Raw genomic sequence first — 112,695 nt, 5'->3', positions numbered from 1 at the left:
TTTCGTCGCGTGCTGCCAGCAGCGAGCCTTGGCTGAGGCCCGGCAGATAGGCGCCACCGTCCAGCATCCGCGTGGCACCCCCTGCTTCGGTCGCAATCAGGACGCCCGCCGCATGGTCCCAGCTTTTGGCCGTGGCGCTCAGCAGGAAATCGACGCTGCTTTGCGCCAGCAGCCGGTATTCGTGGCAGGAACAGCGCAGCGAGCTGACGCGGGCCAGCCGACGCTCGGCCTCGAAGATCGCGGGGCGGCGGCCGGGCTCGAACAGCCAGATCGGGATCATGCCGAAAAGCTGTGCCGCCGGGCGCGGCGAACGCGGCGTCAGGCGCAGCCGGTGCCGACCGTTGTGATGCAGCCACGCGCCGGCGCCCAAACCCGCCTCGACCCAATCGTCATTCAGGGGATCGTAGTGCAGCCCGAATACGGTTTCCCCGTCGCGCACGACCGACAGGATCATGCCGAAGACCGAAAGACCATTGGCATAATTCCAGGTGCCATCGATGGGGTCGATGATGACCGTCACATCGGCATCCGCGATCCGCGACGGCAAAGCGGGATCGGCGGCGGCGGCTTCCTCGCCCACCACAAGCGCGCCCGGAAAGATGCGCGCGACCGCCTCGGTCAAATAGGCCTCGGCGGCGAGGTCGGCGGCTGTCACCAGATCGTCGGCAGCGGCCTTGCTGGCGATGTCGGCGGGTGACAACGCGCGAAACCGCGGCAGCACATGGTCGCGCGCAGCGGTGCGGACCGCTTCGATCAGCGCGCTGCGCTCGGCATCGGAGAGGGTCATGCCGGAACTCCTTCGCTGCGGATCGGGGCGGGATCGGCCAGTCGGCGGCCTGTGATCGCGTCGAACAGGTGCACCGACGCCCCTGCGAAGGAGACATGCAGACGCTCGCCGGGTTCAGGGCGGCGGTCGGGCGGGGTCACGATGCGCAGCGACTGCCCGTCTTCCAGATGCGCGGCCAGAACGTGATGGCCGCCCAGATCCTCGACGTAATCGACCACGACCGGCTCACCCACATCGTTCAGGTGGATCGTCTCGGGGCGGATGCCGAGGGTGACCGGGCCATTCGCGCCGGTGCCGGCCAGCACCGTGCCGCTGGCCAGCCGCACCCGGCCGCTCTCGGCAATGGCGTCCAGCAGGTTCATCGGCGGTGCACCGATGAACCCTGCGACGAAGGTCGAGGCGGGGCGGCGATAGATCGCTTCGGGCGTGTCGAACTGCTCGATCCGGCCCTTGTTCAGGATCAGGATGCGATCGGCCAAGGTCATCGCCTCGACCTGATCATGGGTGACGAAGATGCTGCTGGCGCCGATGCGGCGGTGCAGGGCGGCAAGCTCCATCCGGGTGCCGTGGCGCAGTTGCGCGTCGAGGTTCGACAGCGGCTCGTCGAACAGCATGACCGAAGGCTCGCGCACGATGGCGCGTGCGATGGCGACGCGCTGGCGTTGACCGCCGGACAGCTCGCCCGGCCGGCGGGTCAGATAGTCGCCAAGCGCTACTGTTCGCGCGGCCTCGGCGATGCGGCGGTCACGCTCGGCCCGCGGAACGCCCGCGATCTTCAGGGCATAGCCAATATTCTCGGCCACGGTCATGTGGGGGTAGAGCGCATAGTTCTGGAACACCATGGCCACGCCCCGGTCGCGCGGCGCGAGGCCCTGCACTTCGCGCCCGTTCATCAGGATGCGGCCCGAGGTCACCCGCTCCAACCCCGCAAGCAGGTTCAGAAGCGTGGACTTGCCGCAGCCCGAGGGGCCGAGGATCACCGTGAACTCGCCCGCGCCCAGGGTCGCATCGAGGCCGGGCAGGACAAGGTTGTCGCCATAGGATTTGGTCAGCGCGTCGAGGCGGATTTCCGCCCCTATCGTGGCCTGCATCGTCATTTCTCCGTCAGGGTCAGGCCGCGCACGATGAAGCGCTGCAGAAAGGCGATCATCAGAAGCGGCAGGATGGACACGACCACGGCCCCGGCCATGATCAGGGGATAGTCGGGCACCTGACCGTCGCCCTGCGGCGAGAGCCGCGCAAGGCCGACGACCGCCGTCTGCATCGCCGGCGTCGAGGAGGCGAGCAGCGGCCACAGATACATGGTCCAGCCGCCCAGAAACATCAGGATGAACAGCGCCGTCAGGTTGGTCCGCGCCAGCGGCAGGGCGATGTCGATCATGAAGCGGAACCAGCCCGCCCCGTCCATCTGCGCAGCCTTGACCAGATCACCCGGCAGGGTGCGGAAGAACTGCCGCATCATGAAAACGCCGGTTCCGGTCGCCAGCGCCGGCAGCACGATGCCGGGATAGCTGTCCAGCAGGTTCAGTTGCAGATCAACGGGCGCGCCGAAGAAGGCCGCGATCATCGCGTTGATGCCCGTCGCGTTCAAAAGGCCATTCACCGGCATCGCGACGTTCGAGACGACCTGATAGGTGGTCACGACCCGCAGATCCAGCGGCAGCAGCACTGTGCCCATCAGCACCGCAAAGACGATCCCCGCATAGTGGACGCGAAAGAACACCAGCCCGAAGGCGGTGACGAAGGCGAGCGCGCATTTGAAGGCCGCCACCATCAGCGCCACGATGAAGCTGTTCACCACCTGCGCCGGGATCGCGGTGGTGGTGAACAGGCGCCGGATGTTCTCGATCAGATGCGTGCCCGGCACCGGCGAGATGCCCGAGCGGACAAAGCTGTCATAGCTTTGGCTGGCGGTGATCAGGGTGAAGACCAGCGGCCCGAGGATGAACAGAAGCCCCAGCGCCAGCACGATGCTGGCGGTGCGGTCGATGCCGCGGGTGTCCTCGACGATGTCACCGCTCATAGCGCACCTTCTTTTCAAGATACAGGAACTGGAAGGCGGCGAGGCACAGCACGAACACCATCAGGATCGCCGATTGGGTGGCCGCCCCCGACAGGTCATAGCCTTTGAAGCCGTCCTGATAGATCTTGTAAACCAGCAGCCGCGTGGCGCCGCCGGGGCCGCCTTGGGTCATGGTATCGATCAGCGCGAAGGCCGAGACGACGGATTCGGTGAATTCCAGCACGAAGGTCAGGAACAGCTGCGGCGCGATCATCGGCAGTTGCACATCGCGGATCCGCCGCCATGGGCTTGCGCCGTCGATCGCCGCCGCCTGCGTCAGGCTGCGCGGCACTGCCTGCAAGCCCGCCAGAAGGATGACAAAGTTGAACGGGATGCCGTTCCAGACATGGGCGATCAGCAGCATGATGAAAGCGTCGGTTCCGTCGCTTCCCGGGTTCCACAGGCCGGGGAAAAGCCCGTTCAGCGGCGCCATGATGCCGACGAAGGGGTTGAAGATGAAGGCGAAGACCACCCCGATCGACGCACCCGCGATCCCCTTCGGCCAGATCAGCACGTTCCGCGCCGTATGCGACAGCGGCACCATCCGGTCGGCGGCCAGCGCAAGAATCAAGGGCACGATGATCGCCAGCGTCGAGCCGAAGACCATGAAGACCAGCGTCCGCCATGCCGCATCCCAGAAGATCGGATCGCTCAGCACCCGGGCATAGTTCTGGAACCCCACGAATTCGGAACCACCGCCGAAGGGACGCTCCAGCGTAAAGGACCACCAGAAGGACAGGTAGACCGGGATATAAAAGAACAATGCCACGATCAGCAGCATCGGCAGCGACAGCCAGAACGGCGTCCAGCGCCCGGCGAAGGAAGGGGGCATGACCGGCCTCTTACATGGGTGAAAGGGCCGCCCGGTGATGGGGGCGGCCCTTCGGATGCATCACGGTAGTTCGACGCCGCTATAGGTCTGCTGGAACCGGCGCAGCAGCTCGTCGCCCCGCGTCTTGGCGTTGTCCAGCGCCGCCTGCATGGTCTGCTCGCCACTGAAGGCGCGCTGGGTTTCCTCTTTGAAGATGTCGCGGAACTGGACATAGAAGCCCAGCCGGATGCCGCGGCTGTTTTCATTGCCGGGCTGGTTCAGCGATTCCATCCCGGCCTCGATCGAGCCAAAGGCGGGGTCGGTCAGCAGGTTCTGGTCCCGCATCACCGTCATGACGTCATTGGTGACCGGGACGAATGCCGCCTCGCGGATCAGGTTGATCTGCTGTTCCGGCTGGCGGACGAAATTCAGGAATTCGCCGGCCGCCGCGACGGCTTCCGGATCGTGGCCCTTCATGATCCACAGCGAGCCACCACCGACAAAGGTGTTCTTGCGCTCGGTGCCCTCGTAAACCGGGGCCATTCCGACCAGAACCTTGTCCCCAAGCGCCTTGTAGGCGGCGCTGTAATTCGCGGTCGACGCCTCCATGAAGGCGCATTCGCCGGCGTTGAAGGCATCGCTGAACGTGCCCGCGCGGGTTTCCGGGTCCAGTTTCACCAGCCCCTCGTCGTGCCAGGCGGCGAGGTTGGTCAGATGCTGCGCCGGCAGACCCTGATTGATCTGATATTCCGCGTCGAGCCCGTCATAGCCGTTGCTGCGGCTGGCAATGGGCGCGCCGTGGCGGGCCGCCACCTGCTCCAGCACCCGCCAGGGATGGCCGTCGGTCACATAGGGGCACTCGACGCCGGCGGTCTTCAGCTTGCGCAGCGCCTCGACCAGCGCCTCATAGGTCTGGGGCGGCGCGTCGATCCCGCCCTTCGCCATCACTTCCTTGTTGCCGTAGAACACTACCGTCGAGGCGTTATAGGGCTGCGAATAAAGCTGGCCCTTGGACGTCTCGTAATAGGATTTCGCGCCGGTGACGTAGTTGCTCCAGTCCACGTCCGGCAGCGCCTGCGCCACCGGCTCGACCGCGCCCGACAGCATCAGGTCCAACGTGCCCGCGTCAAAGAACTGAATCAGCACCGGATGCTGTTTCGCCCGGACCGCCGCGATCGCCTTTTGCATGGCGGTGTCATAGGAGCCCTGCCCGACGCAGGTGATCTTGTGTTCTGTCTGGCTGTCGTTGAAGGCCGCGCAGGCGTTCTGGATCGCGGTTTCGGCCGCGCCGGTATTGCCATACCAGAACTGGAACTCGGCCGCCGCCGTCGGTCCCAAGGATGCCAGCAGGAAGGTCGCGGCGACCGGCAAGCTGTTCAGCTTCATCACATTCTCCCCTTCGATCGCCCATCAGGACGAGGATTCGCTAAAGTTGCCGCTTAATTATCCATGATGAGTAACAAAATCATGACAGGCTTGCGCATTGCATCGCCATATTTCGCGTAGACGCGGAGGATTATGGGCGATACTGTTAGTTTAATTAATGTTGTGAGTTATAAACAGGATGCAGAGAAGAAATCGCGATCCTTACCTGTCAACAGGGCAGAAGCCGGATCACGCCGCGACCGTCACGGATAGCGAGCGTCGCGTCCTGCGTCAGATCTGGCACAGGCCGGGCATTTCGCGGGTCGATCTGGCGAGTCATTTCGACCTCGCCCAGCAATCGATTCACCGGTTGGTCGAGACGCTCTCGGCACGCGGGCTGATTGTGGTGGGACCGCCGGTTCCGGGAACGGGGCGCGGCAAGCCCAGCCCGACGCTGCGGCTGAACGGGGCGCATGCGTATTCAGCGGGCATCTCGGTCAATGTCAATGTGATCGATATCTGCGTGATGGATCAGGCGGGCACGATCCTGGCCGAGCGCACCGTCCCGCGTGATCGCGGCATGGAGGAGTCGCTGACCCTGATCCGATCCATCCTCGACGCGATGCAGTGCGAACTGGGCCTTGATCCCGAAAGGCTTTGCGGCATCGGGCTCGGCATTGCCGGTTATCATGTCAGCGGCACCCAGATGAATGCGGCGCTGCCCCTGCATGACTGGTCGCTGATCGAGCTTGGCCCCCTCATGTCGGCGCGCTTCGGCAAGCCCGTCTGGGTCCATAATGGCGGTAATACGGCGGCACTGGCGGAAAACATGATGGGCATCGGCAATCATGTTCGCACCTTCGCCTATCTGTCGTTCAATTACGGCTTCGGCGGCGGCCTGATCCATGATGGCGAACTGCTGACCGGCGGATTTGGAAATGCCGGCGAATTCGGCGGCATGTTCGACGAGGCAGACCGCCCGCTGCGCCCGGCGCTGCAGCTGCTGATCGAGCATCTTGCGGGTTACGGTGTTGATATTCCGTCGGTCACCTATCTGCGCGACCGATTCGACCCGAACTGGCCCGGATTGCGGGAATGGGTCGAAAAGGTCCAGCCCGCCCATATACGGATGGTCAACGCCATTATCGCAATCATCAACCCGCAGGCGGTCGCCTATGGCGGCCAGATCCCGCCCGGCCTCGCACAGATGCTGATCGACGGCGTGCGCATCTTCAGCGAGGCCCGTTACGGCGTCGCCGCCCCGCGTCCGAAATTCATCATCTCGCAGCTTGGCGGAAACGCGTCGTCCCGAGGCGCGGCGATCGTCCCCCTGAAGGAAGGTTTCTACTGATGCCCAGCCCCCCACCCACCCTGTCGGATCGGACGCCGCCGCAAAAACAGGGCGCTCCGGTCGGCGTCGGCACGAAATTCGCGCCAAATGGCCACGCCTTGACCTATCGCGGCAATACGATCCTGTGCCGGCTGCCGGCCAGGCATCCGCTTTACGAATGGGTCGCGGGCTTTCTCGACGACCTGCGCGACAGCCCGGTTGCGGGCAAGCTTGCCCTGCTGCCGGCACCAAGCCTGCACATGACCATCCTGGGCATCGCCAATGACGCGATGCGTTCGCCGGGGGAATGGCCTACCGATCTCGCGACCAATACGGCGATGGACGACTGTGACGATCACATCCGCCGCAGACTTGCGGATTTCCGGGATCGCGGTGCCATGCATTTCGATATGCGGCTCGGCGATCTGGTGATCGACAGTGCCGCCCTGAGCTTTCACCTGATCCCGTCGGCGGCCAGCGACGAGCTGCGGATGCGCGGACTGCGCGACGACCTGGCCACGCATTTTCAGGTGCGGCGTGCAAATCACGACAGGTTCGATTTTCACCTCGGCATCGCCTATCTGCTGGAATGGCTGACGCTGGCGGATCAGGAGGTATTGGGCGACGTTCTTGCGCTGGCAGCCACGCGGCTCACCCCCAACGCCATGACGGTCCGCTTTCCGGCGCCCGAACTCTGTTCGTTCGAGACGATGCTGGAATACAGGACGCTCGCGGCGCTGCATGAGGTTGCCGCATGACATCGGCACACGCCTCGCAATCGTCACCTGATCAATGTTGAGCACCGTTGCGGCGTCCAGATGTCCCAGTCACCTTGCCCCGCGGGATGATGCTGGCGGCGCAGGCAGTGTTGCTGCCGCAGCCTTACGATCTGTGCTGCCCCAAAAGCAGAAAGCGGAAAGGGGTCACGGATCAAAAACCGGCGCGAATGGGTTCCACCTTCTGAAGGGCTGGACAAATAGCTCAAGCAACTTACGGTAATCAGGGAGATAAAATCCAAAGTGGCAGCCCGTAGGAGTTTCATATCGCTTTGATCTTAAATGGATTTTTTAGCGGTATACCATGCAGGATACCATGAAACTATCAGCAGATTACCAGCGTTTTCAGAAGGAAATCTCAGCCTGCTCGCCCACGCCATCGCCGTTTTGGATACAGCAAGCCTGCGATGATCGAGTCCGTTGCTCGGCAACGAATGCTTGGTGGAACCGGCGCGCCTTCTCACGCTTTTGACGGACGGAATTCATTTCGCTAGAGAGCTTCTGTCCTCGAATTGTAGATGGGCCGACGACGGCCTTGACGCCGCCAAGATGAGAAAGGAGTCGTGTCGCACTTGAATCCAGTTCTTCGAACGTCTGCGACGCCTTAAATTCGGCCCACAATTCCTTTGAGCGTAGTTCGATCCGCTTGGGAACGATCAGGTTCGCCCCGACGATGCCAATGCCCGTAATGAAGACCGGATGATTTCCAGTCTGGCTCCGCAGCTTATGCGATCGCAGACCATTTTGGGCAATTATGCCTCGCACGTCCGAACGGAACTGACCTGTAATCTGCGGTCCAGAGATCGTCAGATCATCCACCCAGACCGTGTAGCTTAGACCGTCAACGTTGCAGCGCCCCGCTATCAGATCGAACATTGGACGGTGGACGATTGACGCAAGGACAGGCGTCAGCGGAGAGCCGAAACAGGCACGGTCGTCTGCAGTAGCAAGGTGTGCTATCAGCCCAGCGACATCAGCCTGCATTCCAAACTGTGCTACGAGCGAGTTTCGGATCATTTGCCGAGTGGTAGAAGGGTAGAATTGTTTGAGATCAAGCGTCAGATATTGCGTCGCCTCTAGGTGCGCTACCGCATTATCTCGCTGGGAGCGCCTCTTTCGAGGACTCATCAGGTAACTCGGCTGAACGATCTTAGAGAGATGAAATTTCAGTCGCTCATGAACGGCTCGAAGTCTTCCCTCGGGATAAACCAGATTGCGAGTCTTGCCGTTGGTTTCGATGGTCCGCCGAACCAAGAACTGTTCTTTAAATTCAGGCGTTGCCAGGGTGTTTAAATCGGCTTTTGTCTCTCTGACGAGCATTGCCAAGTCGCTTTGAGACGGATTCTGTGCGAGCGGCGACCGATTTAGCGGATACCTCTCACCGTTCCGCTTGTCAGCGCGCTTCTGCATCCATCTTCTCTGTGGGTTTGAGCTTTCGCAGAATGCGCAAAGCCGCGTCTGCAATTATCAACCGACCTTTCCTGACTGGACCCTTCCCGTCAATCTCCTCTGCAAAAAACATCAGTTGGGATTTCTTCACGTCAAGCGCGTTCGCATAACGGTCAAGCGTTTCGAGCGTTACGGACTTGGTGCCACGCTCAATTTCAGAAACCATGGCCTGAGACATACCCAGTGCATTTGCCATTTCTGTCTGCGAATAGCCCCAATACATGCGGGCCAGCGCAAGCGCCTCGTTGATTGTGGGAATTTTCTTCTCAGCCATCGTGCTTCCTGAGGGCTATAAAGGGGTCATCGTTCACTCCCACCACGACATCAACAGGTCCAAGACCCGAAAGATGGTGACGACGATGATCCAGAGATATCGCCGCCGAGACGGTTGTTTGCGATGCCGCCGCTGGCAATGAACTTTCTTCTCTTGCATGGTTACTGCTCCTCAGTTCCGGCCAACAAGAGCGTTGGCCCCCGTAGGAACGAGGAATGCGATCAGCGACGTTTGACCCCTTACATGCCGCGCCCGGCCCCGGGCGGGCGCGGCGCGCTGCCACGGTCCAGCCAGAGACGCAGGAACGAGTCGAAGGCGCTAAGCCTTCACAGGGCCTCCGGCCCCAGCCTTTGTCGGGTTCTGCATATGCAAGGTTCATCACAAGCGCCATAGTAACGACGATTCGGCTTCAGCGCAAGTAAGTTATCGCTAATAGCGATAATGTAGTGGATTAGGTTTATAGGCTGGCTTCTGCAGAACGAATGCGCCGGTGTTGATGCCCACCGCCACAGAGAGGTGACTGGAGAGCATCATGCGCGTGTAGCAGTATGGTATCGACGGTAATCTCGATACCATGGATCGGTATGGTATCGCCGTGGATGGATACGGCTTCATCTGGACGCATGAGAAACATGAAGATGGACGCATGAGAAACATGAAGATTGATTTCTAACGATTTTCCGAACCGGAAAATCTGTTGTGGCGTATCTCACGGGAAGGTTGGCAGCCCGTAGGGGAGTCGAACCCCTCTTTTCAGGTTGAAAACCTGACGTCCTAACCGATAGACGAACGGGCCATCCTTTGGCGCTTTTCAGCTTTCGCTGTCTGCGTGAGGCGGTGTTTAGGTCAGCCGCGAGAGGGCTGCAAGACGAAAAATCAACGTCGTTTAAAAAATTTTTCCTTACGCCTCGGCAACATCGTCCAGACGCAGGCGCACGCGGGCGCGACCACCCCAGTGGAACAATTCCAGCTTGCCGGCGACATGAAAACGCCGTCCCCGCGCGCCGATCAGGGCCGGCCCGAGCGTGCTGTCCATCGCCCCCCAGGCAACGGCCTCCAACGGCTTTTGCCCGGCGACCCTGAAGGCGGCGCGCAGGTGATTGTCGCCCATGGTGGCGGCGCTTTCCAGAATCAGGTCGGCAAAGGCGAAGCGCGGGGCAGGGGCGGCCTGCCCGAACGGACCTGCCGATTCGATCAGCGCCATCAGGTCCGGCGTGGCCGCTGTGGGCTCCATCAGACCGGAGATCCGCAGATCGCCCAGGCCGCTGCGTCCGGCCAGCTCCGGCGCGAGAATCTGTGCCAGACGCGTCATGGCGGCGGCGATTCCCGTCTCGGCCACGGTCAGCCCGGCAGCCATGCGGTGACCGCCGCCCTTTTCAATCAGCCCCTCCATCGCCAGTCGCTGCACCGCGCGGCCGAGATCGACGCCCGGCACAGACCGGGCCGAGCCCTTGCCGACGCCGTCCTCGATCCCGATGACCACCGAGGGCAGGCCGCTGCGTTCCTTCACCCGCGCCGCGACAATGCCCACGACGCCCGGATGCCAGCCCTCGCCCGCAGCCCAGGACAGCACGGCATCGCCGCGCGCCTCGACCTGCGCCAGGGCCTCCTCGCGCACGGCAGCCTCGATGGCGCGGCGGTCACGATTCAGTTGGTCCAGCTGTTCGGCCATGTTGCGCGCCTGAACGGGGTCGGTGGCCGACAGGCAGCGCGCGCCCAGATCGGCGCGTCCGATCCGGCCGCCGGCATTGACGCGCGGGCCGATCATGAAACCCAGGTGAAAGCTGGTGGGCGGGCTGTCCAGCCGCGCCACGTCGGACAGGGCGACCAGACCGGGACGCTCGCGCCGCGCCATGATGGCCAGACCCTGACGCACGAAAGCGCGGTTCACGCCGGTCAACGGCGCGACATCAGCAACAGTCGCAAGCGCCACCAGATCAAGCAGCGGCAGCAGCGGAGGCTCGCTCAACCCCTGCGCGCGCAGGACCCGGCCTGCCTGCACCAAGGTCAGAAAAACAACGCCGGCCGCACAGAGATGGCCGAGGCTGCCTTCCTCATCCATCCGGTTCGGATTTACCACGGCAAGCGCCGGCGGCAGGGTCTCGCCGCCCAGATGGTGATCCAGCACGATCACATCTGCGTCTTCGGCCGCGGCCAGTGCATCATGGGACAGGGTGCCGCAATCGACGCAGACAATCAGGTCATGGTCGCTTGCCAGCGCCGCCATGGCGGGGGCGTTCGGTCCGTAACCCTCGTCGATGCGGTCGGGGATATACAGCGTCGCGTCGCGTCCCTGGCGGCGCAGCCAATCCAGCAGAAGCGCCGCCGAAGCACCTCCATCCACATCATAATCGGCGAAAATGGCGATCCGTTCGCCGCCGGTTGCGGCGCGAACCAGCCGGTCTGCGGCAAGCGCCATGTCGCGCAGACTGAGCGGGTCGGGCAGCATTTCGCGCAGCGTCGGCGACAGGAATCCGGCGGCCTCGGGCGGGGAGATGCCGCGCTCGGCAAGGATCCGCGCCACCGGCAGCGGCAGATCGGCGGCTTGTGCCAAGGCTTCGGCCTGACGGGAAAGCTGATCTTCGGGGCCGACCCAGCGACGGCCGGTCAGAGAATTTTCAACGTTCAGGAATGCGCTCATGCCTCGCTTGATGCGCCATGTGCGGCGCAGTCGCAAGGGCGGGACGGCGGAGGGCTGTCCGCCCCGGCCCTGCGGACTCCCCCGAGGATATTTGCGCCAGAGTGAAAGGCTTTCACGCTGGTTGAAATATCCCCAGGGGTGAATGGCCGCAGGCCAGAGGGGCGCGGGGCCCCTCAGCGGATCGGGTTGCGATAGATCATCCGCCGGACCGAGCCGGTTTTCGACCGCATCAGGATGGTCTCGGTTTCCAGAAACTTCGGCTCGCGCTTCACGCCGCGCACGATCGAGCCGTTGGTCACCCCGGTCGCCGAGAAGATCACATCCGCCGTCACCATGTCGTCGCGCGAATAGATGCGGTCGAAATCGGTGATCCCGGCCTTGCGGGCGCGGGCTTTTTCATCCTCGTTGCGGAACAGAAGCCGGCCCCACATCTGGCCGCCCATGCATTTCAGCGCCGAGGCTGCCAGCACCCCCTCGGGCGCGCCGCCGGCGCCCATATACATGTCGATGCCGGTCAGTTCGGGTTCGGCGCAATGCATGACGCCGGCCACATCGCCATCGGTGATCAGCCGGATCGCGGCGCCGGTGGCGCGGACCTCGGCGATCAGGTCTTCGTGGCGGGGACGTTCGAGGATGCAGACGGTGATGTCGGAAGGCTTCACGCCCCCGGCTTTCGCCAGCGCCTCGACGCGCTCGGTCGGGGTCATGTCGAGGCTGACGACATCCTTTTCATAGCCCGGCCCGATGGCCAGCTTGTCCATGTAGACATCGGGCGCGTGCAGCAGCGTGCCGCGCGGGGCCATGGCGATCACGGTCAGGGCGTTGGGCATGTCCTTGGCGGTCAGCGTCGTCCCTTCCAGCGGGTCGAGCGCGATATCGACCTCGGGACCGTTGCCGGTGCCAACTTCCTCGCCGATGAACAGCATCGGGGCCTCGTCGCGCTCGCCCTCGCCGATCACCACGACGCCCTTGATGTCCAGCTTGTTCAGCTGGTCGCGCATGGCATTGACGGCGGCCTGATCGGCGGCCTTTTCGTCGCCGCGCCCGATCAGCGTGGCCGAGGCATGGGCGGCGGCTTCGGACACGCGGGCAAGGCCCAGCGAGAGCATGCGGTCGTTGAAATCCGTCTTGGACGACATGGGCATATCCTTTGAAATGGGTGTTGCGGCCTGCATAGGCGTGGCGGATGATGGCGGCAAGCCTGACGGCGCTAACGGTTCGCGCTTGGCAGCGCCGCGCCGATGGGCTAAGTCTGCGCCATGTTCGCAGGCCGCACCATCATCTGCATTATTCGCTGACGCATTCATGCGGGGCGAGGTGCGTGCTGCCGGATCCCCGCAAGGGGGACCCATGGTCGAAATCAGGCTGACCAATTCGCGCACCCGGAAGAAAGAGCCCTTCGCGCCGATCGACGCGGCGGACCTGCGGGTCTATGCCTGCGGGCCGACCGTCTATGACCGCGCCCATCTGGGCAATGCGCGCCCTGTCGTGGTCTTTGACGTGCTGTTCCGGTTGCTGCGGCAGGTTTATGGCGAAGATGCCGTGACTTACGTGCGGAACTTCACCGACGTGGACGACAAGATCAACGCCCGCGCCGCCGAGACCGGCCGCCCGATCCGCGACATCACCGAGGAAACCATCGGCTGGTATCACGACGACATGGATGCGCTCGGCGCGCTGCGGCCCACGCATGAGCCGCGCGCCACCGATTACATCGCCCAGATGATCGCCATGATCGAGGAGTTGATCGAAAAGGGTTTCGCATACGAGGCAGACGGGCATGTCCTGTTCGAGGTCCGCAAATTCCCCGATTACGGCCAGCTTTCGGGGCGTTCGCTGGACGACATGATCGCGGGCGCACGGGTCGAGGTCGCGCCCTATAAGCGCGATCCGATGGATTTCGTGCTGTGGAAACCCTCGGAAGGGGATCTGCCGGGCTGGAACTCGCCATGGGGCCGGGGCCGTCCGGGCTGGCATATCGAATGCTCGGCCATGTCGGCGGAACTGTTGGGCGACGTGTTCGACATCCATGCCGGCGGGATCGACCTCCAATTCCCGCATCATGAGAACGAGATCGCCCAAAGCCGTTGCGCCCATGGCACCAGGGTCATGGCGAACACCTGGCTGCATAACGAGATGGTGCAGGTCGAGGGGAAGAAGATGTCCAAGTCCCTGGGCAATTTCTTCACCGTGCGCGACCTGCTGGATCAGGGCATTCCGGGCGAGGTGATCCGCTTCGTCCTGCTGATGACCCATTACCGCAAGCCGATGGACTGGACGGCCGAGAAAGCCGCCGAGGCCGAGGCGACATTGCGCAAATGGCGCGCGCTGACGGACGGGGTCGAAGCCGACACGCCGTCGCCTGCGGTGATCGCGGCGCTGGCGGACGATCTGAACACGGCGGGGGCGATTGCCGCATTGCATGATTTGGCGCGGGCCGGCGATGCGGCGGGGCTGAAGGCCTCGGCGCAGATGATCGGGCTGTTGGGCGATGGGATGGGGGGATGGCTGGCCGAAGGGCCCGACCTGACGCCGCTTGCCGTGCGGTTTGCGGCGCTGCGCGAGGCGGCCAAGGCCAGCAAGGATTTCTCGGCCGTGGATGCGATGAAGCAGCAATTGCTGGCTGCCGGGATCGAGGTTCGCATGTCCGCCGCAGGTGTCGAGCTGATCCCGGGTCCGGGGTTCGATGCGGTGGCGGTGGAGGCAATGTCGTGACCGACCGCCTCTACCTTTACGACACCACGCTGCGCGACGGCCAGCAGACGCAGGGCGTGCAGTTCTCGGCCGCCGAGAAGGTTGAGATCGCGCGGATGCTCGACGCGTTGGGGGTTGATTATATCGAGGGCGGCTGGCCCGGTGCGAACCCCACCGACAGTGATTTCTTCGCGTCTGCGCCGAAGACGCGGGCGCGGCTGGCGGCCTTCGGGATGACCAAGCGGGCAGGGCGCTCGGCCGCGAATGACGATGTGCTGGCGGCGGTGCTGAATGCCGGGACGGGCGCGGTCTGTCTGGTCGGCAAGACCCATGATTTTCATGTCCACGCGGCGCTCGGCATCACGCTGGACGAAAACCGCGAGAATATCGCGGCTTCCCTCGCACATCTGGTCGCGCAGGACCGCGAGGCGATCTTCGATGCCGAACATTTCTTCGACGGCTGGAAGGCCAACCGCGATTATGCGCTCGCCTGCCTGATCGCGGCGCGCGATGCCGGCGCGCGCTGGATCGTGCTTTGCGACACCAATGGCGGCACGCTGCCCCATGAAATCGAAGCGATCACCACCGAGGTGATCGCCGCCGGCATCCCCGGAGCGCGACTGGGCATCCACACCCATGACGATACCGGCAATGCCGTCGCCGGCAGCCTCGCCGCGATCCGGGCCGGGGCGCGGCAGGTACAAGGGACGCTGAACGGGCTGGGAGAGCGCTGCGGCAATGCCAACCTGACCACGCTGATCGCGACGCTGGCGCTGAAGCCGGAATTCGCGCCTCTGGTCCCGCAGATCCGCCCGGATGCGTTGAAAACGCTGCTGAAAACCTCGCGCCGGCTGGATGAGATCCTGAACCGCGCGCCGGCGCCGAATGCGCCCTATGTCGGCGCCTCGGCCTTCGCCCACAAGGCGGGGCTTCATGCCAGCGCCATCGTCAAGAACCCGGCGACCTATGAACATGTCGCGCCGGACACGGTCGGCAATGCCCGCGTCATCCCGATGTCCAATCAGGCCGGGCAGTCGAACCTGCGTGCGCGTCTGCAGGAGGCCGGGCTGGAGATCGCCGAAAACGCCGATCTGGCCGCGATCCTCAGCGATGTGAAAGCGCGCGAGGATCAGGGCTATGCTTACGATGTCGCGCAGGCCAGCTTTGAACTGCTGGCGCGCCGCCATCTGGGCCAGTTGCCGCGCTTCTTCGATGTCGAACGCTACCGGGTCATCGTCGAACGCCGCCGCAACGCGCGGGGCGAGCAGATTTCGGTCTCGGAAGCGGTGGTGACGGTCCGCCTCCACGGCCAACGGGTCATGTCGGTCAGCGAATCCCATGGCGAGACGGACAGCGACGACCGCGGCCCGGTCAACGCATTGTGGCGCGCGCTCGGCAAGGATCTGGGCGCCTATCAGGCCAGCATCGACGATATGTGGCTGGTCGATTTCCGCGTCCGCATCACCCAGGGCGGCACCGAAGCCGTGACCCGCGTCACCATCGACAGCGAGGACGGGCAGGGCAACCGCTGGTCCACGGTCGGCGTGTCCGCGAACATCGTGGATGCCAGTTTCGAAGCCCTGCACGACGCCATCGTCTGGAAGCTGATCCGCGACGGGGCGACAGCGTGACCCCCGAACATTGCGCCGAACTGCTGCGCGAGGCCGATCCCGACCGCTTCGCCAGTGTCATGGCGGCAGAGCCGCGCGACCGGCCACGGCTGGCGACGCTTTACGCGGCCAATCTGGAGATCGCCCGCGCGGCGCTGGCGTCTGCCGAACCGCTGATTTCCCAGATGCGCCTGCAATGGTGGACCGATCAGATCGCCGCCATCGCCGCCGGTCGGCATCCGGCCACGCATGAGGTGCTGACACCGCTGGCGGCCGCCTGGGGGGCAGAGATTGCCCCTTTGGCCGATCTGGTCGAGGCGCGCGTGCGCGACGCGTTACGCGAGCCTTTCGAGACCCCGTCCGAGGTGATCACCCATATTGACGGTTGCACCGGCACCGTCATGCGACTGGCGGCTGCTGCCTGCGGATTTTCCGCGACCGAACTGGTGCGTGATCAGGCACGCGGTGCGGGGCTGGCAAGCTGGCTGGGCGCTTATCCGCAGTTGAGGGCGTTGAATCTGGGCCTGTTCAGCGATTCGCCGGACGGGCTCGCGGCGATCGCGCAAACGGGGATCGCCGCGCTCGATTCGGCTCGGGCGGCGGCAGGTTCCGTGCCCCGGCGGGCCGCGCCGGCGCTTTATGCGGGCGCGGGCGCGCGCCGGAAACTCGCGGCGGCAGCCCGGGGGGAGATCATCGAAATTCCCGGATTTTCCCGCAATCTATCCTATCTGGCGCTCTCCTTGCTGGGGCGTTGGCAGGGCTAGGACCGTCTTGGGGCTGCGTTAAACCTATATTCACGCCTCTCTGCCTATCTTGCGGCATGACCGGAAGGGAGTGGCAAATGATGTCAGGCACGGCTGGCCGCGCAGGGACGGTCTTTTGATGAAGCCGATTCGTGTGCTGGTCGTCGACGATTCCGCCACCATGCGCCGCCTGATCACGATGCGCCTGCGCAGCGACCTCCGTATCGAGGTTGTTGGCGAAGCCTCGGACGCCGCCGAGGCGCGGGCCGCCATCTCCAGCCTGTCGCCCGACGTGCTGACGCTGGATGTCGAAATGCCCGGCCAGTCGGGGCTGGATTTTCTGCGCGAATTGATGCGGCTGCGGCCGCTTCCGGTGGTCATGGTGTCCTCGGAAACGCAGAAGGGCAGCGCCGCCGCGATCGAGGCGCTGTGCCGGGGCGCGGTCGAATGCGTGGGCAAGCCCCGCATGGGCGAGGCGGCAAACGCCTTCGCCGATCTTCCCACGCTCGTGGTCGGGGCCTCGAGCGCGAATCTCCGCAAGCGCGGCCCGGCGCCAGCCGGACCGATCGCGATGCCCGCGCGGCCCTTCCGTTGGAACAACAAGATCGTGCTGATCGGTTCGTCGACCGGCGGGGTCGACGCGCTGGAAACCATCATTTCCGGGATGCCCGCGAATTGCCCGCCGATGCTGATCACCCAGCATATGCCAGCCAGTTTCCTCGCCAGCTTCGCGCAGCGGATGAACATGCGCTACGCACCGCATGTCGTCCTCGCCGAAAACAACGCGCCCATCGTTCAGGGCACGATCCAGTTGGCCCCCGGCGGTGATCACCATCTGGCGATGATGCCGGGGTTGCGACCGCGCGCGGCGCTGATCGCCTCGGAAAAGGTCAGCAGTCACCGGCCCTCTGTCGACGTGCTGTTCGACTCGGCGCTCGGCATGGCCGAGCGGATCGTCGCGGCGATCCTGACCGGGATGGGGGCCGACGGGGCGTTAGGGATGCTGAACCTGCGCCGCGCCGGTGCGACCTGCCTCGCCCAGGACGAGGCCAGTTCGGTCGTCTGGGGCATGCCGCGCATGGCCTGGTGCAATGGCGGGGCTGAGAAGCTGGTGCCGCTGAACGGCATGGCCGCCGAACTGCTCGCGGCCACCGAACGCGGCCTGCGCGGCAGCCGGACGCCATGATGCCGCGGCCGGCGGGCGAACGCATCCACGTCATCCAGGGCCAGTTCCGCGTCATGCGCGAGAGCGGCGACACCTGCCTGACCACCGTGCTGGGGTCCTGCGTCTCGGTCTGCCTGATCGACCCGCTGTTTCACGTCGGCGGCATGAACCACTTCCTGCTGCCCACCGGCAAGACCGGCGGCACCAATTCGGCCAGCTACGGCGTCAACGCAATGGAGCTGCTGATCAACGGCGTGATCCAGGCGGGCGGTCATCGCCGCCGTCTGCGCGCGCATATATTCGGCGGCGCGCGGATGATTGCGGGCCTCGGCAATATCGGCGAGAAGAACGCGGAATTTGCCCGCGATTTCCTCGCCCGCGAAGGCATCCGCATCGAAAGATGCTCGACAGGGGGCAACTCGGCGCGGCGGGTCACACTCTGGCCCGCGACCTGCCGCGTCGAGGAGGAGCTCATCGGCGACACCATTGTCGAGCGTCCGGGCGAATGGCCCGGAGGAAGTGCCGAACTGTTCTGATCGCCGCGTCCGCAATGTCGTGACGGGGAGGCCGGGCAACCGGCGCGAAACACCGCGTTCGCGTTGGGCGAACGCGGCGACGGTCCTGCAGCCATTGCAGGGACTTGCCCGGCCCGTCATAAACTTGTGCGTCCCGAATCGGGACGGACCAGGAAGGTGCAGCACATGCGATACGACAAGCCCGGACCCGTCGAACGGGACTGGTCCGATGCGATTTCCGGCATCGAGGAAATCATCGAGGACGCCCGCAACGGCCGGATGTTCGTTCTGGTCGACCACGAGGATCGCGAAAATGAAGGCGACCTGGTCATTCCGGCCCAGATGGCGACCCCCGACGCGATCAATTTCATGGCCACCTATGGCCGCGGTCTGATCTGCCTGGCGCTGCCGGGGCAGCGGATCGACGCGCTCGGGCTCAGCCTGATGTCGCCGAAGAACTCCAGCCGCCACGAAACCGCCTTCACCATGTCGATCGAGGCGCGCGAAGGCGTGACCACCGGCATTTCCGCCCATGACCGCGCTCGCACCATCTCGGTCGCCATCGATCCGACCAAGGGGGCGGCCGACATCGCCACACCGGGCCATGTCTTCCCCCTGCGCGCGCGCGATGGGGGCGTGCTGGTCCGTGCCGGCCATACCGAAGCCGCGGTCGACGTCTCGCGTCTGGCCGGGCTGAACCCCTCGGGCGTGATCTGCGAGATCATGAACGAAGACGGCACCATGGCGCGGCTGCCCGATCTGGTGGCCTTCGCCCAGAAGCACGGGCTGAAGATCGGCACCATCAGCGACCTGATCGCCTATCGCCGGCGCCATGACAACCTGATCGCCGAACGCGCGCAGCGCGCCGTTCACTCGGTCCATGGCGGCGACTGGATGATGCGGGTCTTCGCCGATGAGACCCATGGCGCGGAGCATATCGTGCTGTCGAAGGGCGATCTCTGCGCGCCGGGACCGGTGATGGTGCGGATGCACGCGCTCGATCCGCTGCATGACCTGCTCGGCATCGATCGCGCGGGGGACCTGCCCGCCGCCATGCGCATGATCGCCGAAGAAGGCCGCGGCGTCGTGGTGCTGATCCGCGACCTCAACAAGACCATTCCCGTCGAGGGCGAGGCCAGCCCGCATACGCTGCGGCAATATGGCCTGGGCGCGCAGATCCTGTCGACGCTCGGCCTGCACGAACTGATCCTGCTGACCAACTCGGCCCCGCTGAAGGTCGTGGGTCTGGATGCCTACGGGCTGTCCATCGCCGAAACCCGTCCCATCGCGAAGGAGTAACCCATGGCCGGAGTGTCGCATTACGAATTGCCCCTGCCGCGTTTCGACGTGGCGCCGCGGCTGCTGATCGTCGTCTCGCCCTATTACCGCGAGATCGCCGACGGGCTGATCGCGGGCGCGCGCGCCGTGGCCGAACAGGCCGGCGCGGTGGTCGATCAGATCGAGGTGCCGGGCGCGCTGGAAATTCCCACCGCCATCGGAATGGCTGCCGAGGGCGGCGACTATGATGGCTTCGTGGCGCTTGGCTGCGTGATCCGGGGCGAGACGACGCATTATGAGACCGTCTGCAACGACAGTTCCCGCGGGCTGATGCTGCTGGGTCTTGAAGGGCTGGCCATCGGCAACGGCATCCTGACCGTCGAGAACGAGGCGCAGGCCATCGTGCGCGCCGATCCGGCCGGGCAGAACAAGGGCGGCGGCGCGGCCGCAGCGGCCTTGCATCTGTTCGCATTGTCGCGCAAATACGCCGCCACCCGCCCGCAGCCCGCGCTCGACACCGAGGACCGCGATCCGATCCGGCTGGCGGGACGACTGGAAGGACCGACCGGCGCATGAGCAGCCAAGACCGACAGGATGAACGCCGCCAGCGCAGCACCGCGGCGCGCCTTTACGCCGTGCAGGCGTTGTTCCAGATGGAGGCCTCGGGCCAATCCGTCGAACGCGTGCAACGTGAATTCGAAGATTGGCGCATCGGCGTCGAGACCGAAGGCGATGCCTCGCCCGAAGCGGACGAGGCGCTGTTTGCGCGCATCCTGAATGATGCCGTGATGTGGCAGGCGCGGGTCGACCAGATGACCGACCGCGCCCTTGTCGCCCGCTGGCCCATCGACCGCATCGACCCCGTTCTGCGCGCGGTCTTCCGCGCCGCCGGTGCCGAACTGGTGGCCGGCAAGGCGCCGCCGCGTGTCGTCATCAGCCAGTATGTCGGCGTCGCCAATGCCTTCTTCACCGAGGGCGCCGAGACGAAATTCGTCAACGCGGTGCTGGACCACATGGCCCGCGAGGCCGCACCCGACGCGATGCGCTGACCGGCAGGGCCACTAGGCCCCGTCAAACCACTTTCCAAATGCGCCTCCGATGGCTAGATTTGATGGATCGGCATCGGAGACCGCGTATGCCCAAGCTCGTTCGCCTGTACATCGTCAATATCGCCATCGGCTTCCTGCTGGCGGTGATCTTCACGGGCGCGCTGATCGGCCTGAACGTGGCCAATCTGCGCCATCTGGTGACCTCGGTCAGCGGCGGTTGGGTCGCCGTGGCGATGCTGATCGCGTTCCACACCGTCCTGTTTGCCGGCGTCCAGTTCGCCATCGCCGTCATGCGCATGGCCGAGGATCCCGAAACGCCCGGCCCCGGTCGCCGGATTCGGGTATGGCGCCAGCCGGCACGGCTGCGCATGCCTGCGACAACCCGCCACGGGGCGGCGGATCGGGCGCCCTAGCTGCTTCCCACTTCGCAGCAGCATTTCGGGCGGGAATAATTCCGCGGAATGGTGTGACATTGATGCAACGACCGCATCACAATTTGACCCTGTCTGTTACAGTTTCGTAACCTGATTTCGAGCCTCTGTGATCCCGCGTGAACGGGGTTCGGCAACGCAATAGTTAACGCAAACGACTGATTTGAAACCTTTTTTCCCCCAGAATACTAACTAAAAGGATAGGTTTAGTTATGAGTTCCATCCCGAATTCTCACATTTTTGCGAGGCATTTGATCTGTCCCGGTGCATGGAAACCTCGGCCCTAGGGGGGTAGTTGACGGGACAGGAATGACGGGACCCAACCTCCGTCATGCAGAAAATGAGGATGAACCCATGAAAGCAGTTGCTCTTCTCGCTGGTGCTTCCGCGATCGCCGCGGCGCTGTCGGCCCCGGCTTTTGCGCAAACCGAAATCGCTGCCGGAGCCAACGTGTCCGGCGTTTCGGAAGTGAACGACCGCATCGACGACGTGCAGGAAGCAGTTGAAGACGATTTCGCCCGTTCGAACGACGCAGACCGTTTTGGTCCGCAAGATCGTCGTCAGGGCCTGTTCGGCGGCGTGGCGCTGACCTATGCCGGCTCGTCCGGGAATGACGAAAGCCAGGACTTCGCACTGGCCGGTCGCATGTCCTATAACCAAGGCCCGTTCGCACAGTCGGTCGGCCTCGGCATCGAGTTCGGTGAAGACGATGATGGCGACAAAGACAAAGAAGAAGTCTACGCGATCTATGACGCGCAATACTACTTCAACGATCGCTTCTATGCCTTCGCTCTGGGTCGTATCAACCAGGACGGCATGGTTCAGGAAGACCTGGACGACATGGAAGACGGCCTGCTGACCCAGGACGAGATCGACGACCTGGAAGGCAAAAAGAAACGTGACGCGTTCCTGGGCTTCGGTCCTGGTTACCGCATCATCAGCACCCCGGACACCGCATGGCGCGTCCAGGCTGGTGTGGGTATCCGCTACACCCAGCAAGTCGATTTCAACGAAAACGACAACCTGCGTTCGGAAACCGAAACCGGTTACATCGCGTCGTCGCGGTTCTACCACCGCTTCAACGACATGATCTTCCTGACCAACGACACCGACTATCTGACCTCGGATTCGGCTGGCGACGAGATCACCAACGAACTTGGCGTCAACTTCAAGATGTCGGACCAGCTGGCGACCCGCATCTCGTACTCGACCGAATATCAGGAAGAGCGCGCGATCCGCACCGACAACACCCTGGGTGTTTCGCTGGTTTACGGGTTCTAATCCATCCCCGATGTCTCTCGGGGGAAGGGGCGGCCTTCGGGTCGCCCCTTTTTCGTATCTGATGCAGGCATGAAAAAAGCCGCCCCCGAAGGGACGGCTTTGTGGCGAGAACCGCAGCGACCGTGGGGCGCAGGTTTTCCCGAAAGCCTGGAGTACCAGGTGGGCACCGGGTAACGTAACCAGGGTCACGACAGAGCCAGTTCCCATCGAGAAATTATAGGCCAGTGGAAAAAGTGGCCCACACGCGAGGAGCAGAAACCCGCCGGATCCCAAAAATAGGCGCGGGACGGTCCGCTTTCAAGGGCGTATGTGGGGGCAGGGGGCTTGCGGTTTGTTTCCTGTTTGTTCATGTTGTGCCGCATGACCTCGGACCCTTTTCTGCCCGATCAGCCAGGATTTCGCCTCGCCCGCGGGGTGGCGCGGATGCTGCGCAGTTTCGACCACGCGGTCCTGTGCGAATTCGTCCCGGCGCGCGGGCTGCGCGTCGACGTGATCTCGATCTCGCCCGCGGGTGAGATCTGGATCGTCGAATGCAAAAGCTGCCGGACCGATTTCATCAGCGACCGGAAGTGGCAATCCTATCTGGAATGGAGCGATCGTTTCTTCTGGGCGGTCGACGGTGATTTCCCCGACGAACTGCTGCCGCCGGACACCGGCCTGATCCGCGCCGACGCTTATGGCGCCGAGATCCTGCGCGAATCACCGCTGACGAAAGTGGCCGGGGCGCGACGTAGCCGGCTGATGCGGGACATCGCGCGCGTCGCCTCGATTCGCCTGCAGGCGCTGACCGACCCGCTGGGGGCCGGCCCGCTGTGACCGTTCAGCGGCGGGGCTTGCCCTTGCCTTTTTTGCCGGCCGACGCGCCAAGGCTGCGCGCGGCCTCGACGGCCGCCAGCAGTTCCTCGGCGATTTCGGTGGCCTCCTCGGGGTCGAAGTCCAGCGGCAGGTCGATGCCATCCCCCTCGACATAGATGCGCACCATCCCCTGATCCGTCGGACCGATCTGAAGATTGGCCGAAATGTCGCTTTCGCTGTTGATACCCATGATCTTTCCTTTTCTTTTGTCCTAGCGCGCCCGCAAATTTGCGACAAGTCCGGCCTTGCATCCCTGTGCGGGTGGCGCTACATCACCGCCACGTGCCGCCTTAGCTCAGTTGGTTAGAGCGCTGGATTGTGGATCCAGAGGTCCCCCGTTCGAGCCGGGGAGGCGGTACCATCCCCCAATCGCCGCTGCACATCGATTTTTTACGTTTATCAGTGCAGCTGGCGGAACGCGACCGCCTGCGCAGGCGTTCTTCTGCTGAGATCGACAAATGCAGAAGGAGAGCCGTGATGGCCAATAAAGAATATACCGCTGACGATCTGAAATCTGATCTGCAGGATGCCGCAGAGGATGCGCGCGGTGCGGCACGCCGTGCCGTTGATCGCGCCAGCGAGAAAGAGCAGGAATTGGCCGGGAAGGTGCAGGACCTCGCCGATAACGCCCGGCAGAAAGCGGTCGCCGCCGCCGATTCGGCACGCGATCTGGGCCGTGAATACGCGGGCATCGCACGCGAGGAAGCCGGGCGGCTGTATCGCGAGGGCGAACGCCAGCTGAAACAGGCCGGCCACGCAGCCGAGGGCTATTATGACGACGTCTCGGACATGGTGCGCCGCAATCCGGCGCAGGCGCTTGGCATTGCTGCGGGCGTGGGCTTTCTGGTCGGGCTGATCCTGGCGCGCCGCTGATCCGATGTTCGACTATGTCAACAGGTTGCAACTGGCGCTTGGCGACAAGGCACGGCGGACCTCGCTGAAACTCGGCGCGGCGGTGGCCGCGCTGATCGGCTTGGGCTTTCTTATCGCCGCTGTCTGGAGCCTGCTGGCCTGGAACCTCGAACTCGGACCGACAGTGGCCTCGCTGATCGTCGGGGGTGTGTTCGTCCTGGTGGGGCTTGTGATCTGGTCGCAATCCGGCTCGGAGCGCCACCGGATGCCCACTGGCGACGAGTTGAAGACCGAGGTCGAAATGCGCCTGCAAGGCGCGGCGGACGCGGCCATCAACAAGGTGAAGTCGACCGCCACCGAGGCGGTGGACAACGCGCAGGCCCATGTCGCCGCGTTCTTTGGCGGCGCCCCGGACAAGGCCCGCGATCTTGTCAAGACGGCCGGGTCGGGTGTTGGGGCGATGGCCAGCAATGCGGTGAAGGGCGCTGCCAGCAAGGCCGGCCTCGGCAATGACGAACTGAACGAGGTGAAGGCCAAGGTCGAACGCGCTGCCCCCGGCATCGGTTTGGTAGGCGCCTTTGCCGTCGGCATGGCCATTGCCAATGCACTGGCATCGCGGCGCAGCGAGGATGACCTCTATTTCGACGAGGATGACGATCTCTACCTCGACGAGGACGAGGATGACTGGCGCACCCGCCGCTGATCCCCATCACTGAAAAATCCGCCGTAACCGGCGGATTTTTTTACTGGCTCAGACAGGGGCGCAGGACGATCGGTTTGCCGGGCGTTGCGCCCAATTCGCGGCAGTCGGCGCCATCACAGATCCGCCACGCCGATGGCGTGGCACCCGATGCCGCCAGAACCAGTTCCGGCTGCGGCGGCAGATTGGGGCGCCAGACCCACCATCCATCCACCAGTGCGGCATTCGGCCCCGGCTCCATCCCCGCGCCTGAGCCTTTGACCGCGGCCCGCAGCACCCGCATTCCGTCCTGATTGACGATCCATTCCTCACGCCAGGCGGTCTTCTCGATCGAATGGGTCCATTCCAGCGTGAAGCGATCGCCCGAAAGGGTCAGGGCAACCGCGCCGATCAGCAGGCAACTCATGCCTGACGCCTTCCTCTCCACAGAATGAAGGCGAAAAGCGCGGACAGCGCAAAGCCGATTTCGTCGGTCATGGGCAGCGCCGCGATCAGGGTGAAGGCGGCGACCATCGCCAATACGCGTTCCCACCACTGCAGGCGGCGGCCCAACCACCCGACCACGGCCGCCCCCCAGAGCCCGATGCACAGCACGCATTTCACGACGATGTAGACGACCGCCAGCGGGAAGCCCATGGCCTCGGTCAGCGGGCCGCCGGGCTGCAGCATCAGGGCAGGGGTATAGACCGCCATATAGGGAATGACGAAACCGGCCGCCGCGACCTTGATTGCTTCGAGGCTGATCTTGAAGCCCGACTCGCGCGCGATGGGGGCAGCCGCAAAGCATGCAAGCGCCACCGGCGGCGTCAGATCGGCGAGGATGCCGAAATAGAAGACGAACATGTGGCTGACGATCAGCGGCACGCCCAGCTCCAGCAGGGCCGGCGCGGCAATCGAGGAGGTGATGATGTAGTTCGGGATGGTCGGGATGCCCATGCCCAGCACGATACAGGTGATCATCGTCAGGATCAGTGACAGCAGCAACGAGTTCTCGCCGACGCTGACGATGAAAATTCCGAAGGTGTTGGCGGCGCCGGTCAGGGTCATGGTGCCGATGATGACGCCCACCAGCGCGCAGGCGATGCCGACGGGCAGGGCGGTCTTGGCGCCCTCGGCCAGGCTGTCGATGACCTGCGCGATGGTCTGGCGGCCGCCATTGGTGAACGCGCTGAGGACCAGCAGCGCCGCCACAACCAGCCAGAGCATTGTCTCCATCCGGTTTTGCAGCATATAGCCGACCAGCAGACCCAGGCCGATCCAGAACACCACGCGGATCACCGGCGATGGCAGCCCCAGCATCAGCGAGGCCCCGAGGATCAGCATGATCGTCAGCGCCAGTCCCACCGCACCCGCGTAAAGCGGCGTGAAGCCGGAAAACAGCAGGAAGACCAGCACGGCCAGCGGCAGGATCAGGTACCAACCTTCCCGCAACGCCTTGCGGGCGGAGGGCAGGTCCTTTCTGTCCATCCCGCGCAGATTGCGCCGGCCGGCCTCAAGATGGACCATCCAGAAGGCGGAGGCGAAATAGAGGATCGCCGGGATGATCGCGGCACGGACGATCTCGACATAGGCCACGCCCAGGGTTTCGGCCATGATGAAGGCCACGGCCCCCATCACCGGCGGCATGATCTGCCCACCCATCGAGGCCGTCGCCTCCACCCCGCCGGCGAAGGCCGGCCGATAGCCGAAGCGTTTCATCAGCGGGATGGTGAATTGTCCGGTCGTGACCACATTGGCCACGCCCGACCCCGAAATCGTGCCCATCAGACCAGAGGACACGACAGCCACCTTGGCCGCCCCGCCCATCCTGTGCCCGACCAGCCCCAGCGAGACATCGGTGAACAGCTTGATCATCCCGGCCTTTTCCAGGAAGGATCCGAACAGGATGAACAGGAAGATATAGGTGGCGCTGACATAAAGCGGCGTGCCGTAGATGCCCTCGGTTCCGAAGGCCATCTGTTCGACAACCTGTTCCAGCGAATAGCCACGCGTCTGCATGGCGCCGGGAAAATACTCGCCAAACAGCGCATAGAGCAGAAAAAGGCCGGCCACCACGGGCAGGGCAGGGCCCATCACCACCCAGGCGGCGGCGAAGACCGCCACAATGGTCAGGATGCCGATGATGGTATCGACCCCGTTGATGTCGCCCGCGCGCATCATCAGCGGCACATATTCGACCCATTGATAGGCCGCGATCACCACCCCCAGAAGGCCCATACCCCAGGCGACGAGCTGCACGGGCTTCGAATAATGGCGCAGCAGCGCCAGCAGCGGAAAGCCCAGCAGCAGCAGAAAACCAAGGTGAATGGCGCGTTGAACCTGACTGTTCAGGCCGATCAGATGCGCCGAGATGGCGATCTGATACAGTGAAAAGGCCACCGCGATCCAGAACAGCAGGCGCCCCTGCAGACTGGGCGGAAAGCTTTCGGCGAGGGGATCGTGCAGGCCAAGATCGGCCTGATCGGCCGGGGGAAGGGCGTCTGTCATGTCGGGGCTTTCGGCAAATTGGAAAGGGCCGGGACGCGAACGCCTCGGCCCGGCAGATCATTCGGCCTTCACGCCGACTTCGTCATAATATTTCTGCGCCCCCGGATGGACGGGCACCGGCATCCCCAGCAGCGCCTTCTGAACGTCTATGTCATTGGCGGCGGCATGGGCGGCCTTCATCTCGTCGAGGTTTTCGAACATCGACTTGGTCATCGCATAGGCCACGTCATCGCTGACCGCATCCGAACTGATAAGATAGTTGATCACCGCAACGGTGGGTACGGTTTCGGCCTGACCCTCGTAAGTGCCGGCCGGGATTTCGCCCGCGATATAGGGCGCGCCCAGCTTCTCGGTGACCTCGGCCGGAACCGACACGACGGTGATCGGGATCGAGGTCGACAGGTCCTTCAACGAGGCGACGCCGAGGCCCGCCGATTGCAGCGTGGCATCGATCTGGCGGTTCTTCATCAGCTCGACCGATTCCGCGAAGGGCAGATACTCGACCTTGCCGAGATCGTCATAGCTCATCCCGGCCGCTTCCAGGATCGCGCGGGCGTTCAGCTCGGTCCCTGATTTCGGCGCGCCGACCGAGACGGACTTGCCCTTCAGGTCCGCCAGGGTCTTGATGCCGGAATCGGCGCTGGCAACGATCTGGATATAGTTCGGATAGATCGCGGCAATCCCGCGCAGCTTGTCCAGCGGGGCAGGGAAGCCGGCATCGGCATTGCCCTCGGCCGCCATTTTCACCGAATCGCCCAGCGAAAAGCCGATCTCGCCCTTGCCCTGCTGCAGCAGGTTCAGGTTCTCGACGCTGGCCTTGGTGGACTGGACCTGCACCTTCGCATCCGGCAGCGCCTGCGTATAGATTTTCGACAGCGCCACGCCCATCGGGTAGTAGACGCCCGAGGTGCCACCGGTCAGCACGTTGATGAATTCGGCGGCATTGGCACCCAGCGGCGCCGCCAAGGCCGACAGGCCAAGTGCGGCTGCGGCCAGACGATTGCGAATGGTCATATTCTTCCTCCCACGGATATTGTTTTTGACTGGGGCAGGTTAGGGAGGAAATGCCGCCGCGTCAAAAGGAAAGCCCCGCCTGGGGGCGGGGCTTTCGTGAAGATCAGCTGCGGCTTTTCTGGTGCCCAATCAGGCGTTTGCGGCACGGATCTTTTCAGCCGCATCCTTGTTGTAGGTGATATCCTTCTGGTCGAACAGCTGGTCCAGTTCGCCCGAGAGGGTCATTTCGGTAACGATATCGCAGCCACCGATGAACTCGCCCTTGACGTAAAGCTGGGGAATGGTCGGCCAGTCGGAATATTCCTTGATGCCCTGGCGCACAGCCTCATCGGCCAGCACGTTCACATCGCGGTAAGCGACACCCATGTAGTTCAGCACCCCGGCAACGCGGCTGGAAAACCCGCATTGCGGCATTTCCTTGGTGCCTTTCATGAACAGGACGACATCGTTCTCGTCCAGCGTCTGTTGAATCTGCGCGCGCGCATCGGTCATCGGAGGGGTCCTCAATCGGGGGCTTTGGTGGTCAGGGCAAGGGCGTGCAACTGCCCGTTCGGGCCGTCCATCCTGCCGTCGAGCGCCGCATAGACGGCGCGTTGCTGCTGGACACGGTTCAGGCCACGAAAGGATTCGTCGATGACTTCGGCAGCGAAATGATTACCGTCGCCGGCAAGGTCGGTGATCTCGATCTGTGCGTCGGGGAACGCAGCGCGGATCAGGGCTTCAATGTCGTGGGCTTCCATGGCCATGCGGCTATCCTTTGGCTTTCTGAAAAGATGTAGGGGATGGGCGGACCGCTCGCAAGGGCGCGCAGTCGTTTGAGGCCGCATCAGCCGACGCGCCGTGACGTGCTCGATCCGCCCAAATTGCCTGCGCCACCATCGCGATCAGCATCTCATCGTCAGGCTGACTGTTCGGAGTGATGACCGGTGGAAAAGGGCGAAGGACATCGACCGACGTTACGGCGCGGCGGAGGGGAAGCCTTACCAATTCGACGGGTTCACAGGCCCATGGGGCAGCATGCGTAATATCAATAATCGGTATTATGTAACTACAATCTTAAAATCCGCGAGGCGGTCTGAGTGCTATCGCTGGTCGAGACCTTGCGGTCGCAGCGCCGCCATCCTTTATTACGCCAGACCGTGAATGCGAGGATAAGATGGCCGTTTCAACACCGGTATGCGATTTCGATGCGCCGATCGTGGATTTCGTGCTGCCGGATCCTGATGGGCAATTCTACCGGCTGGATGACCTGCGGGGTCCGAACGGCACGCTGGTCATGTTCATCTGCAATCACTGCCCATATGTTCAGGCCGTAATCGACCGGATCACCCGTGACGCGGCCGAGCTGCGGCGTGATCATGGCGTCGGCGTCGTTGCCATCTCGGCCAATGATGTCGCCACTTATCCGCAGGACGCGCCGGAATTCATGAAGGCCGAGGCCACGAAACATGGCTTCGATTTCCCGTATCTTTATGACGCATCGCAGGATGTGGCGCGGGCATATGGCGCGGAATGCACGCCGGATTTCTTCGGCTACAATGCCGCGGGCAAGCTGCAATACCGTGGCCGACTGGATGCTTCGGGGCGCCAGGCCGGCCCCGGCAATGCCCGGCGCGAACTGTTCGAGGCGATGGTGCAGATCGCACAGACAGGTCTTGGCCCGCGCGATCAGGTCGCCTCGATGGGCTGCTCGATCAAGTGGAAGGACTAGATGCGCCTCGCGCCCCGAATGGCTATTCGGCGCCGAGCGCACGTTTCACATTCGCTGTCCATCCCAGAAAATACTGACCGTCAAGGTCGATGGCCGGGCGTTTCATCAGCGCAGGCTTCGCGGCCAGCATCTCGACCGGCGGCAAGGCGCGCTCCTCCTCGGACATGCCGCGCCAGGTCAGGCTGGCACGATTGACCAGCTTCTCGCCGAAATGGTCCAGCATATCCTGCCACTCCGCCGGGCTGAGAGGGTCTGCCTTCACATCGCGGAAATCAATCCGCCAGCCGGCACCTTCCAGCGCCGCACGGGCCTTCTGCACCGTCGAGCAATAGTCGAGGCCGTATATCTTCAGCGCTTTCGTCATGGCGATCAGATGAACGGAACCAGCGGGACCCCGCAAGCGGACAGGGCCAGAACAGCGGCAAGGGCGAGTAGGACTTTCATTGGATTCTCCATGTTTGGGGGCGTTATCGCCGCCCTGCCCCGACCCGTCCAGTCACGAATGATGGATCGCCGCTTTCAGCCGCCGCAAACCCAGCCAGACCAGCCCGACAACGACAGGTGTCGCCAGCGCCATCAGCACGGTCTTGTCGATACCGGCCGATTTCGCCAGCGGCGCCGACATATAGCCCAGCAGCCCGACGGCATAATAGCTGATGGCCACCACCGACAGTCCCTCGACCGTGTGCTGCAGGCGCAGTTGCAGCTCGGCCCGGTGGTCCATGCTTTCCAGCAATTGCTGATTCTGGGCGCTGCGCTCGACCTCGATGCGGGTGCGCAGCAACTCTCCCGCGCGGCCGGTGCGTTCCAGCATCTGGTTCAGCCGCGCCTCGGTCGATTTCACGGTCCGCATCGCCGGATCATAACGCCGCGTCAGAAATTCACCGAGTAACTGCCTGTCCTTGAAGCGTTCTTCGCGCAGCGCGCGTACGCGATCCATGGCGATCGCCTCATATGCGCGGGTGGCGCCAAAGCGGAAAACGCTTTGCGTGGCCAGCGATTCCAGTTGCGCGGCCACCGAGAGCAGTCGATGCAGCGTGGTTTCGGCGGGACCGTTTTCCATGTCTCCGGTCATGGCGGCCAGTTCGGGTTCCAGCGCGTTCAGCCGCTCGGACAGCATTCGCGCGCGTTCCAGGCCCAGCATGGACATGGCGCGATAGGTCTCGATCTCGCACAGGCGCTGGATGATGCGCCCGGTGCGCCCCGACCCCAGATCCGGGCGGACGAAGACGGCGAAGCGCATCCAACCATCCGGGTCGATACGGAAGTCCGAGGCGACAAGCGCCGATTTGTCTAGCACCCAGAAGGTCGCGAGGCTGTCGACACTGAACCAGTCGGCCAGTTCGCGCTCGATCCCCGACTGGTCTTCGGGCATCTGCTCGACCCGCACCATGACGGCGGTGACACGGCGCCCCGGCGCCCTGGCCTGCCAGTCGGCGGCGAAGATGGCCGCGGCGCTCGGGTCGAAGGGCCGCGCCGGCAGCCCTTCAGCGATGGCGGTATAGCTGACGAACTCGGTATGGCTTTCCCATGTCACGTCATAGCGGCCGAGACGGGCGGCATAATGGCTCGTCTCCTCGTCGGGTTTGGGCGCACCGTGGCGATGTGCCAACTGCGCGAGATGGGCGACGTCAAGGCTGCGGTCGCGGGCGGCGGCCTCGCGCGGTTCCTTGAAGGCCAGATAGACGGCATGGCACGGCGCCCGCACCCGTGGCGATGGCCGGGCGTGCAGTTCGTTCACCAATGTGGTGCGCAATGGGTGGTCAAGATTGCGATCCATTCCGGCAGGTTAGCCGGGCCGCTGCGATCCACAAAGCGGGACGTAAGGATGGGCTGCTCAAGCCCTCGTGAAGCGTGGCCGCATTGCACCGCCCTGCCCCAGCGGTCACAATGCGGCGCAAAACGGCGGGCGCATGAAAGGATAACGGATGCGGCGGGACTTCCTGAAACTGATGCTGGGCGGCGCCAGCCTGCTGGCGATTGCCAGCTGCTCGACCACCGATCCCAAGTTCAAGACCTATTCCGGGCCGCCCGTCACCCGCATCGACGTGTTCAAGTCGCGCCGCGTGATGACATTCTATTCCGGCACCCGCCCGATCAAGTCCTATAATTTTGGTCTCGGTTATGCCCCGGTCGGCAACAAGGAATACGAAGGCGACGGCAAGACTCCCGAGGGGCTCTACTATATCGACCGGCGCAATCCTAATTCGCGCTATCACCTCTCGGTCGGGATCTCCTATCCGAACGAGGCCGACAAGGCCCGCGCCCTGGCCCAGGGCCTGCAGGTGGGCAGCGACATTTTCATCCATGGCCAGGGTCCCGAGGGCCGCGTCGCCACCAAGCGCGACTGGACCGTGGGCTGCATCGCCGTGACCGATGCCGAGATCGAGGATATCTATGCCATGGTCCCCGATGGCACGCCGATCATGATCTATCCGTAACCTGTTGACACAATGGCAAAAGGGCGGCGCGTCGGCGCCGCCCTTTGTTCTTTGCGCGATCCCTTATTCGATCAGGGGCAGCAGCGCGTTCACGGAATCCTTGGCATCGCCATAGAACATCCGGGTATTTTCCTTGTAGAACAAGGGGTTCTCGATGCCGGAATAGCCGGTCCCCTGCCCCCGTTTGCTGACGAAGACGTTCTTGGCCTTCCAGACCTCCAGCACCGGCATGCCGGCGATGGGGCTGTTGGGGTCCTCCTGTGCAGCCGGGTTCACGATGTCGTTCGAGCCGATCACGATCACCACGTCGGTGTTGGGGAAATCCTCGTTGATCTCGTCCATCTCCATGACGATGTCGTAAGGCACCTTTGCCTCGGCCAGCAGCACGTTCATATGCCCCGGCAGGCGCCCGGCGACCGGATGGATCGCGAAGCGGACCTCCTTGCCGGCGGCGCGCAGCTTGCGGGTCAGTTCCGACACCGGCCCCTGCGCCTGCGCCACCGCCATGCCGTAGCCCGGCACAATGATGACGCTGTCGGCCTCGTTCAGGGCCGCCGCTACGCCTTCGGCGTCGATGGCGATCTGCTCGCCCTCGATTTCCGCCGCCGGACCGGTGGTGCCCCCAAAGCCGCCCAGGATCACGCTGACGAAGTTGCGGTTCATCGCCTTGCACATGATGTAGGACAGGATCGCACCCGAGGACCCCACCAGCGCGCCGACCACGATCAGCAGGTCATTGCCCAGCGTGAAGCCGATCATCGCCGCCGCCCAGCCGGAATAGCTGTTCAGCATCGAGACCACGACCGGCATGTCGGCGCCGCCGATCCCCATGATCAGGTGCCAGCCGATGAAGAAGGCGAGCGCAGTAATCAGCAGCAGCCAGAAGGTGCCCGGACCGACGCCGGCGCAGTAAAGGATCGTGAACAGCACCACCAGCGCCAGAGCACCGGCGTTCAGCAGATGGCCGCCCGGCAGCTTCCGCGGCTTGCCGTCGATCTTGCCGGCCAGCTTGCCATAGGCCACGACCGAGCCGGTGAAGGTCACCGCACCAATGAAGATGCCGAGCGCGACCTCGATCTTCAGCATGGCGATTTCGGGCGGGGTCTTGTGGGCCAGCACGGCGGCAAAGCCCTCGAAGGTCTGGGCGGCGTTGTTGCGCAGCAGACGGGTGACGCGGCCCAGTTCGAACTGGGCGTTGAAGCCGACGAAGACCGCCGCCAGCCCGACCAGCGAGTGCATGGCGGCGACCAGCTGCGGCATCTCGGTCATCTGGACACGCTTGGCCACCACCCAGCCGATGGCGCCGCCGATGGCGATCATCACCAGCGACAGCAGCCAGTTGCCCGAGCCCGGCCCCAGCAGCGTCGCCACCACGGCGAGCGTCATGCCGGCAATGCCGTACCAGACCGCACGCTTGGCGCTTTCCTGCCCCGAAAGACCGCCCAGCGACAGGATGAATAGCACCGCCGCCACCACGTAAGCGGCGGTGGTGAAGCCGAATTCTGGCAGCGCCGCCATCAGGTGGGCGGGCACGGCGGGATCGGAAATAACGACCACTTGCTCCATGGCGCCCTCCTTACGATTTCTGGAACATGGCGAGCATCCGGCGCGTGACCAGGAAGCCGCCGAAGATGTTGATGCCGGCCATCAGCACCGCCAGCATGGCCAGCAGGACCACCAGCCACGAGCCCGAGCCGATCTGCATCAGCGCCCCCACGATAATGATCGAGGAGATGGCGTTGGTGATCGCCATCAAGGGCGTGTGCAGCGAATGACTGACATTCCAGATCACCTGGAAGCCCACGAAGACGGCCAGCACGAAGACGATGAAATGCGACAGGAACGAGGCCGGCGCGAACAGCCCGACCAGCAGCATGACGACCGCGCCCGCGGCCAGCAGCGTGACCTGTGACCGGGTCTGGGCCTTGAAGGCGGCGACCTCGGCGGCGCGGCGCTCCTCGGGCGTCAGTTCTTTCTTCTTTTCCTTCGGCTTCTGCGCCGCGATGGCGGCGATCTTGGGCGGCGGCGGCGGATAGGTGATGTCGCCGTCATGGGTGACGGTGGCGCCCCGGATCACGTCGTCTTCCATGTTCTGCACGATCTTGCCGTCCTTGGCGGGCGTCAGATCGGTCAGGAAATGGCGGATGTTATTGCCGTAAAGCTCGGAAGACTGGGTGGCCATCCGCGAAGGGAAGTCGGTGTAGCCGATGATGGTGACGCCGTTTTCGGTGACGATCTTTTCGTCCGGCTGGGTCAGTTCGGCATTGCCGCCTTTTTCAGCGGCCAGGTCGACGATGACGCTGCCGGGCTTCATCGCCTCGATCATGTCCTTCGTCCAAAGGATCGGAGCATCGCGGCCGGGGATCAGCGCGGTGGTGATGACGATGTCCATCTGCGGGGCCAGCTCGCGGAACTTCGCCAGCTGCTTCTCGCGGAATTCGGGGCTGGAAGGGGCCGCATAGCCGCCCGTGGCCGCGCCGTCCTGCGCCGGTTCGTCGAATTCGAGGAAGACGAACTCCGCGCCCATCGATTCGATCTGCTCGGCGACTTCGGGGCGGACGTCGAAGGCATAGACCTGCGCGCCCAGGCTGACCGCGGTGCCGATCGCGGCCAGACCGGCCACGCCCGCACCCACCACCAGCACCTTGGCCGGGGGCACCTTGCCCGCGGCCGTCACCTGGCCGGTGAAGAAGCGGCCGAAATTGTTCGCCGCCTCGATCACCGCCCGGTAGCCGGCGATATTGGCCATCGAGGACAGTGCGTCCATCTTCTGCGCGCGGCTGATGCGCGGCACCATGTCCATCGCGATGGCGGTGACGCCCTGCACGCGCGCGGCTTCCAGCAATGCGGCATTCTGGGCCGGGTAGAAATAGGAAATCAGCGTCTGGCCTTCATGCATCCGCTTGATTTCGGCATCTTCGGGGGGGCGAACCTTCACCACCACGTCGACGGCCTCGGTCAGGGCCTTGGGCGTGGGATGAATGATCACCCCCGCCGCCTCGTAATCCGCATCCGAGAACCCGGCCCGCGCACCCGCGCCGGTTTCGATATGCACTTCATGTCCAAGCTTTTTCAGATGCGCCGTCGTGGAGGGCGTGATCGCCACCCGCGCTTCGCCATCCTGGCTTTCCTTCAATGCGCCAATCTTCATCGCCATCTCCCTCCGATGTCGGTCGGGAAAGGTGTATCATTGCGAAAGAATGGTTCACAAGCAATTGGCGCCCGGTAAGCTTGTGAAAATGTCCTGGCGGGTCATTGAAACTTTTGAAACAGGTGCAAAAAGGCCGCTGCACGTTGGTGCAGCGGCCCCGATGGCGCGATTTGCGCCGCTTTGCGTCCGTCCGGGATCAGTTGGCGGGCGGGGTCGTGGTGGTCGCAGGCGGCACGGCCGGAGTTTCGGTCGTGGTGCCTTCAATGGCGTCCGCGGCGTCGCTGGCCGCGCCTTCGACAGCCCTTGCGGCATCCGAGGCAGCCTCGCCGGCGGCCGTCGCTGCGTCCGAAGCCGCGCCTTCAACGGCGGTGGCGGCATCCGAAGCGGCTTCGCCCGCGGTGGTCGCGGCGGCGTCGCCCGCAGCAACGGCGGCCTCACCCGCAGCCTCGACGGCGTCACCTGCGGCGGCAGCGGCATCGCTGGCGGCTTCGGTCGCACTGTCGGCGGCGGCGGCGGCGTTGTCGGCGGCGGCTTCTGCATCGGTCGCCGCGGCGGCGGGCGCAGTTTCAGCCGGCGCGGTCACGGCGGGCTCCTCTACCACGACGGTATCGTCGTTGCCCATGAAGCGGGTCAGCACGAAGTAAGCGAGCGCCAGAGCCAGCAGGATGCCGATGATCAGCGGCAGCGGCGACGAGCGCTTTTCGACCGGCTCGACATAGGTTTCGCGCACGGTTGTCTTGTTCGGATCGTTCGGATCGTAGTTGGCCATGTAGGTCTCCTTCAGAATATCTGCCGGTTCGTTATTCGCCGCAGGAAAACCCCAGCGGCTTGCGAGGCGGCTATCTTGCGCTTAACTCGGAGAGACAGGACAAGTTCCCATTTGCAAAGCATTTTCCGAAAGGCCCGCATATGCCCGCTGCCCAATCCCAACAGACCCCGCATCTGCTGGCGGATTATCGCCCCTATCCTTTCGAGATCAGGCAGGTGCGGCTGGATTTCGCCCTGGATCCGAAGGCCACCGTGGTTCAGGCCGCTCTGGACATGGAACGCGTGCTTGCCGGCGATCTGGTGCTGGATATCGGCGCCGGCGTGATATTGCACCGGCTGGCGGTTGACGGGGTCGACCTGACGCCGGCGGACTGGACTCGCGCGGCCGAGACGCTGACCATCCACGCCGCTCTGCCTGCCCGCTTCACCCTGCAGAGCGAGGTCACCATCGACCCCTCGGCCAATACCGCCTTCGAAGGTCTGTATCTGTCGAACGGCATGTTCTGCACCCAATGCGAGGCCGAGGGCTTTCGCCATATCACCCCCTACCCCGATCGCCCCGATGTGATGGCCCCTTTCGAGGTGACCATCCATTCCGATCTGCCGGTGCTGCTGTCGAACGGCAATCCTCTGCGCGAGGAACCGGGACTGGCCGTCTGGCAGGATCCCTGGAAGAAACCCGCCTATCTGTTCGCGCTGGTGGCGGGCGATCTGCGCGCCGTTTCGGGCGAATTCACCACCATGTCGGGGCAGTCCGTCGACCTGAATGTCTGGGTCCGCCCCGGTGACGAGCCGCGCGCCGGTTACGCGCTCGACAGCCTGATCCGGTCGATGAAATGGGACGAGGAAGCCTACGGACGCGAATACGATCTCGATGTGTTCAATATCGTCGCCGTCGACGATTTCAACATGGGCGCGATGGAGAACAAGGGGTTGAACATCTTCAACTCCAAGCTGGTCCTTGCGTCGCCCGAAACTGCGACCGATGGCGACTATGAACGGATCGAAGGTGTGATCGGCCACGAATATTTCCACAACTGGACCGGCAATCGCATCACCTGCCGCGACTGGTTCCAGCTGTGTCTGAAGGAGGGCCTGACGGTCTTCCGCGACCAGCAGTTCACCGCCGACATGCGCAGCGCGCCGGTGAAGCGCATCAATGACGTGCTGACCCTGCGCGCGCGCCAGTTCCGCGAGGATCAGGGTCCGCTGGCCCATCCCGTGCGGCCGGAATCCTATATCGAGATCAACAATTTCTATACCGCCACCGTCTATGAAAAAGGGGCCGAGGTGATCGGTATGCTGAAGACGCTGATCGGCGACGACAGCTATCGCCGGGCGCTGGATCTGTATTTCGACCGCCATGATGGCGATGCCGCCACCATCGAGGACTGGCTGAAAGTGTTCGAGGACGCGACCGGTCGCGACCTGACCCAGTTCAAACGCTGGTATACCGATGCCGGCACCCCGATCCTGACCATGACCGAGGATTGGGATGCCGACGCCGGGCGCCTGACGCTGCGCTTCACCCAGTCGACGCCGCCCACGCCGGGCCAGCAGGACAAGCCTGCCCGCGTGATCCCGATCGCCGTGGGGCTATTGTCACCCAATGGGGACGAGGTGGTGCCGACCACCGTTCTGGAAATGACCGAAGCCGCGCAGGACTTCACCTTCGACGGTCTGGCGACGCGGCCGATGGTCTCGGCCCTGCGGGGTTTTTCCGCGCCGGTGGTCCTGAAGCGTGACCTCTCGGCCTCGGACCGGGCCTTCCTGCTGGCCCATGACACCGACCCCTTCGCCCGTTGGGAAGCGGCGCGCGAACTGGCGCGCGACACGCTTCTGGCCATGATCCGGGGGGCGGCGCCGGATGCGGAATATCTGGCGGCGATTGGGCGGCTTCTCGCCGACCCGGCGCTGGATCCCGCCTATCGCGCGCTGTGCCTGAAACTCCCCGCCGAGGAGGAGATCGCCACCGCCGTGAGCGATGCCGGTGGCGTGCCCGACCCCGATGCGATCCATGCCGCCCGCGAGGCCCTCGCCTCAGAGATCGCCCGCAGCCATCAATCCGCGCTGGAGGCGGTCTATCAGGACAGCGTCCTCACCGGCAGCTTCAGCCCGGATGCCGATTCGGCCGGAAAGCGGTCGCTGCGGCTGGCCGCGTTGGGGCTGCTGAACCATATCGACGGCGGCGAGCATGCCGCCGCGCTCTATGCCTCGGCCAATAACATGACCGAACGCGCCGCCGCCCTTGCCGCCCTGATCGCGGCCGGCCGGGGCGACACCGAGGTGAAGGCATTCTATAACGAATTCAAGAATGTCCGATTGGTCATCGACATGTGGTTCATGCTGCAGCCGCTGAACACCGAACCCGCACAGGCGGTGGCGGTGGCGCGCGGCCTTGCGGCTCATCCCGACTTCGACTGGAAAAACCCGAACCGTTTCCGCGCTCTGATCGGCGGCCTCACGGCGAATCACGCCGCTTTCCACGCGGCGGATGGATCGGGCTATGATTTTCTCGCCGACTGGCTGCTGAAGATGGACCCGCTGAACCCTCAGATCGCCGCCCGCATGTCGAGCGCCTTTGACAGCTGGCGCAAATACGACCCGGCCCGGCAGGAGAAAGCCCGCGCCGCGCTGGATCGGATTCTGGCTACACCGAAGCTGTCGAAAAACCTGTCGGAAATGGTGACGCGCATCCGCAACGCCGCCTGAAATCTTGCCCCTGCCCCCCTCTTGCAGGTCCGGGCGGGGGCAAGATAGTCTGACGCCATGACCCGCGCGCACATCACTCCTCGCGACGAGATGCAGCACCGTCTCGACCCGCTTGTCGAAGAACGGGCGCCATGGCTTTTTTCAGGCCGGCTGCACCATACGCTGGCCCGGCGGCTGCTCATGCGGATGCTCGGTTATCCCCGTACGCTGGAACTGGGCGCCGAATTCCGCGATGCCCCCACGGCGGAAATCTTCGCCCGGATGGAGCGGATGATCATCCGCGATCTCGAGGTTTCCGGGCTGGAACATATCCCCAAGGACGGCCCGGCGCTGATCGTGGCCAATCATCCGACGGGAATCGCCGACGGGATCGTGTTGTATTCGCTGATCAGACGGGTGCGACCCGACCTGTTTATCTATACAAATCAGGATATTCTGCGCGTCCTGCCGCAGCTTGAGGATCTGATCGTGCCGGTCGAATGGCGGCTGGAAAAGCGCACCCACGCCAAGACCCGCGCGACGATGGAACAGACCCGCGACTGGCTGGCCAGGGACCGAATCGGGCTGATCTTCCCCTCTGGCCGGCTCGCCAAACGGCGCGGCCTGACGCTGCATGAACGGCCCTGGATGGCCTCGGCGGCGATGATCGCGCGCAAGATGGACGTGCCGGTGATTCCGTTGCGGATCCGGGCGCGCAATTCGATCCTGTTCTATCTGTTCGACGCCATCCATCCGACCCTGCGCGACGTGACCCTTTTCCACGAGGTGTTGAACAAGGCCGATCAGCAATATCAGATCACCATCGGCGCCCCCGTCGCGGCGAAATCGCTGCCGGTCAAAAGCGACGAGGCGATAGATATGCTGCGCCGCATCGTCCTCGCCCTGCCCGAGCCCGCCGATACGCGGCCCGTTTCAACCTCGCGGCTGGTCAAGCGCCGGATCATCAAGCACGTCTGATCCCGGTACCTCCGACCCGCGTGAAAAAAAGGGGGCCTTGCGGCCCCCTTCTGTGTTTTGTCTTGCGATCCGCTTACTGCGCAGGGGCGGCCGGGGCGTCAGTCGCCGGTGCCGGTGCTGCCGGGGCGGCGGCTTCGGCTGCTTCGGCCTTGGCACGCATCTCTTTCACCGAGGTTTCCAGCGCGGCATAGGCGGCGGTGAAGCCTTTCAACGACAGGTTCAGGTTCACCACGGCTTCCTTCGGCGCCCCGTAGGGCAGCACGCTGATGGTGGCGGTGTTGCCGCGCTTCAGACCGGCCAGCTCATCCGCGGTCAGCCCCACGCGCGAGACGCAGCCGACAGGGGCGCAGAAATTGAACGGATAGGCTTTGACCGCGCCCGAATCGACCTTCAGCTTGATCCCTTGCTGCAGATCGGTTTCCAGCGGCGACACCACCGTCGCGCCCGCCGCCGCCTGGCCGCCATTGGCCAGCGGGATCAGGGTCATTTCCGCGACGGAGTTGCCCTCGCCGTCCTTCATCAACTGATACAGCTCGCAGGGATCGGCGTCGTTCTCGGTCTTGATGCAGCGCATCTGCCAGGAATCGAAGGTCTCGGCCACATAATAGGCGCCAACCTGCGGTTCGCCCGTAGCCGCGCCTGCGGGCGCCGGGGCCGGCGTCTCAGTGGTGGCTGCAGCAGGGGCCTCGGCCGGGGCGGCAGGTGCGGGCGCAGTCGGCGCGGGCGCTGCGTCTGCGGCGGGTGCGGCATCGGTGGCCGGCGCAGGTGCGGTATCTGTGCCAGGCGCGGGCGCAGCATCGGTCGCAGGTGCAGCATCCGTGGGCGCCGGTGCCGGGGTCTCGGTCGCGGTTTGCGCCATCAGCGGCGCCGCGCTCAGCGCGAGAATCGCCGCCAGCGCGGTCGAGGTGATTTTCGGTGACATGCATGTCTCCTTCCGTGAATGCGGTCGCAGCAGGGTTAGCACCTGCGCAACGGAATGTCAGGGCCGAACGAAAAAACCTGCTGTCACAGTTCCGTCACGGGATTGTGGCAAGAACCTCGGTGTAACGGTCTGATAAGGATCAAAAAAGGGCCACGCGAGCGTGACCCTTCTCTCCCTGCCGGACTGGCCGGTCATCATGATTGATGGGACGGTAATGTGCGGTGCCCCCGACAGTCAACTATCCTTTCGGATAGTTCATTAATGTTGGGGAAACGAAAAAAGCCGCGCCCGAGGGCGCGGCAGTCCAACAGGGAGGAAGTGTTCAGGAAGGGACCGAAGGCCCCGTGAACAACCCCAGTCTGGCACAAATTAATTAACTTAGTATTCTCTTTCCGTGCGCATGTTTCGCGCTTCGGCAAAAAAGCACCACTGAGGCCCCGGATGAACGTGATCGACCTGGACAATGGCAGTATTTTCGTTGGCGGCGCAGGGCCGAATTACGGCGAACCCGAAACGCTGCTGATGAAATATGCCAATCGGCATGGCCTGATCGCGGGCGCGACGGGGACCGGCAAGACCGTAACGCTGCAGACGCTGGCCGAATCACTCTCGCAGGCCGGGGTACCGGTGTTTCTGGCCGATGTTAAGGGCGACCTGGCCGGCATGGCCAAGGCGGGCTCGGCCGAAGGCAAACTGCATGACAGCTTTGCCAAACGCGCCGAGCAGATTGGAATTGATCTGCAATATCAGTCTTATCCGGTGACTTTCTGGGACGTTTTCGGTGAAAAGGGCCATCCGGTCCGCACCACGCCGGCCGAGATGGGACCGCTGCTGCTCGCCCGGCTGCTGAACCTGACCGACGTGCAGGAAGGGGTGCTGAACATCGCCTTCCGCGTTGCCGACGAACAGGGGCTGGCGCTGCTGGATCTGAAGGATCTGCAGGCGATGCTGCTCTGGATCGGGCAGAATGCGGCCGATCTGTCGCTGAGCTATGGCAATATCAGCGCCGCCTCGGTCGGGGCGATCCAGCGCGCGTTGCTGGTGCTGGAAGGCGAAGGCGGCAACAAGCTGTTTGGCGAACCGGCGTTGCAACTGTCGGACATCATCCGGCAGGACGCCTCGGGGAAAGGTGTGATCAATATCCTGGCGGCGGACAAGCTGATGAACGCGCCGCGGCTCTATTCAACCTTTCTGTTGTGGCTGCTGTCGGAACTGTTCGAGCAGTTGCCCGAGATCGGCGACCCGGCCAAGCCGGTCTGCGCCTTCTTCTTCGACGAGGCGCATCTGCTGTTCGATGACGCGCCCAAGGCGCTGGTGGACAAGGTCGAACAGGTGGCGCGGCTGATCCGGTCCAAGGGTGTCAGCGTCTGGTTCATCAGCCAGAATCCCACCGATGTGCCCGAAGAAATCCTGGGCCAGCTGGGCAATCGCGTGCAGCATGCCTTGCGCGCCTTTACCGCCAAGGACCAGAAGGCGTTGCGGCTGGCAGCCGAAAACTATCGCCCCAATCCCGATTTCGATACCGCCGAGGCGATCCAGCAGGTCGGGACCGGCGAAGCGGTGACCTCGTTCCTGGACCCAAAGGGGGTGCCGGGCGTGGTGATGCGCACGCTGATCCGCCCCCCATTCTCGCAATTGGGGCCGATCACCGAAGCCGAGCGTGCGGCGATCATTGCCGCCTCGCCCATGGACGTGAAATATAACAAGACTCTGGACCGCGAATCTGCTTCGGAACTGATGGGCAAGCGGGCTGCCGAGGCCGCTGCGGAAGCGCAGGCTGTCGCCGCCCCAGCGGCAGATGATGCGGATCTGTGGGAGGTCGGCGGCAAGCCGGATGAGAAATTCACCCGCGCCCGCCGCTATGACCCGAAGCTGACCATTCCCGTCAATAACGACGGCAGATCTGGCAGCAAATCCCGTAGCGATTCCACCAAACGCCGTTCCGGCAGCGACACGGTGCTGGAGACCTTCGGCAAAAGTGTCGCGCGTGAACTTGGCCGCTCCGCCCCGCGCATCATGCGCGGCGTGCTGGGCGGGTTGTTCCGCGGGCGTTGAAGGCAATCACGTTGCTGGTAGCCTGCGGAATCGCCTCGGCCTGAAGGCGAAGTTCGGCCAGAAGCGCAATGATCAGCCGCACATGGCGATGCAGATCATAATCGGCGCGTCCCTCGCGCCGGGCGGTGTCGGCTGCCTGCTCCGCGCCGCGCAGAATCCGCAGCGCTGCCGGGTTTGACGGCAGCGTTTCACGCCCCAACAGGCGCGGCAGATCCCGCTCGCGCCGCCATCCGGCCTGTCCCGCCCTGGCGGCACGAATCAGCACGGCCGGGCGCAGCAGCGGCGCATGTTGCGAAGCAGTATCGAAGATGGCGGGGTCGTTCATGAAGCTCATCGCGAATCCTCCTGTGCGGTGATGTCGCGGCAAAGTTCACACAACTTTAACGTGCGTTGCCGAAATCGCATGTGCAACGTCCGACCTAGAAGGAAATCTTTAGGGATTGTTAGGAAATATGCAGTTCTGCTTAACCATAACCTGTCCCAAAAGGCAGGTGAGACACCAAGCGGGCGACTCGCTGCCGACCTGCCCGCCACCAGACAAGGGACGAATATGACCATTTTGACGCCAGATTTCGGTATGGCCGGCGCGGTCCTTCCCAAGGCGCTTGGGGGCGCCGCGGTCGGGCCCGTTCTGGCATCTGCCGGGACAGCCAGCGAAGACAGCCTGGCCGAGGATGCTCGGCTGTATCTGCGCCATGTCGAAGGTGGCGAATCGATCCGCGCCATCGCCCGCGAGTCGGGCTGTCATGCCTCGACCATCCTGCGTCGGATCCGCCGTTTCGAATGCCGTCGCGATGACCCGCTGGTTGACGGCGCCTTGCAGGACATGGGGGTCAAGGCCCTGCCCCCCCGGAGCGACCGCGCCAATCAGGACCAGACGCGCCGGGTGTTGCGCCGGCTGGCCGAGCCGGGTGCGGAAATGGTGGTGGCCGCAGGGATGGAAAAGGCCATCGTTACCCGCGGGGAGGTGCGCACCGCCATTCTGGACCGCAAACTGGCCGAGGAATTCGCCCTGAACGCCTGGGTCGAGCAGTTGTCCCACGGTGGCCGAATGATCCGCTATCGCCTGTCGGCGGCAGGTCGCGCGACGCTGCGGCGGCTGGGGGCGACCGACGGCGGCCTGCCCCGCGCCAGCGATTTCGCCGATGCCAAGCCCGTGTGCATCGAAACACCGATGCCCGGCATGGCCGAAGACCCAACCGCTTTCGTCCACGCCGATCAGCACCGCGTCTGGGGGACCCGCGAACTGCCCGACCTGGAGGACGGCAAGCCGCGCCGGATGCGGGTCAATCTGGCCGAAAGCCCGCTGCAATTGCTGGCCCGGCGCCGCGACGGCAAGGGCAAGCCGTTTCTGGATGCCGATCTCGTCGCGGCGGGCGAGCGTTTGCGCGAGGATTTCGAAACCGCCCAGATGGGTCCGCGCGTCACGCAGAACTGGGACCGGTTCATGACCTCGGGTATCGACGAATCGATGCAGGCGGGGCGTCACCCCGGCGGTTCCGACCGTGCCCGCGCGCGCGTGGCCGAGGCGCTGCGCGAGCTTGGACCCGGCATGGGCGATCTGGTTCTGCGGGTTTGCTGCTTTCTGGACGGGTTGGAAATGACCGAGCGCCGGCTGGGCTGGTCGGCTCGATCCGGCAAGGTGGTGTTGAAACTGGCGCTGGAGCGGCTGGCGCGCCATTATGCCGACCGCTATGGCCCAGGTGGCCCGTTGATCGGCTGACCCGCACCACCGTCTGCAAACAGCGCCTGCCTGCAAAAAGGTCGCCCATGGGCGACCTTTTCCTTTTTGCAGCCACGTTGGCGCTGCCCCGGACGCTCTTTGCCGTGGAGATCGAGGATGCGGGCCGCGCCGTCGGCCGTGCCTTAAGCGCATGCATGGCTGCGTTGCCGGACAAGGCGTTGATCGCGGGCGCGTAAAGGATTAACTCGGGGAAGACCCGACAAGAGGCCGCCATGTCCGAACAGCCCCCCGCCCTTCGCGCCGCCCGCGCGCGCCATCCCGAAAAGGCGCATCGCCCCGATCAGGCGCAGCCGAAAAAGCCCGACTGGATCCGCGTCAAGGCGCCGACCTCGCAGGGCTACAAGGACACCCGCGACATCCTGCGCGAGAACAAGCTGTCGACCGTCTGCGAAGAAGCCGGCTGCCCCAATGTCGGCGAATGCTGGAGCCAGGGTCACGCCACCATGATGATCATGGGCGAGATCTGTACCCGCGGCTGCTCGTTCTGCAACGTGATTACCGGTCGGCCCGACGCGCTCGACCCGTTCGAGCCGGGTCGCGTGGCCCATGCGGTCCAGAAGCTGGGCCTGAAACACGTCGTCATCACTTCGGTCGACCGCGACGATCTGGAGGATGGCGGGGCCGAACATTTCGCGCAGGTGATCCGCGCGATCCGGCACCGCTCTCCCAGTTCCACCATTGAGGTTCTGACGCCGGATTTCCTGAAATGCGGCCCCCGCGCGCTGGAAATCGTCGTCGAGGCGCGCCCTGACGTGTTCAATCATAATCTTGAAACCGTGCCGGGCCTCTATCCGACCGTGCGGCCCGGCGCGCGTTACTTCCATTCGCTGCGGCTCTTGCAGCGCGTGAAAGAGCTGGACCCCGCGATGTTCACCAAATCCGGCATCATGGTCGGCCTCGGCGAGGATCGGCAGGGCGTGCTGCAGGTCATGGATGACATGCGCGCCGCCGATATCGACTTCATGACCATCGGCCAGTATCTGCAGCCGACACCGAAGCATCACCGGGTCGATCGCTTCGTGACACCTGACGAGTTCAAGGGCTACGAGAAGTCGGCCTATGGCAAGGGTTTTCTGATGGTTTCGGCCACGCCGCTGACGCGGTCGTCCTATCACGCCGGCGACGATTTCGCGCAGTTGCGCGCGGCGCGGTTGACCAGGCTCGGCCGCGCATAATTCGGTTGCGGGGCGCGCGCGGGACGGGTATTTCCCAATCCATCCAATCAGGCGCCTGCGCCGAATGGGTGAACGCGATGCAGCCGATTTTGGTCGCGGGGGTGTGGCGGAATGGTAGACGCGACGGATTCAAAATCCGTTTTCGCAAGAAGTGTCGGTTCGAGTCCGACCACCCCTACCAATAGTATCAAGTGGTTAGATGACGAAACGCGCCCTGCCCCGTCTAAGCCTGCTTGTCTCTCTGCTGATGCTGGGGGCCTGTACTGATTCCACGGGCGATTATCCGGCGCTGATGCCGACCGATCGCTTGCTGGCCGAACCCGCAATTCCCGGACATGCCGGCATCGCCATGAACAGCCCCGATCAGGTGGTTTCGGATCTGCAGGCTGCGGGTGCAGCGCTGGCGGTTTCCAAGGCCGAGGTGACGGCCGCGCAGATCACCGACGATGCCGCCCTGACGGCGCGGGCCGACGCCTTGCGCGCCAAGGCCGCAGCTCTGTCGGCCGGGCGCCCTGTCTGCGCAGATCCGGCCGCGACGGATTGCTGATCCCGCCAAACCGCTTCGATCCGCATCAGGGTTACCAGTCGCATTCGGCCAGTTCGCGCGGCTGAAGCAGGAAGACCGTGGCCGTGTCACCGAGCGGCGTCCGATCAGCGATGCTGCGGGTCACCGGCTCGGCGCAGCCTCCTTCTTCGAGTTTTTGGCCGGGCAAGGGCTGCGCGGTCTCGGCGCGCAGATAGCTGGTGCGCAACTGCAGCCGGCCATCGCCATCGATGCTGGGAAAGACGACGCCACCATCGCATTCGACCATGCATATCTGCCGGCCGCCCTCGTCCTCGCAATAGGTCGCGGCCGAAAATTCGCGCGGATCGTCACGGAAATGCACGCGAAGATCGTAGAATTCGGGACCGCCAGACTGCTCGACATGGCGTTTGGCGCGGATCTCGCGGATCTGCTGGCCGGGATTGGCGGCGAGATGTTCCGGCGCGTAGCTGCGGCCGAAACAGCCCAAGACCTCTGCTCCCGCGGGCGAGGCGAGCACCAGGCCGGCCAAAATCAGCCTGAACATGGTCACGGAATACTCCTGCAGGGCAAACGCGAGCGACACGCGGCGGGAAAGGAAACGGGGGCCGCGCGGCCCCCGTTCCGGTCTCAGTTGGCGGGTGCGGTCAGGCCCGGCGGCGGGCCGCCCAGCGGGTCCATCCCGCCCGATTGCGCCGGCGCAGCAGGCGCTGGCGTCTCGGTCGCAGGCGTCTCGGGCGCGGGTGCCTCAGGCGTCGGAGGCTCGGTCGCGGGAGCGTCCGCCGGCGCGCCGAAATTCGGCGGGCCGCCAAGGCCGCCCAGATCGTTGGCCGCCGGTGCGGGTGCGCCGCCCGGTGCCGCATCGGTCGCGGCGGGGGCGCCAAACGGCGAACCGCCCAAGCCCCCCAGCGAACCGAAGCCGCCAAGGCCGCCCTCGCCGCCGCCCATCGGGATCTCGATCTTGACATCCTCGACGTTCACCGGCGCGCCCTTGTAGTGCATGACCAGACCCGGGAAGGCGATGACGACGCCGATCATCAGGATCTGGATCAGCACGAAGGGCACCGCACCCCAGTAGATCTGGCTGGATTTGACCCCTGCGATCTGTTTGCCCGTCAGGCGGTCCAGATAGGGCACGCGCGGGGCGACGGATCGCAGATAGAACAGCGCGAATCCGAAGGGCGGATGCATGAACGAGGTCTGCATGTTCACCCCCAGGATCACCCCGAACCAGATCAGATCGATGCCCAGCTTTTCCGCGGCCGGGGCCAGAAGCGGCACGATGATGAATGCCAGCTCGAAGAAATCGAGGAAGAAGGCCAGGAAGAAGACCAGCACCGACACCGCGATCAGGAAGCCATATTCGCCCCCCGGCAGCGAGGTCAGCAGGTGCTCCACCCACAGATGCCCGTTCACCCCGTAGAAGGTCAGCGAGAAGACCCGCGCCCCGATCAGGATGAACATCACGAAGGCCGACAGCCGCGTGGTCGATGCCAGCGCCTGCTTGATCACGTCAAAGCTCAGCCGGCCCTTCATCGCCGACAGCACCAGCGCGCCGACCGCGCCCATGGCGCCGCCCTCGGTGGGGGTGGCCCAGCCCAGGAAAATTGTGCCCAGCACGAAGAACACCAGCGCCAGCGGGGGCACCAGCACGATGATGACCTGCTGCGCCAGACGGCTGGTCAGGTTGAAGCCGTGTTCCTTCTTCCAGGTGAAGTCGATGACGCCCGACAGGATGCGCATCAGCACGCTGTAGATGGCGAAGGCCAGCACTGCCGAGGCGAAGACCGCCGCGATCAGTGTGCCGGTCCGCATATTGGTCGAGACGCCGTTCAAGGCATCCAGGCCGTTGACCCAGTGCAGGAAGGCCCATCCGGCCAAGGCCCCGACCAGACCGGCGGCAACCTTGATCAGGAAGCGCCACCCCTCCTTGTCGGTCATCGCCAGCAGATACATGGCCGCCACCGCCGCCGCCATGCCGAGGATGTCGGCATTGGTGCCCTGCGTCGCCGACAGATAGTGATGCGCGGCGTAGAAGATGGCGACGCCCACCGCCAGCAGCACCAGCAGCGACACGACGCCCGAGCCCAGCGTCCGAGCCTCTTTCGGCAGCGCAGGCACATAGGAGGGGCGGAAGATCGAGACGACAAAGATATACAGCAGATAGATGCCGGTCAGCACCAGACCGGGGATCAGCGCGCCCTTGTACATGTCGCCGACCGACCGGCCCAGCTGGTCGGCCATGACGATCAGCACCAGCGACGGCGGAATGATCTGCGCCAGCGTCCCCGAGGCCGCGATCACCCCCGATGCCAGTCTGCGGTCATAGCCGTAGCGCAGCATGATCGGCAGCGAGATCAGCCCCATCGCGATCACCGATGCCGCCACCACGCCGGTCGTGGCCGCCAGCAGCGCGCCCACGATCACCACCGCATAGGCCAGACCGCCGCGTACCGGGCCGAACAGCTGACCGATGGTGTCCAGCAGATCCTCGGCCATGCCGGATTTCTCCAGCAGGATGCCCATGAAGGTGAAGAATGGAATGGCAAGCAGGGTCTCGTTTGCCAGCACCCCCCATAACCGGTCAGGCATGGTCCCGAGCAGATTCCAGTCCAGATAGATGCTGCCGTTCGACAAGGGCGCCAGTTCGACCCCGATGATGAAGAACAGCAGACCGTTGGCCGCCAGCGCGAAGGCCACCGGATAGCCGAACAGCAGGAACAGGATCAGCGAGGCGAACATGATCGGCGCCATGTTCTGCGCGATAAGCTCCATCATGTGCGGGTCCCCCGGCCGTCATCCCTGGGTTCATCCTTGGGCGCGCCGAAACCCGATTCGGCGATCAGCGCCGGGTCGATTTCAAGCGGCGCGTGATGGCCGGCCATCGCATGCGGATCGGGGATCAACCCGCGCATCACCGCGATTTTCTTGATGATTTCGGAAATGCCTTGAAAGAACAGCAGCACGAAACCGATCAGCAGCATCGACTTGGCCGGCCACAGGATCAGCCCGCCCGCACTGGACGAGATCTCGCCGCGCTCGAAGGAACGGACGGTCCAGGGATAAAGGAAATAGATCATCAGAATGACGAAGGGCATCAGGAACAGGATGCTGCCGATCAGGTCGATCCAGTGCTGCACCTTCCGCGGCCACATGCCATAGACCAGGTCGATGCGGATATGTTCGTTTTCCAGCAGCGTATAAGCGGCGGCGCCCAGAAAGGCCGCGCCATACAGATACCACTGCAGTTCCAGCCACATATTCGATGAGGTGTTGAAAACCTTCCGCACGATGGCGTTGCCGGCGCTGACCAGCACGGCCAGCAGGATCAGCCAGGACACCGCCCTGCCGATCGTGGTGTTGACGCGGTCGATGCCGCGCGACAGGGCCAATAGCCCGCTCATATAGATCCCTCCCCTTGCGGCGCACCTTGTCGTTGCCAGCCCGGCGCGCACGAATGTTCCGTTTTGTAACCTGCCCCTGCGTTCGTTCAACCCCAAAGGCTGGAAAATCGGCGGAATGCTGCAAATGCATTGCTGCAGCGCCGCGAAGTTGACGCGACGTTCCGTGACCGAAACGTAACAACACTTGCCAGACGGATCGTTTTGCCTAACGTTGCGCCATTCCGGCGCCGAAAGAGCGTCCAACGAAAATGGGAGATATGCCATGACCAAATTCCTGATCACGACGGCGCTTGCGCTGTCCTTCGCGCTGCCCGCCGTCGCCGCCAGCGTGCCCGAGGGAACGAAACTGGCCGACAAGCAGGAATACAACTTCTGGCTGCTGGACGCGATCAAGTCGACCGACCCGGCCAAGAACACCGATGTCGAAGGATCGGACATTCTGCGCCAGCTGTTCGAGGGTCTGTATAACGAGGATGACAAGGGCGCCATGGTCCCCGGCGTCGCGACCGATTACACGCTGTCGGACGACAAGCTGACCTATACGTTCAAGCTGCGCCCGGAAGCCAAATGGTCGAATGGCGATCCCGTCACCGCCAATGATTTCGTCTATGCCTGGCGCCGGGTGGCCGACCCAGCGACCGCGTCGGAATATGCCTGGTTCATCGAACTGATGAACATCGAAAACGCCACCGCCGTGGTGAAGGGCGAGAAGAAGCCGGAAGAACTGGGCGTGAAAGCCCTCGACGATCACACGCTGGAAGTGAAGCTGTCGACGCCGACGCCCTATCTGATCAAGACGCTGGCCCATGCCTCGACCTTCCCGGTCAATCAGAAGGTCGTGGAAGCCGAAGGCGACGCCTGGACGCAGCCGGGCAAGCTGGTCGGCAATGGCGCCTATGTCCTGACCGGCCACAATCTGGGCGTGGATATCACCCTGGAAAAGAACGATAATTACTGGGATGCGGCCAATACCATCATCACCAAGGCCAAGGGCATCACCGTCAATGACATCAATATCGGCCTGACCCGCTATCAGTCGGGCGAGCTGGACCGCGTCGACATTCCCGCCGGTCAATATCCGCGCCTGAAGGAGTCGAACCCCGAGGAGGCGATCACCACCCCCTTAGCCTGCTCCTATGCCTATATCTTCAACGTTTCGGACAAGGGCCCCGAAGCGCTGAAGGATGTGCGCGTGCGCAAGGCGCTGTCGCTGGCGGTGAACCGCGACGTGATCGTCGACAAGGTACTGCAGGGCGGCCAGAAGCCGGCCTGGACCTGGACCCACTGGGCGATCGAGGGCTTCGAGGCCCCTGAAAACGCCGATGAGGCAAAGACCCAGGAACAGCGGCTCGAGGAAGCGAAGGCGCTGCTGGCCGAGGCCGGCTATGGCCCCGATAACCCGCTCAACCTGACCATTCAGTACAACACCTCGGAAGATCACAAGAAGCTGGCAGTGGCCGTTCAGCAGTTCTGGAAACAGCTGGGCGTCAATGTCACCCTGAACAATGTCGAATGGAAGGTCCACACCGACCGCCTGCAGAACCAGGACTTCGAAGTGGCGCGCTATGCCTGGTGCGGCGACTTCAACGAAGCCTCGACCTTCCTCGACTGGTTCCGCACCGACGGCTACAACTCGGGCAAGTGGTCGAACGCGGAATATGACAAGCTGATGGCCGACGCCAAGACCGCCGAGGACACCAAGCCGATCTACAAGCGCGCCGAGGAAATCCTTGCCGCCGAGGCGCCCGCGGCCTTCGTCTACCACTATGCCAATGCCGACATGATCCGTAAGGACGTGAAGGGCTTGCCGCTGGATAACGTGATGAACGACTGGTATCTTAAGGACATGTACCGCGTCGCCGAGTGACGCTCTCGTCATTGATCACCTCCGACGGGGGGCGCGGGGATCGCGCCTCCCGTTTGACCTATTCACCCTTTCGGGAAACGGGCTGCCATTTTCGGGCAGACCACCCCTGAGGAAAAGACAGGCATGTTTGGCTTCATTCTCCGACGCTTCGCCGTTGCGATTCCGACGCTGCTTCTGCTGATCGTCGCATCCTTCCTGCTGATGCACATGGCCCCTGGCGGACCCTTCACCCAGGAACGCGCCCTGCCCCCGCAGGTGCTGGCGAATATCAATGCGAAATACGGGCTGGACCAGCCGGTGCTGGTACAGTTGTGGAACTACCTTTCAGGCGTCGTCTTCCGCTTCGATTTCGGGCCCAGCTTCGAATATCCCGACCGCACGGTAAATCAGGTGATCGCCGCAGGATTTCCGGTGACGCTGACCTACGGGATGATTTCCTTCGTGGTTGCGGTTCTGGTCGGCTGTGCGCTGGGAACCGCTGCGGCCATCCGCCACAACACCTGGCTGGACTATCTGGCGGTGGGAATTTCCATCGGTGCGCAGGTGCTGCCGAACTTCGTGATGGCGCCGATTCTGGTGCTGGTCTTCACGCTGATCCTCGGCTGGCTGCCCGGCGGCGGGTGGAGCTGGAGCGATCCCGCCTTCTGGATCATGCCGGTGATCGCGCTGTCCACCTCCTATATGGCGTCCATCGCCCGGATCACCCGCGCCTCGATGCTGGAGGTGCTGAGTTCGAACCACATCCGCACCGCGCGCGCCAAGGGCCTTCCCGAAAGCAAGGTCATCCTGCGGCATGCGCTGAAGCCCGCGCTGCTGCCGGTGATTTCCTATCTGGGGCCTGCCTTCGTGTCGATGATCACCGGCTCGGTGGTGATCGACATGTATTTCTCGACCGGCGGCATCGGAAAGGCCTTCGTTGATTCGGCGCTGAACCGCGACTACGCGGTGATGATGGGGGTCACGATCCTGATCGGCGCGCTGACCATCCTGTTCAGCCTGGTCGTCGATATTCTGTATGCGTGGATCGACCCGAAGATCAGGTATTAATGCCATGACAATGATAGAACACGACAAAATCAAGGGAATGTCCGACCGCATGGCGCAGGCCGAGGTCAAGGGCCGCAGTCCCTGGGCCGATGCCCGCAAGCGTTTCTTCCGCAACCGCGCCGCCCTGGTGGCGCTGGTGGTGCTGATTCTGATCGGGCTGTTCGCGGCCTTCGGCAATTCCATCGCCGCCTGGTCGAACGAGGACATCGATTATGAGGTCATGGGCTCCGCCGCGACGCTGGGCGCGCCCTCCATCGCCAACGGGCATTATTTCGGCACCGACGATCTGGGCCGCGACCTGTTCGCGCGCACTGTGCAGGGCACGCAGATCTCGTTGATGGTGGGGATCGTCGGCGCTTTCGTCGCGGTGGTTGTGGGCACGCTTTACGGGGCAACCTCGGGCTATATCGGCGGGCGCACCGATCAGGTGATGATGCGGCTGGTCGATATCCTGATGTCGATCCCGTACATGTTCGTGCTGATCCTGCTTCTGGTGATGTTCGGGCGCTCGATCTCGATGCTGTTTCTGGGCATCGGGCTGATTTCATGGCTGGAGATGTCGCGCATCGTCCGGGGCCAGACCCTGACGCTGAAGAACCGCGAATTCATCGAGGCCGCCCGCGCCACCGGCGTGCCCAGCTGGAGGATCATCCTGCGCCACATCGTGCCCAACCTTCTGGGCGTGGTCGCGGTCTATGCGACGCTGCTGGTGCCGCTGATGATCCTGACCGAAAGCTTCATCAGCTTCCTGGGCCTCGGCGTGCAGGAACCCCTGACCTCATGGGGCGCACTGATTTCCGAAGGGGCCGGAACCATGCGTTACGGCACCATCTGGCAACTCGCTTTCCCGCTGGGGTTCTTCGTTGTGACCCTGTTCTCGTTCTTCTTCGTGGGGGACGGGTTGCGGGACGCGCTCGACCCGAAGGACCGCTGACATGGCGCTTCTGGACATCAAGAACCTCAACGTCACCTTCGACACCAATGATGGCCAGGTCCATGCCGTCAACGGCATCGACATGTCGCTGGAACGGGGCGAGACGCTGGGCATCGTGGGCGAATCCGGCTCGGGCAAGTCGCAGCTGGCGTTTTCGATCATGGGGCTTCTGGCAAGAAACGGCCGCGCCACCGGCAGCGTCAAGTTCGACGGGCAGGAAATCCTGAACGCGCCGCTGAAAACCCTGAACGACGTTCGCGCCGAGCATATCGCGATGATCTTTCAGGACCCGATGACCTCGCTGAACCCCTATATGCGGGTCTCCGATCAGATGGCAGAGGTGCTGACCCTGCATCACGGGCTGTCGAAATCGGCCGCGGTGGCGGAATCCGTGCGGATGCTGGACGCGGTGCGCATCCCCGACGCCAGGGGGCGCGCGCGGCTTTATCCGCACGAATTCTCGGGCGGGATGCGCCAGCGGGTGATGATCGCCATGGCGCTGCTGTGCAAGCCCGACGTGCTGATCGCGGACGAACCCACGACCGCGCTGGATGTGACCGTGCAGGCGCAGATCATGAAGCTGCTGGACGATCTGCAGACCGAATTCGGCATGGCGATGATCCTCATCACCCATGATCTGGGCGTCGTGGCCGGCTCCTGCGAGCGGGTGATGGTGATGTATGGCGGCCGGGTGATGGAAAAATCCCCTACCGATCCGGTCTTCGCGGACCCGACCCATCCCTATACCCAGGGACTGCTGGCAGCGATTCCGCGCGTCGACCAGAAGGGCGACAAGCTGTCGGCCATTCCCGGCAGCCCTCCCAACATGTCGCGCCCCCCGGCCGGCTGCCCCTTCGCGCCGCGCTGCGATTACGTGATGGAGGTCTGTCAGACCACCATGCCGCCCTTGGAAACCTTCGCGCCCGGCCGCGAACGTGCCTGCTTCGCCGGCATCGACACGGTGCGCGCAGGCCCCAAGCATCACGAGGACCTGCCGATGGAGGCTGCCGCCGACGATACAGGCGGCATGGATATCGGCGATCCCGAGATGAACATGCTGGACGCACTGACCGACCGACCCACCACCGAGGAGATGGCCGATGACAACCGCTAAGCCGCTTCTGGAGGTGCAGGACCTGCGCGTCACCTTCGACATCCGGCGCGAGGGCGACCTGCCCTGGACGAAGCCCCGCCTGCTGCATGCGGTGGGCGGCGTCAATTTCACCCTGAACCCCGGCGAGACGCTGGGGGTGGTCGGCGAATCCGGGTCCGGCAAGTCGACGCTGGCGCGGGCGCTGATCGGTCTGGCCCCCGCCAGCGGCACCGCGCGCTGGCAGGACGGCACCAATCTGATCGGCCTGTCGCCGCGCAAGATGCTGAAATATCGCAGCGACATCCAGATGGTCTTCCAGGACCCGCTGGCCTCGCTGAACCCGCGCATGACCGTCGGCCAGATCATCGCCGAGCCGCTGGTCACCCACCATCCCGGCCTGTCGCGCGAAACGGTGAAGACCCGCGTGAAGGAGATGATGGAACGTGTGGGGCTGCTGCCCAACCAGATCAACCGCTATCCGCACGAATTCTCGGGCGGCCAATGCCAGCGGATCGGCATCGCGCGGGCGCTGATCGTGGAACCGAAGCTGGTGATCTGCGACGAACCCGTCTCGGCGCTGGATGTGTCGATTCAGGCGCAGGTCATCAACCTGCTGGCTGATCTGCAGCGCGATCTGGGTCTGGCGCTGATCTTCATCGCCCATGACCTGTCGGTGGTGAAGCATATCAGCGACCGCGTGCTGGTCATGTATCTGGGCAAGGTGATGGAGGTGGCCGAGGCGGAGTCGCTCTATACCACCCCGCAGCACCCCTATACGCAGGCCCTGCTGTCTGCCGTCCCGGTCCCCGACCCCGAGATGGAGCGGTCGAAGACCATCATCCCGCTGGCCGGAGAGCTGCCCTCGCCGATGGCGCCCCCCTCGGGCTGCGTCTTTCGCACCCGCTGCCCGCGCGCCCAGCCGGTCTGCGCCGAAACCGTGCCGGCACTGATGGGCGAGCCGGGGCATCTGACGGCCTGCCATTTCCCTGGCCCCTTCACCGCCGATGAAATCGCCCGCGCTCAGGTGGTCGAGGCCGCCTGATGGCCCCGCCGCCGAAGGAGCCGCCAAAGACCTTCGCCGCCCGCTGGGCGGCGATGAAGAACCTGCCCCCCTTCCTGCGCATGGTCTGGAAGGCGGCGCCGGGGCTGACGGCGGCGACCATCCTGCTGCGACTGTTGCGGGCGCTGGTGCCGATCACCTCGCTCTGGATCGGCAAGCTGATCATCGACGAGGTGATTCGGCTGGTCGCGCTCGACGGGCCTGAGACGCTGACCGAATGGTGGTCCAGCGGGCTGACCGGGCATCTGGCCTGGCTGGTGGCGCTGGAATTCGGGCTGGCCATCGTCTCGGATCTGCTGGGGCGACTGGTCGGGCTGATCGATGCCCTGCTGGCCGAGCGGCTGACCATTTCGATGACCATGGATCTGATGGCCCACGCCGCCGAGCTCGATCTGGAGGATTTCGAGGACGCCGCGTTTCAGGACAAGCTGGATCGCGCCCGCCGTCAGGCCGCCGGACGCATGACGCTGATGGGGCAGATCTTCGGGCAGATGCAGGATATCGTGACCGTGCTGACCTTTGCCGGCGGTCTGATCGCCTATAACCCCTGGCTGGTTGTGCTGCTGCTGGTCACCCTGATCCCGGCCTTTCTGGGCGAGGCGCATTTCAACAGCCGAAACTACGCGCTGGATTTCGGCCGCACATCGGAACGGCGCGAACTGGACTATATCCGCAGAATTTCGGCCGAATCGGAAACGGCAAAGGAAATCAAGATCTTCGGTCTCCATGCTTTCCTTGCCGACCGCTACCGCGCGCTGTCCGAGCGCTTCTACCGCGAACGTCGCCGCATTGCGCAGGCGCGTGCAGGCTGGGGCGCAGCTTTCACCGCCATCGGCACGCTCGGCTATTATGCGGCCTATCTGTGGATCGTGGGCAAGACGCTGTCGGGCACCATCACCATCGGCGACCTGACCTTCCTCGCCGGGTCCTTCCAGCGCCTGCGCGCCTTGCTGGAAGGGCTGCTGCTCTCCTTCTCGACCACCGCTGCGCAGGCGCTTTACCTCGACGATCTGTTCGATTTCTTCAAGGTCACGCCGGAAATCATCTCGGCCCCCGATGCCATCCCGGTCCCCGACCCCATCCGTCAGGGCTTCGTGTTCGAGAATGTCGGCTTCCGCTATCCCGGCGCGACCCATTGGGCGGTGCGCGACCTCTCCTTCACCCTGCATGCGGGCGAAACGTTGGCGCTGGTGGGCGAAAACGGCGCTGGCAAGACCACGCTGGTCAAGCTGCTGGCGCGGCTTTACGACCCCGATGAGGGCCGCATCCTGCTGGACGGGCGCGACCTTCGCGACTATGACCTCGCCAGCCTGCGGGCGGCCGTGGGGGTGATCTTTCAGGATTTCGTCCGCTACAATCTGACCGCCGCCGACAATATCGCCGTCGGCCGGATCGAGGCCCGCGACGACCGCCCGCGCATCGAGGCTGCCGCCGAGCGTGCTTTGGCCGACCGGGTGATCGAAAAGCTCCCCTCGGGCTATGACCAGATGATCGGCAAGCGTTTTGCCAACGGGGTCGAGCTGTCCGGTGGCGAGTGGCAGAAACTCGCCATCGCGCGGGCCTATATGCGCGACGCCCAAGTGCTGATTCTGGACGAGCCAACCGCGGCGCTGGATGCCCGTTCCGAATTCGAGGTCTTCGAACGCTTCAAGGAGTTATCGGCGGGGAAGACTGCCGTGCTGATCTCGCACCGGTTCAGCTCGGTGCGGATGGCCGACCGTATCCTGGTGCTGGACCGCGGCCGCATCGAGGCCGAGGGCACACATGAGGAATTGATGGAACAGCCGGGCCGCTATCGCGAGCTGTTCGAGTTGCAGGCGGCGGGGTATCGGTGACGCCCCGTCCTGCAGAAATGACATTGAAATCAACAACGCCGGCACCAGCGATGGCATCAGTGCCTGTCCTGCGCTAGAATTGAAGCCGGCTGATCCTCGCAAGGCAGATCAGCCCGACCGAAGCTGCCGAACCCGTCCTGGTCCGATCACCGGGGCAGCCAACACTGTCAGGAGATGATGCCGATGAGTGGCGACCATGATCACGGGGACATTCAGAACACCCCGATCCCGCGCCTGTGGATGGCCTTCGGACTGACAGCGACTTATATGGTCGCCGAAATCATCGGCAGTTTCGTCACCGGCAGTCTGGCGCTGCTTTCCGATGCCATGCACATGGCGACCGATGCGCTGGCATTGGGGATCGCACTGGTCGCGATCTACCTTGGACGGCGCGCGGCGGATCTGCTGCGAACCTATGGCTATGCCCGCTTCGAGATCCTCGCGGCGACCTTCAACGCCCTGCTGTTGCTGGGGGTGGCGTTCTACATCCTCTACGAAGCCTATGAGCGCCTGTATGCGCCGACCGAGGTTCAGTCGGTCGGCATGCTGGTGGTCGCGGCGATCGGCCTTGCGGTCAATCTGACCTCGATGCGGCTGCTGACCGGGCACAAGGACAGCAGCCTGAACGTGAAGGGCGCTTATCTTGAGGTCTGGGCCGACATGCTCGGTTCGGCCGGCGTCATTCTTGGCGCGATCATCATCTATTTCACCGGCTGGACGTGGGTGGACTCGGTGTTGGCCGTCGGCATCGGCTTCATGGTGTTCCCGCGCACTTGGGTGTTGCTGAAGGAATGCGTGAATATCCTGCTGGAAGGCGTGCCCGAGGGGATGAGCCTTGCCGAGGTTGAAAAGACCATCGCCACGACCCCAGGCGTCGCCTCGGTCCATGACCTGCACCTGTGGTCGCTGACGAAAAGCCAGAATTCGCTGACGGCGCATGCTGTGATCGAGGACGGCGCCGACGCTGAAGCGGTCCGGCAGCAGATCGAGAAGCGCTTGCAGGACGATTATGACCTGCATCATACGACCCTGCAGATGGAAACGGTCGATTGCGAGCCGAAGGAGCGCATCCACTGAGCGTTCCCCGTCTTGGCGACCCGAGCGCATGCGCTTCCAAGCGCACCGTCCCCCCGCAGCCCGGTTGCAGCTTCAACGCATGACGGGCGCAGGGGGCGTGATGGATGACAGAACTGCGCTAGCTGGCAAGACAGCGGGTCAGGTGCCCAAGGCACTCTCCGATCGCGGCATGTGAGGCAACGCGCTTCACCGAATGATGCCCGTTACATGCGGCCATGTTGCAGGCCCACTCACTCCTCCGCGTTCGCCTCCGCCCGGCTCTTGCCCGACACGTCCAGTGCCAGCGTGGCGGCCATGAAAGCGTCCAGATCGCCGTCCAGAACCCCCTGCGTGTCCGAGGTTTCGTGCCCGGTGCGCAGGTCCTTCACCATCTGGTAGGGATGCAGCACATAGGAGCGGATCTGGTTGCCCCAACCGGCATCGCCCTTGGCGTCATGCTGGGCGTTGATCTCGGCGTTGCGCTTGTCCAGTTCCAGCTGATACAGGCGCGCCTTCAGCGCGTTCATCGCCGCCTCGCGGTTCTGGTGCTGCGATTTCATCGAGCTGGTCACCACGATATTCGTCGGCAGGTGGGTGATCCGCACCGCCGAGTCGGTGGTGTTCACGTGCTGACCGCCCGCACCGGACGAACGATAGGTATCAATGCGGATCTCGTTATCCGGCACCACGATCTCGATATTGTCGTCGACCACCGGATAGACCCAGATCGACGAAAACGAGGTATGCCGCCGCGCGGCGCTGTCATAGGGCGAGATGCGGACCAGCCGGTGCACACCCGATTCCGATTTCAGCCAGCCGTAAGCATTATGCCCCGAGATCTTGTAGGCGGCCGAGCGGATCCCGGCCTCGTCACCCGAGGTTTCCGAGATAAGTTCGACCTCATAGCCCTTCTTCTCGGCCCAACGCACATACATGCGCGCCAGCATCGAGGCCCAGTCGCAGCTTTCCGTGCCGCCGGCCCCGGCGTTGATTTCCAGGAAGGTATCGTTGCCGTCGGCCTCGCCGTTCAGCAGCGCCTCGAGTTCCTTCTGCGCGGCCTCGGCGGCGAGGGCCTTCAGATTGGCCTCGGCCTCGGCGACCAGATCGGTGTCGCCCTCCTCCTCGGCCAGTTCGATCATTTCGGCATTGGCGCTCAGGTCGCTGTCGATACGGCGATAACCCTCGACCGCGTCCGAGAGCGCCTGACGGTCGCGCATCAGCTTTTGCGCACGGGCCGGGTCCGACCACAGGTCGCCATCCTCGATCATCGCGTTCAGTTCTTCCAGGCGGTGGGGCGCGGTGTCCCAATCCATGCGCTGCGCCAGCAGCCGCAGGGATTTGCGGATCGCTTCGATGGTGGCGGCGGTATCGGCGCGCATGGGGAAGTCCTTCTTGACGGGTCGGTGCTGAGATAACGTGAGACGGGCGCCCGAACAAGGGCAGCGCCCCCCGAAGGCGGCGCTGTCAGGGCGCGGCGGAAGCGGTCAGTAAAGACCGCCCGAGGACATGGTCCCGAAATCGGCCTTTTGCGGGATCACCCGCTTCTGCCCCGACGAGGTGGTGACGGATTTCGCGCCTGCCCCCGCGCCCGAGGTTTTGGGCAGTTCCTTCAGCGTGTCCGGGATGCCCTCGACCTTCGGCATGACCTTGGCCACGAAGCCGCCGTCGATCATCCGGCCGGCGTCGTTCTCGGTGCCGTTGCGGAAGAATTCCGAGATCACATTGGCGCCCGATGCCCCCGCCGATAGCCGCTGGCCGGTGAAGCGGTCGATCTTCTCGAAATGGCCGCCCTCGGGGACGCGGAACTTGGTGCCGCCGAATTCCTTGACCGCCTCGCGCATGAAGGCATTGAACACCGGAACGCACAGGGTGCCGCCGAAGGCGTTGTCGCCAAGCGAACGCGGCTGGTCATAGCCGAGATAGCAGCCTGCGACGATATTGCTGGAATAGCCGATGAACCAGACATCCTTGGCGTCGTTGGTGGTGCCGGTCTTGCCGGCGATCGGCACCGGCAGGTTGACCCCCTTGCCCGAGCCGCGCATGACCGCGCCTTCCAGCATCGAGGTCAGCTGATAGGCGGTCACCGCATCCATCACCCGCTCGCGATTGGTGTCGATCTCGGGGGCGGTGCCGGCGGGCAGCGCGTTCTGGGTGCAGCCGACGCAATCGCGCTGATCATGGCGATAGACGGTGCGGCCGCGGCGGTCCTGGACGCGGTCGACCAGGGTGGGTTCGACCCGCTCGCCTCCATTGGCGAACATGGCATAGGCGGCGACCATCCTGAACAGCGTGGTCTCCTGCGCGCCCAGCGAGTTCGCCAGGAACGGCTTCATCTGGCCGTCGTCATAGACGCCGAAACGCTCGGCATATTTGGCCACCATGTCCATGCCGATATCCTGCGCGACGCGGATGGTCATCAGGTTGCGCGACTGCTCGATCCCGGTGCGCAACGGCGTCGGGCCGTAGGTGCGGTTCGAACTGTTCTTCGGCCGCCACAGGCCGGCGGGGGTGTTGATGGCGATTTCCTCGTCGACGACAATGGTGGCGGGCGTATAGCCGTTATCCAGCGCCGCCGCATAGACGAAGGGCTTGAAGCTGGACCCCGGCTGACGCATCGCCTGCGTCGCCCGGTTGAAAACCGAGGACTGGTAAGAGAAACCGCCCTGCATGGCAATGACGCGGCCGGTGTTCACGTCCATGGCCATGAAGCCGCCCTGGATCTGCGGCACCTGCCGCAGCGTCCAGCGGACGAATTTGCCGGTGCCGTCCTCAGTCATGGCGCGGACCATCACAACGTCGCCGGGCTGGACCAGATCGCCCGCCCCCTGCGCGCGCGCGCCCAGCTTGCCATCGGCCAGACGGGGGCGCGCCCATTGCGCATCCTTGGCCGGGATCCAGTGGCCATCGGCGTCCTCCTCGATCCCTTCGATGCCGATGCGGGCATCGCCGCCCTCGATCCCCAGAACCACCGCCGGCATCCAGCCCTCGACATCGCGGGGCGCCTCCTTGACGGCGAACAGGGCGCCGCGCCAGCCGGCTTCGGTGGTCAGGTCTTCAGGCGGCAGTTTGGCGATGACGCCATGCCAGATGCCGCGCCCGCGGTCATAGCTTTCCAGCGCGTTCTGCAGCGCCCGCGCGGCCACGCCCTGCAGGGCCGGATCGACGGTGGCGCGAATGGTCAGACCGCCGCCGAAGAATTCGTCCTGGCCGAAATCCTGCGACAGCTGGCGGCGGATCTCGTCGGTGAAATAGTCGCGCGGCGGCAGCTTTTCGGCGAAGGCCGGGAAGTCGCCGTTCTGAACCGAGCGCAGCGGCAATTCGGACTCGGCGCGATAGGTCGCCTCGTCGATATAGCCGTTCTGCCACATCTCGCGCAGCACATAGTTGCGCCGCTCGGTCACGCGCTGCTTGGCCTTGACGGGATGGTAGCGCCCCGGCGCCTGCGGCATCGAGGCCAGCGTCGCCGCCTCATGCGGTTTCAGCTGCGACAGGGTCTTGTTGAAATAGGTCTGCGCGGCGGCGGCCACGCCATAGCTGTTCTGGCCCAGAAAGATCTCGTTCAGATACAGTTCCAGAATCTGGTCCTTGGTCAGCGACTGCTCCAGCCGGGTGGCCAGGATCAGTTCCTTGACCTTGCGTTCGATGCTGCGATCCGACGACAGCAGGAAGTTCTTCATCACCTGCTGGGTGATGGTCGAGGCGCCGCGCACGTTCTCGCCGCCCGAGGCGATCGCGTCATAGGCAGCCTTGCCAATGCCTTTGATGTCAAAGCCCTGATGGTGGTAGAAGTTCTTGTCTTCGGCCGACACGAAGGCCTGCTTGACCAGATCGGGAATTTCCTCGCCCGGCACGAAGATCCGGCGCTCCTGCGCAAATTCGTCGATCAGACGGCCTTCGCCGGAATAGATGCGGCTGATGGTCTTGGGCGCATATTGGGACAGTTGTTCATGGCTGGGCAGGTCGCGGCCATAGGCCCAGAAGACCCCGCCAAGGATCAGCATGGCGAAAAGCAGCCCGGTCACCAGAAGCGAGAAGATCCCGCCGAAAAACGAAAGAATGAATCGGACCACGCAGCTGCCTCACTCGATTTTATCCGGCTTCTTAGACTTCAGGGGCGGCGCAGTCAAAACAAGCTTGGGTCATCGCGCCGGTGAAAGGGCGGAATCGCGCCCGGTTTCGCTAATGCCGTCGCAGGGCGGCGCGGGCGCTGTCGTCTTTTGACCAGTCGGTGACCGCCCCGGCAATCGCCTGCGCCATGCGGGCGCGCCATGCAGGATCGGTCAGGTTGGCTCTGTCGGAGGCATCGGTCAGAAAGCCCAGCTCAACGAGGGTCGAAGGAATATCCGGTGATTTCAGCACACTGAAGGCCGCACCTTTCACCGGGTTGCGGTGCAGCGCCAGCCCTGCCTGCGCCAGATGCGCGGACATGTGCTTGGCGAATGCCTCGGACCGGGGCTGGGTATCGGCGCGGGCCATATCCATCAGGGTGCCCGCGATCTGATCGTCCGTGCCCTGCAGGTCCAGCCCGGCGACCAGATCGGCCCGGTCATGCCGCGCCGCCAGCTGGCGCGAGGCGCGGTCATCGGCCTGACTGTTCCAGATGAAGACCGAGGCCCCCGCCGCCTGCCCGTCGGGCAGCGCATCGGCATGGAGCGAGATGAACAGATCCGCCCCCGAGGCCCGCGCCTCGGTCATCCGCGCCTCCAGTCCGACGAACTCGTCCTTGCGCCGCGTCAACACCACCTCGAACCCGGCACGGATCAGCTTCTCGGTCAGTTCGCGGGCGAAGGCCAGCATCAGATCGGCCTCGCGCAGGCCCTCGGCCAATGCGCCGGAATCGATGCCGCCATGGCCCGGATCGATGGCCACGCGCAGGGGCTGCGGACGCGAGGGATCGACGACCGGCGTCGTCGGCTGCGGCAGATCCCACAGCGCCGACATGGCATTCGGCGCGCCGGCGAAATCCTCGGCCGCGACGGGCGACAGCCGCAGGCGCAGGGTCGCGCCCTGCCCCGCGGTCTGCTGGACGGCCTCGATCACCGCATAGGGCGCGCGCAGCTGAAAGACCAGCCGCCCCCAGCCGGGGCGGAACGGCCCTGCGCGGACCGCCTCCATCGCGGCGGCGCCGGGAATGCGGGCGGCATCCGCGCCGGCGAGGTCCAGCCCCTCCATGTCGATGACCAGCCGCTTCGGTGCATCCAGCAGAAACACCCGGTAAGGCGCCGGTGCATCTAGGCGAAGCGTAATCGTCAGATCCTTCCTGTCGGCGGCGATCGCCGAAGCTGCCACATCCAGCCGCACCGGCCCCTCGGCATGCGCCGCCAAAGGGATCAGCAGCCAGATCAGCGGCAGCCAGCGCATCAGCGCGCGCCCATGAAGCGGGTCAGCCGGGCAATGCCTTCGACGATGTCCGACGTGCTGCGGGCATAGGAAAAACGCAGCGTCCGTGCGCCGCGCACCGGATCGAAATCCAGCCCCGGCGTGACGGCCACGCCTGCGCCGTCCAGGATCTCGGCGGCCATGGCGCGGCTGTCCTCGGTCAGGTCCGAGACATCGGCATAGATATAGAAGGCCCCGTCCGGCGGCGCGATACGGTCAAAGCCGATCTTCGGCAGCGCCTCCAGCAGCAGGCGGCGGTTCTCAGCATAGGTGGCCATATTGGCCTCGCATTCGTCGATCGCCTCCAGCGCGGCGAGGGCCGCAACCTGGCTGGCATGGGGCGGGCAGATGAACATGTTCCCGGCGATGCGCTCGATTGTGCGGATGTGATCGGCCGGCACCACCATCCAGCCGATGCGCCAGCCGGTCATGGAAAAATACTTGGAGAACGAGTTGATGACATAGACCTCGTCGCTGACCTCCAGCGCCGAATGGCAGCGCTCGCCATAGCTGAGCCCGTGATAGATCTCGTCCGAAATCACGCTGATGCCCAGCTCCTGCGTCCGCGCCAGCAGCCCGCGATAATCATCGAGGCCGAGCATCGTCCCCGAAGGATTGCCGGGCGAGGCGAGCATCAGTCCCGCCACATCGGCAGGAATTTCGTGCGGCTGCGGCTGATAACGATGGGCCGGATCGGTCTGGATGCCCACCGGCTCCAGCGACATGGCGCGCAGGATCTGGCGATAGCTGGGATAGCCCGGCTCGCCCAGGGCCACCCGGTCGCCGGCGTCGAACAGCGCCGCGAAGGCCAACATGAAGGCGCCCGAGGATCCCGGCGTCACCACCACGCGGGCCGGGTCCAGATCGACCCCGTACCAGCGCCGATACAGATCCGCGATCCCGGCCCGCAATTCCGGCAGGCCAAGCGCCACCGTATAGCCCAGTGGCTGGTCCAGCCGCGCCTTCAGCCCGGCCCGCGCCGCGGCGGGCGCAGGCGTCGAGGGCTGGCCCACCTCCATATGGATGATGCTGCGCCCGGCCGCCTCGGCCCGGCGCGCGGCCTCCATCACATCCATCACAATGAACGGATCGACCTGTCCGCGCTTCGACTGCCGCATCTCTGCCTCGCTGTTTTTTCCATGGTCTATGCCCGCCCGGCCCGCGCGCGGTCAAGCGGATCACGCATCCTTTGCTTGTCATCGCGCGATTTTGGGGCCAGTCTCCGCGCAAATCTGACAAGGACCACGAGATGAAGAAGCTGATCGCCGCCCTGCTGCTGACCACCACACCCGCCTTCGCGCTGGATCTCGGCGCCATGACCGAGGCCGAGAAGGAGCAGTTCGGCGCCGCCGTCCGCGCTTATCTGATGGAGAACCCGCAGGTCCTGATCGAGGCCATGACCGAGCTGGAGCAGCGCCGCGTGGCCGACGAGGCGAAGAATGACAGCGCCATGATCGCCCAGCTTCAAGAACAGATCTACGAGGACGATCACAGCTGGGTCGGCGGCAATCCCGAGGGCGACGTGACCGTGGTCGAGTTCATCGACTATCGCTGCGGCGTATGCCGCCAGGCCTTCCCACTTGTCGAGGAAACCGTCGCAAAGGACGGAAATATCAAAATTATCTTCAAGGATCTTCCGATCCTCGGGCAGGAAAGCGACCTTGCTGCACGCTTTGCCGTCGCGGTCAAGCAGAACGAAGGCGATGACGCCTACAAGAAGGTCCACGACTATTTCTATACCATGCGCGGCAATGTCACCGTCGAAGGGCTGAAGACCACCGCCGAGGAGATGGGCTTTGACGCTGACAAGGTGATCACGGCGATGAACTCAGATGCGGTGACTGACGTGTTGCGCGAGAATGCGCAGCTGGCCGATGCCCTGCAGATCGCCGGCACGCCCAGCTTCATCATCGGCGACACGCTGATGCGCGGCCTGCCGCGGACCGGCCTCGCCCCGGTGATCGAACAGACCCGCGCCAAGGCGAAGTCCGGCGGCTAAGTCGATATATTTGCATGAGAAAGGCCCGGCACGAGAGCGTCGGAGCCTTTTTTTTCATCCGGCGGCCCAAACGCACTGGCATGGCAAAAGCACAGCGCCGGCCCCGCGCGAAATCGCAGATTTCGCCCGCAAGTCTTTCATTTTCTGGGTATAAATATCCCGAGGGCCGGCACGCCACGGCATGCCGCACACCCTACTCCGCCGCTTCGGCCTTCGCCGCCTCGATCTGTGCGGCGCGCTCCTCGACCAGTTCGACGATATGGTCGATCATCCGCTCGTTCGACAGCTTGTGGTCCTGCCGCCCGGCGAGATAGACCATCCCCGACCCCGCACCGCCGCCGGTGAAGCCGATATCGGTCATCAGCGCTTCGCCCGGCCCGTTGACCACGCAGCCGATGATCGACAGCGAGATCGGCGTCTTCACATGTTCCAGCCGCTGCTCCAGCGCCTCGACGGTCTTGATGACATCAAAACCCTGCCGCGCGCAGCTGGGGCAGGAGATGATCTGAACCCCGCGCGTCCGCAGGCCCAGCGACTTCAGGATTTCGAAGCCGACCTTCACCTCCTCGACCGGATCGGCCGACAGGCTGACGCGGATGGTGTCGCCGATCCCGGCCCACAGCAGGTTGCCCAGCCCGATCGCCGATTTTACCGTCCCGCCGCGCAGCCCGCCGGCCTCGGTGATGCCCAGATGAATGGGTGCGTCGGTGGCCTCTGCCAGCTGCTGATAGGCGGCGGCGGCCAGGAACACGTCGGAGGCCTTCACACTGATCTTGAACTCGTGGAAATCGTGGTCCTGCAGGATCTTGATGTGATCGAGGCCGCTTTCGACCATCGCATCAGGGCACGGCTCGCCGTATTTTTCCAGCAGGTGCTTTTCCAGACTGCCGGCATTGACGCCGATGCGGATGGAGCAGCCATTCGCCCGCGCCGCCCGCACCACCTCGGCCACGCGCCCGGCATCGCCGATATTGCCGGGGTTGATGCGCAGGCAGGCGGCGCCGGCATCGGCGGCTTCCAGCGCGCGTTTATAGTGGAAATGGATGTCGGCCACGATCGGCACCGGGCTTTCCCGCACGATCTCGCGCAGCGCCTGGGTCGACGATTCGTCCGGGGTCGAGATGCGCACGATGTCGGCGCCCGCCTCGGCGGCGCGGATCACCTGATCCAGCGTTGCGCGCACATCCGAGGAATCGGTGTTGGTCATCGTCTGTACAGTGATCGGCGCGTCACCGCCCACCGGAACAGAGCCAACCATGATCTTGCGCGATTTGCGCCGCTCAATGTCGCGCCAGGGCCGGATCGGGTTATGCGTCATCTGAAACCTCTTTTCCTGCGCCTCAGATAGACCCTTGCCGCAGTGCCGGCAAGCGCGGCCGCGTCCGCGCGCGGATCAACGCCGCTCGATCTGGTCGGGCAGGATCACGGTGAAACGGGAGCCCTTCCCCTGTTCGGATTCGATCTTCAGCCGGCCGCGATGGCGGCTGATGATATGCTTGACGATGGCCAGCCCCAGCCCGGTGCCCCCCTTCTGACGCGAGCGGTGGCTGTCCACGCGGTAAAAACGCTCGGTCAGGCGCGGCAGATGCATGGGGTCGATACCGTCGCCGCGATCGGCGACCTCGACGGCGGTGGCGGGACCGCGCAGCACCGCATCATGGGCGACCGGCGACAGGCGCAGCGTCACTTCGCCGCCCGTGCCACCGTATTTCACTGCGTTCTCCACGAGATTGTGAAAGACCTGCGTCAGTTGGTCGGGGTCCCCAAGGACATGGACCGGCGCCTCCGCGCCCTCGACCCGGATCTGCACATGCGCCGCTGCTGCCTGCGGTTGCAGGGTCGCCGCCACGGCGCGGATCAGCATGGCTAGGTCGATGCGTTCGGCCGGGCGGCGGCGCTCCTCGGATTCGACGCGGCTCAGCGACAGCAGGTCCAGGACCAGGCGGTTCATGCGGGCGGCCTCGGCCTCCATGATGCCGAGGAAACGCTCGCGCGCCGCCGGGTCGTCGCGGGCGGGGCCGCGCAGGGTCTCGATGAAGCCCATCAGCGCGGTCAGCGGCGTGCGCAATTCGTGGCTGACATTGGCCACGAAATCGCGGCGCTGCTGTTCGGCCGCCTCAAGGCCCGAACCGTCTTCGATCACGATCAGTGCGCCCTTCCGCTCTGGCAGGCCGGAAACGGTGATTTCGGCCGGAATGTCGCGACCCCGCGCCGAGATCTGGACCCGCATCCGATGGCCGCCGGACGCCACCGCCGCCAGCGCCGGATCAACCATCGGTGGCGGGACGTGCGCTGGATCCAGCACCGCGTCCACCGCCCGGACCACCACCGGATGGCGCAGGACATGGACGAAGGGGCGGTCGGTCAGTTCCTCGCCCAGCAGCACCTTCGCGGCGCGGTTGGCCGCGGTCACCCGCGCTTCGGCATCGACCGCCAGCACCGCGACCGGCAGCGCCGCGATCAGGTCCCGGACCAGCCCGGCCTCCATCCCGGTCAGTCCAGCCGCTTCAGCCCGGCGCGGAAACGCGCGGCATTGGCCTGATAGCGCGCGGCCGAGGCCAGCAGATCCTGATGCTGCGCCTCATCGATCTCGCGCACGACCCGTCCGGGGGCGCCCATGACCAGCACCCGGTCCGGGATCTCCTTGCCTTCCGACACCAGCGCCGCGGCACCGATCAGGCTGCCCGCGCCGATCTTCGCGCCGTTCAGCACCGTCGCCCCCATGCCGATCAGGCTGCCCGCGCCGATGGTGCAGCCATGCAGCATGGCGCGATGGCCCACGGTCACATCTGGTCCGATGGTCAGCGGAAAGCCCGGATCGGTATGCAAGCAGCACAGGTCCTGCACGTTCGAGCCGCGACCGATGCGGATTTCGTCATTGTCGCCGCGCAGCACTGCGCCCCACCAGATGCTGGCGCCCGGCTCGATCACCACCCGGCCGATGATCTGCGCATCGGGCGCGATCCAGGCGTCCGCGGCGATTTCGGGGGCCACTCCGTCCAGTTCCCAGATCATACCCGCTCTCCCTCCATCAGCGTCTTGACGAACCCGCCCAGGGACTTCTGGCGCTCGCGCCGCATCCTCTCGGCCGAGAGGATGGCGGTCAGATGCGCGAAGGTGGCGTCCAGATCGTCATTCACCAGAACATAATCGTATTCGGCCCAATGCGAAATCTCGTCCCGGCTTTTGTCCATGCGGGCCTTGATGATTTCGGGCGCGTCCTGGCCGCGGCTGATCAGCCGCCGCTCCAGCTCATCCAGCGAGGGGGGCAGGATGAAGATGCTGATGACATGCGGTCCCAGCGCCGAGGCGCGGATCTGCTGGCCGCCCTGCCAGTCGACATCGAACAGCGTGTCACGGCCGGCCTGCATCGCCGCCTCGACCGGTTTGCGGGGCGAGCCGTACAGATTTCCGAACACCTCGGCATGTTCCAGCATGTCGCCCGCCTCGACCATGGCGGCGAAATCCTCGCGGGGAATGAAGTGATAGTGCTGGCCGTCCACCTCGGCGGGGCGCGGCGCGCGGGTTGTGGCGGAAACCGAGAAGGACAGCGTCGGGTCCCAGTCGATCAGCCGGCGCGCCAGGGTGGATTTACCCGCCCCGGATGGCGAAGACAGAATGATAAGTAGCCCGGTCCGGTCCATGCCGCCCCCTTCTCGTTTGGCCGCATTTGCGCGGGACGGGGGGCAAGAATCAAGCCTCTGGTCTTAACCAACTGGAAAGATTTGTCCCGGCAGAGCGGAACGAATAGGGTATCTCTGGGCTTCCGCAACCTGAGATGCCGGCGCTTGACGCCGAAATGCGGTAATCGGATTGAAATGTGATGAGTGATGATTTCGACGGCGGTTTTCCCGATGGCACACGGCCCCGGTCAGACGACATGGATGCGCCGCTGCGCGGCGATGTGGTGGAATTCCATGTCGCAGGCAGCGCGGATCCGGCGCGGACACTGACCGAACTGCGCAGCTATTGGGACAGTCTGCGCAAGGGGCGTGCGGTTCCTGACCGCGCCGATGTCGAACCCAAGGGGATCCGGCGGGCGCTGGATTACGCCTTCATCCTTGAGCGCATTGCGCCAGGGGCGGCGCGTTTTCGTCTGGCTGGGCGCCACCTCATCGACGTGATGGGGATGGAGGTGCGCGGCATGCCGGTCTGCTCGCTGCTCAATCCCGGCAGCCGGGGGCGGCTGTCCGATGTGCTGGAAACCGTTTTCAAGGGCCCGCAGATCGCCGAGGTGACACTGCGCTCCGAAGCCGGGTATGGCCGGCCGCCGCTGACCGGGCGGATGCTGTTTCTGCCGTTGAAATCCGATCTTGGTGATGTCACCCGTGCCCTGGGCTGTCTGGTGACCGACGGCCAGATCGGCCGTGGCCCGCGTCGTTTCGACCTGACCCGCGACGCCGTCTTCCCGGTGATCGAGGGTGCGCAGCCGCTGTCGCCCCGGCCCGGCGGTCTTGCCGACGATCCCGCACCCTGGCGGCCCCCGGTGCTGGCGCGTGCCGTCCGCCAGCCCCTCCGCGGCGATGAAACCCCCGAAGAACGCCGCGCGCGATTCCGCATCGTGGTCGAGAGGCGCGACAACTGAACCCATATGCGCAAGAATATTGCCGATCATGCATTCTGTGCATGGCTGCATTCCGCTGCTGGCGATGCCTGTGAAACTTCGTTAAGAGAGACGCCGTAGCCGCTGTCCCGCCATGCGGGTACTGCCAATCGGAAGGAAAGATCATGCCCGCCTATCGCTCCCGCACCTCGACCCATGGCCGCAATATGGCCGGCGCGCGCGGTCTATGGCGTGCGACGGGGATGAAGGACGGCGATTTCGGCAAGCCGATCATCGCCATCGTGAACAGTTTCACCCAGTTCGTGCCCGGCCATGTCCATCTGAAGGATCTGGGCCAACTGGTCGCGCGCGAGGTCGAAAAGGCCGGCGGCGTCGCCAAGGAATTCAACACCATCGCCGTCGATGACGGCATCGCCATGGGTCATGACGGGATGCTGTATTCGCTGCCCTCGCGCGAGATCATCGCCGACAGCGTGGAATACATGGTCAACGCCCATTGCGCCGATGCCATGGTCTGCATCTCGAACTGCGACAAGATCACCCCCGGCATGCTGAATGCGGCGATGCGGCTGAACATCCCCGCGATCTTCGTCTCGGGCGGCCCGATGGAGGCCGGCAAGGTTGTCCTGCAGGACGGCAAGCTGCATGCGCTGGATCTGGTCGACGCCATGGTCGCCGCCGCCGATGACAGGGTCAGCGACGAGGATGTGGCAACCATCGAACGCTCCGCCTGCCCGACCTGCGGGTCCTGTTCGGGCATGTTCACGGCCAATTCGATGAACTGCCTGACCGAGGCGCTTGGCCTGTCCCTGCCCGGCAACGGCTCGACGCTCGCCACCCATGCCGACCGTCAGCGCCTGTTCGAGGAAGCCGGTCAGCGCATCGTCGGCCTCGCGAAACGCTATTACGAGCAGGAGGATACCAGCGTCCTGCCGCGCTCGGTCGCCAACAAGAAGGCGTTCGAAAACGCCATGTCGCTGGATATCGCCATGGGCGGATCGACGAATACGGTGCTGCATATCCTCGCCGCCGCCTATGAGGGCGGGATCGATTTCGACATGGCGGATATCGACGCGCTGAGCCGCAAGGTGCCCTGCCTGTCCAAGGTCGCGCCCGCCAAGCAGGACGTGCATATGGAGGACGTGCACCGCGCCGGCGGCATCATGGCGATCCTCGGCCAGCTGGATCGCGGCGGGCTGATCAACCGCGACAGCCCGACCGTCCACGCAGCCACGCTTGGCGATGCCATCGACCAATGGGACATCTCGCGCACCAACGACCCGGCAGTGCACAAATTCTATTCGGCGGCCCCCGGCGGCGTGCCGACGCAGGTGGCCTTCAGCCAGAGCGCGCGGTGGGAAACGCTGGATCTGGACCGTCAGGGCGGGGTGATCCGTTCCGTCAACTCGCCCTTCTCGGCCGATGGCGGGCTGGCGGTGCTGAAGGGTAATATCGCGCTGGATGGCTGCATCGTGAAGACGGCGGGCGTCGATGAATCGATCCTGAAATTCGCCGGTCCCGCCGTGGTCTATGAAAGCCAGGACGCGGCGGTCAGCGGCATCCTGACCGGCAAGGTCAAGGAAGGCGATGTGGTGGTCATCCGCTATGAAGGCCCGAAAGGCGGTCCGGGGATGCAGGAAATGCTGTATCCGACCAGCTATCTGAAGTCGAAGGGCCTCGGCAAGGCCTGCGCGCTTGTCACCGATGGCCGCTTCTCGGGCGGCACTTCGGGCCTGTCCATCGGCCATGCCTCACCCGAGGCGGCGCAGGGCGGCACCATCGGGCTGGTGCGCGACGGCGATCTGATCGAGATCGACATCCCCAACCGCACCATCCATCTGGCGGTGCCCGAGGCCGAACTGGCGGCGCGTCGCACCCATCAGAACGAGATCGGCTGGCACCCGGCCGAGAAGCGCAAGCGCAACGTCACCACGGCGCTGAAAGCCTATGCGGCCTTCGCGGCAAGTGCCGACAAGGGCGCGGTAAGGGTGCTGCCAGAGTAGGCTATGCTTCTATGGATCGGAACGCCCCGTTGATAGGTCGGCCGTTTTATTTTGGCTGGCTGCTCGCTCGGCGGGGCTCAAGACCGTTGTTCCAAGCTGGGCTTGTCAGTGTCAGTTCAGTGAGTCAGCTCTCCGCGTTGATAAACTAAACTGCGGCAATCTCCATCAATTTTTCGACAATTTCATCTACCGAGAGGCTTGATGTGCTCAGTGCCAACTTGCCCGAAAGACTTGGTGCATTCCTTATGACTTCGTCCTTGGATATCTTGTGCCATATGGGCAAAATCCGAGACTTTCCCTCAATTTCAAGGTTGAATAAACCGTCAAGTTCTCGTTTCGGCCATTCCTTGCGGAAAAACGCCGTCGACAAAACAACTATACCGAAGCGCGAATTTGCCAAACCGTGCTCAATTCGCTCTCTTAAACTGTCGCCCCACTTTAGTTTTCTTTCATCATAGAAAATCCTTAACCCCGCAGATTCAGCTTTTTCGGCAAGCTCCCTGACAAACTCGTCTTTATCCTCAGAAGCATGCGAAATAAATACGTCATACTGCTCAGCAGATGCCCCTGCCTCGCGGCTTACAGCTGCTATCCGGTGAGAAATCGCGCCAACAACCCGGGTTGCTTCTTGGCGCTGATGTTGCGCCTGTATCGCCTCCTGTCGTGTAATTTCTTTCGTGATGCTCGCGAGCCTCTTGTCATCCTCCTTCGCCAGCGCGGTTTGCATTTTCATCAGCTCAGCATTATTGCGTGCGATATCCGTTGCCAGCTTGGCGCGATTAGCAGTCGCCGACGCGGCTTGTTTGCGTGCAGAAACTGCTTCGCGCCGTTTCGAAGATGAGATTGATTGAGACTTAGCTTTCGCGGCCGCCTCTTCGGCTGCATTAGCTTTTGCGTTAAAATCGGACTCCTTCTTCGCTTCTTGCGCGTCCTTTTTTCGGAGGTCGGCAATCTTCTTTTCGAGAGAGGAAATTTTATTTCTTAGCGATGATGCAGTCACGTTACTCACCTTTAACGATCACTAGTGACGATTCACTAACCAATGATATAAATAATATAAAACCTTAGCACTCCCTCACACCACCATATCATCCCGATGGATCAGCGCCGCCCGGCCCGCAAAGCCCAGGATCTCGGCGATTTCCTCGCTGCGGTGGCCGGCGATGGCGCGGGCCTCGTCCGAGGTATAGCGGGTCAGCCCCCGCGCCAGCGTCTCGCCCGAAGGGCCCAAGACCGCGACCGGCTCTCCGCGACCGAAATCGCCCAGAACCCGCGTTACGCCAGCCGGCAGCAGCGATTTGCCGGCATCCAGCGCGCGGGCGGCGCCGGCATCGATGACCAGTTCGCCCTTCGGTTTCATCGCCGCGATCCAGCGCTTGCGGGCCAGATGCGGGTCGCCATCGGGCAGGAACCACGTCACCCGCGCGCCGTTCGCCACGGCGGAAATCGGCCGCAGGACCGAGCCCTCGGCAATCGCCATCGCGCAGCCGCCCGACACGGCGGTCCGCGCCGCCATCAGCTTGGTCTTCATGCCGCCTTTGGACAGGCCCGAGACGGGATCACCGCCCATCGCCTCGATTTCGGGAGTGATCCGTGCCACCAGCGGCAGGTGCCGCGCGGACGGATCGGTCTTCGGGTTCGAAGTATACAGCCCGTCCACGTCCGACAGCAGCAGCAGCTGATCGGCGCCGATGGTCACGGCGATCTGCGCGGCCAGCCGGTCATTGTCGCCATAGCGGATCTCATCCGTCGCCACGGTGTCGTTTTCGTTCACGATCGGCACCACGCCATAACCCAGCAGCGCCTGCATGGTGGCGCGACTGTTGAGGTAGCGTTTGCGGTCGGTGGTATCCTCCAGCGTCACCAGCACCTGCGCGGTGGCGACGCCATGCGGGGCGAGCGCTTCTTCATAGGCGCGGGCCAGCCGGATCTGGCCCACCGCCGCCGCCGCTTGCGCCTGTTCCAGCGTCAAAGCCCCGGCCGGCAGGCCCAGCACCCGCCGACCGAGCGCGATCGAGCCCGAGGACACCAGCACAACATCGGCCCCGGTGCCGCGCCACATGGCGACATCGTCGCACAGGGCGCGCAGCCATTCAGTGCGCAGGCCCTCCGGCCCGACCAGCAGGGCCGAGCCGATCTTGACCACCAACCGCCGCGCCGCGGCAATCTCGGGGCTCAGGGCTGCCACTTGATCTGTTCCTCCTCCACCGCCTTGCGGGTGGGGGCGATGTCGGTCCAGAGCGCGCGCAGCACCTCGGGCACGCCTGCGCGGGTCACGCCGGACATGATCAGCACCCTGGTGCCGAGGGTATCTTCCAGCGCGGCGCGGCGTTCTTCCAGCTGTTCCGCGTCCACGGCGTCAATCTTGTTCAACGCCGTCACACGCGGCTTTTCCATCAGCACCGGCGAATAGGCGGCAAGCTCGGTCAGCACCGTCTGCGCATCGGCCACCACATCCTCCGAGGTCGCGTCGATCAGGTGCAGAAGCGTCGCGCAGCGCTCGATATGTCCGAGGAAACGGTCGCCGATCCCACGGCCCTCGCTCGCGCCCTCGATCAGGCCCGGAATGTCGGCCATGACGAATTCGCGCCCGTCGATTCCGACCACGCCCAGATTGGGATGCAGCGTCGTGAACGGGTAATCCGCGATCTTCGGCCGCGCGTTCGAGGTCGCGGCGAGAAAGGTCGATTTGCCGGCATTGGGCAGGCCGACCAGACCGGCATCGGCGATCAGCTTCAGGCGAAGCCAGATGGTGCGTTCCACCCCCTCCTGCCCCGGATTGGCGTTGCGCGGCGCGCGGTTGGTCGAGGTCTTGAAATGCAGATTGCCGAAGCCGCCATTGCCGCCCTTGGCCAGCACCACGCGCTGCCCGACCTCGGTCAGGTCGGCAATGACGGTTTCCTCGTCCTCGTCGAGGATCTCGGTCCCGACCGGCACCTTCAGCACGATGTCGTCGCCCGAGGCGCCGGTGCGCTGCCGTCCCATCCCGTGCTGGCCGTTCTGGGCATAGAAATGCTGCTGATAGCGGAAGTCGATCAGCGTGTTCAGCCCCTCGATCGCCTCGACGATCACATCGCCGCCGCGCCCGCCATCGCCGCCATCGGGGCCGCCGAATTCGATGAACTTCTCGCGCCGGAAGCTGACAGCGCCCGCGCCGCCCGAGCCCGAGCGGATATAGACCTTGGCGAGATCGAGGAATTTCATCGCATATCTCCTTTGAATATTGCGATACGCGGTCAGCCGCGAAGCTGCAAGGGAACCGTGCTACGTGCGCCCTTTGTCAGGCGCGGCACAATCCGGGCGGAGTTTCCGATTTGGCGGATTGCGCGCTTCTTAACCCGCAAAATTCGTGGCGGGAACTTCGGCACGCATAGCCCGGTCGCCTTCAAATGGAGGACAACGACGCTGATTGGCGTGCGTGGCGGGGCGCGCGAGGACGGTGGGCGGCGCCGTCAGAACAATTGCCCGCAGACCTTCAGATGTCGCGCGCCTGACGGCGCCGCCCGGGGTTGTGTCAACAGGTCTGGATAAGAGGCGATTGGCCGCAGCGCGACCAACCGATGTCAGGTTGCGACAAGCGCGCTAAAGGGGTGCGGCCGTCAGAACGGCCGCACCATCCATGGCACGAAGATCACCAGCAGGATCACCAGCACCGCGGCGAGGATATAGGGCAGCACCAGCCGCGACAGCCGGGTGATCGACACATCGCTGAGTGCTGCGGCAATATACAGCCCGGTCCCGACCGGCGGGGTCAACAGGCCCAGCACCAGTGTCAGCGACATCATCACCCCGAACTGGATCGGGTCGATGCCGTAATTCTGGACCGCCACCGGCAGCAGGATCGGCGTGAGGATGATCAGCGCCGCGATCCCGTCGAGGAACATCCCCACCACCATCAGCGCCGCCATGATCAGCAGCATGAAGATCAACGGATCGCTGGTCAGCGAGACGATGAAGGCCGCGACCGCCTGCGGGACCTGATTGAAGGTCAGCACCCAGCCGAACACCTTGGCCGCCATGATCAGGAACAGCACAATGGCGGTATTCGTCACCGTGCGGTCGATGATCAGCGGCAGCTTCTTCAGCGGCAGCTCGCGAAACACCACCGCGCCGAAGAACAGCGCCGCGAGAAGCGCCACGGCGGCGCTTTCGGTCGGGGTGAAGATGCCGCCGCTGATGCCGCCGATGATGATGAGCGGGATGGTCATGGTCGCAAGCCCCGGCAGCGTCGCCTTCAGCTTCGAACCCTCGGGCAGCGGCGCGCCCGGATGGCCTTCTTCGCGATGGCGGCGCGCCTGCCACAGCGCGATGGCCAGCATGAAGGCGAACAGCAGCACGCCCGGCATGATCCCGGCCATGAACATATCCGAAATCGAAACCTGCGCGATCACGCCATAGATGATGAACACCATCGAGGGCGGGATGATCGGCCCCAGCAGACCGGCGCTTGCGGTGATGGCGGCGGCATAGCCGCGCTGATAGCCGTCCTTTTCCATCTCGGGGACGACAACGCGTGTCATCACCGCCATCTGCGCCGTGGCTGAGCCCATGATCGCCGCGAGGCCAAGGTTCGAAACGAGGTTCACCACCACCAGATTATGCGGCAGCCGCGCCAGCCAGACCCGCGCGGTGACGATCAGCCGCCGGGTCAGGCCGCTTTCATTCATGATCTCGCCCAGGAGGACGAAAAGCGGGATCGCCAGCAGGTCGAAATTCTCGACCGAGCCGAACAGGATCTGCGGGACCGAGTTCAGGATCTGCAGGTTGCCGGTGCCCAGCACGAACACGAAGGTGGCGGCCAGCAGCACGAAGGCGATGGGCATCGCCGCCAGCATCAGCGTCAGGAAGGATATGCCGGTCATGCCTCGGCCTCCTTGTCGGTCGAGAGTTCGATATTCGTCCGGCCGGCGAGACCCTCGGCCAGGTCGGCCAGCACATGGATCAGGGCGCTGACGGAAAAGATCGGGACGATCCAGTAATAGGGCGATTTCGGCAGACCGAGCGTGATGATCTGTTCAAATGCCACCGCGGGCGAGAGCACCCATTTCACCGAGGTCCAGAGCAGCGTGGCGAGGATCGCCGCGACCAGCCCCAGAACCACCAGATCGACGATATGGCGGGTCGCGGGCGACAGCCGCTCGACCAGCAGCGTCACCCCGATCTGGCGGCGGTCGTGGATCGAGATCGAGATAGCGACGAAGGCCAGCCAGACCAGCATGATCGCGGCCACTTCCTCGGCATAGACGATGGGGCGGGCCAGCACATAGCGCATGGTGACATTGGCCACGATCAGCCCGACGAAACCCACGACCAGCAATCTGCTGGCCCAACGCTCGACGCGGGCCAGCAGATCGGAAAGCGCGGAAAGCCAGGTCATTCCGCCTCGACTTCCGTAATGAAGCGCTGAATGATCTCGTCATTCGCGAAGCTGTCGCGCACGGCCTTGTTGGCATCGGCAAAGACTTCGGCGCCGTTTTCCAGCGTCAGGATCTCGACCTTGCCCTCCAGCGCGGCGAGATTGGCCTTTTCCGCCTCGACCTGCTGGGCGGTCCCCCAGGCGAGCGCCTCGTTCACGACCTCGGTATAGGTGGCGCGCTGATCCTCGGTCAGCGACTCCCAGGTCGGCTTGCTGACCACCATCACCGCCGGGAAGGGCATGTGGTTGGTGATGGTCAGGCCCTTGGCCACCTCGTCGAATTTCAGCCCGACAAGCGCATCGAGGTCGATGTCGATCCCGTCCAGCAGCCCGCTTTGCAGACCCTGATACACCTCGGTCAGGTTCACCGGGGTCGGCACCGCGCCGATCGCCTCCCACCAGGTTTTCATCGCCGGGAAGGGCACGATGCGGACCTTCTTGCGGGCGAGATCGGCGGGGGTGGCGGCTGGCGCATCCTTCATCAGGATGTGGCGCTGCCCGGCGAAGGTATAGCCCAGACCGACCAGATTGGCGGCGTCCAGCTGGCCCAGCATCTCCTGCGCGGCCGCGGTGTCGGCGGCGGCGGCAGCTTCCGTCACGTCGGCGAACAGATAGGGCGTGAACCAGCCCTGCAGCGACGGCGCGCGCAGGCTGGTAATCGCCGCCGTCATCAGCCCGCTGTCCAGAAGACCGCCCGACATCTGCTGGAACATCTCCTGCTCCACCCCAAGCTGGCCGGCGGGAAAGACCGCGACGGTCAACTCGCCACCCGTCGCCTCGGGCAGTTTTTCGGCGATGCGGTTGGCCACCTGCGTCCAGACATGGCTGGGCGGCGTGATGACGCCCATGCGCAATTCACGCGCCTGCGCCGCGCTGGCGAGTGTCGCGAGCGCGGTGGTGGCCAATGCGGCGGCGATGGCCGCGCGCCGGGTCAGTTGGGTAATCGACATTGCGTTTCCTCCCTGCATGTCGGTCGTTATTGAGCGTCGGGCTGACGCGCGGGATGCGCGTCGGCAAAGGCAGGCAGCGCATCGCAGGCCGCGCGGATTTCGCGCAGGCGCGGCCATGAGGCACTGTCGAGGCCAAAGCGGTCGGCAGAAAACAATTGCGGGATCAAGCAGATATCCGCAAGACCGGGCGTATCGCCGAAGGTGAAGGCCCCGCCATGCGACCGGCGCGCGGCAATCGCCTCGCAGGCGGTCAGCCCCTCGGCGATCCAGTGGCGCGCCCAGGCATCGGCGCCGTCCTGATCCAGACCATAGTTTTGCTTGATGAAATTCAGCACGCGCAGGTTTTGCAGCGGGTGAATCTCGCAGGCGATGATCTGGGCGAAGGCGCGGACCGCGGCCCGCTGCACCGGATCGGCGGGCAGCAAGGGCGGCGCCGGTCGGGTTTCGTCCAGCCATTCGATGATCGCCAGCGACTGGGTCAGCACCCCGCGGCCCGTATCGAGCGCCGGCAGCAGACCTTGCGGGTTCATGGCCAGAAATGCCGGGTCGCGCTGTTCACCCGCGCGCAGATTGACCGGCACGAAGTCGGGCTGGATCCCCTTCAGGTTGAAGGCAATCCGGCAACGATAGGACGAGGACGACCGGAAGAACCCGTAAAAGCGCATCATTCGGGCTTTCCGACCGTCAGTTCGACCGGGGCAAGCGCGTCGATGGTGCCAAGGATCTGGTCGCCCGGAAGCACCGCGCCGACGCCCGCGGGCGTGCCGGTATAGATCAGATCGCCGGGCTGGAGGTGATAGAATTTCGACAGGTCCGAGACGAGTTCGGCCACCGACCAGATCAGGTCCGACAGATGCGCGTCCTGACGCGTCTCGCCATTCACCGAAAGCCGGATACGCTGCGGGCCGATGGCGCCGAAATCCGCAGCCTTCGTCAGAGGCGCGATGACCGAGCTGCCCTCGACATCCTTGCCGAGATCCCAGGGGCGCTGCTTGGCGCGCGCGGCAAGCTGCAGGTCGCGCCGGGTCATGTCGAGTCCGGTGGCGAAGCCATAGACCGCATCCATCGCCTCATCCACCGAAACCCGGAAGGCGGGTTTGCCGATGGCCACGACCAGTTCCATTTCGTAATGGAAATTCTCGGTGCCCGGCGGATAGGGATAGGTTTCGCCGGTCGGCAGGATCGTCAGCGCCGATTTGGTGAAATAGAACGGCGCCTCGCGATCCACCTCGACCCCCATTTCGGCGGCATGGGCGGCATAGTTGCGCCCGACGCAGAAGATGCGGTGAACGGGATAGACGGCATCATCGCCGGCCACCGGAACGGTCGGCCATTCGGGCGAGGCGAACAGGGTCTTGGTCATACGAAAGCTCCTTGCAGATCGGGATCGGTCAGTTCGGCGGCGAGCGCGGAAGGCAGGTCGCGCCGCCGCGCGCCGGCATTGAGTTCCAGCGCCGCGCGCCACAATGTCCGGGCATGGAGGCGCGGGGTGTCATGCGCCGGAATCGCGCCGCCCGGCAGCGTCACCGGCAGACCCCATTCAGCCTCACCGAGATCGCGCCAGACCACGTTCAGATGAATTTCGGCATGCGCCGCCAGATGGTTCAGCGCGCGGGCCGGCAGCGTTTCGGCCAGATCCAGCGCCGCAAGATCGGTTTCGGCCCGGTCGCCCGTCCGCCCGGTCGCATCCTCCAGCGCCTGCGCGATCCCGCGGGCCTGAAGGGCCACGGCGGCGATCACGCGCGCGCGGGTCCAGCCGGGTCGCGCCGAAGGGCCGCGCAACGCGTCCTCTGTCAGCCCGGTCGCGATCCGGGCCAGATAGGCGGCGCCGCGCCGCGCCCGCAGAAGCGCCTCGGCCGGGGCGTTCGCCGCATCATAGCGCGCGCCGTCGCCCTGCCGCGCCCGAAGCTCGGCCGCAGCCTGCTTCAGATCCGAAGTCATTCGGTCGCCTCGATCAGCGTGCGTTCGAAATTCAGCCGCTCGATGATCGGCGCATCGGAAAAGCGGAACAGATCGAACATCGTCTCGGCCTGCAGGGACCACGACACCCAGGAGGGGATGACGAAGATATCGCCCTTTTCCAGCCGGTGGGTCTGACCGTTCAGCACCACCGCGCCGCGCCCTTCAAAAACCTGAAACACGGTCGAGCCGACCTCGCGCCGCGCGGGCGTTTCGGTGCCCGGGCGCAAGCGATGGAACTCGGCCCGGATGGTCGGCATCACGTCGCCGCCAGTGGTCGGGTTGATATAGCGCACCGCCGCATGCCCCTGCTCGACCGTGGCCGGGTGGCCCTCGTCTTCCAGCAGCAATTGCTGGGTCAGCGCCGCATCGGTGAACTCCCACCGATAGGCGCCGATGGGGCTTGCGACGGTGTTCTGAAGACCGGAAAGCGGGCGCAGGCCGGGATGGGCCCACAGCCGTTCCCCGCGCGAGAAGCGCGGCGTGGCGTAATCGGTCACCCGGTCGGCGCCGAATTCGAAGAAACCGACATCGTTCTGAAAGCTGAACGGGATGTCCAGCCCGTCAAGCCAGGCCATGGGCTGATCGGTGTCATTGTGATGACCGTGGAAATTCCAGCCCGGAGTCAGCAGGAAATCGCCACGGCTCATCCGCACCGGATCGCCGTTCACGACGGTCCAGACGCCTTCGCCCTCGACGACGAAGCGGAAAGCGTTCTGGGAATGGCGGTGTTCGGGCGCGGTCTCGCGCGGGCCGAGATACTGGATCGCGCACCACAGCGTCGGCGTGATATAGGTGTTCCCGCCAAGCCCCGGATTGGCAAGGCCGATGGCGCGCCGCTCGCCCCCGCGACCGACCGGAACCAGATCGCCCGAAGCCTGCGCCAGAGGATAGAGGTCAGCCCATTTCCAGACATGCGCCACCGCGCGGGGACGCGGATGGACGGGCATCAGATCGCCGATCTGGGTCCAGAGCGGGTTCAGATGCAACGCCTCGAATCCCCGGTAGAGCTGTTGCAATTCCGGCGAATCCTCGGGTTGCATGCTATTTTCCACGGCGAGCCTCCTCCTCTGGCGATCCCCTCTTATTGAAACGTATACTTATGATAAGCATGCTTGTAAATGGAAAGTTGTGTCGGCGCCGCCAAAGGTTAGAATTGGAGCATGACACAGATTTACAACCTTCCCGGCCACCTGATCCGGCGGCTTCATCAGATCGCGGTGGCGGTCTTCGCCGCGCAAACGAAAGCCGCGGGCTTTGACCTGACACCGGTGCAATACGGGGCGCTCTCGACTCTGCGCGACCGGCCCGGCATCGATCAGGCGACGCTGGCCGGACTGATCGCCCATGACCGTGTGACCATCGGCGGCGTCGTCTCGCGCCTCGAAAGCCGCGGCTATATCGAGCGGCGCGTGCGCGACGATGACCGCCGCGCCCGCGCCCTGACGCTGACCCCGCGCGGCGAAACGCTGCTGCAGACCATCCAGCCCGCGATCCGCGCCACGCAGGAGAAGATCATGACCGGGCTGGACGAGGCTGAGCGGGCCGAGTTCATGCGGCTTCTGCACAAGCTGACCGAGACCGGTAACCAGCTTAGCCGTGCACCGCTTGAACTCATGGATCAGCCGGTCCGGGCCGGCCACCGATAGGCAGGACATCTCAGGCGGCGGCGCCCGAGCGGCGCCCTGCCCCCCATTGCCATGCGAGATCGAGCCCGATCATCACCAGCAGCGTCAGCCCGGTCAGCGGGAACAACAGCCCGCCGATCCCGAGCAGGACGAACAGTCCGATGAACACCCGGCGATCCGAAGGCAGCGGCGGCACGCCGAGGCTGCCCGAAGGACGGCGTTTCCACCACATCACCGCCGCCGACACCGCCAGCAGCACGATGCCCGCACAGGCCGTTAGCAGCACGATCTGGTTCAGCAGCCCGAAGGTCTGGCCCATATGGGTGTTGATGCCGAATTCCAGCCAGCGCCCCAGCGGGCCATAATCGGCATAGCTCATGTCGATCAATGAATGGCCGGTATACTGATCCAGATGGACGACGCGCTGCCGGCTCAGATCGTCGGGATAGACCGAACCGGAATACACTCCCTCGGGCGTCGTTGGCAGCGCCACCGAATAGCCCCGGTTCAGTCCCAATGCGTCGAACTTCGCCACCGCCGCATCAAGTCCGATCGGCTGCCCGTCCATTGGCGGCATGGTCATGGGGATCTGCGCCTGTTCCATCGACCACGAGGTCTTGGCGACATGGTCCAGATGCTCGTTCGACATCGGCACGTCGATGCGCAGCCCGGCCGGATAGCCGAAATTGCGTCCATTGGCCCATTCGTTGACCTTTGCCCCCCAGACCGATGACCAGGGCATCCCGGTCACCGCCAGAAAGACGATGAAGCCACCGGCGAAAATCCCCGTCACGGCATGAAGATCGCGCCAGAATACCCGCCGCTCGGGCTTGCCGCGAACCGAGACCACGCCGCCCTTCTGCCCGCGCGGCCACCACAGGAAGATCCCGGTCGCGACCAGCAGAATCGAGAAGCCGCCGACGATCTCGATGATCAGGCGCGGCTTCGCGCCGAAGAAGCGCAGCGAATGCAGATAGCGCACGGTCCAGGCGAAGGTGCTGCGGTCGGGGCGCACCTCCAGCACCTCGCCACCATACTGGTTCACATAGACGGCCATGCGCGGGCCGGTTTCCGGCTGGATGGTGATTTCGGTCGAAAGATCGGGCTGGGCGGGATCGGTATATTTCACCGCCGTGCCGGGCTGCGCCGCCAGCGCCGCCGCGACGATTTCGGAGGGTGCGAGGCGCTGCTCCTCGACCGGGGTGACGCGCATGAAATCGGCATGGACGCGGCGGTCGATCTCGTCGCGGAACAGATAGATCGCCCCGGTCACGGCCAGAGTGATCATGAAAGGCAGGATCAGCAGCCCGGCATAGAAATGCCAGCGCCAGACTGCGCGGTAAAGGTTCGAGGCGCCGGCGCGGCGCGCGGCCCCCTGAGGCGCAGAGGCCCCCGTGGTGATGTCGGTCATGGTGTGATTATCCGGTCTGATGTTTTCGATAAGGAAAGCGTCAGATTGCGGCGGGTGGCCCCGTCGAAGGCGGCAGCCCGGTGGCACGGGCCATCAGCAGGGCCGTTTCGACCCGCAGGGGATCGGCGCGCCGGGACGTCTGCGCGGGCGCCATCCACAACACTGAATGCGGCAGGTCGAACGCCGCCTGCATTCCCGACCACGCGCAGGCCTTCGCTGCCGTCTCGTCGTCATCGGAAGGCATATCGGCCAGACCGCCCGTCTCCACCGGCTCCATCGTCACCGGGTCGAAGGCCATCTCGACCATGCCGGTTCCGGTGCAGATGACGAAGGTCACATAACCATCCGCCCCGCGCGACGGCATGACGCCATTGGCGATCAGCGATACGCCCAGAAAGGGCAGCATCATCGCCCAAAGCGCAAGCATGCGCATCTGTCGCCGCAGGGTCCCGGTCATGCCCCGCTCCCTAGCGCGACTCGCCCCTGGGAACAATGGGTTTGCGCGCCTTCGCTGCATGGTCGCGAAGGGTCCGCGCGCGAACTGGTTCCAGATCAGAACCATGACGGTGCAGCGGGCAAGACCGATCAGAATCCGGCCGGTCATGCATTCTGGATGCGCCATCACGGCTTCGATCAGCGCGGCATCGGGCAGCGCCGGATCGTCCAACCCGAGTTCCGCAAAGGGTGTGCCTTTCCTGCGCGGAAGATCGCGCGACGTGATTCCCATATGTGCGATCACCTGTTCCAGCAGCGGGCGCGACGGGGCGATTTAAGCTATTCGATGCCATGCGGCTCAACGCCGGCATTGCGGATCATGGCGAGCGTATTTCCCGAAGTGCCGGCATCGAGATTGTGTTAGATGATGACGTCCATATTCAGGCCTTCTGCGCCGAGGTTGGGTCGCACGCGCATTCCAGCGCGGGCCGAGTGCCGGGGCGCAGATCCTGTCGCTGCCTCCCGGCAGGCTGCGCAGGGCGCAGGAGTCGAGCGCTGTGAGATGCCAAACGAGACCTTGCGGGTCGCGAGAACCCGGTCGACCCGCGAGGCGTCGTCTGCAACGGCATCAACCCTTGGACGGACCGGATACGGGGCGTTGAGACATCCTCTCCGCGTCGTTCGGCATCGGTGGCGCAGTGATGCGGCCCCTTGCAGGCGGTCAACGACGACGCGACAATCGGACCAATGAACGCTCTCGCGGCGCGATGGCGCTGTCCGGGGTGAAATCGCGTGTCGTCGGAATCGACACCCTCTCCCGAATCCTTCACGGGATATCGCCACCGGCATATCTGCCATCGAACGCTTGCGCCGACCAATGACCTCTCCCGCCTCGGCCTGCATTTCCCCTTCAGTCGGCTTTGCGGAATTCTGCCCTTCGGCGACGTTATGTTCCGCACAGGCACATCGCAGGCTCTGGCAAACCAGCAGCGCACGCAACGCCTGCCTGCCGTGCCCGAAATTTTGTCGCGGCCCCGGTATGCCATGACTACCACCGATGCTGCCGGAAGCTGTCAGGCGCCATGGCATCTCCTTCCGGGCATCAACCTTTCGGCTATCGGTGGCTCGGCTTGGTTGCGTCCGCCCGCTTCTGTTTCCAACCCCTCTGACAATGACCCCAATGTTCACCCTGACGCGACGCCCTGAGGGCGCAGAACCTCGCCGACCGCCAGTCGCACCCGTTCTGGAAACATGGCGCGCCTGCCGGCGCCGTGCGAATTTCATCCACACGGAGATTCGTCGGGAAAAGCGGGCGCACAGAGATGCCGACCGAATTCACGCCGCACCCCGCGTCTCGAGGTTGCATCCCGAATGGCCCCTTTTTTATTCTCGCCGCTGCCCCTAAATCTTCCCCATGACCGCACCCCAGTTTGACAACAGCTATATCGCCCTGCCCGCCCGCTTCTTCGCGGCGGCGGCCCCGGCGGGCAGCCCCAACCCGCAACTGCTGGCGCTGAACCGGCCGCTGGCGGCACGGCTCGGGCTGGACGCCGACTGGCTGGCCGGCCCCGAGGGGCTGGCGATGCTGGCAGGCAATGCGCTGCCACCCGGCGCCGCCTCCATCGCGCAGGCCTATGCGGGGCATCAGTTCGGGCAGCTGACACCCCAACTCGGCGATGGTCGCGCCCTGCTGATCGGCGAGGTGGTCGCGCCCGACGGCAAGCGCTTCGATCTGCAGCTGAAGGGCAGCGGCCCTACGGCGTTCTCGCGTCAGGGCGACGGGCTGGCCTGGCTTGGCCCGGTGCTGCGCGAATATCTGGACAGCGAGTTCATGGCCGCGATGCGCGTGCCCACCACCCGCGCGCTTGCGGCCGCGGCCACCGGCGGCATCGTGCAGCGCGAGGCCCTGCTGCCGGGGGGCATCCTGACCCGCGTGGCCGCCAGCCATATCCGCGTCGGCACCTTTGAATATTTCGCCCTGCGCGGCGATGTCGAGGCGCTGCGCGCGCTGACCGATCATGTTATCCAGCGGCATTTTCCGCAGGCGCAGAACCCGTTGCAATTGCTGCAGGCCGTGGTCGCCGCGCAGGCCGCGCTGATTGCGCAATGGATGGCGCTTGGCTTCATCCACGGGGTGATGAACACCGACAACATGGCGGTTTCCGGCGAGACCATCGACTATGGCCCCGCCGCCTTCATGGACGGCTATCATCCTGACATGGTGTTTTCCTCGATCGACCGCCGGGGGCGTTATGCCTGGGCGCAACAGCCGCAGGTGGCGGTGTGGAACCTGGCGCAATTCGCCTCTTGCCTGATCCCGCTGATGGGCGAGGATGAGGAAAAAGCCGTCGAGGAGGCGACCCGCGCCGTGCACGCCTTCCCGCAGATCTATCAGGCCGCCTGGGCGCGCCGCTTTGCCGCGAAGATCGGGCTTCCGCCCTCGGACGTGGCGATCGAACTGGTCAACCGGCTGCTGGATCTGATGGCGACGTCGCAGGCCGATTTCACCCGCAGTTTCGCCGGCCTCGCCGATGGCAGCGCGCGCGACGAATTTCTGGACCGCGCGGATTTTGACGCCTGGGCGGCCGACTGGCGCGCTGCTGGCCCCGACGCGGCCCTGATGGCCGCGGCCAACCCCCTGCGGATCCCCCGCAACCACCGGATCGAGGAAGCCATACAGGCCGCCGTGGCCGGCGACATGGCGCCCTTCCAGCGTCTGGAAGCCGCCCTGACTCACCCGTTCGAGGCGCGGCCCGAATGGGCGGATCTGTCGCGGGCGCCCGCGCCGTCCGAACGCGTCCTGCGGACCTTCTGCGGCACATGAGATTACGCGTCGCCAGCTATAACCTGCACAAGGGGCGCGGCATGACCGGCCCCCACGCGCCAGAGCGCAATCTGCAGGTCATCGCCGATCTGAACCCCGACATCATCACGCTGCAGGAGGTCGATTTCCGCTTCGGCGCCCGGCCCGAGGCGCTGCCCCGCGCCCTGATCCGCGAACTGACCGGGCTGGTGCCGGTGCAGATGCGCACCACCGGCGAGAGCTCGCTGGGATGGCATGGCCAATCGGTGCTGCTGCGCCCCGATCTGGCCGAGGAGGCCGTGCTGCGCCGCCTGCCCCTGCCGGGGATCGAGCCGCGCGGCGCGTTGGCCGTGCGCGTGGCGGGGCTGACCCTGATCGGCGTGCATCTGGGGCTGGCGCGATCTTCTCGGCGCGCCCAGCTGGCGCGGCTGATGGCCAAGGCCGCACGGTTGTCCGGCGATGCGGTGATGATGATGGGCGACTTCAACGAATGGCGCGGCGATCGCGGCCTTGAATCGCTGGAGATGCTGCGGGTGATCGCGCCGGGACCGAGCTATCCCGCGCCGATGCCGCGCCTGCGGCTGGATCGGATCGCCGTGTCCCAGGCGGTCGAGGTGCGCGCCACCGGGGTCGAGGACAGTCCGCTGGCGCGGCAGGCCTCGGACCATCTGCCGATCTGGGCCGAAATCACCGTGCATCAGCGCTGAAATCGCCTGCACCCGCGCGCAACGCGGCCCGCAGCGAAATTAGCGCCTTTCACCGCCCTTTCCGTGGCGGTATACCCGGCGCAACGGATCAGGAGGGACCTATGACCGCCATCATCGACATCTATGCCCGTGAAATCCTCGACAGCCGGGGCAACCCCACCGTCGAGGTCGACGTGACCCTTGAAGACGGCACGATGGGCCGGGCTGCGGTGCCCTCGGGTGCCTCCACCGGCGCGCATGAGGCCGTCGAGAAGCGCGACGGCGACAAGCAGCGTTACATGGGCAAGGGCGTGCTGGACGCCGTCGACAGCGTGAATGGCGAGTTGGCCGAGGCGCTGATCGGCGAGGATGCCACCGATCAGCGCGGCATCGATCTGCTGATGATCGAGCTGGACGGGACGCCGAACAAGGGCCGTCTGGGCGCGAACGCCATTCTGGGCGTATCGCTGGCGGTGGCGAAGGCGGCGGCCGAAGCATCGGCGCTGCCGCTCTATCGCTATGTCGGGGGCGCCTCCGCGCATGTCCTGCCGGTGCCGATGATGAACATCATCAATGGCGGCGAACATGCCGACAACCCGATCGACATTCAGGAATTCATGATCATGCCGGTCAGTGCGGACAATATCCGCGAGGCCGTCCGCATGGGCTCGGAAGTCTTCCACACGCTGAAGAAGGAACTGTCCTCGGCGGGCCTCGCCACCGGCGTGGGCGACGAGGGCGGCTTTGCGCCGAACCTGTCGAGCACCCGCGATGCGCTGGATTTCATCCTGCGCGCGGTCGAAAAAGCCGGCTACAAGCCCGGCGACGACATCATGCTGGCGCTGGATTGCGCCTCGACCGAGTATTTCAAGAATGGCAAGTATGAGATGGCCGGCGAAGGCAAATCCCTGACCTCGGCCGAGAATGTCGACTATCTGGCCGCGCTCTGCGCCGACTACCCGATCCTGTCGATCGAAGATGGCTGCGCCGAGGACGACTGGGAGGGTTGGAAACTGCTGACCGACCGTCTGGGCAAGCAGGTGCAACTGGTCGGCGACGACCTGTTCGTGACCAACCCGCGCCGGCTTGAGGAAGGTATCAAGAAGGGCTGCGGCAACTCTCTGCTGGTGAAGGTCAACCAGATCGGCACGCTGTCGGAAACGCTGGACGCTGTGGCGATGGCGACACGCGCGGGCTATACCAGCGTGATGTCGCATCGCTCGGGCGAGACCGAGGACGCCACCATTGCCGATCTGGCCGTGGCAACCAATTGCGGGCAGATCAAGACGGGGTCGCTGGCGCGCTCGGACCGGCTGGCGAAATACAACCAGCTGATCCGCATCGAGGAAATGCTGGGCGACGCGGCGGTTTACGCCGGCCGGTCGATTTTGCGGTAAGGTTCGTTCACTCGCAGACATAAAACGGGGCGCCACTGGCGCCCCGTTTTATGTCGGGCCGGTCGGGTTGTCGGCTGCCAGCCGTCAGCGGTCAAGTTCGGCCGCCGCCAGTTCCGCGACGCTCAGGTCAATCCGGGCCAGTGGATCGTTATCCTCAAGAAACCACGCTGCCGACAGGCCGGTCCATGCCAGAATCCACTGAAGCAGCCGCCGACGTTCCAGCCGCGCATGCTCTGCGACCACTTCCAGACGGCGCAGAAAACGGGCCGGATCGGCCGCGACCGGATGTTCCGGATCGCTCAGGTCCGGATTGGTGAAAATATTGGCGAAATCGAAACCGCGCTCACCAACAAGTCCGTGAGGGTCGATGGCAAGCCAGCCATGCCGACCGAAATCCAGCACATTATCATGATGCAGGTCGCCATGAAGCACACCACAATCAAGGGGATCGGTTAGCAGCTGCCCTGCCGTTTCGGCAGAGCGGCCCAGTATCCCCCCATAGCGCGCTGCCGCCGGTTCCAACTCGCGGAACCACCGGGTTAAAGGCACCAGCGGCGGAGCTTGCTGCGCGCGCGCCCTGTGCAGTTTCGCTGCGGTGGCGCAAAGGATGCGGCAGGCGTTATCATCGTCCCCGCTGCGTGACATATTCCCCAGGGAACGCGTGCCCTCGGCACGCTCCATCAAGAGGGCGCCGTTTTCCATCGCCTTCACCCGTGCCGCGCCCTCACCGTTCCACCACGCCATGAGTGCCGCACCGCGTTGCTGGTCTGCGGTAGAGGACAGCTTCAGCATGGCGGCGCGACCCTCCTGCCGGACCGGCAACAGGCAAGCCGTCGGCGTCGCAAGCGGTTCGCCGTCAGGGATCAGGTTCCAGCGCAAGAGATAGGGGGAAAATTCGTTGAGGCCGTCTGGCGACGCCATGGCCTTCGTCGGGGCTACCCCGCCTCCGCCAGCCGGGCGACGTAACGCGCCAGCGTATCAATCTCCAGGTTCACCTTGTCGCCGACCTTGACCGTGCCCCAGGTGGTCACCTCCTGCGTATGCGGGATCAGGTTGATGCCGAAGCGGTTGCCGTCGACCTCGTTCACCGTCAGCGAGGTGCCGTTCAGCGCCACCGAACCTTTCGGCGCGATGAACCGCGCCAGTTCCGGCGGGGCCTCGAAGGTCAGGCGCAGGCTGTCGCCCTCGTCATGCATCTCGACGAGTTCGGCCACGCCGTCGACATGGCCCGAGACGATATGCCCGCCCAGCTCATCCCCGACCTTCAGCGCGCGTTCCAGATTGATGCGCACGCCCGGCTCCCAGCCGTGATGGCCGATATTGGTCTTGGAAATCGTCTCGGCCGAGATGTCCACGTCGAACCAGTTCGGCCCTTTGCCGACCACGGTCAGACAGACACCGTTGCACGCAATGGAGGCCCCCAGATCGACCCCCGCCATATCGTAAGCGTTCCGGACCCGCGCGCGCAGATCGCCACGCTGCTCGACCTCGGTGACGGTGCCAATATCGGTAATGATCCCGGTGAACATCAGACTCTCCTGCGATTTGATCCGTGGGTAGCGAAGCGGGCGCGGACCGGCAAGTCCGAAGGGCGACGTCACATTGCCTTAACGCAGAACCGCCATGGCCCTTTCCAAAAGCGCGCGAAGCTGCAAAATAGGCACGTTTGAACAGTATCGGTTTTACCCCGCAGATGCCGCGCCCTACGTCCTCTCCCCCCCTGTCGCAGGATCCGATGACGCAGGCGCGTGATATCCCGGTAGATGGGCGCGTCTTCCTGTTGCTGCAAGGCCCGCACGGGCCGTTCTTCGACCGGCTGGGCAAGCTGCTGCGCGCGACCGGGGCGCAGGTCTGGCGGGTGGCCTTCAATGCAGGGGACGCCTATTTCTGGTCCGATCCCGCACGGCTGATCCTGCATCAGGGAACGCCCGAGGATTGGCCCGCCCATCTGGACCGGCTGATCGCTGAAAAGGGCGTCACCGACATCGTCCTTTACGGCGATGTCCGCCCCGTCCATGCCGCCGCCCGCGCCGCCGCCCAAGCCCGCGGCCTGACCCTGCACGTTTTCGAGGAAGGCTATCTGCGTCCCTTCTGGGTGACCTATGAACGCGGCGGCTCGAACGGGCATTCGCGGCTCATGCAGATCTCCCTGCCCGAGATGCGCGCCGCCCTGCGCGGGCCGCAGGCCGATCTGCCGCGGCCGCCGGCCAATTGGGGCGACATGCGCCAGCACAAGTTCTACGGCGCGCTCTATCATTTCCTCATCCTGACCGCGAATGGACGCTTCCCGAAATTCCGCACCCATCGCGCCATCTCGGTTCTGCAGGAGTTTCGGCTGAACCTGCGCCGGCTACTGCTCAGCCCGGTCTTCGCGGTCGATCACTTCATCCGCACCCGGCAAATCCGGCGCAGCGGGCACCCCTTCACGCTGGTGCTGATGCAGCTGGAACATGATGCCAGTTTCCGCGCCCATTCCGATTACGACGCCATGGCCGAATTCACCACCGAGGTGATCGAGGCTTTCGCCGTACATGCGCCACGCCATCACCATCTGGTCTTCAAGGGCCACCCGCTGGATGACGGCCGCACCAATCAGCGCCGCGACATCATGGTCAAGGCCCGCGAACTGGGCATCGCCGACCGCGTCCATCATGTCCCCGGCGGAAAGCTGGCGCTGCTGCTGGGACAGGCGCGATCGGTGGTCACCGTGAATTCCACCTCGGCTCAGCAGGCCCTCTGGCGGGGGTTGCCGGTCAAGGCGATGGGTCGGGCTGTGTTCGATAAGCCACAGCTGGTTTCGGGGCAGAACCTGCCGGAATTTTTCGTCCACCCGCAGCGCCCGGACCATGACAACTATCGGTTGTATCGGGATTATTTGCTGGAAACCAGCCAGATACCGGGCGGTTTTTACGCAAGCGGGGCCCGCGCCCCGGCCCTGCGGCTGGTGGTGGACATGATGATGGCCCCCCATGACCCCTATGACGCGCTTGCCTTCGGGCGGGCGGAAACGCGCCAGCAGCGTGGATCGGATTCACGCTAAATGGCAACGACGTATAGATAAACAACACTCCTCGCGCTAACGTGTCGCCGAGGGACCGCCGGAATCGGCGAGAAGCAGGAGATAAGAACTTGACCGCCACAGAAGTGTTCAACACACCGGCGCGAACGATGCGTTTGCCCCTGATCGCTGCCCTGATCGCCGTCACCGCCCTCGGCGCGTGCGGCCTGCCGCGTTCCGGCCCGAGCAAAAAGGAAATCCTGTCCGGCGCGGTCGAGAACGGCGGCGATTCCCACGTGATTTTCGTCAACAACCACGTCAACCGCACCGCCAACTTCACCCCGTCCTATGGCTTCTCGCGAGAGTTCCTGAATGCCGGCACCGTCGGCGCGGACGAGATCCGGCCCGGCGACACGCTGGGGCTGATGATCTGGGAAAACGTCGATGACGGCCTGCTGGTGGGTCTCGGCCAAAGCTCGACCGAGCTGCAGCAGCTTCAGGTCGACAGCCAGGGCTATATCTTCGTGCCCTATGCGGGCCGCATCCGGGCGGCGGGCAATTCGCCCGACCAGCTGCGCCAGGCGATCACCCAGCGGCTGGAAAGCCAGACGCCGGACCCGCAGGTCTCGGTCACGCGGGTGGCCGGTGACGGCGCCACCGTCTCGGTCATGGGCAAGGTCTTCGGCCAGGGCGTCTATCCGATCGAGCGCCCGACCCGGACGCTGTCGGCGATGCTGGCCAAGTCGGGCGGCGTCAATGTCGAACCCGAGGTGGCGGTCATCACCGTCAAGCGCGGCCGCGAGACCGGCAAGGTCTGGCTGTCGGACCTGTATTTCAACCCCTCCTATGATATCGCGCTGCGCCCCGGCGACGTGATCCTGGTGGAGGAAGATCAGCGCAGCTTCACCGCGCTCGGCGCGCTTGGCGGCCAGACGAAGGTGCCGTTGGGCAATGAACAGATCAACGCGATCGAGGCCATCGCCATGGTCGGGGGCCTGTCCACCGTGACGGCCGACCCAACCGGCGTCTTCGTGCTGCGCGATGAACCTGCGCAGGTCGCTTCGGCGGTGCTGGGCCAGCCGGTTTCGGGCACGCAACGCATGGCCTATGTGCTGGACCTGACCCGGCCGAACGGTCTGTTCCTGGCCCGCGATTTCCTGATCCGCGATGGCGATACCGTCTATGTGACCGAGGCGCCTTACGTGCAGTGGCAGAAGCTGCTGGGGGCGATCACGGGGGGTGCCAACTCGATCCGGACGCTGGAAAACATCGGGAACTGATGCACGAGATTCGCGATGCAGCCGCCGGGGTTACGCCCCGGCGGCTGTTTGTATATAACGGCGGTCTGCTGGGCGGCCGGGTGCGGCGGATCCTCGATCTGGCCGGCTGGGGGCCCCGGCTTGGGCTGGCCGGCACGGGCGATCTGATCGGCATCTGGGGCGCGGCGGGCACTGCGTGGCGGGGGCGCGCCATCGCCCGGCGCCGGGGCGCCGGTCTGGTTCACGTCGAGGATGCCTTTCTGCGTTCCATCCTGCCCGGACGGGCGCGCGGTGCACTGGCGCGGCGCGGCCCCATCGGGTTGATCGTGGATCCGTGTGGGCTGCATTTCGATCCGGTGACGCCCTCGCTGATCGAAACGCTGATCGCCAGCGGCGCAACCGCACCATTTCACGCCCAGGCCCGCACCGGGATCGCGCGGCTGATCGCGGCGGACCTGTCGAAATACAACGCCCACCTGCCGGATTGGCCGCCGCCCGAACCGGGCTATGTGCTGGTCATCGACCAGACGGCGGGGGATGCAGCACTGATGGGCGCTGATCGGGATCGTTTCCTGCAGATGCTGGCTGCGGCCCGCGCCGAGCATCCCCGCCAGCGGATCGTCATCCGCAGCCATCCCGAAACCGCCCAGGGGCTGCGTCCGGGCCATTTCACCGCTGCCGATCTGCTGCCGGGCGAGACCATCTGCGACGGTCCCGTCTCGCCCTGGTCGCTGCTGCGCGGCGCCAGTGCGGTCTATGCGGTCAGTTCGCAACTGGGATACGAGGCGATGCTGGCCGGGCATCGCCCGCGCCTGTTCGGGCTGCCCTTTTATGCCGGCTGGGGCCTCAGCGATGACGAAGCCGCGCAGCCCCGCCGCAGCCCCGCCCCTGTCGAGGCCCTTTTCGCCGCCAGCCACCTGATTGCGCCGATCTGGTACGATCCCTGCCGCGACGCCCTGACCGATTTCGACGGCGCGCTGGATCAGCTCGAGGCCGAAGCCAAGGCCTTCCGGCAGGATCATGCGGGCCACCTGGCTTATGGCATCCGGCTGTGGAAGCGCCCGTATATCGCCCGCGCCTTCGGATCGGTCCGCCCGGTCCGCTTTACCCGCCGGCCTTCTGCGGCGGTCACGCTGGTCTGGGCCAATCGCGCCGATGAGGTCGGCCCCGACGCGCTGCGGGTCGAGGACGGGTTCCTGCGCTCGCGCGGCCTGGGGGCGGCGCTGATCCCGCCGCTGTCACTGGTCGCGGATCAGGGCGGCATCTATTACGACCCGGGCCGCCCCTCGGCGCTGGAGGCGCTGATCGCCGCGCCCCTGCCGCCCGGCGGGGCCGCCCGCGCCGCGCGCCTGCGCCAAGCTCTGATCGCGGCGGGTCTCAGCAAATACAATCTGGGCGGCGACAATCACCTGCCTGACGGGGACGGACGGCCGCGCATTCTGGTGCCGGGACAGGTCGAGGATGACACCTCGATCCGCCTCGGCGCGGGCCTTGAACGCAGCAATCTCGCGCTGCTGAAACGCGTGCGCGCGGAAAACCCCGACGCTGTCCTGATCTACAAGCCGCATCCAGATGTCGAGGCGGGGTTGCGGCCGGGCGCGGTCGCGGAACAGGATCTGGCGCGGCTGGCCGATCATATCGCCCGCGCGGCCGATCCGGTCGCGCTGCTGGGTCAGGTCGACACGGTCTGGACCATGACCTCGACCCTCGGATTCGAGGCGCTTTTGCGCGGCATTCCCGTCACCACGCTGGGTGCGCCCTTCTATGCCGGATGGGGGCTGACCCGCGACCTCGGGCCGGTGCCGGCGCGGCGCCGGGCGCGCCCGGATCTCGACGCGCTGACACATGCGGTGCTGATCGGCTATCCGCGCTATGTCGATCCCATCAGCGGACTGCCCTGCCCGCCGGAGCTGGCGCTGGAGCGGTTGGCGGCCTCCGCTGTCCGGCAAGGCCGCGCCCTGCGCCTGCTGGCCAAGGCGCAGGGCGCGCTGGCAGGTCATGCGTGGATCTGGCGCCGTTAGGGCGCCGGGCGCGCCCAGTGCTGGCACAGATCGGGACCAAGCCGGAAGGCGCGCTGCAAGGTGAAGCGGGGCGCATCCGCGAGACTTGTCAAGCCCAGCGGACCGATGGCAGGCCGCGCATCGGCACCCAGCACGATTCCGGCGCTGTAGAGGACGAGCTCATCGACCAGACCATCGGCCAGCAATTGCGCCGCAAGCACCCCGCCGCCTTCGCAGAGGATCCGCGTCAGCCCACGATCGGCCAGCCCCGAGAGTGCCGCATGCATCCCGCCCGATATCTGCCACAAAGGGCCGTGATCGGCATCCTCGGGGGGAAGCCCCATCACCGGCCGGTCCGAGACGACGATCCGCACCGGCTGGCGCACCGGGCCGAGGCCGCGCACGTTCAGCGCAGGCCGGTCGGCGCGGGCGGTACCCCCGCCGACCATGATCGCGTCATGCTGCAGCCGCAGCAGGTGGACATGGCGCCGCGCGACAGCGCCGGTGATCCACTGGCTTTCGCCGGCGGCGGTGGCAATGCGTCCGTCCAGACTGGCGGCGAGTTTCAGGGTCACCATCGGCAGGCCCTCAGTCACCCGCTTCAGAAAACCGCGCTGCAGGGCCGCGGCCTCGGCGGCGCGGACACCTTCGACGACCTCGACCCCGGCGGCGCGCAGCTTGGCATGGCCCTGTCCGGCGGTGCGCGGATCGGGATCGGTCAAGGCGGTCACCACCCGGCTCACCCCCGCCGCAATCAGCGCGTCAGAACAGGGGCCGGCGCGGCCCTGATGCGCACAGGGCTCAAGCGTGACATAGGCGGTGGCGCCCTGCGCCGCGGCGCCGGCGGCATCCAGCGCCATGCGTTCCGCATGGGGCCGGCCTCCCGGCTGGGTCCAGCCCCGCCCGACGACGCCGCCACCACCCTCATCCGGGCGGACCAGCACACAGCCGACCGCCGGATTGGGCCACACGTTTCCCAGCCCGCGCCGCGCAAGCCGCAGCGCGTGGTCCATGTGGCCGGCGTCGGAAATCAAGCGTCCTCGCTCGGCGGACGCAGTTCCGAGACGAACTTGTCGAAATCGCCGGCATCCTGGAAGTTCTTGTAAACGCTGGCAAATCGCACATAGGCGACATTGTCGATCCGGGCCAGCGTCTCCATCACGATCTCGCCGATGATCTTCGAGGAGATGTCGGTCTCGCCCATGCTTTCCAGCCGCCGCACGATGCCCGAGATCAGCTGATCGATGCGCTCGGCCTCGATCGGACGCTTCTGCATGGCGATGCGGATCGAGCGGGACATCTTGTCACGGTCGAAATCCTCGCGCCGGCCGTTCGACTTGACCACCACGAGATCGCGTAGCTGGACGCGCTCATAGGTGGTGAAGCGCCCCCCGCAGGCCGGGCAGAAGCGGCGGCGGCGGATCGCGACGTTGTCCTCGGCCGGTCGCGAGTCCTTGACCTGCGTATCGACATTTCCGCAAAACGGGCAGCGCATCCCTCGTGTCCCTTATCTCGTCCTCACGACCGAGTTATCCACAAGCTGCGCAGGAATCGCAACAAGGATTGTAGGACCTCAGGTGCGAAACACCAGATGCGGGTCAGGTTGGAGTGAACGCCAGCGCAACCTCGCGCCGATGCGGACGGGTGCGGTGCTCGACCAGATAGATGCCCTGCCAACGGCCCAGCAACATTTGCCCGGCCCGCACCGGGATCTGCAGACTGGTCGGCAGCACCGCGGCCTTGATATGCGCGGGCATGTCGTCGGGGCCTTCCAGACGATGGGTGATCCAGCCCATCTGCGGCGCATCGGCCGATGGGGCCAACCGGTCGAGCCACGCCAGCAGGTCGGTCCTCACATCGGGATCGGCGTTTTCCTGGATCAGCAGACTGGCCGAAGTATGGCGGATCAGCAGCGTCAGAAGGCCGTCGCCCTGCCCCGACAGCATCTGCGCCACGTCTGAGGTTATTTCATAAAAACCAACACCATGCGTATCGAATTTAAGAATTTCGTTCATGGCTCGCCCTCCTCGGGCACGGGCAGCGCATCGGCCTTGTCATGGTCGATGGCCAGCTTTTTCGTCGCGCGCGCACCCAGCTCGCGCAGCATTTCGACCTGGCGGATGACATTGCCATTTCCGCGCGACAGCCGATCGACAGCCGTGCGATGGGCGTTGCTGGCCTTGTTCAGCGCCGCGCCGATTTCGTCCAGCGAGTCCACGAAGCCCGCGACCTTGTCATAAAGCTGACCGGCGCGCCGGGCGATTTCCAGCGCGTTGGATTCGCGCCGCTCGACCGTCCAGATATGTTCCACCGTGCGCAGCGTCAGCATCAGGGTGGTCGGCGTGGTCAGCCCGACACGGCGGTCCATGGCAAAACTGGCCAGCCCCGGATCCACGCGCAGCGCTTCGGAAAATGCACCCTCGATGGGGATGAACATCAGCACATAATCCACCGCCCCGTCATCAAGCTGGTCATAGCCCCTGGCCGACAGCGCGGTGACATGGGCGCGCACGGCCTCGACATGGCGCTTCAAGGACGCCGCCCGGTCGGCTTCGGTTTCGGCATTCACCGCCGCCTCATAAGCGTTCAGCGACACCTTGCTGTCGACCACCAGCAGCTTTTTCTGCGGCATCCGCACGATCACGTCGGGGCGCCAGACGCGACCATCCTCATCGGTCCAGCTGGATTGAACAGCGTAATGAATTCCACGCTCTAGACCGGATTCCTCAAGTATTCTCTCAAGAATCATCTCGCCCCAGGCACCCTGCTTCTGCTTGTCGCCTTTCAGCGCGCGCGTCAGGGCGCTGGCTTCATGGCCGATATTGGCGATCTGTTCGCGCAGGCGCGCGCCCTCCTCGTCGAGGATACGGTTGCGGTCGCGCAACTCGCGCTGGAAATGCAGCACCTGCTCGCGGAACGGGTTCAGCAGCGCGTTCAACTGCTCGCCATGGGTCTTCTGCATGTCGGCCCCCTGCACCCGCAGGGTCTCATTGGCCATCAGGCGGAAATGGCCGGTCATTTCCTCGCGCAATTCGCGCAACTGAACGAGGTCATGAGCGGCCCGTTCGCGGTCCTTTTCGGCCGCGAGCCGCGTCTGGGCGAGGTCGGTTTCCAGGCGCGACACCGCCTGCCGTGCGGCATAGAGCGCATCGTTCAGGCCGTCGCGTTCCTCGGCCAGTTCCGCCAGACGCCCGATCCGATCCTCCAGCCGGGTTTCCACCTGGCTCAGTTTCAGCGCGTTTTCGCGCCCCGCTTGCGCCTCCTGCGCCAGACGGGTTTCCAGACCGGCCAACTGGGATTGCTGCCGCGCCGATTCCTCGACCCGCGTGGCAAGATCGCGGGTCAGCTGGGCCGCCGCCTCCCGCGACTGCGCCAGATCGCGCCGGCCACGCCAGTAAAGCAGCAGCAGCAGCGCCAGTGCCGCCCCCAGCACCGCCAGCACCCGCCCCATGACCACGGCATCGCCCAGCCAGAGATCAAACTGCGCCTGAAAACCCTCGCCCATTCGGCCCCCGCTGCTGTTCCTGTTTTGTGCCTAGCCGATTCCGGCCAGCCCCGCAACCGAAGGTCAGCGCCGGCTCGGCGTGTCAGGCGGCGCGCAGCAGCAGGAAGCGGTGCAGACAGGATCCGAAGGCGCGGAGGTCGTGCGAATTGGTGCCGCGCTCGGCAAGGAAATCGAACAGCGGCGCCTGGCTGCCGTCGGAAAAGCCCATAGCCCAGACTGGGAACTGACGTTCCTCGATCGCGCCGCGGCTGAAGACGGTGATGTCGCGGTGCCGCGCATCTTCCATGATGCTGTCGACGACCTGATTCAGCGCGTTTTCGGGCCCTTCCAGCCATTGAACGAAAATGCCGTCCTCGGCATGCAGGAAGCCGGTCAGGCCAAGCCGGGCATTCCGTTCGCGCGCGACGGCGAGGATATCATCGCAATCGCGATAGAAGAAAAGGTTGTCTCGGCCGGAACTGCGATAAAGGAGATGCGCAAGCACCATGGTCCTACCCCGATGAATGAGACAAAGCTAAGACGCGCGGTGCGATTGGCGCAAGAAGTTCTTGCGCCAATTAAGAAAAATCAGGTCACTGATCGAGGAAACTGCGCAGCTTGCGCGAGCGCGAGGGGTGCTTCAGCTTGCGCAGCGCCTTCGCCTCGATCTGGCGGATGCGTTCGCGGGTGACGCTGAACTGCTGGCCCACTTCTTCCAGCGTGTGGTCGGTGTTCATGCCGATGCCGAAGCGCATCCGCAGAACCCGTTCCTCGCGCGGGGTGAGGCTGGCCAGAACGCGGGTGGTGGTTTCCTTCAGGTTTTCCTGAATGGCCGAATCCAGCGGCAGGACCGCGTTCTTGTCCTCGATGAAATCGCCAAGCTGGCTGTCCTCCTCGTCCCCGATCGGGGTTTCGAGGCTGATCGGTTCCTTGGCGATCTTCATCACCTTGCGGACCTTTTCCAGTGGCATCTGCAGCTTTTCGGCCAGTTCTTCCGGCGTCGGCTCGCGGCCGATCTCGTGCAGCATCTGACGGCCGGTGCGGACCAGCTTGTTGATCGTCTCGATCATGTGGACCGGGATGCGGATGGTGCGCGCCTGATCGGCGATGCTGCGGGTGATCGCCTGCCGGATCCACCAGGTCGCGTAAGTCGAGAACTTGTAGCCGCGGCGGTACTCGAACTTGTCCACCGCCTTCATCAGGCCGATATTACCTTCCTGAATAAGATCAAGGAATTGCAGGCCGCGGTTCGTGTATTTCTTGGCGATCGAAATGACCAGACGCAGATTCGCCTCGACCATTTCCTTCTTGGCCTGACGGGCCTCTTTCTCACCGCGCTGCACCTGGTTCACGATGCGGCGGAATTCCTCGATGTCGACGCCGACATATTGGCCGACCTCGGCCATGTCGTTGCGCAGCTGTTCGACCTTGTCGAGGCTGCGCTCGAACAGCGCCTGCCAGCCGCGGCCCTTGTTGGCCGACATCCGGTCGATCCAGGCCGGGTCCAGTTCGGCGCCGCGATAGGCGTCGATGAATTCGCGCCGGTTGATGCGGGCGGCATCGGCCAGCTTCACCATGCCGGAATCGATCGTCACGATGCGGCGGTTGATGCCGTAAAGCTGATCGACAAGCGCCTCGATGCGGTTGTTGTGCAGATGAAGCGAATTCACCAGCACCACGATCTCGCCCCGCAGCTTCTGATAGGCGATCTCGTCGGCGGCCGAGAAGGTGCCGTCCTCATTCAACGTCGCCGACATGCGCTGATCCTGCATATGGGCAAGATCCTCATAGTCGCGCGCGATGGATTCCAGCGTCTCCAGCACCTGCGGTTTCAGGCTGGCCTCCATCGCGGCCAGCGACAGGTTGGCGCCTTCGTCTTCCTCGTCATCCTCGACCGGCAGCGGGTTGCCGTCGGCATCGGTTTCCTGCTCGCGCTCGGTGCGGGACGCCGCGGGGGCGGCACTGTCGCTCAGGTCTTCGACGCTTTCTTCGTCCATGGACTGGCCGAAGGTGGTTTCCAGATCGATCACGTCGCGCAGCAGGATGTCTTCGTCCAGAAGTTCCTGCCGCCACATGGTGATGGCCTTGAAGGTCAGCGGGCTTTCGCACAGGCCCGCGATCATGGTGTTGCGCCCGGCCTCGATCCGCTTGGCGATGGCGATCTCGCCCTCGCGCGAGAGCAGTTCGACGCTGCCCATCTCGCGCAGATACATGCGGACGGGGTCGTCGGTACGGTCGAGCTTTTCGGTTTCGCTGCTGGCGAGGGCGACCTCGCGCGAGGTCGAGGAAGTGACCGCCACTTCGCCGCCCTCGCCGTCCTCGCCTTCTTCCTCGTTCTCGACGACCTGGATGCCCATTTCGGACAGCATGGACATCACGTCCTCGATCTGGTCGGAACTGACCTGCTCGGGGGGCAGAACGGCGTTCAGCTGGTCATAGGTGATGAAGCCACGCTCGCGCGCTTCGGCGATCATCTTCTTCACGGCCGTCTGGCTGATGTCGAGCGAGTGGTCGTTATCCTGGCTGTCGTCGCGGGAGGTGTCGTCGTCCTTGGCGGCCATGGTCGTCCTGTCAGCGGAGTGATTCGGTTGGCCCGAATCAGATGGGGATCGGCACCGTTGTAGACAAGATGCGCGCGGGGTTCAAAGGCCGGGCGATTCGCAAATTGGCGAAACGGCCCCGAATCACCCGCGCTTGTCGCGCTTGGTGTCGAAATAAGAAGCAAGACGCGCGGAAAGCGCGCTGCGGTCTTCGTTCATGTCCGCACTGTCTTCGATCTGCGGACTTTCGGCCCGGTGTCGGGCGCGTGCGGATTCGCTCATCCGCCAGGTCAGGCCTTCATCGACCAGACCCTGGATCTCTGCCTCGGCGCGGGCCAGTTCGGCCAGTGCAGCGCGGCGGGCTTCGATCTTGTCGAGGATATTGGCCAGCACCACTGCGGCCTTCTCGGCATCGTCAGGCTGGCGGATCAGCGGCGAGGCCTTGACGTAGGCATCCTCCATGATCCGCGCAAGGGCCGCCCGCCCCGGCTCGCTGTCCGCGCCGGCCAGCAGATCGTGGCACAGCGCCGCCCGCCCCGCGTCGGTCGGGGCCAGCAGTTCCATGCGCGATTCGACCCGGTGCGCGATGCCCGGATAGGCCGCGCACAGCGCCAGCACCATCGCCTCCAGCGTGGCGTCGCCCGCATCCTGCTGCCCGAGCGGCGTCGCCCGCGTCTGCGCGCGCGCCGGTTCCGGCTGGCCGCGTCGGCCCAGCGGATTGCGGGTGTCGCGGGGGCCGGGGGTCAGGCGCCCGGCGCCGCGCCGGCCGCCGAACAGCGCATAGCGGCGCTCCTTCAAAGCGGCGGTATAGTGGTTGCGCGTCGTCTCGTCGGGGATCACAGCGATGGCCTTGCGCAGGCTGGTGTCCAGCGCCGCGCGGCGTTCGGGACTGTCGAAATCGCGGCCCTCGGTCTCGCGCTGCCACAAAAGATCGACCAGCGGGCGGGCCGCGTCCAGCACCGCCTGCATGGCCCCTGCCCCCTGCGCGCGGATCAGATCGTCGGGGTCCTGCCCGGCCGGCAGCACCGCAAAACGCAGCGCCTGCCCCGGTCCGGTCATCGGCAGCGCCAGATCAATCAGTCGCAGCGCCGCGCGTTGACCGGCGGCATCGCCGTCCAGCATGATCACCGGCTCGGGCGAGATCCGCCACATCAGGCGCAACTGATCCTCGGTGATCGCGGTGCCCAAGGGGGCAACCGCGCCTTCGAACCCCGCCAGCACCAGCGCGATCACATCCATATAGCCCTCGGCCACGATCAGCGGTGCGCCCTTGGCCACCGCCGCCCGCGCGGGCGCGAGGTTGTAAAGGTTGCGCCCCTTGTCGAACAGCGGGGTTTCGGGGCTGTTGAGATATTTGGCCCGCGCATTCGGGTCCATGGCGCGGCCCCCGAAGGCGATGGCGCGGCCGCGCGCATCGCGGATCGGGAAAATGATGCGGCCCCGAAAGCGATCAAAGGGCGCGCCGCCATCATCGGGCCTGGCGGCCAGACCCGCATCGACGATCACCTCGGGCGGCATCCCCTTTTCGCGCAGGGCGTGAAACAGACCCTGACGCGCGTCCGGCGCGAAGCCCAGCTCGAACCGGTCGATCGCCGCCTGATCGAGGCCGCGCCGGGTCAGATAGTCGCGCGCCGCCGTCCCCTGCCCGGTCGACAGCTGCATCCGGTAATGCCGGGTCGCCGCCTCCATCGCCTCGACCAGAACGTCGCGGCGATCGGCGCGCTGACGCTCGCCCGGCTCGCGTTCGGGCATCGGCAGGCCGGCCTCGGCGGCCAGCACCTTCACCGCTTCGATGAAATCCAGCCCCTCGGCCTCGCGCAGGAAGGTCAGCGCGTCGCCCTTGGCGTGGCAACCGAAGCAGTAATAGAAGCCTTTCTGGTCATCGACATGAAAGGACGCGGTTTTTTCGCCGTGAAACGGACAGGGTGCCCACCAGTCGCCCTTGGCCTGATTGGATCGGCGCAGATCCCATGTCACCTTCCGCCCGACAATCCGGCTGACCGGAACGCGGGCGCGCAGTTCATCCAGAAAGGTGGGCGAGATCGACATGGGCTTTATATCGGCGTCCGGTGGGGCGGGGGCAAGTGCGTTCGATCAGCGCTCGGCCGCGCCGACCGCGCCGCGGACGAGACCCCGATAGTAGTGGTGCAGCTGGTCGCGGTCCAGACGCCCGCCGTCGCGATACCAGTTCGTCACCGAGGTCAGCATGCCGATCAGCGCCATCCGTGTCAGCCGGGTGTCCTCGATCCGCATCTGGCCCGAAACCACCCCTGCATCGAGGATTGCCTGCAGCCCGCGCTCGTAGCGCCGCCGCAAGCCGGTGATGAGCGCCAGATTGTCGGGACTGAGATTGCGCAGTTCCATATAGGACAGGAACACACCGTCGGGATGATCGAGACTCATGTCGATATGGAAGTCCACGAAACGGTCCAGCCGGGTCAGCGGCGGGGCCTGGGAATCGTCCCGCCACGCCGCCAGGATCATCTCCATATGGGTGCTCAGCAGATCGGCCAGCAGCGCCTGCTTGTCCTCGGTATAGGCATAGATGGTGCCCACCTGCACGCCGACTTCGGCCGCGATCTGGCGCATGGAGACGGCGGCATAGCCGTGGCGGGCGAACAGGCGCAGGGCCACGGCGCGGATCAGCGGGCCAGTCACCTCGGCACGGGAACCCAGCGTGCGCGCCATGATGCGCCTATGTCAACGGCGGCGAGCCGCGCTCGCCCGCGCTGCCGAACAGGTCGAAGAAATCCGCCGGCGCACGTGCGCGCAATTCATCGGCCAGATCGCGACCCATGGCCGGGCCATCCGCCGCCAGCCCCTCGCGAAGGCTCGCGAAGACGGCCGAACCGTCGGGCAGGATCAACTCCCCGCGCAGGGTCAGCCGGTCGCCGCGCAATTCGGCCAGCCCGGCAATCGGGGTCTGGCAGGACCCGTCCAGCTGGGCCAGAAAGGCCCGCTCGGCATCGATGCGCAAGGTGGTGTCGGCGTCATTGATCGCCGCCAGCAGCGGGCCGGTCCTCGCATCGTCGCGCCGGCGCTCGATCCCGATGGCGCCCTGGGCGACCGCGGGCAGCATTTCATCGGTCGGGATCTCGCTGCGCACCACGTCCAGCCGGCCCAGCCGGGTCAGCCCGGCCATGGCGAGAAAGGTCGCCTGCGCCACGCCGTCCGCCAGCTTCTGCATCCGGGTCTGCACATTGCCGCGAAACTCGACCAGCACCAGATCGGGGCGCCGATGCGCAAGCTGGGCCCGGCGCCGCAGGCTGGAACTGCCGACCACGGCGCCCTGCGGCAGATCGGCGATGGAGGCGAAATCGGGGCTGACAAAGGCGTCGCGCACGTCCTGGCGCGGCAGATAGCAGTCGATGACCAGCCCATCGGGCTGCAGGACCGGCATGTCCTTCATCGAATGGACGGCGATGTCGATGGCGCCGTCCAGCAGCGCATCCTCGATTTCGCGGGTGAACAGGCCCTTGCCGCCGATCTCCTTCAGGGGGCGGTCCAGAATGCGGTCGCCGGTGGTCTTGATGACCACGATCTCGAACGCCGCTTCGGGCAAACCGTGGGCCAGCATCAGCCGGTCGCGCGTCTCATAAGCCTGCGCCAGCGCCAGAGGCGATCCGCGCGTGCCGATTTTCAGGGTGCTCTCAGGGGTCGGCCATTGTGTCATGTGGAAGGCATAGCGACGCGGCGAAGACTTGACAATGGGCGCGCCCCTGCGGTGAAAGGCCGCGAAGGAGACCGCGATGACCAAGACGATCCTGCGCGCCCTGGCGGGCGAGACCCTGCCCACTCCGCCGATCTGGATGATGCGCCAGGCGGGCCGCTATCTGCCCGAATATCGCGCCACGCGGGCGCAGGCGGGCGATTTCCTGTCGCTGTGCTACACCCCGGATCTCGCCGCCGAGGTCACGCTGCAGCCGATCCGCCGCTATGGTTTCGACGCGGCGATCCTGTTCGCCGACATTCTGCTGGTCCCGCAGGCGCTCGGCGCCGATCTGTGGTTCGTCACCGGCGAGGGCCCGCGCCTGTCGACCATCACCGACGCGTCCGGCGTCGCCGCCCTGAAACCGGTGGATGCGATCCATGACAGGCTGTCGCCGGTCTATGAAACGCTGCGGATTCTGTCGCGCGAATTGCCCCGCGACACCACGCTGATCGGCTTTGCCGGCGCGCCCTGGACGGTGGCCACCTACATGGTCGCCGGTCGCGGCACCAAGGATCAGGGGCCGGCCCACGCGATGAAGGATGCCGACCGCATGGCCTTCGCCGCGCTGATCGACCGGATTACCGATGCGACCATCGAATACCTCTCGGCCCAGATCGAGGCGGGGGCCGAGGTGGTAAAACTGTTCGACAGCTGGGCGGGCAGCCTGAAAGGCCGGGATTTCGATGATTTCGCGCTCGCCCCTGCCGCCCGCATCATCGCAGCGCTGAAAGCGCGCCATCCTGGCATTCCCGTCATCGCCTTCCCGCGCGAGGCCGGCCCCCGCTATGAAGGCTTTGCCCGCGCCACCGGCGCCGATGCCGTGGCCCTTGACAATTCGGTCGATGCGGCCTGGGCGGCGGCGCATGTGCAGAAGGATGGCTGCGTTCAGGGCAATCTGGACCCGCGCCATATGGTCACCGGCGGCCCCGAACTGGTCGCCGAGACCCGCCGCATCGTCGAGGCTTTCCGGGGCGGCCCGCATATCTTCAACCTCGGTCATGGCATCACCCCGGATGCCGATCCCGATCATGTGGCCCTGATGATCGAAACGGTCCGCAAGGGCTGAGCCCGATGTGGATCCTCGCCACCCTGATCGCGGCGGCGGCCCAGACCGGGCGCAACGCCGCGCAGGCCGGACTGACCGGCCAGATCGGCACGATCGGGGCAACCGCCGTGCGCTTCATCTTCGGGCTGCCCTTCGCGGCGCTGTTTCTGGCCGTGCTGGCATCGCGCACGGGCCTGCCCACCATCGGCCCCGACACGCTGATCTGGGCGGCGCTTGGCGCGGGCGCCCAGATCGCCGCCACCGCCTTCATGCTGGTGACGATGCGCGGACAGGGCTTTGGCGTGGCCACCGCCCTGATGAAGACCGAGCCGGTCACGCTCGCCATCTTCGGCGCGCTGTTTCTGGCCGAACCGCTCGGGCTGGCGCGTCTCGCCGCGATCTCGCTTGCGGTGCTGGGCGTGGTCCTGATGTCGGGCGCCGACTGGTCGCGCGCCCGATCAAGGACGGTGGCCACAGGCATCGCCGCCGGCGCGCTGTTCGGCCTGTCCGCCATCGGCTTTCGCGGCGCCATCCTGGCCCTGCCGGAGGGCGAGGCGTTGCTGCGCGCCGCGGTCGTGCTGGTGATCGCGCTGGCGATGCAATCGGCGGCAATGCTGCTGTGGCTGATCCTGCGCGAACCCCACACCCTGCGCGCCATCGCCCGCAGCTGGCGGGTCTCGCTGGCGGCTGGCGCGCTTGGGGCGTTCGCCTCGCTGTTCTGGTTCATCGGCTTTGCGCTGACCTCGGCCGCGAATGTGCGCACCCTGGCGCTTGTCGAGGTCTTCTTCGCCCAGATCCTGTCCGCCCGGCTGTTCCGCGAAGGCGCGAGCGCGCGCCAGATCCTTGGAATGGTTCTGATTGTGGCGGGCGTGGCGCTGCTGATCCGCGTCGCCTGAAGAACCGCGGCGCCTGCGGCATTTTCCGCTTGTGAACCTGCCTTCCCCGCTGCTAAACGCGTCGGCGGAGATGTGGCCGAGTGGTCGAAGGCACACCCCTGCTAAGGGTGCATACCGGAAACGGTATCGAGGGTTCGAATCCCTTCGTCTCCGCCATCCTCTACCTCGCAGCAAGACTTTACCTGCCATTCCCACAAGATCCTGGCCGAGGCCCGCATCATTGCCGGAAAGCTGCATAGCGTGGCGGATCCGCTGAATCGGCTCCTGCGCGTTGTGCATCTGCTCCGTTCGGTGATCTTCCCCGACCTTCCCGGACCTGCCAACTGATCGGTCGCAAACCGCCGCTACCGCGAAAATCCTGCATCGACCATCCATGCCGCTGGCGCGCCCCAAACCTCCTTACGGAACGTCGCGCCTGTCCTGCTCACGCACCACCTCGAGCAGCGTCTCGCGCAGCCAGGCGACGGCGGGATGGGCGCCATAGGTGTTGTGCGACAGCATGTCGATCTGCGTGGGCGGGCGCGGAACGGGACTTTCGAACAGGGCAAGACCATGGGTCTTGCGGTAGGTTTCCGCCGCGCTGCGCGGCACCAGCGCGATCATGTCCGTGGCGGCCACCAGGGGTGGCGCGGCCAGAATCAACGGCACGGTGGCGCCGACCCGGCGGGTCATGCCAGCCTCGCGCAACAGCGTTTCCAACTGCGTCGGGTCACTGGTGACGAAGGCGCGCTCCAGCCCCTCCTGATCCTGCATCGCGGACGCCTCGGCCACGGCACGCCCCGACAGCAGGATATCGACATGCGGATAGCGGCCCAGCGTCTCCAGCGTCAGCGGCGCCGATGCAGCCGGATGATCCCGGCGCATGATCCAGACCATCTCGACCGGGGCCAGCGGCTCGCGCCGATAGCGGCTGGGGATGCGGCCGAAGGCGCCCACGACAAGGTGCAGCGTGCCGCGGTCCAGCTCCTCAACCAGGTTCAGGTCGTTGAACATCCGCAGCCACAGCCTGACCTGCGGTGCCTCGGACCGGATGCGGGCGATGACCTGCGGAAACAGCCCGCCGATGAAGAAATCCGATGTCGCCACCACAAAAGTCATATCCGAGGTGGCCGGATCGAAGCGCGGCGCCGACAGCGCGGTCGAGATCTGCGCCAGCGCGCCGCGCAGGGGAAGCGCCAGTTCCATCGCGCGGGGCGTTGGGTGCATGCCTTGCGGGCCGCGCACGAACAGCTCGTCCCCGGTCAACAGCCGCAGCTTGGCCAGCGCGTGGCTGATCGCCGACTGGCTGAGGCCCAGCCTGTCGCCCGCGCGGGTCACGCTCCGCTCCTCCATCAGGGCGTCGAAAACGCGGATCAGGTTCAGGTCAGCTGCATGAATGTTATTCATGTTTCAAATCATAGCTATTCATTTCAATCATGTGAACCCCTCGCCTATATCGGTGTCAACAGCAGGGCAGGCAGACAGCCCACCCCATGAACAGTCCGTTTCAAGGAGCCGATCCGATGAGCAAGCCGGTCGTCCATATCCTACCCAAACCCGAAGCTGCCGCGCCGCAGGCATCGACCCGGAAACCGCGCCGCCGTGCTTACCTGACCCTTGCGCGGGCCTCGGTGATCGTGGCCGGGATCGGCCTTGCGGTGGTGGTGCCGCTTGGCTGGGGCAGCTGGGTCGCGGGTCTGACCAACCAGACCACCAACAATGCCATGCTGCACGCCGATACCACGCCGATCAGCGCCGAGATCGAGGGTCGCATCACTCGCCTGTCGGTCGCGGATTATCAGGCGGTCAAGGCGGGCGACCTGCTGATGCAGATTGATCCGACCGAATATCAGGCCCGTGTCGATCAGGCGCGGGCCGGCGCCGATTCGGCGGCGGCCGCAATTCACAACATCGAAAGCCAGATCGTTCTGCAGCATCGCGTGATCGAACAGGCCGAGGCCGGCCTTGCCGCGCTGGAGGCCGACCGCGAGCGGATCGACAGCGAGAACCAGCGCCAGACGACGCTGAAGCAGGGCGGCTGGGCCAGCGGACAGAAACTGGAAGCCGCGGTGGCTGACATGAAGCGGATCGAGGCAACCATCGTCGAACAGCAGGCCGCGATCGCCGCCGCGCGCGAGCAGCTGAACGTGCTGGCCACCCAGGCCGAGCAGGCCGAGGCCGAACGCAGCAGCCGCGCCGCCGCGTTGAAGCTGGCCGAGATCGAGCTGGATCGGACCCGGATCACCGCCCCGATCGATGGCGTCGTCGGTGTCAGCGGCGTGCGCGAGGGGCAATATGTTCGCGCCGGTTCGCAGCTGGTTTCGGTTGTGCCGATGGCGGATCTGTATGTGACCGCGAATTTCAAGGAAACCCAGCTGGCCAAGGTGCGGCCCGGTCAGGCTGTCAGCGTGCAGGTCGATACCTTCCCCGGCAAGGTTCTGACGGGTCATGTCGAGCGGCTGGCCCCGGCGACCGGATCGGTCTTCAGCCTGCTGCCGGCCGACAATGCCACCGGCAATTTCACCAAGATTGCGCAACGCGTCAGTGTCCGCATCGCTCTGGACCGCGACCCCGAGCTGGAAGGCCTGCTGCGCCCCGGCATGTCAGTCGAGGCGACCGTCCATACCGACCGCGACGCCAGCGCAGATACGCAACTGGCCCAGATCCGCTGATCCGAAACCGCCGCCTGTCCCGATGACAGGCGGCAGAGGGATGGAGAACCATGTCATGTCCGCGACGACCGCCACAGCAGCGCCCCCCGCCATCAAGCTGCCCGACCTGCGCGCCCTGATCGGTGTTGGCGCGGTTCTGCTGGGCACGCTGACCTCGCTTCTGAATTCGCGCCTGACCGATATCGGGCTTGCCGACATTCGGGGCGCCCTTGGCGTCGGCATGGACGAGGCCAGCTGGCTGACCACCGCCTATGTCGTGGCCGAGGTGGCCGCGATCCCCTCGGCGGTCTGGCTGCGCTCGATCCTGTCGCCGGCGCGAGGGGTGCTGATCGGCTCGCTGATCTTCACCATGGCCTCGTTTCTGGCGCCGTTCAGCCCGAACCTTCAGGTACTGATCGCCATTCAGGCCATTCGGGGCCTCAGCGCCGGGATCCTGATGCCGATGGCCTATGCGGTGGTCATGCGCCACATGCCGCAGCCGCTGCGGATCTACGCGCTGTCCTTCTATGCCTTGGTGTCGTCGCTGACCCCGGCCGTCGCCGCCAGTATCGAGGGCTGGATCATGTTCCACCTGTCATGGGAATATCTGTTCTGGATCAACGTCATTCCGGGCAGCCTGACGCTGTTGGCGGGTGCCTACGGGCTGGCCAATGATCCGATCAAGTTCCTGCGCTTCCGCCGCCATGACGGCTTCGGGCTGCTGGCGCTGTCGCTGGGGTTGGCGGCGCTGGTGACGGCACTGGACCAGGGCAACCGGCTGGACTGGTTCGGCTCGGGCCTGATCGTGGGACTGCTGGCCGCTGCCGGATTCCTGCTGGCGGCCTATCTGATCCATGCTCTGCGCCACAACGACCCCGTCGTCAGCCCCCGCCTGCTGGCCCGCGACAATATCGGGCTGAGCCTGCTGGTGATGTTCGTCATGCGAATCGGGCTGATGAGCTCGGCCTACCTGATCCCACAATATCTGATCCGCGTTCAGGGCTTCCGCGCGCTGGAAAGCGGCACCATGTTCTGGGTCTCGGCCCTGCCGCAGATCATCCTGACGCCCTTCGTGGCCTGGCTGATCTATCGGCTTGATCCGCGCAACCTGGTCGCCTTCGGCCTGCTGCTGTTCGGGGCCGGGACACTGATGCTGACCGATCTGACACATCTGTGGACGGGCGCGCAATTCCTGCCGGCGCTGCTGGTCCAATCGGTCGCGGCGCCCTTCATCGCCGTGCCACTGATGGTGCTGATGACCGAAGAGATCACCGTCCGCGAAATCCCGTGGATCGCCTCGCTGGTCCATATCACCCGCACTGTGTCGTCGGCGCTGGGACTGGCGCTGGTGGCGACCTTCACCCGCAAGCAGGAACAGCTGCATTCCGCGCTGCTGGGACTGCATGTCGAAAGCGGGTCGGCGATGGTGCAGGGCCGCATCGACGCCACCGCCAGCACGCTTGAGGCGCAGGCCGTCGACCCTGTCCTCGCGACCGGCCGCGCCACGGCAATGCTGGCCGGCACCGTCCAACGCGAGGCATTTGTGCTGGCCTATGCCGACATGTTCCTGGTGCTGGGGGTGACCCTTGTCCTGACCTCGCTGGCGACGCTGTTCATGTATCGCCCGAAACTGCCCGGCAAGTTCCTGTAAGGCGCCCAGATCATCACAGAAAACCGACAGCCGGGGATCTGCCCGGCCGTCTGCATTCGGAGGCGCGCGCTGCCTGAGCGTCTGGTCCATGCCAGTGGCAGGCCGGCTTCCGGCTCCTCCCTCCGCCCCGCAGGCGTTCGGGTTTCGCGCTCGACCGGCGGCACATCCGACCTGAAATTTTACCAATTGATAAAAAACGAACTCGTGGCATTCTGTCCCCAGCCACCGTGCATCGGGAGCCAGACCATGACCAACTCGCCTCAGACGCCCGGACTTGCCGCCGCGCGCCTGCCCGCCGAAACGATCATTGCGGGCTTTGCCAATTACGACCCCGCCATGCAGCCGCATGAGGCCGCCGTCGCCGCCGACCGCTGCTATTTCTGCTTCGACGCCCCCTGCGTCGCCGCCTGCCCCACCGACATCGACATTCCGCTGTTCATCCGCCAGATCGCCACCGGCACGCCGGAAGCGGCGGCGGTGACCATCCTGTCGTCGAACATCCTGGGCGGCATGTGCGCCCGCGTCTGCCCGACCGAAACCCTGTGCGAAGGGTCCTGCGTGCGCGAAACCGCCGAGGGCAAGCCGGTCGAGATCGGCCGTCTGCAGCGCTACGCCACCGATGTGGCCATGCAATCGCCCCAGCCTTTCGCCCGCGACACCGCCACCGGCAAGCGGGTCGCGGTGGTGGGGGCAGGCCCCTCGGGGCTCGCCGCCGCGCATCGGCTGGCCATGCGCGGCCATGACGTGACCATCTTCGAGGCGCGCCCGAAACCCGGCGGTCTGAACGAATACGGCATCGCCGCCTATAAGGCGACCGGGCAATTCGCCCTGCGCGAGATCGACTGGCTGCTGGGCATCGGCGGCATCACGCTGGAATGCGACACCGCGCTTGGCCGCGATGTCTCGCTGGAAACGCTGCGCAGGGATTTCGACGCGGTGTTTCTGGGTGTCGGGCTGGGCGGGGTGAACGATGCGGGGCTGGGGGCGCCGAACGGCGTGCTGCGCGATGCGGTCGATTTCATCGCCGAGCTGCGCCAGACGGCGGATCTGTCCGCCCTTCCGGTGGGCCGTGACGTGGTGGTCATCGGCGGCGGCATGACGGCGGTGGACGCGGCCGTGCAGTCGCGCCTGCTGGGGGCGGAAAACGTCACCATCGTCTATCGGCGCGGGCAGGACCGGATGTCGGCCTCGGGCCATGAGCAGGACCACGCGACGGCCTCGGGCGT

General features: G+C 64.9%; 103 protein-coding genes and 4 tRNA genes (2 of these 107 only partly in view). 49 read left to right on the top strand and 58 right to left on the bottom strand.

Annotated features, from left to right (window positions below; translation table 11 throughout):
• The 5 genes in view from H1S04_RS01130 to H1S04_RS01110 are tightly spaced (at most 60 nt apart) and all read right to left on the bottom strand, a layout consistent with a single transcriptional unit that may run on beyond the window.
• Positions 1-787: the 5' portion of an inositol monophosphatase gene (locus H1S04_RS01130; RefSeq protein WP_181743724.1), read on the bottom strand. The gene continues 62 nt to the left of window position 1, outside the view; only the first 787 of its 849 coding nucleotides appear in the window; the start codon lies at positions 785-787; the stop codon falls past the left edge of the window.
• The gene (locus H1S04_RS01125) at positions 784-1,878 is read right to left on the bottom strand and encodes an ABC transporter ATP-binding protein (protein ID WP_181743723.1); all 1,095 of its coding nucleotides are present in this window, start codon (positions 1,876-1,878) and stop codon (positions 784-786) included. Before H1S04_RS01125 ends, H1S04_RS01130 begins: the two co-directional genes overlap by 4 nt.
• A gap of 2 nt (positions 1,879-1,880) precedes the next feature.
• The gene (locus tag H1S04_RS01120) at positions 1,881-2,810 is read right to left on the bottom strand and encodes a carbohydrate ABC transporter permease (RefSeq protein ID WP_220185063.1); all 930 of its coding nucleotides are present in this window, start codon (positions 2,808-2,810) and stop codon (positions 1,881-1,883) included.
• Positions 2,800-3,681, bottom strand: a complete 882-nt coding sequence (locus H1S04_RS01115) for a carbohydrate ABC transporter permease (RefSeq protein WP_181743722.1) — start codon at positions 3,679-3,681, stop codon at positions 2,800-2,802. The genes H1S04_RS01120 and H1S04_RS01115 overlap by 11 nt, the downstream gene beginning before the upstream one ends.
• A gap of 60 nt (positions 3,682-3,741) precedes the next feature.
• Positions 3,742-5,046: an extracellular solute-binding protein gene (locus H1S04_RS01110; protein ID WP_181743721.1), complete on the bottom strand. Its 1,305-nt coding sequence runs from the start codon at positions 5,044-5,046 to the stop codon at positions 3,742-3,744.
• A gap of 178 nt (positions 5,047-5,224) precedes the next feature.
• Between H1S04_RS01110 and H1S04_RS01105 the strand changes: the two genes are divergently transcribed.
• Together H1S04_RS01105 and H1S04_RS01100 are read left to right on the top strand one after the other, a co-directional pair.
• Positions 5,225-6,376, top strand: a complete 1,152-nt coding sequence (locus tag H1S04_RS01105; protein ID WP_181743720.1) for an ROK family transcriptional regulator — start codon at positions 5,225-5,227, stop codon at positions 6,374-6,376.
• On the top strand, positions 6,376-7,113 hold the full coding sequence (locus tag H1S04_RS01100) for a DUF1868 domain-containing protein (protein ID WP_181743719.1): 738 nt from the start codon (positions 6,376-6,378) through the stop codon (positions 7,111-7,113). Before H1S04_RS01105 ends, H1S04_RS01100 begins: the two co-directional genes overlap by 1 nt.
• A 363-nt stretch (positions 7,114-7,476) precedes the next feature.
• On the opposite strand, the gene H1S04_RS01095 is transcribed toward H1S04_RS01100, so the two are convergent.
• From H1S04_RS01095 to glpX, 5 genes are all read right to left on the bottom strand, one after another.
• A complete protein-coding gene (locus H1S04_RS01095; protein WP_181743718.1) occupies positions 7,477-8,541 on the bottom strand; it encodes a reverse transcriptase family protein in 1,065 nt (354 codons plus the stop codon).
• The gene (locus tag H1S04_RS01090) at positions 8,525-8,854 is read right to left on the bottom strand and encodes a helix-turn-helix domain-containing protein (RefSeq protein ID WP_181743717.1); all 330 of its coding nucleotides are present in this window, start codon (positions 8,852-8,854) and stop codon (positions 8,525-8,527) included. The genes H1S04_RS01095 and H1S04_RS01090 overlap by 17 nt, the downstream gene beginning before the upstream one ends.
• A gap of 721 nt (positions 8,855-9,575) precedes the next feature.
• Positions 9,576-9,650 (bottom strand) — tRNA-Glu (locus H1S04_RS01085).
• 105 nt (positions 9,651-9,755) lie between these two features.
• Complete coding sequence (gene recJ / locus H1S04_RS01080; RefSeq protein ID WP_181743716.1) at positions 9,756-11,495, bottom strand: single-stranded-DNA-specific exonuclease RecJ; 1,740 nt, start codon at positions 11,493-11,495, stop codon at positions 9,756-9,758.
• 173 nt (positions 11,496-11,668) lie between these two features.
• Positions 11,669-12,634, bottom strand: a complete 966-nt coding sequence (gene glpX, locus H1S04_RS01075; protein ID WP_181743715.1) for a class II fructose-bisphosphatase — start codon at positions 12,632-12,634, stop codon at positions 11,669-11,671.
• A gap of 211 nt (positions 12,635-12,845) precedes the next feature.
• Here glpX and cysS point away from each other — a divergent pair, with 211 nt between their 5' ends.
• The 11 genes from cysS to H1S04_RS01020 all read left to right on the top strand — a co-directional run bounded on the left by cysS (position 12,846) and on the right by H1S04_RS01020 (position 23,077).
• Complete coding sequence (cysS, locus tag H1S04_RS01070; RefSeq protein ID WP_181743714.1) at positions 12,846-14,210, top strand: cysteine--tRNA ligase; 1,365 nt, start codon at positions 12,846-12,848, stop codon at positions 14,208-14,210.
• Positions 14,207-15,820, top strand: coding sequence for a citramalate synthase (cimA, locus tag H1S04_RS01065; RefSeq protein ID WP_181743713.1), 1,614 nt, complete (start codon positions 14,207-14,209; stop codon positions 15,818-15,820). The genes cysS and cimA overlap by 4 nt, the downstream gene beginning before the upstream one ends.
• Positions 15,817-16,563 carry a squalene/phytoene synthase family protein gene (locus tag H1S04_RS01060; protein WP_181743712.1) on the top strand — a complete coding sequence of 249 codons (747 nt, stop codon included), beginning with the start codon at positions 15,817-15,819 and terminating at the stop codon, positions 16,561-16,563. Before cimA ends, H1S04_RS01060 begins: the two co-directional genes overlap by 4 nt.
• 118 nt (positions 16,564-16,681) lie before the next feature.
• A complete protein-coding gene (gene cheB / locus H1S04_RS01055) occupies positions 16,682-17,728 on the top strand; it encodes a chemotaxis-specific protein-glutamate methyltransferase CheB (protein ID WP_220185062.1) in 1,047 nt (348 codons plus the stop codon).
• Positions 17,728-18,243 carry a chemotaxis protein CheD gene (locus tag H1S04_RS01050; RefSeq protein WP_181745357.1) on the top strand — a complete coding sequence of 172 codons (516 nt, stop codon included), beginning with the start codon at positions 17,728-17,730 and terminating at the stop codon, positions 18,241-18,243. The genes cheB and H1S04_RS01050 overlap by 1 nt, the downstream gene beginning before the upstream one ends.
• A gap of 165 nt (positions 18,244-18,408) precedes the next feature.
• Positions 18,409-19,521 carry a 3,4-dihydroxy-2-butanone-4-phosphate synthase gene (ribB, locus tag H1S04_RS01045; protein WP_181743710.1) on the top strand — a complete coding sequence of 371 codons (1,113 nt, stop codon included), beginning with the start codon at positions 18,409-18,411 and terminating at the stop codon, positions 19,519-19,521.
• A gap of 3 nt (positions 19,522-19,524) precedes the next feature.
• On the top strand, positions 19,525-20,076 hold the full coding sequence (locus H1S04_RS01040) for a 6,7-dimethyl-8-ribityllumazine synthase (RefSeq protein ID WP_181743709.1): 552 nt from the start codon (positions 19,525-19,527) through the stop codon (positions 20,074-20,076).
• Positions 20,073-20,549 carry a transcription antitermination factor NusB gene (nusB, locus tag H1S04_RS01035; RefSeq protein WP_181743708.1) on the top strand — a complete coding sequence of 159 codons (477 nt, stop codon included), beginning with the start codon at positions 20,073-20,075 and terminating at the stop codon, positions 20,547-20,549. The genes H1S04_RS01040 and nusB overlap by 4 nt, the downstream gene beginning before the upstream one ends.
• 86 nt (positions 20,550-20,635) lie before the next feature.
• The gene (locus H1S04_RS01030; RefSeq protein ID WP_181743707.1) at positions 20,636-20,962 is read left to right on the top strand and encodes a hypothetical protein; all 327 of its coding nucleotides are present in this window, start codon (positions 20,636-20,638) and stop codon (positions 20,960-20,962) included.
• A gap of 372 nt (positions 20,963-21,334) precedes the next feature.
• Complete coding sequence (locus tag H1S04_RS01025; protein WP_181743706.1) at positions 21,335-22,261, top strand: YdiY family protein; 927 nt, start codon at positions 21,335-21,337, stop codon at positions 22,259-22,261.
• A 360-nt stretch (positions 22,262-22,621) separates the two neighbouring features.
• Positions 22,622-23,077, top strand: coding sequence for an MmcB family DNA repair protein (locus H1S04_RS01020; protein ID WP_181743705.1), 456 nt, complete (start codon positions 22,622-22,624; stop codon positions 23,075-23,077).
• 4 nt (positions 23,078-23,081) lie between these two features.
• On the opposite strand, the gene H1S04_RS01015 is transcribed toward H1S04_RS01020, so the two are convergent.
• Positions 23,082-23,306 (bottom strand): DUF6324 family protein, encoded by a 225-nt coding sequence (locus tag H1S04_RS01015; protein ID WP_181743704.1) that lies wholly within the window; start codon positions 23,304-23,306, stop codon positions 23,082-23,084.
• A 94-nt stretch (positions 23,307-23,400) separates the two neighbouring features.
• Between H1S04_RS01015 and H1S04_RS01010 the strand changes: the two genes are divergently transcribed.
• From H1S04_RS01010 to H1S04_RS01000, 3 genes are all read left to right on the top strand, one after another.
• A tRNA-His gene (locus H1S04_RS01010) sits at positions 23,401-23,477 on the top strand.
• A gap of 116 nt (positions 23,478-23,593) precedes the next feature.
• Positions 23,594-23,989: a YqjD family protein gene (locus tag H1S04_RS01005; RefSeq protein WP_181743703.1), complete on the top strand. Its 396-nt coding sequence runs from the start codon at positions 23,594-23,596 to the stop codon at positions 23,987-23,989.
• 4 nt (positions 23,990-23,993) lie between these two features.
• On the top strand, positions 23,994-24,671 hold the full coding sequence (locus H1S04_RS01000) for a phage holin family protein (protein WP_181743702.1): 678 nt from the start codon (positions 23,994-23,996) through the stop codon (positions 24,669-24,671).
• Positions 24,672-24,711: 40 nt separating this feature from the next.
• Here H1S04_RS01000 and H1S04_RS00995 read toward each other — a convergent pair whose 3' ends face one another.
• From H1S04_RS00995 to H1S04_RS00975, 5 genes are all read right to left on the bottom strand, one after another.
• On the bottom strand, positions 24,712-25,074 hold the full coding sequence (locus tag H1S04_RS00995) for a DUF1850 domain-containing protein (protein WP_181743701.1): 363 nt from the start codon (positions 25,072-25,074) through the stop codon (positions 24,712-24,714).
• Positions 25,071-27,155, bottom strand: coding sequence for a TRAP transporter permease (locus tag H1S04_RS00990; RefSeq protein ID WP_181743700.1), 2,085 nt, complete (start codon positions 27,153-27,155; stop codon positions 25,071-25,073). The genes H1S04_RS00995 and H1S04_RS00990 overlap by 4 nt, the downstream gene beginning before the upstream one ends.
• A gap of 57 nt (positions 27,156-27,212) precedes the next feature.
• Positions 27,213-28,169, bottom strand: coding sequence for a TAXI family TRAP transporter solute-binding subunit (locus H1S04_RS00985; protein ID WP_181743699.1), 957 nt, complete (start codon positions 28,167-28,169; stop codon positions 27,213-27,215).
• 129 nt (positions 28,170-28,298) lie between these two features.
• The gene (gene grxD / locus H1S04_RS00980; RefSeq protein ID WP_181743698.1) at positions 28,299-28,661 is read right to left on the bottom strand and encodes a Grx4 family monothiol glutaredoxin; all 363 of its coding nucleotides are present in this window, start codon (positions 28,659-28,661) and stop codon (positions 28,299-28,301) included.
• A gap of 11 nt (positions 28,662-28,672) precedes the next feature.
• Positions 28,673-28,915 (bottom strand): BolA/IbaG family iron-sulfur metabolism protein, encoded by a 243-nt coding sequence (locus H1S04_RS00975; RefSeq protein WP_181743697.1) that lies wholly within the window; start codon positions 28,913-28,915, stop codon positions 28,673-28,675.
• Between the two features lie 410 nt (positions 28,916-29,325).
• Between H1S04_RS00975 and H1S04_RS00970 the strand changes: the two genes are divergently transcribed.
• The gene (locus H1S04_RS00970) at positions 29,326-29,880 is read left to right on the top strand and encodes a thioredoxin family protein (RefSeq protein WP_181743696.1); all 555 of its coding nucleotides are present in this window, start codon (positions 29,326-29,328) and stop codon (positions 29,878-29,880) included.
• A gap of 22 nt (positions 29,881-29,902) precedes the next feature.
• Here the strand turns inward: H1S04_RS00970 and H1S04_RS00965 are convergent, their stop codons facing one another.
• Both H1S04_RS00965 and H1S04_RS00960 read right to left on the bottom strand, forming a co-directional pair.
• Complete coding sequence (locus H1S04_RS00965) at positions 29,903-30,244, bottom strand: arsenate reductase family protein (protein ID WP_181743695.1); 342 nt, start codon at positions 30,242-30,244, stop codon at positions 29,903-29,905.
• A 132-nt stretch (positions 30,245-30,376) separates the two neighbouring features.
• A complete protein-coding gene (locus H1S04_RS00960) occupies positions 30,377-31,660 on the bottom strand; it encodes a DUF3422 family protein (protein WP_181743694.1) in 1,284 nt (427 codons plus the stop codon).
• Positions 31,661-31,808: 148 nt separating this feature from the next.
• Here H1S04_RS00960 and H1S04_RS00955 point away from each other — a divergent pair, with 148 nt between their 5' ends.
• The gene (locus H1S04_RS00955; protein WP_181743693.1) at positions 31,809-32,321 is read left to right on the top strand and encodes a murein L,D-transpeptidase family protein; all 513 of its coding nucleotides are present in this window, start codon (positions 31,809-31,811) and stop codon (positions 32,319-32,321) included.
• A 63-nt stretch (positions 32,322-32,384) separates the two neighbouring features.
• Here the strand turns inward: H1S04_RS00955 and H1S04_RS00950 are convergent, their stop codons facing one another.
• The 3 genes from H1S04_RS00950 to H1S04_RS00940 form a co-directional block, all read right to left on the bottom strand.
• A complete protein-coding gene (locus H1S04_RS00950) occupies positions 32,385-33,839 on the bottom strand; it encodes an NAD(P)(+) transhydrogenase (Re/Si-specific) subunit beta (RefSeq protein WP_181745356.1) in 1,455 nt (484 codons plus the stop codon).
• Between the two features lie 58 nt (positions 33,840-33,897).
• Positions 33,898-35,472, bottom strand: a complete 1,575-nt coding sequence (locus H1S04_RS00945; RefSeq protein WP_181743692.1) for a Re/Si-specific NAD(P)(+) transhydrogenase subunit alpha — start codon at positions 35,470-35,472, stop codon at positions 33,898-33,900.
• A 196-nt stretch (positions 35,473-35,668) separates the two neighbouring features.
• Positions 35,669-36,241 (bottom strand): hypothetical protein, encoded by a 573-nt coding sequence (locus tag H1S04_RS00940; RefSeq protein WP_181743691.1) that lies wholly within the window; start codon positions 36,239-36,241, stop codon positions 35,669-35,671.
• Positions 36,242-36,381: 140 nt separating this feature from the next.
• On the opposite strand from H1S04_RS00940, the gene pepN reads away from it, so the two are divergent.
• Together pepN and H1S04_RS00930 are read left to right on the top strand one after the other, a co-directional pair.
• Entirely contained in the window at positions 36,382-38,952 is a 2,571-nt protein-coding gene (pepN, locus tag H1S04_RS00935; protein ID WP_181743690.1) for an aminopeptidase N, read from the top strand.
• A 57-nt stretch (positions 38,953-39,009) separates the two neighbouring features.
• Positions 39,010-39,909 carry a 1-acyl-sn-glycerol-3-phosphate acyltransferase gene (locus H1S04_RS00930; protein WP_255435421.1) on the top strand — a complete coding sequence of 300 codons (900 nt, stop codon included), beginning with the start codon at positions 39,010-39,012 and terminating at the stop codon, positions 39,907-39,909.
• 73 nt (positions 39,910-39,982) lie between these two features.
• On the opposite strand, the gene H1S04_RS00925 is transcribed toward H1S04_RS00930, so the two are convergent.
• On the bottom strand, positions 39,983-40,831 hold the full coding sequence (locus tag H1S04_RS00925) for an invasion associated locus B family protein (RefSeq protein ID WP_181743689.1): 849 nt from the start codon (positions 40,829-40,831) through the stop codon (positions 39,983-39,985).
• Between the two features lie 441 nt (positions 40,832-41,272).
• Here H1S04_RS00925 and H1S04_RS00920 point away from each other — a divergent pair, with 441 nt between their 5' ends.
• Entirely contained in the window at positions 41,273-42,886 is a 1,614-nt protein-coding gene (locus tag H1S04_RS00920; protein WP_181743688.1) for a helicase HerA-like domain-containing protein, read from the top strand.
• Here H1S04_RS00920 and H1S04_RS00915 read toward each other — a convergent pair.
• Entirely contained in the window at positions 42,846-43,220 is a 375-nt protein-coding gene (locus H1S04_RS00915; RefSeq protein ID WP_181743687.1) for a DUF6477 family protein, read from the bottom strand. The two genes, H1S04_RS00920 and H1S04_RS00915, sit on opposite strands and share 41 nt — an antisense overlap.
• 216 nt (positions 43,221-43,436) lie before the next feature.
• On the opposite strand from H1S04_RS00915, the gene H1S04_RS00910 reads away from it, so the two are divergent.
• The 5 genes from H1S04_RS00910 to H1S04_RS00890 all read left to right on the top strand — a co-directional run bounded on the left by H1S04_RS00910 (position 43,437) and on the right by H1S04_RS00890 (position 46,352).
• Entirely contained in the window at positions 43,437-44,609 is a 1,173-nt protein-coding gene (locus H1S04_RS00910) for a DUF6456 domain-containing protein (protein WP_255435420.1), read from the top strand.
• Between the two features lie 47 nt (positions 44,610-44,656).
• Complete coding sequence (locus H1S04_RS00905) at positions 44,657-44,806, top strand: hypothetical protein (RefSeq protein WP_181743686.1); 150 nt, start codon at positions 44,657-44,659, stop codon at positions 44,804-44,806.
• Between the two features lie 36 nt (positions 44,807-44,842).
• Complete coding sequence (lipA, locus tag H1S04_RS00900) at positions 44,843-45,805, top strand: lipoyl synthase (RefSeq protein ID WP_181743685.1); 963 nt, start codon at positions 44,843-44,845, stop codon at positions 45,803-45,805.
• 97 nt (positions 45,806-45,902) lie between these two features.
• Positions 45,903-45,986: transfer RNA gene (locus H1S04_RS00895), tRNA-Leu, on the top strand.
• Positions 45,987-46,004: 18 nt separating this feature from the next.
• Entirely contained in the window at positions 46,005-46,352 is a 348-nt protein-coding gene (locus H1S04_RS00890; RefSeq protein WP_181743684.1) for a hypothetical protein, read from the top strand.
• A 31-nt stretch (positions 46,353-46,383) separates the two neighbouring features.
• On the opposite strand, the gene H1S04_RS00885 is transcribed toward H1S04_RS00890, so the two are convergent.
• The 3 genes from H1S04_RS00885 to H1S04_RS00875 all read right to left on the bottom strand — a co-directional run bounded on the left by H1S04_RS00885 (position 46,384) and on the right by H1S04_RS00875 (position 49,732).
• Positions 46,384-46,881 (bottom strand): hypothetical protein, encoded by a 498-nt coding sequence (locus H1S04_RS00885; protein WP_181743683.1) that lies wholly within the window; start codon positions 46,879-46,881, stop codon positions 46,384-46,386.
• A gap of 77 nt (positions 46,882-46,958) precedes the next feature.
• Positions 46,959-49,106, bottom strand: a complete 2,148-nt coding sequence (locus tag H1S04_RS18565; protein ID WP_255435419.1) for a TRAP transporter large permease subunit — start codon at positions 49,104-49,106, stop codon at positions 46,959-46,961.
• The gene (locus tag H1S04_RS00875) at positions 49,103-49,732 is read right to left on the bottom strand and encodes a TRAP transporter small permease subunit (protein ID WP_181743682.1); all 630 of its coding nucleotides are present in this window, start codon (positions 49,730-49,732) and stop codon (positions 49,103-49,105) included. The genes H1S04_RS18565 and H1S04_RS00875 overlap by 4 nt, the downstream gene beginning before the upstream one ends.
• A 262-nt stretch (positions 49,733-49,994) precedes the next feature.
• Between H1S04_RS00875 and H1S04_RS00870 the strand changes: the two genes are divergently transcribed.
• The 7 genes from H1S04_RS00870 to H1S04_RS00840 all read left to right on the top strand — a co-directional run bounded on the left by H1S04_RS00870 (position 49,995) and on the right by H1S04_RS00840 (position 58,645).
• Complete coding sequence (locus H1S04_RS00870; protein WP_181743681.1) at positions 49,995-51,599, top strand: peptide ABC transporter substrate-binding protein; 1,605 nt, start codon at positions 49,995-49,997, stop codon at positions 51,597-51,599.
• Between the two features lie 123 nt (positions 51,600-51,722).
• A complete protein-coding gene (gene oppB / locus H1S04_RS00865) occupies positions 51,723-52,646 on the top strand; it encodes an oligopeptide ABC transporter permease OppB (RefSeq protein ID WP_181743680.1) in 924 nt (307 codons plus the stop codon).
• Between the two features lie 37 nt (positions 52,647-52,683).
• A complete protein-coding gene (locus H1S04_RS00860) occupies positions 52,684-53,580 on the top strand; it encodes an ABC transporter permease subunit (RefSeq protein WP_370521446.1) in 897 nt (298 codons plus the stop codon).
• 1 nt (position 53,581) lies between these two features.
• The gene (locus H1S04_RS00855; protein ID WP_181743678.1) at positions 53,582-54,694 is read left to right on the top strand and encodes an oligopeptide/dipeptide ABC transporter ATP-binding protein; all 1,113 of its coding nucleotides are present in this window, start codon (positions 53,582-53,584) and stop codon (positions 54,692-54,694) included.
• On the top strand, positions 54,681-55,715 hold the full coding sequence (locus H1S04_RS00850) for an oligopeptide/dipeptide ABC transporter ATP-binding protein (protein WP_181743677.1): 1,035 nt from the start codon (positions 54,681-54,683) through the stop codon (positions 55,713-55,715). The genes H1S04_RS00855 and H1S04_RS00850 overlap by 14 nt, the downstream gene beginning before the upstream one ends.
• Complete coding sequence (locus H1S04_RS00845; RefSeq protein WP_220185061.1) at positions 55,715-57,568, top strand: ABC transporter ATP-binding protein; 1,854 nt, start codon at positions 55,715-55,717, stop codon at positions 57,566-57,568. Before H1S04_RS00850 ends, H1S04_RS00845 begins: the two co-directional genes overlap by 1 nt.
• Positions 57,569-57,751: 183 nt before the next feature.
• Positions 57,752-58,645, top strand: a complete 894-nt coding sequence (locus H1S04_RS00840) for a cation diffusion facilitator family transporter (RefSeq protein ID WP_181743676.1) — start codon at positions 57,752-57,754, stop codon at positions 58,643-58,645.
• A gap of 230 nt (positions 58,646-58,875) precedes the next feature.
• Here the strand turns inward: H1S04_RS00840 and prfB are convergent, their stop codons facing one another.
• The 4 genes from prfB to H1S04_RS00820 form a co-directional block, all read right to left on the bottom strand.
• Positions 58,876-60,003, bottom strand: a complete 1,128-nt coding sequence (gene prfB / locus H1S04_RS00835; protein WP_181743675.1) for a peptide chain release factor 2 — start codon at positions 60,001-60,003, stop codon at positions 58,876-58,878.
• A gap of 105 nt (positions 60,004-60,108) precedes the next feature.
• On the bottom strand, positions 60,109-62,694 hold the full coding sequence (locus tag H1S04_RS00830) for a penicillin-binding protein 1A (RefSeq protein ID WP_181743674.1): 2,586 nt from the start codon (positions 62,692-62,694) through the stop codon (positions 60,109-60,111).
• A gap of 109 nt (positions 62,695-62,803) precedes the next feature.
• Positions 62,804-63,985, bottom strand: coding sequence for an N-acetylmuramoyl-L-alanine amidase (locus tag H1S04_RS00825; protein WP_181743673.1), 1,182 nt, complete (start codon positions 63,983-63,985; stop codon positions 62,804-62,806).
• A complete protein-coding gene (locus tag H1S04_RS00820; protein ID WP_181743672.1) occupies positions 63,985-65,121 on the bottom strand; it encodes a pyridoxal phosphate-dependent aminotransferase in 1,137 nt (378 codons plus the stop codon). The genes H1S04_RS00825 and H1S04_RS00820 overlap by 1 nt, the downstream gene beginning before the upstream one ends.
• A 131-nt stretch (positions 65,122-65,252) precedes the next feature.
• Here H1S04_RS00820 and H1S04_RS00815 point away from each other — a divergent pair, with 131 nt between their 5' ends.
• Complete coding sequence (locus H1S04_RS00815) at positions 65,253-66,002, top strand: DsbA family protein (protein ID WP_181743671.1); 750 nt, start codon at positions 65,253-65,255, stop codon at positions 66,000-66,002.
• A 193-nt stretch (positions 66,003-66,195) separates the two neighbouring features.
• Here the strand turns inward: H1S04_RS00815 and ispG are convergent, their stop codons facing one another.
• The 4 genes from ispG to gmk form a co-directional block, all read right to left on the bottom strand.
• Positions 66,196-67,320, bottom strand: coding sequence for a flavodoxin-dependent (E)-4-hydroxy-3-methylbut-2-enyl-diphosphate synthase (gene ispG, locus H1S04_RS00810; RefSeq protein WP_181743670.1), 1,125 nt, complete (start codon positions 67,318-67,320; stop codon positions 66,196-66,198).
• Positions 67,321-67,395: 75 nt separating this feature from the next.
• On the bottom strand, positions 67,396-68,490 hold the full coding sequence (locus H1S04_RS00805) for an ATP-binding protein (protein WP_181743669.1): 1,095 nt from the start codon (positions 68,488-68,490) through the stop codon (positions 67,396-67,398).
• A 5-nt stretch (positions 68,491-68,495) separates the two neighbouring features.
• Positions 68,496-69,017 (bottom strand): gamma carbonic anhydrase family protein, encoded by a 522-nt coding sequence (locus H1S04_RS00800; RefSeq protein WP_181743668.1) that lies wholly within the window; start codon positions 69,015-69,017, stop codon positions 68,496-68,498.
• Positions 69,014-69,646, bottom strand: a complete 633-nt coding sequence (gmk, locus tag H1S04_RS00795) for a guanylate kinase (RefSeq protein WP_181743667.1) — start codon at positions 69,644-69,646, stop codon at positions 69,014-69,016. The genes H1S04_RS00800 and gmk overlap by 4 nt, the downstream gene beginning before the upstream one ends.
• A 179-nt stretch (positions 69,647-69,825) precedes the next feature.
• Here gmk and H1S04_RS00790 point away from each other — a divergent pair, with 179 nt between their 5' ends.
• Together H1S04_RS00790 and ilvD are read left to right on the top strand one after the other, a co-directional pair.
• Positions 69,826-70,587, top strand: a complete 762-nt coding sequence (locus H1S04_RS00790) for a PAS domain-containing protein (protein ID WP_255435418.1) — start codon at positions 69,826-69,828, stop codon at positions 70,585-70,587.
• Positions 70,588-70,730: 143 nt separating this feature from the next.
• Positions 70,731-72,569: a dihydroxy-acid dehydratase gene (gene ilvD, locus H1S04_RS00785; protein ID WP_181743666.1), complete on the top strand. Its 1,839-nt coding sequence runs from the start codon at positions 70,731-70,733 to the stop codon at positions 72,567-72,569.
• A gap of 145 nt (positions 72,570-72,714) precedes the next feature.
• Here the strand turns inward: ilvD and H1S04_RS00780 are convergent, their stop codons facing one another.
• The 10 genes from H1S04_RS00780 to H1S04_RS00735 form a co-directional block, all read right to left on the bottom strand.
• Positions 72,715-73,569: a toll/interleukin-1 receptor domain-containing protein gene (locus tag H1S04_RS00780; protein WP_181743665.1), complete on the bottom strand. Its 855-nt coding sequence runs from the start codon at positions 73,567-73,569 to the stop codon at positions 72,715-72,717.
• A 75-nt stretch (positions 73,570-73,644) separates the two neighbouring features.
• Positions 73,645-74,757 (bottom strand): glutamate 5-kinase, encoded by a 1,113-nt coding sequence (gene proB / locus H1S04_RS00775; protein ID WP_181743664.1) that lies wholly within the window; start codon positions 74,755-74,757, stop codon positions 73,645-73,647.
• Entirely contained in the window at positions 74,745-75,773 is a 1,029-nt protein-coding gene (gene obgE, locus H1S04_RS00770; protein ID WP_181743663.1) for a GTPase ObgE, read from the bottom strand. The genes proB and obgE overlap by 13 nt, the downstream gene beginning before the upstream one ends.
• A gap of 395 nt (positions 75,774-76,168) precedes the next feature.
• Positions 76,169-77,431 carry a TRAP transporter large permease gene (locus H1S04_RS00765; protein ID WP_181743662.1) on the bottom strand — a complete coding sequence of 421 codons (1,263 nt, stop codon included), beginning with the start codon at positions 77,429-77,431 and terminating at the stop codon, positions 76,169-76,171.
• On the bottom strand, positions 77,428-77,946 hold the full coding sequence (locus tag H1S04_RS00760) for a TRAP transporter small permease (protein ID WP_181743661.1): 519 nt from the start codon (positions 77,944-77,946) through the stop codon (positions 77,428-77,430). Before H1S04_RS00760 ends, H1S04_RS00765 begins: the two co-directional genes overlap by 4 nt.
• Positions 77,943-78,935 (bottom strand): TRAP transporter substrate-binding protein, encoded by a 993-nt coding sequence (locus tag H1S04_RS00755; RefSeq protein ID WP_181743660.1) that lies wholly within the window; start codon positions 78,933-78,935, stop codon positions 77,943-77,945. The genes H1S04_RS00760 and H1S04_RS00755 overlap by 4 nt, the downstream gene beginning before the upstream one ends.
• A gap of 26 nt (positions 78,936-78,961) precedes the next feature.
• A complete protein-coding gene (maiA, locus tag H1S04_RS00750) occupies positions 78,962-79,603 on the bottom strand; it encodes a maleylacetoacetate isomerase (protein WP_220185060.1) in 642 nt (213 codons plus the stop codon).
• A complete protein-coding gene (locus H1S04_RS00745) occupies positions 79,600-80,298 on the bottom strand; it encodes a fumarylacetoacetate hydrolase family protein (RefSeq protein ID WP_181743659.1) in 699 nt (232 codons plus the stop codon). The genes maiA and H1S04_RS00745 overlap by 4 nt, the downstream gene beginning before the upstream one ends.
• Positions 80,295-80,876 (bottom strand): maleylpyruvate isomerase N-terminal domain-containing protein, encoded by a 582-nt coding sequence (locus H1S04_RS00740; RefSeq protein ID WP_181743658.1) that lies wholly within the window; start codon positions 80,874-80,876, stop codon positions 80,295-80,297. The genes H1S04_RS00745 and H1S04_RS00740 overlap by 4 nt, the downstream gene beginning before the upstream one ends.
• Positions 80,873-81,937 (bottom strand): cupin domain-containing protein, encoded by a 1,065-nt coding sequence (locus tag H1S04_RS00735; RefSeq protein WP_181745349.1) that lies wholly within the window; start codon positions 81,935-81,937, stop codon positions 80,873-80,875. Before H1S04_RS00735 ends, H1S04_RS00740 begins: the two co-directional genes overlap by 4 nt.
• 120 nt (positions 81,938-82,057) lie before the next feature.
• Between H1S04_RS00735 and H1S04_RS00730 the strand changes: the two genes are divergently transcribed.
• Positions 82,058-82,543, top strand: a complete 486-nt coding sequence (locus H1S04_RS00730) for a MarR family winged helix-turn-helix transcriptional regulator (protein ID WP_181743657.1) — start codon at positions 82,058-82,060, stop codon at positions 82,541-82,543.
• A gap of 10 nt (positions 82,544-82,553) precedes the next feature.
• On the opposite strand, the gene H1S04_RS00725 is transcribed toward H1S04_RS00730, so the two are convergent.
• Entirely contained in the window at positions 82,554-83,933 is a 1,380-nt protein-coding gene (locus tag H1S04_RS00725) for a PepSY domain-containing protein (RefSeq protein WP_181743656.1), read from the bottom strand.
• Positions 83,934-83,973: 40 nt separating this feature from the next.
• Positions 83,974-84,390, bottom strand: coding sequence for a hypothetical protein (locus H1S04_RS18560; protein WP_255435555.1), 417 nt, complete (start codon positions 84,388-84,390; stop codon positions 83,974-83,976).
• Positions 84,391-85,782: 1,392 nt separating this feature from the next.
• Here H1S04_RS18560 and H1S04_RS00715 point away from each other — a divergent pair.
• From H1S04_RS00715 to eno, 3 genes are all read left to right on the top strand, one after another.
• Positions 85,783-87,192, top strand: coding sequence for a YdiU family protein (locus H1S04_RS00715; RefSeq protein WP_181743655.1), 1,410 nt, complete (start codon positions 85,783-85,785; stop codon positions 87,190-87,192).
• Positions 87,189-87,878 (top strand): endonuclease/exonuclease/phosphatase family protein, encoded by a 690-nt coding sequence (locus tag H1S04_RS00710; protein ID WP_181743654.1) that lies wholly within the window; start codon positions 87,189-87,191, stop codon positions 87,876-87,878. Before H1S04_RS00715 ends, H1S04_RS00710 begins: the two co-directional genes overlap by 4 nt.
• 101 nt (positions 87,879-87,979) lie before the next feature.
• Positions 87,980-89,254, top strand: a complete 1,275-nt coding sequence (gene eno, locus H1S04_RS00705) for a phosphopyruvate hydratase (RefSeq protein ID WP_181743653.1) — start codon at positions 87,980-87,982, stop codon at positions 89,252-89,254.
• A gap of 84 nt (positions 89,255-89,338) precedes the next feature.
• Here the strand turns inward: eno and H1S04_RS00700 are convergent, their stop codons facing one another.
• On the bottom strand, positions 89,339-90,175 hold the full coding sequence (locus H1S04_RS00700) for an aminoglycoside phosphotransferase family protein (protein WP_181743652.1): 837 nt from the start codon (positions 90,173-90,175) through the stop codon (positions 89,339-89,341).
• A 14-nt stretch (positions 90,176-90,189) separates the two neighbouring features.
• The gene (locus tag H1S04_RS00695; RefSeq protein WP_181743651.1) at positions 90,190-90,783 is read right to left on the bottom strand and encodes a riboflavin synthase; all 594 of its coding nucleotides are present in this window, start codon (positions 90,781-90,783) and stop codon (positions 90,190-90,192) included.
• Between the two features lie 206 nt (positions 90,784-90,989).
• Between H1S04_RS00695 and H1S04_RS00690 the strand changes: the two genes are divergently transcribed.
• The 3 genes from H1S04_RS00690 (at position 90,990) to H1S04_RS00680 (ending at position 95,532) form a co-directional block, all read left to right on the top strand.
• Positions 90,990-92,294 (top strand): capsule biosynthesis protein, encoded by a 1,305-nt coding sequence (locus H1S04_RS00690; RefSeq protein WP_181743650.1) that lies wholly within the window; start codon positions 90,990-90,992, stop codon positions 92,292-92,294.
• A 128-nt stretch (positions 92,295-92,422) separates the two neighbouring features.
• The gene (locus H1S04_RS00685; protein WP_181743649.1) at positions 92,423-93,532 is read left to right on the top strand and encodes a polysaccharide biosynthesis/export family protein; all 1,110 of its coding nucleotides are present in this window, start codon (positions 92,423-92,425) and stop codon (positions 93,530-93,532) included.
• Entirely contained in the window at positions 93,532-95,532 is a 2,001-nt protein-coding gene (locus tag H1S04_RS00680; RefSeq protein ID WP_181743648.1) for a capsular polysaccharide biosynthesis protein, read from the top strand. The genes H1S04_RS00685 and H1S04_RS00680 overlap by 1 nt, the downstream gene beginning before the upstream one ends.
• On the opposite strand, the gene ribD is transcribed toward H1S04_RS00680, so the two are convergent.
• From ribD to hemC, 9 genes are all read right to left on the bottom strand, one after another.
• Positions 95,529-96,524 carry a bifunctional diaminohydroxyphosphoribosylaminopyrimidine deaminase/5-amino-6-(5-phosphoribosylamino)uracil reductase RibD gene (gene ribD, locus H1S04_RS00675; protein WP_181743647.1) on the bottom strand — a complete coding sequence of 332 codons (996 nt, stop codon included), beginning with the start codon at positions 96,522-96,524 and terminating at the stop codon, positions 95,529-95,531. The two genes, H1S04_RS00680 and ribD, sit on opposite strands and share 4 nt — an antisense overlap.
• 17 nt (positions 96,525-96,541) lie before the next feature.
• Positions 96,542-97,006, bottom strand: a complete 465-nt coding sequence (gene nrdR / locus H1S04_RS00670; protein WP_181743646.1) for a transcriptional regulator NrdR — start codon at positions 97,004-97,006, stop codon at positions 96,542-96,544.
• Between the two features lie 103 nt (positions 97,007-97,109).
• Positions 97,110-97,526 carry a secondary thiamine-phosphate synthase enzyme YjbQ gene (locus tag H1S04_RS00665; protein WP_181743645.1) on the bottom strand — a complete coding sequence of 139 codons (417 nt, stop codon included), beginning with the start codon at positions 97,524-97,526 and terminating at the stop codon, positions 97,110-97,112.
• Entirely contained in the window at positions 97,523-99,016 is a 1,494-nt protein-coding gene (gene rmuC / locus H1S04_RS00660) for a DNA recombination protein RmuC (protein WP_255435417.1), read from the bottom strand. Before rmuC ends, H1S04_RS00665 begins: the two co-directional genes overlap by 4 nt.
• Before the next feature lie 82 nt (positions 99,017-99,098).
• The gene (locus H1S04_RS00655; protein ID WP_181743644.1) at positions 99,099-99,500 is read right to left on the bottom strand and encodes a BLUF domain-containing protein; all 402 of its coding nucleotides are present in this window, start codon (positions 99,498-99,500) and stop codon (positions 99,099-99,101) included.
• A gap of 88 nt (positions 99,501-99,588) precedes the next feature.
• Positions 99,589-101,556: an RNA polymerase sigma factor RpoD gene (rpoD, locus tag H1S04_RS00650; protein WP_181743643.1), complete on the bottom strand. Its 1,968-nt coding sequence runs from the start codon at positions 101,554-101,556 to the stop codon at positions 99,589-99,591.
• 123 nt (positions 101,557-101,679) lie between these two features.
• Positions 101,680-103,584, bottom strand: coding sequence for a DNA primase (dnaG, locus tag H1S04_RS00645; protein ID WP_181743642.1), 1,905 nt, complete (start codon positions 103,582-103,584; stop codon positions 101,680-101,682).
• A 45-nt stretch (positions 103,585-103,629) separates the two neighbouring features.
• Complete coding sequence (locus H1S04_RS00640) at positions 103,630-104,223, bottom strand: TetR/AcrR family transcriptional regulator (protein WP_181743641.1); 594 nt, start codon at positions 104,221-104,223, stop codon at positions 103,630-103,632.
• A 7-nt stretch (positions 104,224-104,230) separates the two neighbouring features.
• On the bottom strand, positions 104,231-105,208 hold the full coding sequence (gene hemC, locus H1S04_RS00635; RefSeq protein ID WP_181743640.1) for a hydroxymethylbilane synthase: 978 nt from the start codon (positions 105,206-105,208) through the stop codon (positions 104,231-104,233).
• 76 nt (positions 105,209-105,284) lie between these two features.
• On the opposite strand from hemC, the gene hemE reads away from it, so the two are divergent.
• From hemE to H1S04_RS00620, 3 genes are all read left to right on the top strand, one after another.
• On the top strand, positions 105,285-106,313 hold the full coding sequence (hemE, locus tag H1S04_RS00630) for a uroporphyrinogen decarboxylase (protein ID WP_181743639.1): 1,029 nt from the start codon (positions 105,285-105,287) through the stop codon (positions 106,311-106,313).
• Positions 106,314-106,318: 5 nt separating this feature from the next.
• Positions 106,319-107,188 carry a DMT family transporter gene (locus H1S04_RS00625; protein WP_181743638.1) on the top strand — a complete coding sequence of 290 codons (870 nt, stop codon included), beginning with the start codon at positions 106,319-106,321 and terminating at the stop codon, positions 107,186-107,188.
• A 66-nt stretch (positions 107,189-107,254) separates the two neighbouring features.
• Positions 107,255-107,344: transfer RNA gene (locus H1S04_RS00620), tRNA-Ser, on the top strand.
• 243 nt (positions 107,345-107,587) lie between these two features.
• Here H1S04_RS00620 and H1S04_RS00615 read toward each other — a convergent pair.
• On the bottom strand, positions 107,588-108,574 hold the full coding sequence (locus tag H1S04_RS00615; protein ID WP_181743637.1) for a LysR family transcriptional regulator: 987 nt from the start codon (positions 108,572-108,574) through the stop codon (positions 107,588-107,590).
• Between the two features lie 116 nt (positions 108,575-108,690).
• On the opposite strand from H1S04_RS00615, the gene H1S04_RS00610 reads away from it, so the two are divergent.
• The 3 genes from H1S04_RS00610 to H1S04_RS00600 form a co-directional block, all read left to right on the top strand.
• Positions 108,691-109,839: an HlyD family secretion protein gene (locus H1S04_RS00610; protein ID WP_181743636.1), complete on the top strand. Its 1,149-nt coding sequence runs from the start codon at positions 108,691-108,693 to the stop codon at positions 109,837-109,839.
• A gap of 55 nt (positions 109,840-109,894) precedes the next feature.
• Positions 109,895-111,469, top strand: coding sequence for a DHA2 family efflux MFS transporter permease subunit (locus H1S04_RS00605; RefSeq protein ID WP_181743635.1), 1,575 nt, complete (start codon positions 109,895-109,897; stop codon positions 111,467-111,469).
• Between the two features lie 246 nt (positions 111,470-111,715).
• A protein-coding gene (locus H1S04_RS00600) for an NAD(P)-dependent oxidoreductase (protein WP_181743634.1) crosses the window boundary here: on the top strand, positions 111,716-112,695 show its 5' portion. Its footprint extends 361 nt past the window's final position; only the first 980 of its 1,341 coding nucleotides appear in the window; its start codon is at positions 111,716-111,718; the stop codon falls past the right edge of the window.

This window comes from Paracoccus sp. S1E-3 (assembly GCF_013868135.1).
Classification (GTDB): domain Bacteria; phylum Pseudomonadota; class Alphaproteobacteria; order Rhodobacterales; family Rhodobacteraceae; genus Paracoccus.
This window is presented reverse-complemented; position numbering and strand designations above follow the sequence as displayed.

Excerpts from the sequence above, each read along its gene's own strand:
- H1S04_RS01125 (WP_181743723.1), bottom strand. The coding sequence starts at position 1,878 with ATGCAGGCCACGATAGGGGCGGAAATCCGCCTCGACGCGCTGACCAAA.
- H1S04_RS01120 (WP_220185063.1), bottom strand. The coding sequence starts at position 2,810 with ATGAGCGGTGACATCGTCGAGGACACCCGCGGCATCGACCGCACCGCC.
- H1S04_RS01115 (WP_181743722.1), bottom strand. The coding sequence starts at position 3,681 with ATGCCCCCTTCCTTCGCCGGGCGCTGGACGCCGTTCTGGCTGTCGCTG.
- H1S04_RS01110 (WP_181743721.1), bottom strand. The coding sequence starts at position 5,046 with ATGAAGCTGAACAGCTTGCCGGTCGCCGCGACCTTCCTGCTGGCATCC.
- H1S04_RS01105 (WP_181743720.1), top strand. The coding sequence starts at position 5,225 with ATGCAGAGAAGAAATCGCGATCCTTACCTGTCAACAGGGCAGAAGCCG.
- H1S04_RS01100 (WP_181743719.1), top strand. The coding sequence starts at position 6,376 with ATGCCCAGCCCCCCACCCACCCTGTCGGATCGGACGCCGCCGCAAAAA.
- H1S04_RS01095 (WP_181743718.1), bottom strand. The coding sequence starts at position 8,541 with ATGCAGAAGCGCGCTGACAAGCGGAACGGTGAGAGGTATCCGCTAAAT.
- H1S04_RS01090 (WP_181743717.1), bottom strand. The coding sequence starts at position 8,854 with ATGGCTGAGAAGAAAATTCCCACAATCAACGAGGCGCTTGCGCTGGCC.
- recJ (WP_181743716.1), bottom strand. The coding sequence starts at position 11,495 with ATGAGCGCATTCCTGAACGTTGAAAATTCTCTGACCGGCCGTCGCTGG.
- glpX (WP_181743715.1), bottom strand. The coding sequence starts at position 12,634 with ATGTCGTCCAAGACGGATTTCAACGACCGCATGCTCTCGCTGGGCCTT.
- cysS (WP_181743714.1), top strand. The coding sequence starts at position 12,846 with ATGGTCGAAATCAGGCTGACCAATTCGCGCACCCGGAAGAAAGAGCCC.
- cheB (WP_220185062.1), top strand. The coding sequence starts at position 16,682 with ATGAAGCCGATTCGTGTGCTGGTCGTCGACGATTCCGCCACCATGCGC.
- H1S04_RS01050 (WP_181745357.1), top strand. The coding sequence starts at position 17,728 with ATGCCGCGGCCGGCGGGCGAACGCATCCACGTCATCCAGGGCCAGTTC.
- ribB (WP_181743710.1), top strand. The coding sequence starts at position 18,409 with ATGCGATACGACAAGCCCGGACCCGTCGAACGGGACTGGTCCGATGCG.
- H1S04_RS01040 (WP_181743709.1), top strand. The coding sequence starts at position 19,525 with ATGGCCGGAGTGTCGCATTACGAATTGCCCCTGCCGCGTTTCGACGTG.
- nusB (WP_181743708.1), top strand. The coding sequence starts at position 20,073 with ATGAGCAGCCAAGACCGACAGGATGAACGCCGCCAGCGCAGCACCGCG.
- H1S04_RS01030 (WP_181743707.1), top strand. The coding sequence starts at position 20,636 with ATGCCCAAGCTCGTTCGCCTGTACATCGTCAATATCGCCATCGGCTTC.
- H1S04_RS01025 (WP_181743706.1), top strand. The coding sequence starts at position 21,335 with ATGAAAGCAGTTGCTCTTCTCGCTGGTGCTTCCGCGATCGCCGCGGCG.
- H1S04_RS01020 (WP_181743705.1), top strand. The coding sequence starts at position 22,622 with ATGACCTCGGACCCTTTTCTGCCCGATCAGCCAGGATTTCGCCTCGCC.
- H1S04_RS01015 (WP_181743704.1), bottom strand. The coding sequence starts at position 23,306 with ATGGGTATCAACAGCGAAAGCGACATTTCGGCCAATCTTCAGATCGGT.
- H1S04_RS01005 (WP_181743703.1), top strand. The coding sequence starts at position 23,594 with ATGGCCAATAAAGAATATACCGCTGACGATCTGAAATCTGATCTGCAG.
- H1S04_RS01000 (WP_181743702.1), top strand. The coding sequence starts at position 23,994 with ATGTTCGACTATGTCAACAGGTTGCAACTGGCGCTTGGCGACAAGGCA.
- H1S04_RS00995 (WP_181743701.1), bottom strand. The coding sequence starts at position 25,074 with ATGAGTTGCCTGCTGATCGGCGCGGTTGCCCTGACCCTTTCGGGCGAT.
- H1S04_RS00990 (WP_181743700.1), bottom strand. The coding sequence starts at position 27,155 with ATGACAGACGCCCTTCCCCCGGCCGATCAGGCCGATCTTGGCCTGCAC.
- H1S04_RS00985 (WP_181743699.1), bottom strand. The coding sequence starts at position 28,169 with ATGACCATTCGCAATCGTCTGGCCGCAGCCGCACTTGGCCTGTCGGCC.
- grxD (WP_181743698.1), bottom strand. The coding sequence starts at position 28,661 with ATGACCGATGCGCGCGCGCAGATTCAACAGACGCTGGACGAGAACGAT.
- H1S04_RS00975 (WP_181743697.1), bottom strand. The coding sequence starts at position 28,915 with ATGGCCATGGAAGCCCACGACATTGAAGCCCTGATCCGCGCTGCGTTC.
- H1S04_RS00970 (WP_181743696.1), top strand. The coding sequence starts at position 29,326 with ATGGCCGTTTCAACACCGGTATGCGATTTCGATGCGCCGATCGTGGAT.
- H1S04_RS00965 (WP_181743695.1), bottom strand. The coding sequence starts at position 30,244 with ATGACGAAAGCGCTGAAGATATACGGCCTCGACTATTGCTCGACGGTG.
- H1S04_RS00960 (WP_181743694.1), bottom strand. The coding sequence starts at position 31,660 with ATGGATCGCAATCTTGACCACCCATTGCGCACCACATTGGTGAACGAA.
- H1S04_RS00955 (WP_181743693.1), top strand. The coding sequence starts at position 31,809 with ATGCGGCGGGACTTCCTGAAACTGATGCTGGGCGGCGCCAGCCTGCTG.
- H1S04_RS00950 (WP_181745356.1), bottom strand. The coding sequence starts at position 33,839 with ATGGCGGCGCTGCCAGAATTCGGCTTCACCACCGCCGCTTACGTGGTG.
- H1S04_RS00945 (WP_181743692.1), bottom strand. The coding sequence starts at position 35,472 with ATGAAGATTGGCGCATTGAAGGAAAGCCAGGATGGCGAAGCGCGGGTG.
- H1S04_RS00940 (WP_181743691.1), bottom strand. The coding sequence starts at position 36,241 with ATGGCCAACTACGATCCGAACGATCCGAACAAGACAACCGTGCGCGAA.
- pepN (WP_181743690.1), top strand. The coding sequence starts at position 36,382 with ATGCCCGCTGCCCAATCCCAACAGACCCCGCATCTGCTGGCGGATTAT.
- H1S04_RS00930 (WP_255435421.1), top strand. The coding sequence starts at position 39,010 with ATGACCCGCGCGCACATCACTCCTCGCGACGAGATGCAGCACCGTCTC.
- H1S04_RS00925 (WP_181743689.1), bottom strand. The coding sequence starts at position 40,831 with ATGTCACCGAAAATCACCTCGACCGCGCTGGCGGCGATTCTCGCGCTG.
- H1S04_RS00920 (WP_181743688.1), top strand. The coding sequence starts at position 41,273 with ATGAACGTGATCGACCTGGACAATGGCAGTATTTTCGTTGGCGGCGCA.
- H1S04_RS00915 (WP_181743687.1), bottom strand. The coding sequence starts at position 43,220 with ATGAGCTTCATGAACGACCCCGCCATCTTCGATACTGCTTCGCAACAT.
- H1S04_RS00910 (WP_255435420.1), top strand. The coding sequence starts at position 43,437 with ATGACCATTTTGACGCCAGATTTCGGTATGGCCGGCGCGGTCCTTCCC.
- H1S04_RS00905 (WP_181743686.1), top strand. The coding sequence starts at position 44,657 with ATGGGCGACCTTTTCCTTTTTGCAGCCACGTTGGCGCTGCCCCGGACG.
- lipA (WP_181743685.1), top strand. The coding sequence starts at position 44,843 with ATGTCCGAACAGCCCCCCGCCCTTCGCGCCGCCCGCGCGCGCCATCCC.
- H1S04_RS00890 (WP_181743684.1), top strand. The coding sequence starts at position 46,005 with ATGACGAAACGCGCCCTGCCCCGTCTAAGCCTGCTTGTCTCTCTGCTG.
- H1S04_RS18565 (WP_255435419.1), bottom strand. The coding sequence starts at position 49,106 with ATGATGGAGCTTATCGCGCAGAACATGGCGCCGATCATGTTCGCCTCG.
- H1S04_RS00875 (WP_181743682.1), bottom strand. The coding sequence starts at position 49,732 with ATGAGCGGGCTATTGGCCCTGTCGCGCGGCATCGACCGCGTCAACACC.
- H1S04_RS00870 (WP_181743681.1), top strand. The coding sequence starts at position 49,995 with ATGACCAAATTCCTGATCACGACGGCGCTTGCGCTGTCCTTCGCGCTG.
- oppB (WP_181743680.1), top strand. The coding sequence starts at position 51,723 with ATGTTTGGCTTCATTCTCCGACGCTTCGCCGTTGCGATTCCGACGCTG.
- H1S04_RS00860 (WP_370521446.1), top strand. The coding sequence starts at position 52,684 with ATGTCCGACCGCATGGCGCAGGCCGAGGTCAAGGGCCGCAGTCCCTGG.
- H1S04_RS00855 (WP_181743678.1), top strand. The coding sequence starts at position 53,582 with ATGGCGCTTCTGGACATCAAGAACCTCAACGTCACCTTCGACACCAAT.
- H1S04_RS00850 (WP_181743677.1), top strand. The coding sequence starts at position 54,681 with ATGACAACCGCTAAGCCGCTTCTGGAGGTGCAGGACCTGCGCGTCACC.
- H1S04_RS00845 (WP_220185061.1), top strand. The coding sequence starts at position 55,715 with ATGGCCCCGCCGCCGAAGGAGCCGCCAAAGACCTTCGCCGCCCGCTGG.
- H1S04_RS00840 (WP_181743676.1), top strand. The coding sequence starts at position 57,752 with ATGAGTGGCGACCATGATCACGGGGACATTCAGAACACCCCGATCCCG.
- prfB (WP_181743675.1), bottom strand. The coding sequence starts at position 60,003 with ATGCGCGCCGATACCGCCGCCACCATCGAAGCGATCCGCAAATCCCTG.
- H1S04_RS00825 (WP_181743673.1), bottom strand. The coding sequence starts at position 63,985 with ATGCGCTGGCTGCCGCTGATCTGGCTGCTGATCCCTTTGGCGGCGCAT.
- H1S04_RS00820 (WP_181743672.1), bottom strand. The coding sequence starts at position 65,121 with ATGCGGCAGTCGAAGCGCGGACAGGTCGATCCGTTCATTGTGATGGAT.
- H1S04_RS00815 (WP_181743671.1), top strand. The coding sequence starts at position 65,253 with ATGAAGAAGCTGATCGCCGCCCTGCTGCTGACCACCACACCCGCCTTC.
- ispG (WP_181743670.1), bottom strand. The coding sequence starts at position 67,320 with ATGACGCATAACCCGATCCGGCCCTGGCGCGACATTGAGCGGCGCAAA.
- H1S04_RS00805 (WP_181743669.1), bottom strand. The coding sequence starts at position 68,490 with ATGGAGGCCGGGCTGGTCCGGGACCTGATCGCGGCGCTGCCGGTCGCG.
- H1S04_RS00800 (WP_181743668.1), bottom strand. The coding sequence starts at position 69,017 with ATGATCTGGGAACTGGACGGAGTGGCCCCCGAAATCGCCGCGGACGCC.
- gmk (WP_181743667.1), bottom strand. The coding sequence starts at position 69,646 with ATGGACCGGACCGGGCTACTTATCATTCTGTCTTCGCCATCCGGGGCG.
- H1S04_RS00790 (WP_255435418.1), top strand. The coding sequence starts at position 69,826 with ATGAGTGATGATTTCGACGGCGGTTTTCCCGATGGCACACGGCCCCGG.
- ilvD (WP_181743666.1), top strand. The coding sequence starts at position 70,731 with ATGCCCGCCTATCGCTCCCGCACCTCGACCCATGGCCGCAATATGGCC.
- obgE (WP_181743663.1), bottom strand. The coding sequence starts at position 75,773 with ATGAAATTCCTCGATCTCGCCAAGGTCTATATCCGCTCGGGCTCGGGC.
- H1S04_RS00765 (WP_181743662.1), bottom strand. The coding sequence starts at position 77,431 with ATGACCGGCATATCCTTCCTGACGCTGATGCTGGCGGCGATGCCCATC.
- H1S04_RS00760 (WP_181743661.1), bottom strand. The coding sequence starts at position 77,946 with ATGACCTGGCTTTCCGCGCTTTCCGATCTGCTGGCCCGCGTCGAGCGT.
- H1S04_RS00755 (WP_181743660.1), bottom strand. The coding sequence starts at position 78,935 with ATGTCGATTACCCAACTGACCCGGCGCGCGGCCATCGCCGCCGCATTG.
- maiA (WP_220185060.1), bottom strand. The coding sequence starts at position 79,603 with ATGATGCGCTTTTACGGGTTCTTCCGGTCGTCCTCGTCCTATCGTTGC.
- H1S04_RS00745 (WP_181743659.1), bottom strand. The coding sequence starts at position 80,298 with ATGACCAAGACCCTGTTCGCCTCGCCCGAATGGCCGACCGTTCCGGTG.
- H1S04_RS00740 (WP_181743658.1), bottom strand. The coding sequence starts at position 80,876 with ATGACTTCGGATCTGAAGCAGGCTGCGGCCGAGCTTCGGGCGCGGCAG.
- H1S04_RS00735 (WP_181745349.1), bottom strand. The coding sequence starts at position 81,937 with ATGCAACCCGAGGATTCGCCGGAATTGCAACAGCTCTACCGGGGATTC.
- H1S04_RS00730 (WP_181743657.1), top strand. The coding sequence starts at position 82,058 with ATGACACAGATTTACAACCTTCCCGGCCACCTGATCCGGCGGCTTCAT.
- H1S04_RS00725 (WP_181743656.1), bottom strand. The coding sequence starts at position 83,933 with ATGACCGACATCACCACGGGGGCCTCTGCGCCTCAGGGGGCCGCGCGC.
- H1S04_RS18560 (WP_255435555.1), bottom strand. The coding sequence starts at position 84,390 with ATGACCGGGACCCTGCGGCGACAGATGCGCATGCTTGCGCTTTGGGCG.
- H1S04_RS00715 (WP_181743655.1), top strand. The coding sequence starts at position 85,783 with ATGACCGCACCCCAGTTTGACAACAGCTATATCGCCCTGCCCGCCCGC.
- H1S04_RS00710 (WP_181743654.1), top strand. The coding sequence starts at position 87,189 with ATGAGATTACGCGTCGCCAGCTATAACCTGCACAAGGGGCGCGGCATG.
- eno (WP_181743653.1), top strand. The coding sequence starts at position 87,980 with ATGACCGCCATCATCGACATCTATGCCCGTGAAATCCTCGACAGCCGG.
- H1S04_RS00700 (WP_181743652.1), bottom strand. The coding sequence starts at position 90,175 with ATGGCGTCGCCAGACGGCCTCAACGAATTTTCCCCCTATCTCTTGCGC.
- H1S04_RS00695 (WP_181743651.1), bottom strand. The coding sequence starts at position 90,783 with ATGTTCACCGGGATCATTACCGATATTGGCACCGTCACCGAGGTCGAG.
- H1S04_RS00690 (WP_181743650.1), top strand. The coding sequence starts at position 90,990 with ATGACGCAGGCGCGTGATATCCCGGTAGATGGGCGCGTCTTCCTGTTG.
- H1S04_RS00685 (WP_181743649.1), top strand. The coding sequence starts at position 92,423 with ATGCGTTTGCCCCTGATCGCTGCCCTGATCGCCGTCACCGCCCTCGGC.
- H1S04_RS00680 (WP_181743648.1), top strand. The coding sequence starts at position 93,532 with ATGCACGAGATTCGCGATGCAGCCGCCGGGGTTACGCCCCGGCGGCTG.
- ribD (WP_181743647.1), bottom strand. The coding sequence starts at position 96,524 with ATGGACCACGCGCTGCGGCTTGCGCGGCGCGGGCTGGGAAACGTGTGG.
- nrdR (WP_181743646.1), bottom strand. The coding sequence starts at position 97,006 with ATGCGCTGCCCGTTTTGCGGAAATGTCGATACGCAGGTCAAGGACTCG.
- H1S04_RS00665 (WP_181743645.1), bottom strand. The coding sequence starts at position 97,526 with ATGAACGAAATTCTTAAATTCGATACGCATGGTGTTGGTTTTTATGAA.
- rmuC (WP_255435417.1), bottom strand. The coding sequence starts at position 99,016 with ATGGGCGAGGGTTTTCAGGCGCAGTTTGATCTCTGGCTGGGCGATGCC.
- rpoD (WP_181743643.1), bottom strand. The coding sequence starts at position 101,556 with ATGGCCGCCAAGGACGACGACACCTCCCGCGACGACAGCCAGGATAAC.
- dnaG (WP_181743642.1), bottom strand. The coding sequence starts at position 103,584 with ATGTCGATCTCGCCCACCTTTCTGGATGAACTGCGCGCCCGCGTTCCG.
- H1S04_RS00640 (WP_181743641.1), bottom strand. The coding sequence starts at position 104,223 with ATGGCGCGCACGCTGGGTTCCCGTGCCGAGGTGACTGGCCCGCTGATC.
- hemC (WP_181743640.1), bottom strand. The coding sequence starts at position 105,208 with ATGACACAATGGCCGACCCCTGAGAGCACCCTGAAAATCGGCACGCGC.
- hemE (WP_181743639.1), top strand. The coding sequence starts at position 105,285 with ATGACCAAGACGATCCTGCGCGCCCTGGCGGGCGAGACCCTGCCCACT.
- H1S04_RS00625 (WP_181743638.1), top strand. The coding sequence starts at position 106,319 with ATGTGGATCCTCGCCACCCTGATCGCGGCGGCGGCCCAGACCGGGCGC.
- H1S04_RS00615 (WP_181743637.1), bottom strand. The coding sequence starts at position 108,574 with ATGAATAACATTCATGCAGCTGACCTGAACCTGATCCGCGTTTTCGAC.
- H1S04_RS00610 (WP_181743636.1), top strand. The coding sequence starts at position 108,691 with ATGAGCAAGCCGGTCGTCCATATCCTACCCAAACCCGAAGCTGCCGCG.
- H1S04_RS00605 (WP_181743635.1), top strand. The coding sequence starts at position 109,895 with ATGTCCGCGACGACCGCCACAGCAGCGCCCCCCGCCATCAAGCTGCCC.